Source organism: Spirosoma sp. KCTC 42546 (genome assembly GCF_006965485.1).
Classification (GTDB): Bacteria; Bacteroidota; Bacteroidia; order Cytophagales; family Spirosomataceae; genus Spirosoma.
On record NZ_CP041360.1, the window covers coordinates 2594505 to 2709847 of the forward strand.

Consider the following 115343-nt stretch of genomic DNA (forward strand, 5'->3'; position numbering starts at 1 on the left):
GACATTTATAACCCACTAGCCGTGGCGAAGGAAACGATTACCTCGCAAAAAGGCCTTCGTTTGCTGGGGAATATCAACCTCGATTACCAGATCATGGATGGACTAAAATTCAACGTGCTGATAGGGGGGAGTCTTATAAGCGGCAAGGGCATGTATTTTCGGCCGCAACGCGTTTACTTCGCCAATGAGCTGGCGCTAGGTACCGATAACTCATCCCTGATTACGAACTGGCTCACCGAGTACACCTTAAATTACACGAAGAGTTTCAACAAGCACTCCATTTCGGCTTTGGCAGGTTATACGGTTCAGAAAGAACATGGTGAGTCTAATTTGTTGAGCAGTAATAAGTTTCCGAATAATTTAGTGCCTACCTTAAGTGCCGTTGGTGGGCTGATCACCAACGGAACGTCAAGCATTTATGAGTGGTCGTTGCTGTCTTATCTGGCACGGGTCAATTACAATTACAACAGTAAATACTACGTAACTACCTCCATTCGTACGGATGGATCGTCCCGCTTTGGAACTGAAAATAAATATGGGATATTCCCATCTGTTGCCCTGGCCTGGCGTATTTCGGATGAAAGTTTCCTGAAAAACATCCGCGCCCTCAACGAACTTAAACTCCGGACCAGCTACGGTGAAACCGGGAACAATAATATTGGTAACTACGACCAGTATGGAACCATCGCCTACGAAAATTATGGTCTGGGCAACTCAGTAGCAACGGCCATTGCACCCGGTCGTATTGGCAACCCATCCTTAACCTGGGAGAAACAAACCTCCATCAATTTTGGGGTCGATGCCAGTTTCTTTAACAACCGGATCAGCGGCTCTATTGACCATTTTCAATCTAAAAACACGGACCTGCTGCTGAACGTAAACATCCCGAATAATACCGGTTTCAGTACGGCCCTGCAAAATATCGGCGAAGTCAGAAACACCGGCTGGGAGTTTGTGCTCAGCACCGTAAACGTTGACAGAAAAATTAAATGGTCAACGGACTTTAACCTGTCGACGTACCGAAACAAAGTGGTGAAATTAGGTCCCCAGGGTGATCCAATTTACTCGGGAAACAACGTTACCCAGATTGGCCAGCCTATCGGGATGTTCTATGGTTGGCTGACCGATGGGATCTTTAAAACCCAGGCTGAACTGGACAAGGGACCATTTTATAACCCAACTGGCAGTGACCGCTCGCACGTGGGGGATATCCGATTTGTGGACATCAACGGCGATGGCGTCATTACAAATGCGGATAAAACGATCATGGGCTCGCCCTATCCTGATTTCTATTATGGCATGACGAACCGCGTCAGCTATAAAAATATCAGCCTGAGTTTCACGCTGCAGGGTTCGCAGGGGAGCCAGATCTATAATACCTCACGCGGTGGAGGCAATAGTGGACGGGCTCGTGTGCGAGGCTATGCGTTCAGCAATAACTACTGGAAATCGGAACAGGACCCTGGTGATGGCAAGACACCCCGCCCCAACGATACGCCAACGGGTGGCGTTCGGCTACCCAGCCAGCTCTTCCTGGATACCGGTACCTATCTGCGGGTCAATAACATCTCGTTAGCGTATGTACTGCCCGCCAATATTGTACAAAAACTAGGGCTCAATTCCCTTCGAGTTTATGTAAATGCATCGAACCCGTTCCTGATCACCAAGAACACGGCGTTTAATCCGGATGTCAGTACAACAGATAATCCATTGACGCCAGGCGTAGAGGCTAATGACTATCCACTGCCCAAAAGCTTACTCATCGGTTTAAATGTGGGATTTTAATTAATCGAAAATGGATAGTGTAAAATGAATGATGGATAATGATTTAGCTTGATAATCAGGGGTATGCATTGTCCATTATCCATTTTACATTATCCATTTTCTTGAAGACTACGAACATGAAAAAAATAGCCTGCCTTGTCATTTTCGCATCCATGTTCACCGTGTCATGCCAGAAAGACTTTATTGAATTGAATCCAATATCTACTGTTAGTGTTGAGGCCGTCTATAAAACGGACAAAGATTTTCAGGATGCGGTGGTTGGCGTATATAGCATGCTTAAAAATCAGTATCAGGATTTCTGGATTTTTGGCGATCTGCGCGCCGATGATTCGTGGCACGCGCTGGGGAATGATGCTTTCTTGATTTCGGTGGATAAGTTCAACATGAATAGTGATGCCAACTTAATGATATCCACCTGGCGAAATTATTACAGTGCCATCAGCCGGGCGAACCTTATTCTATCGAAAATTGAAGGAACCGACCCGGCCGTTGTGACGAACAAAGACCGGCACATTGCAGAAGCCAAGTTTTTACGCGCCTTCGCCTATTTCGATCTGGTACGTATTTTTGGTGATGTTCCCTTGAATACCAAGCCGACCACCATTGAGGAGGGCTATACTAAAGTACGGGAGAAGGTCGATAAGATTTATGATGAGGTGATCATCAAAGATCTGCTGGAGGCCGAAGCCAAGCTTCCCGCCAAGTATACAGGGGTGGATGTGGGTAGAGCCACCAAAGGAGCAGCTAAAGCCATTTTAGGGCGGGTGTATATGACCCGGAAGGATTTCGTGAAAGCAGAGGCCAAATTTCAGGAAGTAACCACCCTGGGTTATGCACTGCTCCCCAATTACAAAGATCTGTTCGATTATACCAAAGATGAACACCATAGCGAGTACATCTTCGATATTGAGTATCAGGATGGCAACTTGGGGGCAGGCAGCGGTTTCTCGAATAAATTTTTGCCCAAATCCGCCAATTCATTAGCAGAAACCTTTTACGGCATTAAAGGTGGTGCTGGGGAACAGAATACGCCAACCCTTGCTCTGTTCGATTCCTTTGACCCCACCGACCCAAGACGGGACGTTACCGTGGCCAAAGGGTATACCGATAACAACGGCGTTTTCCAGGGCTTTTTACAGATTGCAACCTTCACCAAAAAGTATCTGGCCATTACGAACTCGCTGAATGACAGCAAAGTAAACTGGAAGGTGATCCGTTATGCCGATGTCTTATTGATGTATGCCGAAGCCCTGAACGAAAATGGCAAAACAGATGTCGCCCTTACCTACCTGAATCAGGTGCGCACACGGGCAAAAATGCCTACCTTCTCAGGCCTGACAAAAGATCAATTGCGTACCAAAATCTACGACGAACGAATCTATGAACTATCCATGGAAGGTGTACGCTGGTTCGATCTGGCACGGACAGATCGGTTAGCAACCGTTATGGGACCGCTTGGCTTTAAGCCCTATAATGCACTATTTCCGATTCCATTAGTCGAAATACAAATCATTAATAACCCAGCTGTTCTGCCGCAGAATCCAGGGTATAATTAGTGGGTAATTTGCCCTTACCTAAAATACCCCCACCCCCCTAAAGGGGATAGTTCCCATGTCGAGCAAAGCCCTCTTTAGGGGGGTGGGGGTATTTTTAGATGAACTGATTCCTCACTGGTACGCCAGCCCGGTCGGCAAGCCAAGCGAGAACGGGAGGCTAAAATAGAACCTACAAGATGATCCTAAAAAACAACGCCATATTTGCCGCCCTGTCAATCCTCCTTTCTCTAACAGGAATACAGGTTGGATTTGCTCAGCAAAAAAAGAACCCTACGCTAGCGGTTGGGCTGAACTACATCGACCCAACTATTGGGAATGTGGCACCTTTCTACAATACCAATCGGCCGATCGTTCAGTTGCCCAACCAGATGGTACGCATGTTTCCTAAGCGGCAGGATCACCTGGATATGCAGATCACCGACTTCCCGATGTCGTCGCTGAATATCATTACGCCCCAGGTCATTTTTGCAATTAAGCCCTATGCTGGTGCCCTGGCCGATACAGGTTGGTATAGACGTCTGACGTACGACCATGATCTGGAGGTTACCCAACCCTGGTACTACTCGGTAAAACTAACGGATGATGATGTCCTGACGGAATATACGGCGGGCGAAAAAACAGGAATCTACCGATTTACGTTTCCGGCAGGTGCCAAGAAAAACCTGCTTCTTTCACACTATTACGCAAAAGGAAAGTATGAACTAACCGATGGCAACACCCTAACCGGTGTAGAGTTCGTAGACGATGCGAATCATCAGCAAAAGGGCATTGCCTATTTGTATGGAAAGGTGTCTGGCAAGCCGGAAAGTGGTAAGAAACAGGGTGAAAAAGACTGGGGACGGTACACGGTTTTGGGCCCTCCCCAAAAGCATAAAAAGGTAGATGGGGAACGGGCATACTTCAGTTATGGAGAATCCGATGCGCCCGTGCAGGAATTCCGCTACGCCATTTCATTTATCAGTCCCGAGCAGGCAAAGAAAAATTTCGAGAAAGAACTCACCAACATTACGTTCGATCAACTAAAAGAGAAAGGCAAAGCGGCCTGGGCAAAAACCATTGGTCAGGTGAACGTTGAGGGCGGGACCGACGCCCAGAAACGCAGTTTTTATACCGCACTCTACCGCTGCTACGCCCGCATGGTGAATATGTCGGAAGAGGGGAAGTATTTCAGTGGGTATGATAAAAAGGTTCATCAGGACGCCCGGCCATTTTATACCGACGATTATACCTGGGGCAACTACCTGGCGCTCCACCCGCTACGCTCAATCCTTGATCCTAAAGCGGAAGCCGATATGCTCCAAACGTATGTACGGATGTATCAGGAAAGTGGTTGGATACCCGAATATCCTAAATTCTTTGGCGACCGGGCGGGTATGTTCGGCTTCAAATCAATGGTGGTCTTTCTGGATGCGTACCGGAAAGGTATCCGGGATTTCGATACGAAAACGGCGCTGGAAGGCATGGTAAAAAGTGCCGACAAACGTACCATGCTCCCGCACCGCAACGACCCCAAAGGCGCGCTGGACGATTTTTACTACGCTAAAGGCTACTATCCAGCACTCCGCCCCGGTGAAGTTGAAACCGACTCCGTTGCCAAACTCCACGGTACTGGTCAACGACGATCGTCTGTGGCTATTACATTGGGCAACAGCTATGATAGCTGGGCACTGAGCGAATTTGGAAAAGAACTGGGCAATCAGGATGTGTATAAAAAATATGCACCCCGAGCCCAGAATTACAAGAATGTCTGGCATGCAAAAACCGGTTTTTTTATACCCAAAGACGCTCAGGGAAACTGGATCGAAATTGATCCCAAATTTGATGGCGGTCATGCCGGGAATGATTATTACAACGAGAACAACGGCTGGAGCTACCGCTGGAATGTACAGCAGGATATTAAAGGCTTTACCGACCTAATGGGCGGACCTGATAAGCTGGAACAAAACCTCGACCAGCTTTTCCGGGAAGGTCTCGACCGGAGCAAACCTGTATTCTGGGAGAAATTTCCCGACCAGACAGGGATGATTGGGCAGTTTGCGATGGGCAATCAGGTGACCTTTTTTATTCCCTACCTGTTTAACTACACCAACGCCCCCTGGAAAACCCAGAAATACACCCGACTGCTGCTCGACACCTGGTTCCAGGATACCATCTTCGGGGTGCCGGGCGATGAGGATGGGGGCTCGATGTCCTCGTTTGTGGTTTTTTCGGCTATGGGTTTTTACCCCACAACGCCTGGAATCCCCCGCTACAGCATCACCAGTCCGCTGTTCACCAAAGTGAGCATCGATCTGCCCAACGGCAAGAAGTTCACCCTGCTGGCCCCCAAGTCATCGCGTCGCAATAAGTACATCCAATCGGCCACGTTAAATGGCAAGCCGCTGAAATCGCTTTCGTTTAGCCATGATGAGTTGATGAACGGGGGCACGCTGGTACTGGATATGGGCGAGAAAACCGATACCAAATGGGAGATAACGTATTAGCGTACCCATGGGTACATATATACAACTAAACACCTTTAACCTTCCCGGGAATATGTTCCTATTACACCATAGTCTACGTAAAACAGCTTTAACCGCCCTGATTAGTACCCTATGTCTGTGTCAACTCAGTCTGGCGCAAACGGGGAAAATAAGCCAATCGGGCATAAATTACATTGACCCCACCATTGGCAACGTAGCTCCCTTGCTGAATACGAATCGGCCTATTGTTCATTTGCCTAACCAGATGGTACGGGTGTTTCCCCATCGGCAGGATCATCTGGATATGCAGATCACCGATTTTCCGATGCTGTGCCAGAATATCATTACACCTCAGATGATTTTTGCCATAAAGCCATCCGTTGGCAACGTAACGGATACGGCCTGGTACAGCCGATTAACCTACGATCATGACCTGGAAGTGACCCAGCCCTGGTACTACTCGGTAAAACTGACGGATAGCAATATCCTGACGGAATATACGGCTGGCGAGAAAACGGGTATCTACCGATTTACCTTTCCGGCGGGTACGAAGAAGAACCTCCTGCTATCGCATTACTACGCCAACGGGAAGTATGAGTTACAGAATGGTAATCAGCTAATGGGTACGGAGTTTGTTGTCGATGCGATCCATGAGCAGAAAGGAACTGCTTATATCTACGGCGTTTTCACTGGAAAGCCGCAAACGGGTAAAAAAGATGGCGAAAAAGACTGGGGAAAATATACCGTAAGTGCCGTGCCTGAAAAACCCAAAAAAATGCCCGGCGAACGCGCTTTTGCCAGCTATGGGGAATCCGATGCGGCCGTACAGGAATTTCGTTACGCCATTTCATTTGTCAGCCCCGAGCAGGCCAAGAAGAACTTCGAGAAAGAACTGACCGGCGTTACATTCGATCAGCTTAAAGAAAAAGGTAAAGCGGCCTGGGAGAAAGTTATTGGACAGGTTAAGGTAGAAGGTGGGACCGAATCCCAGAAACGGACTTTCTACACTGCCCTGTATCGCTGCTATGTGCGCATGATTGACTTTTCGGAGAACGGAAAGTACTTCAGTGGCGCTGATAAACAGGTACATGATGTTACTCGCCCTTTCTACAACGACGATTACAGCTGGGGTAACTACCTGGCCCTTCACCCTTTACGAGCCATCCTCGATCCTAAACGGGAAGCCGACATGCTGCAATCCTACGTAACCATGTACCAGCAAAACGGCTGGATGCCCGAATACCCAAGACCCTTCGGCGATCGTCCGGGTATGTTTGGCTTCAAATCGTCAGTTATGTTTCTGGATGCGTACCGGAAAGGTATCCGGAATTTCGATGTGAAAACGGCGCTGGAAGGCATGCTCAAAAACGCCGAGCAGGCAACCATGCTCCCGTTCAGAAATGGCCCTAAGGGAGATCTCGAAGAATTCTATTTTACAAAAGGTTATTATCCCGCACTCCATCCCGGCGAGGCCGAAACGGATGCCTTTGCGTCACAGAAGTCGGGTCAGAAACGCTCGGCGGTGGCTATAACCCTTGGCGATTCCTACGACAGCTGGGCGTTGAGCGAATTGGGTAAAGAGTTAGGGAACCAGGAAGTCTATAAAAAGTATGCACCCCGAGCCCAGAATTATAAGAATGTCTGGCAGGAGAAAATAGGGTTCTTTATGCCTAAAGACGCCAAAGGCAACTGGATCGACATAGACCCTAAGTTTGATGGGGGGCATAATGGATTTGATTACTACAACGAAAATAATGGCTGGAGCTATTTGTGGAATGTGCAGCAGGATATCAAAGGGCTGAGGGAGTTACTGGGTGGAGCCGATAAAATGGAGCAGAAACTCGACCAGCTTTTCCGGGAAGGTCTTGACCGCAGTAAACCCGTGTTCTGGGAGAAATGGCCAAACCAAACGGGGATGATCGGCCAGTTTGCGATGGGCAATCAGGTGACCTTCTTCATTCCCTACCTCTTCAACTACACCAACGCCCCCTGGAAAACCCAGAAATACACCCGACTGCTGCTCGACACCTGGTTCCAGGATACCATCTTCGGGGTGCCGGGCGATGAGGATGGGGGTTCCATGTCTTCGTTTGTGGTTTTTTCGGCCATGGGTTTTTACCCCACCACACCCGGTTTACCCCGCTACAGCATCACCAGCCCGTTATTCACGAAGGTGACCATCGATCTGCCGAATGGCAAGAAATTCACCCTGCTGGCCCCCAAGTCATCGCGTCGCAATAAGTACATCCAATCGGCCACGTTAAATGGCAAGCCGCTGAAATCGCTTTCGTTTAGCCATGATGAGTTGATGAACGGGGGCACGCTGGTACTGGATATGGGCGAGAAAACCGATACCAAATGGGAAATGCAAAATTGATTTTTTTAACACAGAGCCACAGGGAACACAGAGATTAAAAGTCTGATTTTTTAGTAAAATAAATCTCTGTGTTCCCTGTGGCTCTGTGTTAAAAAAATCTCAAGAGCCTAATTTTAAATACACCTATTAATGCAATCAACCCTATGAAATGGACACAGGTTATTGATCCACTTAACAATATAGCTTTGTCCGTTCTGGTCGCGGCAGTGCCTATTATCTTCATTTTCTGGGCATTGATCATCAAGAAAATGAAGGGCTATCAGGCTAGTTTGATTGCCATCGTGATTGCTGCATTCATTGCCATTCTGGTGTATGGAATGCCGGTGAAGCTGGCTGTTCTGTCCATCGGACATGGCGCTTTATATGGCCTGTTCCCTATCTGCTGGCTGGTGGTCATGTCCGTTTTTCTCTTTAACCTCACCGTTAAGAGTGGTCAGTTCGAAATTATTAAGCATTTCATGGCGTCCATCACTGCCGATCGGCGGTTACAGGCACTGCTGATTGCGTTTTCCTTCGGCTCGTTTCTGGAAGGGACCGCTGGTTTTGGCGCACCCGTTGCTATCACAGCGGCCATGCTGGTAGGCTTAGGCTTCAACCCACTTTATGCATCGGGGATCTGCCTGATCGCCAATACGGCCCCGGTTGCGTTTGGCTCCATTGGTATTCCCATTACGGTGGCCTCGCAGGTATCCGGTATTCCTGAGTTGCCCATTTCGCAGATGGTTGGACGGACCCTGCCGATCCTGTCGATCATGCTGCCTTTTTACCTGGTCATGATCATAGCGGGCTTTAAAAAGGCCAGAGAAATATGGCCCGCTGTGCTGGTAACGGGGATATCGTTTGCCTTCCTGCAATGGTTTTCGTCCAATTATTTAGGACCATCGCTTCCCGATGTCATTGCGGGTTTGGGCTCGATTGTCTGCCTGATGGTTTTTCTGCGTTTCTGGAAACCTAAAAAAGTTTGGCGTTTTGCCAATGAACCAGCTCCTACGTTTGATGCCAGCATAACCTATACAGGCGGGCAAATGCTCCGGGCATGGTCGCCGTTTATTGTACTGACCATTATGGTGATTGCCTGGGGTATGCAATCGATCAAGGACGTACTCAACTCCATTGGTATGTTCCAGTTCGAGTTTCCGGGACTGCACAATGCCATTCAGGGGCAAGATGGTACTGTATTGTCTAAGATCTTTAAAGTCAATTACTTATCGGCCGCTGGTACGGCAATACTCATTGCCGATCTCGTAGCCATCCCGTTAATAGGTCTGACCTATAGCGAGGGTGCCAGGGTGTTCGGGGCTACGTTGAACCAGCTAAAATTCCCGATTCTGACAATTGCCGCCGTATTGGGATTTGCCTACATTTTGAATGATTCGGGTATTACGCTAACCCTGGCGGCCGTACTGGCTAATACAGGATTTATGTTCCCGTTTTTTGCGCCGGTGCTGGGCTGGTTGGGTGTGTTCATTACGGGTTCTGATACATCGGCCAATGCCCTGTTTAGTAAACTTCAGTACGCTACGGCGACGTCCATTGGGGTTGATCCGGTCGTGACGGTAGCGGCCAACATATCAGGTGGTGTTGTGGGTAAAATGATTTCTCCGCAATCCATTGCCGTAGCCGCAGCAGCTGGTAATCTGGTAGGTCAGGAATCCGAACTGTTCCGCTTTACCGTAAAGCATAGCTTCTTCATGCTGCTCCTGATCTGTCTGATTGTGCTGGCACAGGCATACATAGCGAAATGGACAATTCCCGTATACGAAATGCTCAACACCGCAAAAACAACGACGAGTCTGGATGCATCGAGAGGCTATGTGTACCTGCTGGGGCTGGCTATTTTACTGGCCGTGCTGGCATCGACCATTGTTGTCCTGGTAAAGAAAAAACCACAAACGCCGAATCTGGTCAGCTGATTTTATATGAACAAAAAGAAATTTGTCTACAGAGCGGCCCGTCGTTACGGCACAGAGAACATAGAGTTATTGGGAGCCTTCGAATCTCTGTGCCTCTGTGGTAAAAAATAATAGGTAAACTGAAACCCTATCCTTAATAAACGTGATGAAACGATTCATTTTTCGAAGAGAACGTATGCTGGCATTCTTTGTGATGCTCTGCATAGGTACCTTGAACGCCCAGGTAGTCAAGCGATCGAATGTACCCGCCCCAGCTTTTGAAGTTACCGGAAGTATTTATCCCTGGGAAGTACATGACGAAGGCATTGATCTGATACTCGACAATATGACCAGCATAGCCGGGATAAATTCGGTGTATATGCTGGCGGTTATGCACCAGGAGCATCGTCCGTTCAACAACGATAAATTACCTGGAACCTTTACGTTCAATCATAACCCGATTCGTAGAGAGTGGGATGCCGAAGATTCCAGAGCGTATTTCCGCCCCGACATGAGCCTGTACGGGCGGATTAAACCCATGTTTTCAAAGTATACCTGGCTCAACGAGACCGACTGGCTGAAACTGGTTCTGGATAAAGCCCACGCACGCGGCCTGCGGGCGGGTGCGGAGGTTTCCCATACGTACATTCCGGTAGAATACCTGAATCAGCATGAAGAGTTTAAGCAGCGGGATATCAACAATAACCCCGTTGAGCGGCCTTGCACAAATCACCCCGATGTGCGTGAATACTTAGTAGCCCTCTACGGCGATCTGGCCAAAAACTACGATGTCGATTATGTTCAGACCTGTATGCTGCTCTTTAGCCGGTCCGATGATCCCGTAAAAGGAGGTACGTGTTTCTGTGAATCCTGCAAACGCAAAGCCAAGGCGATGGGCTTTGATCTGGAAGCGGCTATCCCCGTTCTGAAAGACAATCCGTATGCACAACCGCAGTTGGATAACTGGCGTAATTTCCGGAAAGCATCCACGACCGAGATCTATAAGTTAGTGACGGATAAACTGCACGAGGTAAATCCAAAAATTGACTTTCGCTTGAATGACCTCAATGACCGCACATCTGGATTAGCCCTGGAAGAGCTAAAAAACAACATCAACTCCGTTCACTTATCAACGCACACGGAGCAAAATGGCTATCAGAAATCAGATCGTAAATCCAGGATAGCCACTACTAAATACTTCATGGGAAATGATATTCCCATTATCCCTGGCGTACCAACCCGCTTGCTCACTACACCTGAAATTGTGAAATCCAGCATCAAGATTTCGGTGGATGGGGGTGCCAAAGGAATCGGTGTCAAGCACTACGACGGCTCACCGTATTCGTTGCTTCGGGCTGTACGGAATGGCCTGAGCGAAGCGGGTGTTACCGGATTTACGCCCATTATGGGTATGGAAGTTGAAAACATGACACTCACGGGTTATACGCCTGATAAGTTCCTGATTGAGCCAAGCGTACAGACAACCAGCAAAGGAACGGCAAAATCGACCTTCACGAATCCATCGGGTGTTTATGATATTGTGGTATCCTACGCGGATGAAAAAGGGGGGCAGGGCAGTTTGGCGGTATCCGTTGCTGGAAAGCAGAAAGCATCCTGGAAGCTGACGGATGATGTTGACTGCTGGAAACGCAAGACTATTCCCAACGTGAAAATCAATACGGGCGATGAAATTGAACTCGTTGGCATGGCCAATGGCAGCGAAACCGCCCGTGTCGATTTCATTGAATTTATAGCGCAGCCCGTAGCTGGCAAATCGAAAGCTTCGGCAAAGGCGCACTGATTGTACATTGCTTTTTGCATCATAGGTTGGTTTGGAAATCATGGCGGATATTCTGCCATGATTTTTTATCCTGATGATCACACTTAAAGTATTCAATTTCTCAAAGAAATAGAACGCGGATCTTTATGATCAATATGATATTGAAAAATCATAATTGATCATAATAAGCTGCGGGCCATAAATAACATGACTAAAGACAAGGTAATTGGATGGATTGGGACTGGGCTTATGGGAAAGCCGATGGTCAAACACCTGCTACAGGCAGGCTACAACGTAAACATCCAGAATCGGACAAAAAGCAAAGCAGCTGAATTGATCGAACTGGGGTGTACCTGGTATGACACCCCAGCCGAGGTGGCTATTAATTCCGATATAGTTGTCACGATCATTGGTTCACCACTTGATGTGGAGGAGTGTTATTTTGGGCAAGAGGGGCTATTTACAGGCATAAAACCCGGTACCATTTTAATCGATATGACAACGACTAAGCCAAGTCTTGCCATAAAGATTGCGGAGATTGCACGTACGCACGGTGCCCAATTTATAGATGCGCCCGTTTCGGGTGGCGAGGTAGGCGCTATCAATGGAACCTTATCGATTATGATCGGGGGCGATAAATCGGTGTCTGACGCTGTGCTTCCCCTGTTTGAGACGTTCGGTAAAAATATTGTGTTTCAGGGACCTTCCGGTTCAGGTCAACATACCAAAATGTGCAATCAAATTACGATTGCGGGTACCCTGATTGGCGTTTGTGAGGGGTTGATCTATGGCCTGAAAGCGGGACTTAACTTAACCACCATGCTGGAGTCAATTTCCAAAGGGGCAGCGGGTTGCTGGAGTCTGGATGTGCTTGCTCCAAAAATTGTCAGAGGAGATTATTCGCCGGGATTCTCGGTCGATAATTTTGTGAAAGACTTACGCATAGCCCTGGAAGAAGCAGACGCCATGAACTTATCGTTACCCGGTCTGGCGCTGGTCAAACAACTCTATACGTCTATTCAGGCAATGGGTAAGGGTTCGTCGGGCAATCAGGCGTTATACCTTGCGCTTGAAAAGCTGTCTGCTATGGATAAAAAATGAAGTTTGCGGTGGTATCATGCGCCTATATAAGCTAGTCTCTTTCACCCCTAAATCCCCTTCAGGGCAGGGTTGTTAAGTTCTAATCCCGAAGGGATGAAAGGATTATAGAGAATGGAAAAATGATCCATTCAGAACCCTGAAAGGGTGAAATAATGTCACCCTTTCAGGGTTCTGAATGAAATTGAATTTACGTTTTGCTATAATAATAACACGCCTTTGGCGTTGAGCTCCAGAACTTAACAGCCCTGCCCTTCAGGGGATTTAGGGGTGAAAGAGACTAGAAAGTATTGTTCTAAACTGCAAACACATCAAAATTTCTATCCCATCAGCGCTGCGCCAAAAACCCCGGCGCTATCGCCAAGTTTGGGTTTCAGAAACAGGGTGTTGAGCCGTCCGTCGTTAAACACGTATTTTTTAGCTCGTTCCACCCCTTCCGTATACAGCAAGTCGATGTTGCCAACGCCCCCGCCAAGCACAATGGCGTCGGGGTCGAGCATGTTTACGATTGTAGATACCGCTCGCCCAAAATACTCCAGCAACCGCTCAACGGTAGCCGTTGCGTAAGGGTCTGTGCCCTGGTAATAACGTTTCAGGATTTCTTTCAGGTTGCGGCTTTCGCCACTCTGTTCCAGGTAAAAGCGTTGAAGTGCAGGGCCGGAAATAACCTGTTCGTTACAGCCGCGTTTCCCGCAGTAACATGGATAGCCGTTCTCTTCCAGAATATTATGGCCCCACTCGCCACCAATCCCCTGCCGACCAGCCTGAACGATGGGTATTCCGTCGTAACCGCGAAAAACCACACCACCACCAACGCCGGTTCCTAAAATAACCCCAAAGACCGCCCGAAAATCGGGGACAACGTCCTGTACAATCCCCATCGTGGCTTCCGATAAGGCAAAGCAGTTTGCATCATTGGTGGTCGTAACAGGCACACCCAGCGCACGAGCCAGATCATCCCGGAACGGCTTCCCGTTGATGCAGGTCATGTTCGAGTTTTTCATCGTACCGGTTGCGGGATCGAGTGTACCGGGTGTACAAAAACCGATTTTTTCTGGCTGGAGCCCCGTTTCAGCTTTGAGCAATTGGATTAGCTTGCCAATCTGGTTCACGATATGCTCATAGCCATAATGAGCTTCGGTATCAATGCGTTTGCGAATAATTACCGCGTCGGGTGAGGGGGCGGATAACACAACGCCTTCAATTTTGGTGCCGCCTAAATCAACACCCCAATAGGTTTGCATTAGGTAAGGGTTTACTGTTTTAAGTTCACTGTATTCGGTTTTAGGTTTACGGTTGGCTGGCGCAAGCTTATTCTTGCGCCAGCCAACCGTAAACCTAAAACCGAATACTATAAACCTTTTTTATTTTAAGTCAGTGATCGCGCAGAAGTCCATATCCCCGTAGTCGAGGTTTTCGCCGGCCATACCCCAGATGAAGGTATAGTTTGATGTACCAGCTCCGGAGTGAACGGACCAGTTGGGTGAAATAACGGCCTGTTCGTTCTGCATCCAGATGTGGCGGGTTTCCTGCGGTTGCCCCATAAAATGACACACACTTTGTCCCTGAGGCACTTCAAAGTAAAAATAGACCTCCATACGCCGGTCGTGGGTATGGGCGGGCATGGTATTCCAGACACTGCCTGCTTTGAGTTCGGTCATACCCATCTGCAACTGACAGGTTGGCAAAACGCTGTTTACCAATAACTTGTTGATGACTCGATGATTGGCAGTTTCCATGCTGCCTAACTCAACAACCTCCGCTTCGGACCGCGAAATTTTTCGGGTTGGGTAGCTACGATGAGCTGGGGTGGAGTTCAGGTAAAACTTAGCCGGATTGGCATCGTCGTGAGAACTGAACTGGACATCCTGTGTTCCCTGTCCAATGTACAGGGCCTCTTTGTATTCCAGATCGTAAGACGTACCGTTTGCCACCACCCGGCCTGGGCCACCAACATTGATGATGCCTAACTCGCGACGTTCCAGGAAATAAGTGGCTTTGAGCTGGTCGGGTGCCTGCAGTTTAAGGGGTTCAGCAACCGGCATAACACCCCCCGTCAGGTACCGATCAAAAAACGACAATACCCAGCGAAACTGATCGGCTACAAACAGCTTTTCGATAAGGAAATTCTGTCGGAGCTGGTCGGTATTCATTCCTTTTACTTCGCCGGGTGAGTTGGCGTATCTACTCTCGAAAACAGTTTCCTGTTCGACCTGGCTATTTGCAAGAGGAGTTAATTCAGTTTGCATAAAAGATAGGTGGCCTGCTAATAGCAAGCGTTTAGGTATTTTCCCGTAAAATAAGCACAAAATACGTTGGCTTCTGTGCTCTACTAGCGTTTCAGTCTACAGAGAAATAGTCTTGAACTGGCCTGAAATACCCTGTAAGTTGATAAAATTTTGGGAGTTAGTGTGCTATCTAAAAACCCCTAAATCCCCTAAAGGGGACTTTATCTGAGAGTAAGCAAAGTCCCCTTTAGGGGATTTAGGGGTTTTTAGGCTGAGAAAGAGCTAATTTTTAGATAGTTTCTTACTTCACTTTGTAAAACTTCGCCCCGAACAGGAAAATAACGGTGTAGCAGATTATGGGCAGATAGTAGGCATTCGCTACATCATGCTCAGCTGCCATACCCATCAAAAATGGGAATACAGCCCCCCCCGCTACACCCATTGAAATAAATGAGGCTGCCTGTTGTGTATGCGCTCCCAGGTTTTTTAAGCCCAGACTAAAAATGGTTGGGAACATGATGCTGAAAAAGAAATTGAGCATCAGTAACGCAATAAAGGAAGGCCAACCAAAACTCTGCGTAATGATGAGGCACATCAGAATATTAGCAGCTGCGAAGATGGCCAGTAACGTATGGGGAGCAATAAAGCGCATCAGGAAAGTACCCACAAAACGTCCGGCTAGCATCAGACCCATAAACAGAACCATGTAATTGCCCGCCGTGGCATCGGAGAACCCCATTTTTTCATGGCCATAATTGATGAAAAATGCCCAGGTTCCTCCCTGTGCGGCCACATTAAACGTTTGCGCAATTACCGCCCAGACGAAGTGCGTATGTTGAAAAAGCGTTTTGCCAGGTTCAACGTCCACATTCGCTGCCTCAGGGTTGGTCGCTCCGTGTGGGTCTGTTAAAGCGGGTACTTTTACGAAGGAAAAAAGAATTGCAATAGTGGTAATAACACTGCCGATAGCAATGTATAAGGTTTTAACAGAAGTAAGATCTGTACTGCCCTCGGTGTTATTTCGTAGCAGAAAATACGACCCGATAGCTGGCCCGATAATGGCACCTAACGCATTGAATGCCTGCGCAAAATTGATCCGTTGATCGCTGGTACGCTGATCGCCAAGGGAGGCCACAAATGGGTGAGCAACCGTTTCGAGTGTGGAAAGGCCACAGCCGAGTATGAAAAGGGCAATCCCAAAATAGGTAAAGGAAACAGCAGCCGCAGCGGGGACAAACAAAAACGCACCGATTGCAAATAGAGACAGCCCCAGCAACACCCCATTTTTATACCCAAACCGCTTCATAAACAAGCCAGCCGGGATACCCATTACGAAATAGGCACCAAAAATGGCAAACTGAACAAAGGCAGACTGGGTCTTGGTGAGGCTCAGAACGTGCTGAAAATGCTTGTTTAAGACATCGCCCATGGTGATGGCAATACCCCAAAACATGAAAAGAGACGTGACAAAGACAAGGGTTACGAGGTATTTACTGTCGGTAAAAGTAGCTGGCGTCGATTTGCCAGTTGCGGTTGTTGCCTGCATGAGAGTAGGTTAATTAATAGCTAAGTAAGTAATCGAGTGTTCGGGCCCTCCGTTGATAAGTATGCACGTCTACAATTGTAAAGGCATTTTCCTGGCTAAAATACCCTTATCGTCTTCAGTTACTCGTTCTATGTAGCCAGCCTCATTCAATTTAGCTTAGTTGGTTACGCCCGATTTGGATGACCCAGATGGATTAGCTGGTATATACATTAGCGGAGAGGAGTAGCTAGACAAACTAGTTTACTTTTCATTCTACTAAATCGAACACGCTAACTGATGGAAAAATCATTTCTTGTCGTACTGAGCAGCTTGATGATCAGTCTACTATCTTCTGCCAATGCCCAAACAGGTACTTTAAAACCGGTATGGGAATCCGATACAACGCTGCGCACACCTGAATGTGTATTAGTTGATCCTGGCAAAAACGTCTTGTATATAGCTTGTATCAACGGAAATCCGACACTAGAGAACAAGAGCAGTTATATTGCTAAAATAGGTCAGGATGGTAAACTAATTAAACTGAAATTCACCGAAAATCTCAATTCGACCAAAGGCATGGGGATTATGGGCGACAAACTGTATGTTACCGAAATGACTCAGGTCGCGGAAATAGCGCTGTCTACCGGTAAGATCCTCAATCGCTATCCGATCGAAGGGGCTAAATTTCTCAATGATATTGCTATTGATACCCAAAAGGGAGTGATCTACGTTACCGATTCGAATGATAGCAAAGTTTGGTCGATCACCAATGGAAAAGCCAGTATTGTCTTGGCGGGTGCTCCACTGAAAGGCTGCAACGGCCTTTTGGTTGAAAATAATCAACTACTGATTGGTAATGGCGATGGTTCTCTGCTGACGCTGAATCCTACGACCAAGCAACTGAATACAATAGCCAAAGGCATGGGCGGTATTGATGGTATTGTGGCGTTAGGAAACAAAACCTACATGGTCACTGAGTGGGGTGGCAAAATTTGGCACATTCGCGCCGATGGAACGACTGAACTGAAAATGGATACCTCAAAAGAGAAAATCAATTCGGCAGATATTGGGTACAATCCAACTACCCAAATGCTGTTTGTACCTACCTTTTTTCACAATACAGTTAAAGCGTATTCCCTCAAATAAGCTTAAGTCAAGTCTGTTCGGAATATACAATTCCGAACAGACTTTCCCTTCTTGTTAAATCGAATAGTCGCATAATTACTTACAACATACACCTCACCCTGACTTTCGAGAGGAAGCGAAGATTGTAGAAAACGCTCCTTTTCGTGTAGATAGTCGTTTATTGATTTAGTAGGTTTTTACCGCTTGAGTTTTTGCTTAGTGTAATCTCTTCCAGGTAGTACATGAACGTATTACTCCTGGTAACAGGGCTATCCTGCATCGGAATCTTGCAAGCCGTTCATCATTTTAGAACGTTATAATCTCTCTCAACACGGCAAGCAAACGAATTACCTCAAAACTTTAGGGCAATTAAAGCAGGGGCAAAGGCCGCCAAGGTTGTAAAGCCTGCCACCTGACGATACGGTCTCAACTCTGAATGCTGGCTTACCTGACTCGCCAGAATATTGGTCGCGAGAAAGCCGGTCAGGTGGATAATGGATAAATACTTGTGCAGCTTGACCCCGCTGCGTGCTTTTTGATCGGCCATACGTTTAGGGGGCGCGGATAGCGAAAGCAGGGCCGTTGTGCCATAAGCGATGTTGGTGATTGTTAGTGCCATTTGCTGGGCACTGAGTAGCTGATCATAATTGCTTCCTGTGGCCTTGTTCAATTTCAGATCCAGAATACCCTGCACCAAAAAACCTGCCAGGGTTGCATACCCTGTAACCTTGTGGGTGATCAGCATGAACTGGCGCACCTTAAGCTCTTTCTGTCGCCCTTCAAGCGTAAGGGGAGCCAACTGCATGGCCCGAAGCAGTCCATTGGGTCCCCAGAAAATCCGTTGCGTAAAGAGCATTTTCTGGGGTAATAGCAGCGAATCTGCCGAACTAGCCAGCAATTGATTGTCGGACGAAGCTGTTGGCGTTGCAGATGGCTGCCGGACATAGGATGTGTCCTGTGCCTGAACCTGTAGACCAAGAAACAGGAGGAGAACGAAAAGTTTTGCCATGGGGAAAAGCAGACGTTTTAAATAAGAATGAGTAAATAGAAAGTGAGCGTACAGAATGGGCTTCTTTTGTCACCGTACGTGAGGAATTCGCCCTTGGTTGCGTTAGGGCCTAGGTTATACGGATAAGCTTTATCATAGTACTTGCCAGCCTGGAACCGTATTTGTTTTTAACCTGATTGGATTTTGCCCCGCAAATGGCGACGTTTGCGCCGTTTCTTTTCAACTAGCATTTCCTTCCATGAACGACTCGAAACTTAGTGAACTCTTCCCAACCAGCGAAGCCCAGATCCCTGCCGAGTACCGAATTGAACCCATTCACCAGCGCGAGTATTTGCTTGACGGCGAAATGCGTCAGTGGACTGGCGCTGTTTCAGAAGTATACTCGCCCGTTTGTTTACCAGATGCGGAGGGTACGTTACAACGCCAGCTCGTCGGTAGTTTTCCCGTAACAGGTCCTACCGAAGCCGTTGAAGCCCTGAATGCTGCTGTAGCTGCTTACGATAATGGCCGGGGTGAGTGGCCCCAGATGTCGGTGGCGGGCCGGATTGCCTGCATGGAAACCTTCATCGGGAAAATGCTGGAGCAGCGGACGCTGGTTATTAATCTGATTATGTGGGAGATCGGCAAGAACCTCGCCGATGCAACCAAGGAGTTCGACCGTACCGTGAAATACATTTACGATACGATCGATACGCTCAAAAATATGGACCGCAACTCGTCGCGGTTTCGGATTGAAGAAGGAATTATCGGGCAGATTCGGCGGTCGCCGTTGGGGGTGGTGCTGGCGATGGGGCCGTTTAACTATCCGCTCAACGAAACATACACCACGCTGATTCCGGCGATTCTGATGGGAAACACGATTCTGTTCAAGACACCCAAACATGGATCACTACTGCATTATCCACTCTTGGAAGCGTTCCGTACCAGTTTTCCGAAGGGTGTTGTTAACTCCCTCTATGGCCGGGGGGCCAATGTGATTCCACCGGTCATGCAGTCGGGAAAAGTTAACGTTCTGACGCTCATTGGCTCCAGCCGGGTAGCCGACGAACTGCAACGGCAGCACCCGAAGCTCAATCGCCTTCGGTCGATTATGAGCCTGGATGCCAAGAACGCAGCCATCATTCTGCCCGATGCGGATTTGAATATAGCTGTTCAGGAATGTCTGCTGGGTACCTTATCCTTTAACGGCCAGCGTTGTACGGCTATTAAAATTATCTGGGCGCATCGGTCCGTTGCCGATAAGTTCCTGGCGCAATTTGGTCCGGAAGTTAGTAAGCTTAAACCCGGAATGCCCTGGGATGCTAAAGTGCAGATTACACCCCTGCCCGAACCAACAAAACCACAATATCTGGCCGATATTATTGCCGATGCGGCAGCGGGTGGGGCGTCGATCGTGAACGAAGGTGGCGGAGAAACGACAGCATCTCTGTTCAAGCCAGCTGTGGTTTACCCTGTTAAAGAAGGAATGAAATTGTACCGGGAAGAACAGTTTGGCCCCGTAATTCCGGTCGTTGTGTATGATGATGTCGAGGAGTTTATCGACTACCTGATTACGGATGATCACGGGATGCAGGCGAGTATTTTTGGTACCGACACCGCCGAAATCTCTAAGCTCATCGACCCATTAGTGAACCTTGTTAGCCGGGTAAATATCAATGCGCAGTGTCAGCGTGGGCCCGATACCTTTCCGTTTACGGGCCGTAAGGATTCCGCTGAGGGAACGCTGTCTGTTGAAGACGCTCTGCGCTCATTCTCCATCCGGTCGGCGGTGGCTACGAAAGATACGCCGGGGAATAAAGCCATTCTGAATGACATTGTGGGGCATCATCAGTCCACGTTCTTAAGTACGAATTTTATATTTTAATGTAAAGTCGCCCGTCCCGGTCGGCGTGTAGGCAAAAAGCTTACATTCATCTTTAACACTTCGCACCGACCGGGGACGGGCGGCTCTACCTATGCTCACTGCCACTAAACTCGTCAAGACCTATAAGTCTGTTCCGGCCGTTCGGAACGTATCCATCACACTCGAGCCAGGCCAGATTATGGCGCTTGTGGGTGCCAGTGGATCGGGCAAAAGCACCCTGCTGAATCTGCTGGCGGGTTTGGCCGATGCGGACACGGGCGAAGTCCGGCTCAACGATGAACGGATACTGGGACCATCGGAAGTGCTGGTACCGGGCCATAACGATATTCGGCTGGTTCATCAGGAATACCAGTTGATGCCGAATGTATCGGTACGAGAAAACATTGCCTACGCGTTACGTTTCTTCGAGAAAAGCTACCGGGATTTTCGGGTTAACGAATTGTTGAAACTCTGCCGTTTGACCGATGTACAGGATCGGATTCCGCGTCAGGTATCGGGCGGAGAAAAACAGCGGACGGCCATTGCCCGCGCCATTGCCGATAAACCGGCTGTTTTGTTGCTGGATGAGCCATTCAGTCACCTCGATTTACCCAACCGACTCATTGTTCGTGATTTGTTGTTCGATCTGGTTCGGCATGAAGGGACAGGGTCGCGCTCGACATCCTGCCTGTTTGTGACGCATGATGCCTCAGATGCCCTGTCAATTGCCGATACATTAGGGATTCTGCGCGATGGAAAACTGATCCAACTGGGCGCACCCGTGGACATTTATCATCGACCCGTTACGGCCTATGCGGCACGCATGACGGGGCTGGTTACTGTTCTCAAAGCAAAATATTTACCGCTGCTGGGTTTGCCCGAATCTGAGAATCCGGAAGCCTTGATCTGCCTGCGTCCTGAACAGCTTAAACTCGATACTACAGGTACGCCAGCCACGGTTCGGGCGGTGTATTTTAAAGGAAGCCACTATGAGCTTGACGTGGCTCTATCGCGCTACGTATCACTCCGGTTACTTACGTCTCGCGATGATGTGCAGGTAGGGCAGGTTGTTCAGATAAAGCTGACCGATAAGCCCCTATGGCAGTTGAAAGGGTAGGAGATGGAGGAGCCAGAATCTTACTTTCTATAACTATTCGGATTGGGGGTCAGTTGTGATATAAATAATCCAATGACGCGTTATGGAAGCTAAAGATGAACAGCACGATCCTGGTATTGATGAACCCAACGGAACAGGTGATTTCCTGGTCGGTGAAGAAACGGAAAATGTCAAACCTACCGGTGTAGACGATAAATCGACCGGAATGGGCGATGATGATTATCTGGGGAAAACGAATAGAAAAGGAGAGGAAGGGGATTAAAGGGAGGAGAGAGGAAGTACTATCTATTGACCTCTGCTGACTGAAGTGAATACTATGCCGAACTGGCAAAAAGGAAGAGGGGGAGGAAAGGGACGAGAGGGATGTTTGTATTTCCTCTCGTCCCTTTCCTCCCCCTCTTCCTTTCCTCCTTTTTATAACAGCCTCTTGATCAATTGTTCAACCGAAATGCCTTCCGCTTCTGCCTTAAAGTTTCGGACAACCCGATGGCGCAAAATTGGCATGGCTACAGCGCGAACATCTTCGATATCAGGCGAGTATTTGCCTGTTAGTAATGCATTGCACTTGGCGGCCAGGATAAGCGCCTGCGATGCCCGTGGACCAGCGCCCCATTCTAAATACTGGTTGGCGTCTGGAGCCGCCATGTCGGTATTGGGTCGGGTTTTGTGAACGAGTTTGACCGCGTATTCAATCACATTATCGACCACCGGAACCCGGCGCACCAGGTGTTGAAACTCCCGAATTTCTTCGCCCGTAATCACACGCTGAACATCATATTTGTTGTCGGACGTCGTGTTTTTTACGATGTCGACTTCGGATTGATACGACGGATAATCCAGGTAAATATTGAACATGAAGCGGTCCAACTGGGCTTCGGGTAGCGGATAGGTACCTTCCTGCTCAATTGGGTTCTGCGTAGCTAGTACGAAAAATGGCCGACCCAGGCTGTATTTCTGACCGGCAATCGTTACCGAATACTCCTGCATGGCTTCCAGTAGGGCCGCCTGTGTTTTAGGGGGCGTCCGGTTAATTTCGTCAGCCAGAATAATATTGGCGAAAATAGGCCCTTTAATGAACTTGAAATTGCGCTCCTGATCCAGGGTTTCGGAACCGAGGATATCGGATGGCATCAGGTCAGGGGTGAACTGAATCCGGTTAAAATCCAGATCCAATGCTCCCGCAATCGTCTGAATCAGCAGTGTTTTCGCCAAACCCGGCACACCAACTAGCAAACAGTGCCCCTGACAAAAGATAGCCGTTAACAGCAGTCGAACAGTTTCGTCCTGACCAATTACGACTTTCGAGATTTCACTTTTAAGTTTTTGGTAAGAATTGGTAAGGGCTTCGGCAGCCGCGACGTCTGATGTGTAGGGCATTGTAATGAAAAATGTATAATGAAAAATGTATAATGGTTAGGCTTATTGGCTAATGAATTCTAGTACCTTAACTAGCAGCACTCATTATTCATTAAACATTATCCATTATCCATTAATTGCCTCCTCCGCTGAGGTTGGCTGCACTATTTTGGGTTGTACCAAATATTCGGCAACTGTGGAATTCAGGATCGACCGTGATGTATACATCGGCAATTGATTTTTTGAACCAGTCGTCAATGGCACGGTTCTTTTTGTTCTGAAGCACAATTGTCTGCAATTTCTCGAAGTCTTTGGTGAAATCGGCCGTGTGGGGCGGAACCTTACTCTTAAAATACAATAATCGTACCGCGCTTTTGCCATCTTCCGTACGGTAAGGCAGTGGAGCCGAAATCTTTCCCACCTGCATGGTATCGAGCATCTGGAACATGGCGTATTCCATTGAGCCATCCATAGCCATCCGGCTGCTGCCTGACTGCGGATCGCGCAATAACCCACCCGCATCAGCCGTATTTTTGTCTTCCGAATAGTCGTGAGCGGCTTTCTCAAATTTCAGCGAATCGAGTTGAATCAGGTTCCGAAGACTGTCCAGGTAGCGGGTTGGTCCCGATAAGTCCAGGCGGTTGTAATCGGGTCGAAGCAGAATGTGTCGGGCGCGGTATTCAGCACCGCGGGTTTCCAGCAATTGGATCAGGTGCAAACCAAAATCCGATTCAACAACGTCCGACATTTCATTTGGTTTCAGTTTCAGGGCTGCGCCTTCAAAAGGAGCCACCATCGCTCCCCGTTTCGCAAAACCTAAGTCGCCCCCTTTCTCACCTGAGCCAACATCTTCCGAGTTTTCTTTGGCAAGCTTGGCAAAATCTTCGCCTTTTTCAACCCGATGCTTAAATTCCAGCAATCGCTGCCGGAGGGCTTCTTTCTGTTCTTTCGTCGGTTTGGCAAAGCGAACGATCTGACCAACTTCTACGTCGGCGGGCATATAGGGAAGGCTATCTCTTGGAATCGCATCGAAAAACTTACGCACGTCACGCGGAGTCACTTTCACGTCGGTCGTAATTTTTTGTTGCATTTTCTGGACAACCTTCTGTTCTTTCACCTGGGTCCGCAGCTCACTTTTGAGCATTTCCAGGCTCTTGCCATAGGCTTCAACAATACTTTTTTCGGAACCAAACTGCTGCACCATGTACTGCATGCGGGAGTCGAGTTCGCTGTCTACGATTTTGTCATCAACCACAACCGAGTCAATCTCGGCTTTGGCCAGCATCATTTTGTTGACAACGAGACTTTCCAGCAACTGACATTTTTGCGGAGGTGTCTGGTTTTGACCAACGTAGGATTGGTAGGCTTCGTCGAGATCAGACCGTAGAACATAGTAATTGTCTACTTTGGCGATGATCTTGTTCAGACTCACTCCCTGACCCTGCCCAAAACTGGGTGCCGTCAGGAAACAACCAACCAAAATAAAGAGCACACTGCTGATTACTTTTTTCATATTCTCAAATATACGTACAGAACGGCAAGCGGTCTGTGTTTTAAGAAATTTTAAGTGGAATTTGGGGTTTGGTGGAGTTAGTGAGTAGTGAAGTAAGTTAAGTGGGTGGAATAGATGGAGTGAGTAAAGTTACTCCCTATACCAACTACACCTACTTAACCCACTCAACTTACTCCACCAATTTCTACTTCACTAACTTCTGAATTTCGGCTTCGTTTACTTTTACTGGGTATGTTTGCCGGAGTTGCGCAAGCCATTGTTTTTCAAGCAGGGCCTGATATTCGTTAATGACGGTACCACGAGCTTCGGCAAACGTTTTGGTACGAGCGGGCTCGATCCGACTAATGATTACGGCAATTGCTTTAGTATCACGATGCAGGGTGGTTGTGCCCACTTTCCATTGGTTAATTGAATCGAGGTACGGGTTTGTTCCCTGCGCAAAGGATCCTTCGGTAATAGAAAGGGCCGGTGGCATACCCGACGTTACCGGATACTTGCTATTGATGATTTTGGCAACATCATCCTTTGCATTGCTGAAATATTGAAAGGTCACGTTACGCTGAGCATCTTTTGAAACACCTGGCCGCGCCCCCTGATAGTCTTTCTCCATAATTCTGCTCAACGAAATTCCGTTTTTCTGTAGGTAGCCAACCACGTTGCGAATCCGGCCAGCCGAAACTGAATCGCGTTCGGTTGGGTCATGTGACCCGGTTACTTCAACAACGTAATCTGGATTATGTCCCAATACAACCAGCAGGTCGAACAACGTTTCGCGTTGAGCGGGTGTTAAGGCTGTCTGGTTCTTGTCAAACGCAATCGGAGCTGCCGACCGCCGAAGCTGATAGGGTGGTTTCCCGCTGAAGACACTTGATGCCTGTTTCAGAAGGCTATCGGTTTGGGCGATGACCAGCGTAGCAATGGCCCGTTCGGGAAGTCGGTACTCGGCTTTATGTTGCTCATAATACTGGCGCTGTCCCGTTGAATCAACCATCGAACGCTCCCATACATTCTGCTCCATCACCTGCGAAAGCAGTACACCATCGCGAATGTCGCTCATCAGGGACTTGAATTCTGCTGATTTTTTGTCCAGATTCGCTTCTTCAGTGGCAATCAGGCGGTCGCCAACAAACCGATCAAACTGGCGGTACATGGCAACGCTTGGAGAGCCAGCTACCGTGTGCTCTGCGGTTGGGGCTGTTGAGGTTGTCGTAGTGGCCAATGCCGGATTCCGGGGCGGTTGCTGCCGTTGGCGGACATAGGCAAAAAACTGGTTAACGGTATACGGCTGCCCCGAAATTGTGACAATGGGTTTGTTCTGTAACGAGGGATCGAGCGGTTCTGTAAAGCGCCACTGACCTCGGAGTAAACTACTATCGGCTTTGGCTACAGCATTCTCAAGAACGGTTTTATCTTCCTGTACCGTATAGTCTTTTCGAAGTTTCTGAACCGTTGATTGTCGCAACACTTCAGCCCGGCTATCGGTCATGACGCGCTGCCGTAAAGGAGCCGCCATGGTTGCATAAGGTTCCAGTGCTTTGCGTTCAATAAGTTTGATGATGTGCCAGCCGTAATTGGTTCGGACGGGTTTTGAGTAATCACCTACTTTAGTCAGAGCAAACGCAGCATCATCAAAGGCCGGTACCCAGGGCCGGTCGGGCGTTGAGAGGGGTAGCACGCCCCCGTTTGATTTCGAGGTTGCATCATCCGATAGCTCGCGACACACCAGTTCAAACGATTCGCCTTTTTGCAGGCGTGTATAGGCAGCATCAATGCGGTTCTGCGCCATTTTCTGGCCCGCTTCATCGGCACCAGGGCTCATACGTACCAGGATGTGGGCTACCCGAACGCGTCCACGGCTGGGTCGGCGATTGTTAACTTTGATCAGGTGATAGCCAAACCGTGTTCGAACGGGCTGCGAAATGCTACCAACAGGCGTTGTGTAGGCGGCAATCTCGAGTGGATAAACAACCCCAAACGCCGTAATGTAACCCAGACTTCCTCCAGTTTGAGCCGTTGCGGCATCCTGTGAATACTCACGGGCCAATTTGGAAAAATCTTCACCTGCCAGCGCCTGTTTCCGCAAAGCCAGCGCGCTTTGGTAGGCTTTAAGGGTATCGGCAGGTAGCGCATCTTCGGAAACCGATAGCAGAATATGCGATGCGTTGACGTCTTCCTGCATATGCTGGTAAGCCTCAGCCGTGAGCGCTTCAACAAGCACTTTGTCGGTCAGATAGGACTGCGCCAGTTGCTTCCGGTAGGTATTCATTTCCTCCCGAAAGGCCTCGGTCGTATCGCGACCTTCTGTTTCGGCTGCCAGAACTTTCAGTTTTAGATTCGTATAGAGATCGAAGTAGCCTTTGACGTCGGTTCGCTGAGTCGAATCAGACGAAAGCTGGTTTTTGGTAAACGACTGAAAAAAGTCATCGGTCGTAAAGGGTTTGTTGCCCAATGTCAGAATAACTGGCTTCGGGGGTGGTGTTTGCTGAACAACCGGTGCAGTTGTTTTACAGGCTGTTACGAGTAAGGCCAATAAAAAACCGCCTGTTAAATGGCGCATAGCGTCTAGTAAAGGTAATTTTGGACGTATAGGTGAAACAGATACAAAGGCAAAAACATTCGTTATCTATAGGGAACGATGTGCCAACACGCTTATTGGCGTACCGGCTGGATTTTCACCGCTTTAAGCTGAATGTCATACTCCAGCCCATAGTCGAAGGCATCTTTCATATTCTGGCCGGTAAACACCGCCGGCACATGCACCAGCCGCTGTTTCTTCTGGCGTAAATCGGCTTCGCGAAGGTCAACACTACTTTGCCCCAGCAGATCATCATCATCCAGTTTATCAACGAGTTGCAGTCCAACTCCCGACGCAACCAATCCGGCCGATACATACTTCAGGGGTGTCAGCACCTCGGTGACGGTCAGGAGCAATCCAATCGGAATGGCAACTATGTTATGAATCTTCTGAATTTTCGAAATCGTTTCTTTGGCCTGGTTATAGTCATCGACCTCAATTAAAACGACCGATGCCACAATACGTCCATTTCGAGGCAATGCCAGACTGATCGGTTTCGCAGGATTGTGTTCGGGTGAAGCAGCGGAACGTAGATCAAGCTGTTCATCTTTCCGAACGGTCTCAACGCCCCAGCCTCCATTAACAACAGCGACAGGCTTGTTGTTGGCGTCGTAGCTGGTTAACGAATAGGCCATCATCAGCTCATCGCGCCGACTAATGGTTTCTTCCAGATTAACCGCTTTTAGCGAACGGGGCACCAGTTCTGCGGTGAGCGTTGGTTGGCGGGCGCAGCCTACTAGTATCAGAACCGGGATTACACTGATTAAAATGATTCTCATGATTTTGTTAATAGTCCCGCACCGGCGGACCGGCTGATTTTTAGGATTCAGAGCCACTGGTGTGGTTATGATTTGTACAGATTTTAATCAACTAAATCTTACCTCATCTAATTATCATAAAGATCAGCGTTCTATTGATTTTGTGAAAAATTCATACAAAAACTTCTTCAACAATAGATGTTCCTGAGGAACCATCACCACTGGTCCACTGCCATTGCTCATGCAGACGAATTCGACCGTCGGGTAGTAATTCAGGTGCCGAAGAACAACGACCCGTCATCAACTTACCCTGACTGTTGACATGCTCATAACGCATGTCTAAAAAGCCGCCTTCCAGTACAACCGCAATCAGAAAGCCTTTGACGATGTCTCCTCCGGCATACTCAGCCCACACAAGTTTATCCTGCTGGTGATAGTGAAAAAGCGTATCACCACTTACGTCACCATTTGGTGTATTGGTAACGGATCGGAAGGTTTTGTTGTCGTACATGTTTTTGATTAATGAAGAATGAAGAGTGAAAAATGAAGAATAGAAAAAAGCAAGTCGAACCTATTCTTCAATCTTCACTCTTCATTATCTAAACGCCTGGTTCCTGCTGGCTCAGGCAATGGAAACTGCCCAGCCCCCAGACAATATCGGTTGAATCAATTCCTACGATTTTACGGTCGGGGAAACAGCTGCCGATGATATCCAGCGCTTGCTGGTCTTTAGCACAGCGGAAGGTTGGTACAATGACCGAGCCAGTTGTGATCAGGAAATTAGCGTACGAAGCGGGTAGGCGAAGGCCATCACTCACAACAGGATCGGGCATGGGTAGCTCAACGATATTGAGTTGCTTACCATTCAGCAGCCGCATTTCCTTCAGTTCTTGGTGGATTTCCTGGAGAAACGGGTAATTGGCATCGTTTTGGTTCGATTCATACGCGGCTATGACGGTATCCTCATTGACAAAGCGAACCGTATCGTCAATGTGGCCATCGGTATCGTCGCCAACAATGCCTTCTTCCACCCAAAGTACCTGCTGTACGCCGTAGTAATCACAGAGGTACTGCTCTATTTTCGCCTGGGTCAGGTGGGCATTTCGGTTCTGGTTAAGCAAACACGCCCGGCTGGTCAATACGGTACCAGCTCCATTGAACTCCACAGAACCACCTTCCATGATGATGCCGGGTGTTACGTAATCCAAGTTTCGATAGTGGGCAATTTCAATCGGAATCAGATCGTCGCGATCATAGGGCGGATATTTACCTCCCCAGGCGTTGTACCCCCAGTTGACAATCATCCGTTCTTTTTTCTCAGGATTAATCAGAAAGGCCGGACCGTGATCGCGGCACCAGGAGTCGTTGGTTGGGTGGGGCAGGAGGGTAATGCGGCTCATATCGGCTCCGGCAGCCAGTAAACGTAGTTTGGCCGCCTGGATAACGATCTCGTTGTGGGCGTTAATGCATACCTGCTCACTTTCGGCAATCGCTTTGATAAACTCAATGTAGGCCGGGAACATCAGCTCCTGTTGCTCGCGGGTCCAGGAGGCTTCGGTATGGGGCCAACTGAGCCAGGTAGCCACATGCGGGTGCCACTCAGGCGGAAAGAAAAAGCCCTCTCGGGCCGGGATCAATGCTTGATTTGTTGTTTCAATCAATGGCTGTATATTCATGCGAACGTTAGAAACTCGGCAACAAAAGTACACAAAATATGCGGCTCAACAGATGGAAACACTGGCTGTTCGTACTTGGATTTATCGTAATAAGACTTACCAACAGCTCTGCTCAGCACGGGCAAAAATTAGTAGCAGAACTGGATGTCTTACCCGGTTGGTATCCTGTTCCTCGCACGGCATCATCTGTGTTTCAGGATAATTCGTTAGCCTATCCGAATGCCTATACAAGCTTTTCTCACCTACTCAAAAAAGTAAAGGAGGGCAGTAAAGTTGAGGCTCTGACCATTGATGGTATTATGTTGAAACAGGGTGGCCTGGCTGACTTAAGCCAGCTGCAGACGGTACGCGTGCTGACCATCAACCTGAGTGGAGCAATGCCTCTGCAAACGGATTCTTTGTTTCAGATAATTCAGAATTGGCCCGCCTTAGAGCGCCTTACTATTACGGTAAACCCTTATTTTCCCAACAAAACCGAATCTGGTGGCTTAGTAACGTTGCCCGCTGCCTTTATGCATTTTCCCAACTTGCATGACGTTCGGCTTAGTGGTTCGGGTTTCCAGTGGGACACGTCGTTCAACGCCCTGGCTGGACTGAAATCGCTTCGCTCGCTCGATATATCCAGCTGGCAGCAAGTCAAGCCGTTGCCAATTTACTTCCCACAATTACCTCAGATTACCGCTTTACGAATCAGTGGAATAAATTTTCTGGTCAATCAGCAGACGTTCAGCAATCTCAGCACATTGAGCCAGCTGACGCTGACAAATGTTACGATTGATTCGGTTACGTTTCAGCACACCTTAACGAGTCTGTCTCGGTTGGAAACGCTGGCCCTGGAAACCATTCGTTCCTTACGGAAACTAGCGTTTAATGAGTTGAAGAATCTTAAGTCTGTTGAATTGAGCGGCAATCCAGACTTGTTGGTCGATGCGGCCACCTTTGCTGGATTGCCAGGTTTGGAACGGCTTAGCATTCGAAACCAACAGGCTATAGATATGTCCGGGTTTTGCTCGCTCACTCAGTTGCACACCTTATCCATAAGTGGGATTCGTACACCTACTCAGATTCCAGATTGTATTAGTAAGCTAGATCAGCTTACCGAATTACGAATTGAAAGCGTTCCGCTTAACCGGCTTTCTGATCGTATTGGCTCTTTAAAGCAATTACAAAAACTGAGCCTTAGCCATTGTGGACTCGATTCATTGCCAGCCACCCTTGCTCAACTAATGAACCTGAACGAACTTGGGTTAATGGGCAATAAACTACGTCAGATGCCCAACATCTGGAAGCTGACCAACTTACAGAATCTAAATATTGCCAATAATCAATTGGTTAGTTTGCCCGAAGAGCTTGGCCGACTAACCCATTTGGAAACCCTGGCTGCTTATAATAACAAGCTAACCCAACTGCCCGCGTCGATTGGCCGGTTGGTGAACCTTCGTCTTCTTTCGCTCCAGGCTAATCAACTCGAACAGCTCCCGGAAGAACTGGGGAAACTACGGAAACTTCAGTTCCTGTCGCTGAATAACAATCAGTTAACCGGATTTCCTGCTAGTATGGGTCAACTGGATTCCCTAAAAAGATTGTTAATTGGCAACAACCGGTTGAGGAGTCTGCCTGCCACCTTTTCTCAATTGAAAAGCCTGATTGAATTACATATTGGTACCAATGAATTGACCGCGTTGCCTGCCAACTTTGGATCATTGCATACCCTAACCAATTTAACGATTGAAACGAATCCAATCACTGAATTACCCGCATCTATTTGTGAGTTGTATGCATTAGAGTACCTAACGATTATGGGCACTCAGATCCGGCTCTTGCCTGAGCAAATTGGGGCATTGACTAAACTTCGGCAGGTGACGCTGACTAATAATGAATTAATTGCCCTCCCAACTAGCATTGGGCAATGGCAGCATGTGACAAGTATTTCGTTGGAGCGAAACCGGTTAGAGGGTTTGCCAAATTCACTTGGCCGTTTGGGCAAATTGGGGAATCTGAGAATTAGTGGAAAGGATAAGGTTGTAGAAGGCGCTATGGGGGGCATACAGCAATTGCCTGATAGTATTGTGCACTGTACACAATTGTGGGATTTACTCATTGACCGGCAACCTCAGCTCGATGCCGACGATGTGTTTACCAAAGCTGCCCGGATGAAACGGCTAACCCACCTGAAGGTTACCAATTGTAATATCAGCAAATTACCGACTATAGATTGGAAGAATACAGCTTGGCAAATGCTGGTTCTCTCTCAGAATCTACTAACTGAATTGCCCGTGGGTCTGCTGGATGTACCTGCTTTGCAGACCCTGGCTGTGGCTGAGAATCGACTTCCTGAATCGTTGAACCGTGATTTTCATGATAAAGAATCGGTACGCGTTGCCTTTATCGAAGCAGGTTTAGTGCCACTGGAAAGTTTAAGTAAACCCAACCGAAGGGTAGCTTCTGCCTACATGCAAATGTCAGCTCATAAAGCAAGGCAGCGTGATTGGGCGGGTGTTCTGAGCGATCTGGGAAAAGCCATTGAGTACGCACCTGATACCATCCGTTCCTTTGCTTATGGGCAGCGGGCAAGCTTTCATGTTTTTCGAAAAGAATACCCCGAAGCGCTGGCTGATTATGATAAAGCCATTCAATACGCCCCCCAGCTTCGAAAGGAAAAATTGTCGGATACGATGGCTACCACCCGGACGTTGGCTACGTACTGGCAGCAGAAAGCATTCGTGTTAGGTATAATGGGCCAGTATGATGCGGCTCTGTCGGCTATTACGCAGGCTGAGTCGTTCCTTCCGCCAGCGGATACCTATAGCCCTCTAACTGGTCTTGTTCATACCGAGCGAGGCCGCTATCTGGCCATGAAAGATAAACTGGCCGATGCAGATTCCAGTTATCGCAAGGCGATTCGGGCGTATGAAAAATTGATGCATCCCGATCCTGGAATCCGCCTGACAATTGTTGAACTGAGTTTGCTGACGGGGCAATATGACCGGGCGAAGCGAGCCATTGCCGATCTGCCGATGGATCAGATGCGGGATGGCTATGCCACGCTGAAAGAATATCTTGAAATCTGCATAGCTGTTCTGAAGAATGAACAGACAGGTGCACAGGCTATGGAACGTCTGACAGCTTATCTGGACAAACATCCGGCTAAGATTTATGGATGGCGTTTCGATCTGTTCGACAATTGGTTGACCAAATCGAAACTGCCTACCGAAAAAATGGCAACGCTACGTCAATTAACCGATGCCACCAAAGAGCGACTGGTTAAACCCGAATGAACGGAATCGGAATAGACTAACTAATTAACTTCTGCACAGCCTCGACCGTTAGTTGCCTAAAATCATCGACAATCAGCGCTGCACCTGTGCCGGCTAACTCATCCCGGGTATGCGTTGTTGCTACGGCTACGACGGTCATACCTGCCCGTAAACCCGCTTCAATACCCGCAAATGCATCTTCAAATACCACGCATCGGGCAGGTTCTATGCCCACGTGCTTAGCCGCTGTCAGGTAAATTTCGGGGTCGGGTTTACCCTTTTTAACCATACTGGCATCTACAATTGCATCGAAATAAGGGCGTAGCGGAAGTCCGTCGAGGGTAAACAGAACGTTGCTCTCGGGTGCCGAGGTACCCACGGCCAGTTTAACGTCCTGCGCCTTCAAGGCACTCAGAAAGTCGAGCAGACCCGGTGCTGGCTGGAGGTGCGGACGATATAACTCGCGATAAATCGCTTCTTTCTCTTCTGTCAGAACGATCAACTCCCCGGCTGAAATGGGGCGTTGAAATACATAGGCCATCGCATCGGCGGATACGCGCCCGTTGATGTTTTCAACGTATTGGTCTTTCGTAAGTGGGCGATTGTGGCGTTGGGCAAATTGTAACCACGCATTGATATGGAAATCGGTGTTGTCGATCAACACACCGTCCATATCGAAAAGGACAGCCCATGAACGGGCCGAAGGCGAATCGGGCATAAAAACAAAAGGGTTAAACCTCGTTCTCTGGTGTTGGTAAAATATCTCCGGCAAGTACAGCCGCTTCGTGAAGGAGTTCAGTGGCTACCAATTCATCTGTTATGTCTTCAATGCGCTCATCAAATGCATCCAGTCCACTATCATTGGTCGACTTGGAGGCATTCATGCCTAACAGGAATTTTCCTACATACAGCAGATTAAGCGAAAAACGTAATTCGGGTAGAGCGCGACTGTGGCGGGTCCGGGGTTCGGTTTGCATAAGGTTGGAACAACCAGCGGGTGCGGTTGGGTTCGTATAGCGCGGGTTTCCACAACAACGGCCGACCGTCCACGCTACTTATAACGGTTTAATCTTCAGATTGCGGAAGTAGATGGGAGCACCGGCATGCTTACCCTGTAAGCCGATATAGCCATGGAGGGGCAGATCAGCGGGTGGTTTGCTGAGCCATTCAGGCACAGGCGACCCATCGGGATTAGTTTTGGCAGACGTGAATTTCGACAGGTCTATCGTATTCACTAACTGGTTATTGAGAACGATGTAAATCATTTTTCCCAGGCAGGTGATGGTATACCGGTTCCATTCGTCGGGCTTTTTAACTATTTGCTGTTTGATAGCGGCCTGATGGCCAAAAAAAGCACCGCACTGCCAGTTTGTTGGCGATTCGGCCCACTGTTTGGCATAATCGTCGGCAATCTGGATCTCCACGGAGTTTGGAATCCAGTTAGTGGTATCGCTGGCATGAACCACCACGCCACTATTGGTGCCGTCGGCGGTTTTGAATAGTAAATCCAATATGAAATCGTCATAAGGCACAGCTGTCCAGATGGCTTTATCGGCAGTAGCGGTCAGAATACCGCCATCATCAATGCTCCAAACGCCTTTTGGAAAACCAGCATCCGAGAGATCACTGGCGAAGAGCGGTCTCCAGCCGGGCCCGCTGGAGTTAGGATGGCCTTTGGGAGGTATACTGACTGTTGGCGCTTGGGCTAATAACTGACCGGCTAAGGCCATTAAAAAGACAGAAAGCAAAAGGTTTTTTTTCATGAAAGGGGTTCTTGAACGGCTAGTTGCTTTACAAATAACAGATTTTAACGACAGAGACACAAAAGACACGGAGGTTTTAGTTTTCTCCATGCCCTTTGTGTCTCTGTCGTTACTCGATCTATAGGTTCAACCAGTAACTAAACCGCGCTGGTTGCTGCGACCAGTTGATTGTCCTGCGCTTCGCTTTGCCGAACGTCGTTTTGACGGAAGCTTTTCATGATCCAGCCGCCACCAATGACGTCGTCGCCTTCATAGAAAACGGCAGCCTGACCCGGAGCAATAGCCGACACGCCTTCGCTGAACAGCACTTCGATTTTGTCGCCAGATTGCGAAATCGTAGCGGGCGTGCCGGGGTCTTTGTAGCGCACTTTGGTTACCGTTTCGAGTGGCCCATTGATGTGGTCGTACTTTTGTAGATTTAATTTGCTGACAATCATGCCATCGCGGAACAGGTCTTTGTCGACTCCCAAAACCACCTCGTTGGTGTCTTTCCGGATTTCGGTGACGAACATCGGTTGGCCAAATGCCATACCTAGCCCTTTGCGTTGGCCAATGGTATAGAACGGATAGCCCTGGTGTTTGCCCAGCACTTTGCCCGTGCCTTCCATAACGAAATTTCCACCGGCAACTTCAGCTTCCAGACCCGGCATGCGTCGTTTCAAAAAGCCCCGGTAATCGTTGTCAGGAACAAAGCAGATTTCATAGGATTCTGATTTAGTGACCAATTCCATGAAGCCCCGTTCTTTTGCCATTTCGCGAATTTCGGATTTGCGCAAATGCCCCAGCGGTAATTTCGTCCGGCTCAAACTCTCCTGCGAAACACCCCACAGCACATACGATTGATCTTTCAGCGAGTCAATGCCTTTGGATAAAACAAATCGGCCGCCTTCTTCTCGAATATGGGCATAGTGGCCCGTTGCAATTGATTCACAGTCAAGCCGGTCGGCCCGGCGAAGCAGGGCATCCCATTTGATGTGGGTATTGCACATAACGCACGGATTGGGTGTCCGGCCTTCGAGGTATTCACCTGTAAAGTGGTCGATTACGGCATCACCAAATTCTTCCCGAATGTCCAGAATATAATGGGGGAAACCGAGACTGACGGCAATATTGCGGGCGTCGTTGATGCTGTCGAGGCTGCAACAGCCGGTTTCTTTTTTTGTGCCACCTGAGGATGCGTAATCCCAGGTTTTCATGGTCATGCCAATGACCTCGTAGCCTTCTTCGTGCAGCAACACCGCTGCCAATGAAGAGTCAATGCCACCACTCATGGCGACAAGAATTCGTCCGTGTTTGCTCATTTTTGTATCCGCAAGGGGTCAAAGCCCTCCGATTTGATATGCTGGTAAAATTACCTGGTACGTAGCCAACAACTGAACGAAGCGATTTGGTTTCCGATAAAAGCCGGTAAAAAGTGATAGAGGCAGATCTTCCACATGCCCGTGCCCACCTGAGCCGGTAAGTGGATCGACATAGAATGCTGGCTCTACAGCCGGAAGCCAGATAGATGTTGTAAGTGGTTCATCATGCGTTTATTTCTTGCGACCAGGCTTTTGGGAGCTATACCCTTTCTTACCATGAAACCAGTGAGCAGCCTGCCCCGTGAGCCAGAGGTAATAATCCGAACCCAGGTCGGATTCAATGCCAACAAACTTGCCTTCGCCATTCAGGGGTAATTCGTTCTCTCGGCGAGTTTTGAAGATGGCAGTGCCTTCATCAACTTCATCGAACATGGCTACGTAAAGACTCTGGGCATCGGCTGCTTTGGCACCAGCCACCTGCTGCCAGAGGAAATCGCCTTTTAACCGCGGAATCTGGTTATAGACATTGGGACTATTTTTGAGATTCCCCCAGCTAAACCCCGGAAAAACCAGCGGTACGTAATCCACCTTAGCCGCTTTACACCAGGCAATGTCGTCTGCCAGTGTACTGCCCGCTACCGTAGCGTACGTTTCGGGTTTATAGCGACCCACCGCCCAGGGCATAATAATGTCGGCGCTTTTAATGAGCGGATGGAGTCGGTCAGAGACTTCGGTATCTTTGGTCATCGTTCGCCAGTAGTATGGTACACCGAGCAGAATCGACGTTTTTTTCGTCGGGCCTTTTACCCGATCCACCAGCACCTGAATATCGGCCGTGGTGTACCGTCGACCGTCGTTAAAGCCTACTCCCCAGATTGCCAGGAGGGGTTTGCCGTTGTGCCGCAGATAAGTCGGGTTTTCTTGGTTATTGAATAGCGAAAATATCTGTTGCACTTCCTCCCAATCCTTTACCAGCAGCTCCATATCAGCGGAGGTTGAGCCACTCAGGTCATACATGATGCAGATGGCCCGGCGGTGTTTCTTAGCTGCTTTCAGCGCATTCTCCAGCACCTTGTTGAAATGTCGCTTTCCTTTTTCAGACTTCACTTCGGTCAGAAATCGCTGCATAAAAACCCCGTCGATCCCGTACTCTTTCATCCAGTTGAAATGCAGGTCGACACTGCTCTCATCAAAAGGGCTGTAGAGGGATGCCGGACTACCATCCGCAAATTGAAAAGCCGTTTTGTACGTAATCGGATAGTCTTTCACATCCGGCCAGAAGTCAATCGATGCATAACCCGGTTCGAATTTTCCCCGTTTCTGATAATGATGCCAACCTCGTTCAGACGCATCGCCCTGGGCGGCAAACCAGCCCTGATAGCCCGCCATCACCAGCCCTTTGCAACTCGTATAAAGGCAACCTTTTTCGTCATAGTTCACCTCGGCAGGTTGGCTTCTACCGATTGTGATGCCTAGTAACCAACCTGTCAGGGATAGAAATAGAAATGCAGTTGTTTTCATACGTACTGGTAAATCAGAAAGCAAAAACAGATAAAAAGCCTGCGCGGAAGCGATACTGTTCGATAGCTGTAATTGAATTAATTGAACCCGTCGTGAAGTACGGCGCCCTCACTTAAAAAAATCTTAATAAAGGCTTAATAGGCTGTTTATGAGTGAAGTTTATTGGGCAATTTTAAGGAACTGTACTCGCCCCGCTACTTCATCTTAGGGCGTTGCTTTTCGCCTTTCTGGTTCCAGAAAATGAACGTCCCCCGGTCGGTGGACGTAACAATATCGATAGCACCGTCTTTATTTAGGTCTGTCGCCAGTACGTCTGATCCAACCCCTGATCGGTTGTGAATCAGTTCGGGTACAAACTCGGCACCACCCGGCGCTTTGGGATTCCGAACGGTCCGGTACCAGTACAGAACCGGGGGGCCATATGGGTCCGGGTCGAAGTAGTTATCCAGGTGTGACCAATAGCGTTTCCCCACAATGAAATCCGGTATTCCATCGCCATCGATATCCGCCTGCGTAGAGCCGTGGGGCTGTGAAAAAGTTACGTTACCGGCATTTTTCGTGGAGAAATCGTCACTGATCACGTGCTGAACAAAGGTGATCGTTCCATTAGAGTCCCGTTTCTGTTCGTACCAGCCCAAGCCGAAACCGTGTGCGTTGAGGCCCGTTACAACGTCGTTCAACTTGTCGCCATTGACGTCGTAAATAGCCATCATGCTGCCTCCCACGCCTGGCCCCCGGTGGCCGTATCGGGCAAATGCCGCTGGATGATAAGGCCATAATTTCCCACTGCTATCAGCCGTGGGCTGTTCCCACCAGCCGTTCGGGTTAACAAAGTCGGTTCGCCCATCGCTGTTAATATCCCCAAGGCCAATCCCATGCGCCAGGAAATAGCCTTTTTCTGAAACGGGATGCACGGTCCAGGGTTTCGTGGGGTCGGTAGGGTCAGGTTTGGCATAGCGAAGTTCACCCTCTGCCCCGTAAATCAGTTCGGGTTTGCCGTCGTTGTCAATGTCTTTAAATAAGGTAACCTCCGTCTGAACAGGCACCACAACCTCGAATTTATCCCAGCGACGTGATTCGCCTTTTGGGTTCAGGTACAACGTAGCGCGGGGTGGTCCGGTCAGGATGTCAGTCCAGCCGTCACCATTAAAATCGTAGGTGTACTGACAGTTAACGTCCGTAAATTCTTTCGACGGATTGAACGGAAAAGCCGGATAAATTTCTCGTGACTGGGTGAAATCAGGCCCGAAGTAAATATAAGGACCAGCCACTAGGTCGGGAGTACCATCCCGGTTGAAATCACCGGCACCTGCACCCCACGAATAATACATGTCGTTGATTCGTTGCACCTGGAAACGATCCGATGTTTTTTCGTTGGGCATGGTCCGCAGGGCGGCATCTTTATAACCAACCTCCTTGAAGCGAACTTCGCCGGTTCCACCTACGTATAAGGCGATAGGGCCGTACCGACCAGCCTCTTCATCGGCAGCTCCACCGGCCATTTCACCACTGTCGTTGAGAAACGTACGGATAATGTTGTTGTCCAGAAAAATCTCAACCTGATTCCAGTCGTTCGGACGATAGCTACTTTCTACGCGCGAAATGGGTAGTTTCAGTCCAAAATAAGCCGGGCGACGGTTCCGGTTAGCAGCCGCATTATCCGCAGTCTCGTTAGGTTTGGTCGGTGGCGCCAGTCGAACAATACTACCCGCCGACCGTAATTTCTCCCGTGTCAATTCACGTCCTTGTGCATCCAGCGTGATACGATAGGAACCTACTTCCGTTTCCCGAATCGATACCAGAATTCCTTTATACCCATCCGCTGTTTTCTCCAGTCGGAACAGAACACCCGTTTCGCTACCACCCGAGCAACGGAACTGCGCGTGAAATCCGATGTCCTGATAGGAGCGTTCCAGCACGAGCCAACCGCTCGAAGAGCCAGGTTTTAGAGAACCAATCAGTTCGCCATTTTCGGCCCGCCAGTCTGCCTGCCCCAGCGAATGCCAACCAGTCAAGCTCGACCCTTTGACGATAACATCGGGCACAAACGTTAGCCCGATGCCAGCTTTGGCTTCCGACGCGCCAGACTGCCCGAATGAAATATTAGCGCAGAACAGCAACAGACAACACAGTAAAGTTTTCACAGAGTAAGTGGTTTGTTGTCTAAATGTTGCGTTTTACGTGCTCAATCAGCCAGTCGGCTACCTTTTCGTAATCCAGATTCAGGTACTTACCACTGTACTGTTCAAGCGAATAAATACCCTTGAACCCCATCCGTTCGGCCAGTTGAACACATTGATCGAAATCGTAGGAGGTGTGTTCCATATTCTCATTGAAACTATCCGCTTTGGCCGAGATCAGGTAGGCATAAGGCATGATCTTCGCCAGCGCGTCGAAGCGAGCCGCCTGCGAATAATTACCGAAGTCGGGCAGGGTGTAAATGTTCTTGGGGCCTGCTTCCTGCACGATGCGCACGTGTACGTCGGGATTCATCTCTAAGCCGAAGTGGTTTTCGGTCAACAAAATGAGCTTTTTGCGTTGAGCATATTGGTTGACCTCTTTCATTGACTCGATACTCTTCTCAACCGACCCGTTGACTCGACCGGGATTGATACGAACGCAGGGTGAACCCAGATACGCTACGGCATCCATCCACTCTTTCACGTGCGCCAGACTTCGTTGCCGCTCGGTTTCGTCGTTGGATGCCAGGTCGTATGCGCTATCCACCTGCACATTTATCAGGCGCGATGAACTGGCTTTCATGCTGGCTTTGAGCTGATCCAGATACGATTTTTCAAGCGACTCGAAATGATTGCTCCAGAATTCAAGCTGCCGAATGCCAAATCGTTTCTTGTAATAGGCCGGTACATCCAGCAGTGTCAGTTCGTTTGCGATAGTGGCTATTTCCTTTGGCTTTGTCTGTTTAAACCGGTAGCGAAACAAAACCGTCCCCATGGCAATTCGATCCATTTTATCGGGCTTCATTGGCCGGAAAGCCGATGAAACCCAGACGGTTATTATCAGGCCGGAAGCACTGCTCAGAAAGGTTCTTCGTTCCATAGGGATAAGGTTTACTAAGAGAACGCTGTTTTTTATGACGAGTATGATCTGTGTAAATCATGCAGATCATAATAATCCGTGTTCTATTAATTTATGATCATTTTCAGGAAGGGCATACACGACGTAACCCGATGGTAATCCATTAGCCCGAATACTTGTATCGTCTTTAGCCACACTCTCGACGGTAAAGCTGGCCGTAGAGCTAACCACAAGGTATTGACGTCCTTTCGCTTCGTACATAGATAGTAGCCCCTGCGTTTCTTTCGGCAGTTCATCCGTCCAGAGCGTCTGGCCCGTTTCAGCATCGAAAGCATAAATCTTCCCTCCCTTGGATGTCGCGAATAGTAGCCCGTTCGATGTAACAATCATTCCTTTCCGTTGCGAGCCAATGGGCGTACCGGTAGCTTTCCCACCCTGCTTTAGCACCCGGATATCCTGCCCGATTATCTTCTTCCATTTAATGGTTCCCGTATTCAGGTCGTAGGCGACAATAAACGACCAGGGTGGACTCAGCAGATTGGAATATTCCAATCCGTATCCGGAGGAGTATTTATTGGCGGGTCTGGCCACTCCTTCGGGGTAAGCGCGTAATGCATTGGCAGATCGCATGGCCGCAAAACCACTGGGTACATCAGGTGCGCCACCCGAAGCAACCACAGGTCCATCAGGCATCGCTACTGAACCGACTGGAGCACCCTGAGGCCGACGATTGGCGGATTCGATGGTACCGCCCAGAAACCGATACAGGGCGCTTAGCGTCTGTTCATCGATATGCTGAAAGCCAGGCATTTGTCCTTTACCCACCGCAACCACGCCTTTGAAGTTGTCAAAGTTGAGCCGTGTACCGATGTCCAGCAGCGATGGGCCGACAACACCCGCTCGATTGGCACCATGACACGACTGGCAATTAGTTTTGTAGACAGTCATGGCCCGTGTTACCTGATCGGCGGATAACGCAGCCTGACCCAGTTCGGTTTTTGCGAGTCGATAGACGGATGGATATTCCTGAGCCGCTACGTACATAATTCCCTGTTGCGGGTTAGCGGCTGTGTTTCCATAATTAGCACCACCCACAGCTCCGGGCATGGCAATTACCTCATATTGATCAGAAATTGGAGTAAACAAACCTGTTTTGGCCGCTGCAATTCGAGTTTTCCAAGACTCCCGTTCTTCTGTCGTCATGTATGGATTGATATCATTGACGGTTACGTTTTGCCGGTTAAAAGGCGGGAGTACGGTCGGAAAGGGTTGCGTTGGCCAGGCTTGTTCTTCGGGCATATTGCTCGCCGGTACGGGCCTTTCCTGAATAGGCCACAACGGCTTGCCTGTGACCCGATCAAAGGCAAATAAGAACCCCTGCTTGGTGGCTATCGCTACAGCATCAATTAGCTTCGTCCCTCCAGACCGGTCCTTGTGCCGAACCGTCAGCAGTTGCGGGGCTGCCGTCAGGTCATAATCCCATAAATCATGGTGAACCGTCTGGAAGTGCCACAGCCGTTTGCCGGTACGGGCGTCGAGGGCCAGGAGGCAGTTGCCAAACAGGTTACTACCAATCCGGTCAGCACCATAGTAGTCATAGGTAGGGGAGCCAACGGGAAAATAGGCAATGCCGCGTTTTTCGTCGAGGGTGATTTCACCCCAGGTATTGGCTCCCCCCACGTATTTGTAGGCATCTTTCGGCCAGGTGTCGTAGCCAAACTCGCCCGGATGGGGAATCGTATGAAACACCCAGGCGAGTTGACCAGTAACGACATTGTAAGCCCGCAAATGACCCGGTGCTGAAAACAGGTTTTCGCCGGGTGATGATCCCAAAAGAATCAGATTGTCAAAAATACAGCCAGGCGTAGTGGACTGAATGCGCCCGATTGTCGATGGATCGCGGCCTAATCCTTCCCGCAACGAAATCGAACCGTTGGTGCCGAAACTCAGAATCGACTTACCCGTTTGCGCGTCGATGGCCTGTAAGGTATTGTTCAGGCAGAAAAGCAATCGCCGGTCTTTACGATCTTTACTTTCCCAGTAATTGATGCCCCGCCAGGTGATGCCATTCAGATTCGCATGGATCCAGAGTTCCTTGCCCGTTGCCGCATCGAGCGCTACCAGCGAATTATTCTTCGCCAGCACATACATCACCCCATCGACGATGATCGGGTTAAACAGATACTCGACTTTATCAGCCGTCGGATAATGCCAGGCCACTTTTAACTGGCCAACATTCTGCTTCGTGATCTGGTCTAGGCGCACATATTTGGACTGATCCGGCCGACCACCGTATTGGGGCCAGTTCGAATCGGTAGCTGACTGATCGATATGTGGATTAACGCCCTTCAGTCCCATCATGGCGATTCCTAACCAAGCCGAAAGGCATAGAGAAACCGGCCAATAGCCAGATGGCCTCCGGTTAGTGAGTCGTGTATTCATCGGCAGGAATGGTTGAACTCGTTTCGTCTTTTGCCTTGCGATGCCACCAGGAAGCCAGAATGGAACCGGTAATATTCATGAGTGGGCCGAAGATGGCCGGAGCCAGACCGACCGTTGCCATCTTACCCATCTGATTGGCGATACCCGAAGCCAGTCCACCGTTTTGCATACCCACTTCGATCGCAATGGTTCGGCAATCGCGTTCATCCATCTTAAATAAGCGAGCCGACGAATAGCCAAGCAAATACCCGCATAGGTTGTGAATGAGCACCAGGCCAATCAACACAGGGCCAATGGTTAAGAGATTGGTTCTTCCGGCTGCCGTAATCACGACGATAATGAAGGCAATGCCGAACATCGATACCAGCGGCATGGCCTCATCGAGCCATTTTGATTTACCGCTTAGAAACTTGTTGAACAACAACCCGGCACCGATGGGCAAAATCACCATCTTGATAATATCCCACATCATGTGTAGGGCGTCGATCTGCACAAAAGCGCCCGCCAGTAATTTCATCAGGAAAGGCGTAACGAACGGGGAGATGGTCGTCGAGATGGCGGTAATGGTAATGGATAGCGCCAGATTAGCTTTTGCGAGGTAGGAGATTACATTCGATGCCATACCGTTGGGCGAGCAGCCAATCAGAATGATACCAGCCGCAATTTCGGGAGGTAGCCCGCTCAGATTTGCCAGCGTAAAACCCAGCAGCGGCATGATTAGAAAATGACTCACTACGCCAATGAAAACCCCTTTAGGCATTTTGACGACCCCAACAAAATCCTCGGCACTCATCGACGTACCCATGCCAAACATGATGAGCTGGATGAGGGGCGTAATCAGGCCGGATAGCTTAAATCCATTGACTTCCACAAAGTAGTCTGGATAATACAGGGCCGTTGTGACGGAAGCGAAAATGACAACGGTATAAGAAAAGCCTCTTAATGCCTCGTAGCCTCTAAAACCAATGGCCAAGGCTACAAAAAAGGCAATAAAAAATGGCCCAGCCTGAGCGAACGCACCGGTAAATGCTAAATACAGGGCAATAAGCAGCCCTAGAGCCGCAAAACTGAATGCGAACTTATACGTATTCATGTAAGTAGGAAATAGGAGTTTAAGCCGCTACGGCTTCAAAATGGTACCGTCATTTTTACGAACTGTCCAGCGCGATTTGGTGCCAATGGGGTACTTGGCTGCTTCCTTTTCATTGATGTCAATCCCCAAACCTGGTGACTCACTCACCTGATAATACCCATTCTTGATGATTGGGCAACCCGGAAACACTTCTTTTACTTTATCATTAAACATCTGCGACTCCTGAATGCCGAAGTTCCAGACCGCAATATCGATGCTGTTGTTAGCCGCATGGCCCACGGGCGAGGTATCTCCGGGGCCATGCCAGGCCGTGCGGACATTGAACCACTCACCCAACCGAGCCACTTTCATGGCTGGCGTAATGCCGCCAATCTGCGAAATGTGAATCCGGATAAAGTCGAACAGATGGTTGGCCATCGGTTCTTTGAATTCATTGATGTTATTGAACAGTTCGCCCATGGCAATGGGTACGGCGGTTGTCTGACGCAGTAGTTTGAACCAGCTCATGTTCTCCGGGGAGAAGGGGTCTTCGATAAAGAAAGGCCGGTATTCCTCCAGACCCTTGATCATGTTGATGGCGTCGATGGGCTCGGTCAGTTCGTGCATATCATGCAACAACTGAACGTCTTCCCCACAACGTTTGCGCACCACATCGAACATTTTAGGCACCCGTTTCAGATACGTCCGTTGGTCGGAAAAATCATCGGTTTCCCGGCCAAAGCCAGCCGTTTTGAAATCGGGTTTTAAGTCATTCATGGCACCGACTCCGCCGTAGCCTCCCTGCTGAATCCGCACATGACGGAACCCCATTTCCATAAATTGCTGTACTTTATCGGCGATGGCTTCGGGCGTTGGTCCGCTGGCGTGTGTGTAAGTATCCACGGCAATCCGGGTTTTTCCGCCCAGAAGTTGATAAACCGGCATGTTGGCCCGTTTGCCTTTAATGTCCCACAAAGCCTGATCCAGCCCGGAAAGGGCATTGTTCAGCACAGGCCCGTTCCGCCAGTAGGAGCTGACATAGGCCGACTGCCACATATCCTCAATGTTGTCGACATCTTTCCCGACACAAAAATCGTTCAGATACGTATTGATGGCCGGTATGACCACCTGGGCTCGTTGGGTGAAGGTGGCACAGCCCAGGCCGTATAAGCCCGGTTCAGATGTTTCGACTTTCACAATGACCAGATTAGCTCCTCCCGGTGCGGTAGTGATAGCCCGAACACTCTTGATAGTTACGGGAGCCGCACCTTTGGCGTAGGCTGGAGTCGTATAGTGTTCGGCCCTGGCTTCAGGACTATCGAAAAGACCAAAGATGCCTGCGGTTGACCCCAGTCCCAGCAGCTTAAGTGCGTTCCGGCGGTTCGTTTCGGTTTGTATTTCTGGCTTCGCCATATCAAGTTTATGTTCCGTTAATGGTCTAGAAATTAGTTCAGTTAGGGTATTATTTTGACGGGTCTTTTATATAATACTGGTAGGTAATCTGCCAGGTAATGGTTTTGCCCGGTTCCACATTCAGGTTGATATAAGGTTCAGGGCAAACCGTTGTGGCCGAAGACCAGTACACCAATCGGTCAATCTGCCGATCACCGGTTACGTTTACACCCGCTCCGGTTTTTGTGTTTTCGACGGCAAGGGCGTAACTCACTGATTTTCCGTTAGTGAGATTGGGGAAATAAGCCTGCTCACGTTTGCCTAACTCGCGCAGGTAGCTAAGCTGGTTATCGTGAAGTTTGACCAGGTCATTCAGACCTTTGCCACCTTCGGTGGAAAGGCTGGTCGCTGGTAACGTAATAGCATACGCTGGGCCGGTTGGCTGTTGGTCAATGACGAAAAAGTTGTGGTTATAGACGGTCGTTTCAATCGGACGCTTTCCCGTATTTTTCAGGCTGTGCGTAATCACCAGTTCGGGTTTACCCTTGGTGAGTTTCAGTGTTTTCTTGTACTCGTAGGCGTACGTGCTATCGGCAAGTGTGTGCGTAAACTGCACCTGATCGGCTTTCTTTTTTATAGCCCATTTACCCGAATTGGCCAGGATATAAAATTTAAATGAGTTATACGGTTTCTCGTCGGACCGGATCAGACTGCCAATACCAATTTTGACAAATGTTCCGCCCGGCTTAGCCGTCGCGTACCCCAATGGTCCAAACTCTTCGACCGGTCCCATGATGGCGTCGTGAGTGGTAGGATTGTAGGTGTCGAACCATTTGCTGTGATACGTATGTCCTTTGTAATCCAGACTGGCCACTACACCCGACCAGTCGAAACGTGTGCCCCGGTAATAGCCAGTCTCCCCATCAGGCAGGTACAACTGTGCATGAATAAGCCCGTTAGAAATCTCTGTTTCGGGAACATCGATAACTGGTTTTAGGCCAAGGGCTAGGCTAATGAAAAGAGCGAAAGAATGAAAGAGTGAAAGAGCGGTTTTCATAAAAATCAGCGTTCTATTTCAACACAAAGGCGATGTAGTTTCCGCCAAGTTTCTGACCTCTTCCTCCTCCAGCGGCAATGACGATGTATTGTTTTCCATTTACCTCATAGCTAATGGGTGTTGCAAAACCACCCGCCGGAAGCTGGTATTCCCAGACAACCTTCCCCGTTTTTTTGTCGAACGCCCGAATTTTTTCATCCTTGGTTCCTGCTATGAACACCAGACCGCCTGCTGTTGCCAGTGGCCCACCATAGCTATCGGTACCGGTTGTAGGAATACCTTTCTTTGCCAGTTCCGGGTATTCGCCCAGCGGCACCCGCCAGAGGTAATCACCCGTGTTCAGGTCGATGGCGTTCAACGTGCCCCAGGGTGGTTTGATACCCGGATAGCCCTCTTTATCTGTAAAGCGTTGCCAGACTTTACTCACGTAGGTTGGCACATAGGGGAAGCCACTCTTGTTCGCTGAAGCAGGCGTATTCGTGGAAGCCTGAGCCACCTTTGGCGATCCGGTTTCGGTGTTCAGCAGGAAACTAATGAGCGCATCACGGTCTTTGTCCGACAGATGGCCAAAGGAGGGCATCCGACCGCTGCCGGTCTTTAGCAGGGTTTTGATCTCATCGACCGACCGCCTTTTACCAATATCGATGAGCGAAGGCAGTTCGGGACCACTTCCGCGTCGATCCTGCCCATGACAGGCGGCACAATTCGCAATATACAATGCATTGCCAGCCGTGACGGGTGTGTTACGCTGCGCCAGGTCAGCCCGTTTGGTCATGATCAGTTCCCAGGGCTCTTCGTTGACATTCTGGTAAAGAATCCCCGACGGATCGATGGCATTGCCGCCCCATTCGGCCCCACCACTGTAGCCAAAAAGCAACGTGCCTTTTTCGGACGGTGGAGCGAATTTATTATTCGTTTTAAGCTGAAGAAAACGCTCTTTTACGTAGGCATGTGCTTCCGGCGACAGATCAGTAATGTCTGCTTCAGTGTATACCTGTCGGTTTAACGGTAGCGGTTTAATAGGGTATTTCTGTGTCGGCCAGGGATGTTCGTCAGGTAAGCCATTGATCGGAACTTTGCGTTCTTCCACTGGGAATAGTGACGTGCCTTTATCCCGATCCAGTACATACACCAATCCATCTTTGGTCGTCTGTACAACGGCATCGACTCGTTTCCCGTTACGATTCAGGGTAATGAGATTCGGTGGGCAGGGGTGATCCCGATCCCACAGGTCGTGGTGAATGGTCTGATAGTACCACTTTAGTTTGCCTGTTTCGGCCTCTAGTGCCATGATGCAGTTAGCAAAGAGATTCTGGCCTTTACGGTCACCTCCGTAGAAATCGGACGCGGGGGAGCCAGTCCCAAAATACACGACGCCCCTCTTGTCATCGAGCGACATGCCACTCCAGTTATTGACAGCCCCGATTTTCTTGTATGCATCTTTTGGCCAGGTGTCGTAACCCAATTCACCCGGCTGTGGAATCGTATGAAATACCCACTTCAGTTTGCCCGTCACTACGTCGAACGCCCGAATGTGACCGGGTGCGGCATCGCCCGACTCCGATACGCTCGATCCGATGATAAACGTATTCTGGTATACAATCCCCGGTGAGGTCGCATTCACCGACAGCTTGCTCACATCATGGTCCAGATTGGTTTGCAGGCCTTCATGCAAATCGGCTTTACCGTCGGTGCCGAAACTGGAAATAGACTCACCTGTTGCTGCATTGATGGCATACAGACTGGAGCCAACCGTATACAGAATCCGCTTATCAGTTCCACTCTGCCAGTACACAACCCCTCGATTCGAGTTGCGTCGATCGTTCCGTGACGGTTCAAACCGCCAGAGTTGTTCACCAGTACCTGCTTTCAGGGCGAATAGATTCAAATCCGGTGTAGTACCGTATAGAATCCCGTCCACAACAATAGGCTGGCACTGGATGGCCCGATCGCGCCGACGACCGTTGGCGTCGGGCTTTTCAGCAGCATCATACATCCAGGCAACCTGTAAGTTTGTTACATTCCGGGTGTTAATCTGGGTCAGTGGTGAGTAGCGATTCCCCGCTTTATTCCCTCCGTAATTGGGCCAGTCCTTACCCGTCGATAGAGGGCCTTCGCCTGTCACCATGCTGGCGGCAAACGCGCTACCCACTACTAGTCCAAGGATTGCCCCTTTTCGGTCCAATCGAATCATAGAAATCAGCGTGTATTGTTATGTATTTTTTAAGAATGTGCCCAGTTAGAAAAGAGCAAATGTCGATTTCTATATAAAGACACATGAAGAAGGAAATTGGATAAAGAACGAGTGTAGTTTGCGTAAAATTTTTGTCAATAAGAAGAATAATAGGCCCTACTTTAAAATTGATTTTGTCAGAATAGATTTTTTTGTCATGCTGACGCAGGAAGCATCTTAAGGTATCCTAATTTGATAGTAAGGAAACTTTAAGATGCTTCCTGCGTCAGCATGACAAAAACTACTTTCGCCTACTTTCTTGATGGCTATAGTTGAGCTGTGCGGATAGAGCTAATGCTTCTTTATTTGTGGGGTCAATCGTTAAAATTTTTTGTACATAGTTTGATGTTCCTTTCTTATTATCCATTCGATAGTAGACGCTGGCAATTTGATTTAAAATCGACACATTGGTGGAATCAGTAGCATAGCGTTGTTTGAGAGAAATAATCTGCTCTACATTGGCTTTAACCGAATTTAAATCAAATCGGGATTGGTTGTTCTGAATGGCATAATCCAGATACGGCATGGCTTCCTGAGGTCGATCAAGTTGGAGATAAAGCACAAACAGATACCGTGCTTTGTCGAAGGTTGGGGCTAATGCAAATGCTTTTTTGAAATAGAAAATAGCCGTTTCCTGATCGTTCAGTTCGCCACTGAGCATGGCTGCCTTTTCATAATAGCGGGCGTCAGTCGGGTATTCCAGTGCCAGCGTTTCGACTACTTTCCGTGCGCTACTCAACGCACTACTGCGCATGTAAAAATCATACAAATTACGCAAAGCGTCATCCCAGGTCGTTTGCTGCGTCATCAAGCCATAAGCCAGTTTCTCTTCAACCGATTCAACTCGAAACGACTGCGCCGACATGACTTCATTAAACGGCCAGTTCCGTTTGAGATTGGCTACTTTATATAAGCCCGCCAGCGAATCTACTTTCGTAATAGGCATATCATGAAGTAGCTGGGCAAAGCTCATTTCCTGTTTATCGTTAACTGTAATAAGCTTCCCTTTTTTCAGCGCTTCATAAAATACCTCCGACAATAAGGCATAGCCTTTCAGATCAGGATGAACGTGTTCTAAAATCAACTCATCACCAATAATCATGTTGGCTGAATAGGCTTCAAAAAGGGCTTTAGCGTCTACTAGATGCGTGTTTTTATATTGCTGAGATAACTGACTAAGAACGCCATTGAATGATTCAGGTGCCCGGAATCGCAGGCCATCTAAGTCTCTTGCCCGCGAGAAAAGTCGTTTTGCCGCAACGAAATCACCCTGCAAATAAGCTGTTCGCCCCAGGTAGTACGTACACAGCGCGTGGGTGTTATTCAACTGATTAGCCGCCTTGAAATATGAATAAGCGACTGGCAGATTACCTGTTGTAAGGGCATTCAATCCAAGGTTGTACTTCTTGTTAAATTCGGAGGAAACACGCTTGCTGACAGGAAAACTAACAAATGGTTTCAAGTCTTTTTCATTGCTGATGAGATTGCTGACGAAAACCGGAATGCTTTGGTCTGAGAGCAATTGAAGAGTTCGATCCATGTTCCGGCGAAACTGTTCTACACCTCGCTCATACAGATCTGAACCATAAGGAATCTGTTGATCAGCAACCATCAGCCTCATGCGCGTACCGCCTGAACTCGATTTGCCTCCTCCGGCCATGCGCTGTAGCGTTTCGTAGCTATTGGTCAGCAACTGCACGAGTCGAAACTGGCGTAGGAATAGAATCAGGTCTACCAGTTGCGGATTGCCACCAATGCGTTCGGTTGAACCAACACCCAGCGCCCCGTAGTATTCATTGTGCCCAGTATAAATCAGAACAGCATCGGGTTCATAATTGATGAGTTCTTTGGCAAAACCAAAGACGGTATACGAATTTACGGCTGTCAATGAGAGATTGATAATCTCAAAATTTCGATCTGCAAATGTGTGCGCCAATCGATATTGAAGCCATCGATGAAATGAGCCGTTGTGAAAATAAGGGTAGCCTATTGTAGTCGATTCGCCCAGGATAAAAATGCGTAAGGTGTTCTCGTCTTTTTTCTTTTTAAAGGGTTCACTATTTCCGGTAGTGGCGATTTTTTGATTCGTAAAATATCGTTTAGAGGCATCTGGATTTAATACATAATACCCTTTATCGGCCGGATACTCAATGAATAAATCGACGTTATATCCATAGTTAAAAGCACGCAGTATAATTTCAATTAATCCTAGTAAAAAAAACGGAAGTAAAACGGCCGTAATTTTATAGAGGACTACTCGCCGGGGAGATGGCTTTGCGGGAGGAGTGTATTCTTTCAGCGCATTCATCATTAATTAAAAAAATATATCTTCCTGAAAAGCATTCCCGGCGCACAAAAAGCATAGCAGAAATTCCACTATGCTTTCCAAACCAACCTATAATGAAAGAGCGAAAGAATGAAAGAGTGAAAGAGCGGATAAGTTGATGCGACTGTTTTTCACTCTTTCATTCTTTCGCTCTTTCACTTAGTAGCCGTCATTCTGTGTCCAGGTCGGATTCCTGGACATTTCGTTCACTGGGATGGGGGCTAAGTATTTCTGGGCGAAATTTGTATTCGCCGGAATTGGATTTTCGGCCGAACTTCGGGCGGCTACAATCTGAGGCAGTAGCTGTAACCGAACAATATCAAACCACCGCACACCGAACTCGCCCGCAAATTCATAGGCCCGTTCATACACAACCGCATCCCGGAAAGCAGTCGCCGAAAGGCCTGTCGTCAGGTCGGGCAAACCTGCCCGTTTCCGTACCTGATTGATGGCGCTATAGCTTGCCGCGGTTGGTCCACCGGCGGCCATAGCTGATGCTTCGGCATAGATTAACAGCACCTGTGGATAGCGAATGACATCGTACACTTTGTTCGTACTCGGATTGATGGCATCTATGGTAGTTTCGGTTTCCGACACGCCATCGCCATTTAAACCCGCCCGGAACTTCTTGTAATAGGGGTGACCAGCGTGCGTTTCGGGCGAATCCCAGGGAACCAGCTTAAACGTTTTTCCATCGGGCTGGCGTAATTTGATCGTTGTATAAAACGTTGCATCCGTCCGGGAACATTTGGGTGCATTTTTATAGAAATTGATTTCCGGATAATAATCATCCCAGCCACTTGATCCGTTCGTTGCGATTTCATCGAGCGGTACAGAAGACGACCCTGCACTCCGAAGCGGAAGTCCCCCGCTTACATTGTACTGGAAACCAAAAATAGACTCGGAGCTATTGTTGGTCGTGAACACGGTTGCGTAAGGCGTATTGAGGTTATAGACACCCGATTGCATGACCGAATTCGCTTCATCGGCAGCCAGTTTGTAATTACTCTCCTGGTTAAGTGGCCAGCCCGTCATGCTCAGGTACACATCGGCCAGGAGCGAGCGGGCGGCCATCTGGTTCGCCTTGCCCGGTTGGTTCGGGAATGAAATGGGCAACAGCTCCTTCGCTTTCTGTAAATCGCTGATGATAGCTGCGTACACTTTGTCGACCGGATCACGCGGAGGGCGGTCGTTTACATCGATCTGGGTCAGAATAATCGGGACGGGCCCAAATGTTCGAACCAGATAAAAATACCCTAAGGCCCGCAAGAAATACGCCTGACCCGCTGCCTGATTTTTCAGGACATCTGTAGAGCCCACTTTAGCGTAATTAGCGATCACGTTGTTTGCCTGATAGATTCCCTGCCAGGGGCCTTGCCATTGAGCTACCAGACTTAAGTTGCCACTACCACCACTCAGGCGGTCAAAGAGCCGGAAATCTTCTTTATTCAGGCCGGGGTCGGTTGTAAAGTCATCTGAGCCAAAATAAGATGTGCTTCGGTTGGTAAAACCCCAGGCACCATCCCGCGCAAACTGAATATAGATAGCCGATACGGATGCATCCAGATCCGACTGGGTTTTAAAATAGGTTCCGGGTGTCAAACTGCCTTTGGGGTCTTCAATTAAACTCTGACAGCCGCTAACCAAAATCAAGGCAAGAAAGACAAGGAATAAGGAATATTTGGTGTTCATGGTTTTGTCTTCTGATTGAATGTTTAATCGTACAAACAGTACTTATAGGCCAAGGCGTAAGCCAATCGTATACGTTTTTGGGTTTGGTATAACACCCATTTCGAGTCCCTGTGTGATGGCGTTCGTTCCATTCGATACTTCAGGATCATAGCCAGGGTATTTGGTGATCATGAAGAGGTTCTGACCACTCACGTACACTTCGAGATTGCGGATTTTCGCCTTGTTCAGCAGATTATCAGGCACCCGGTAGGTAAGCGACAGGTTCTTCAGCTTCGTGTAGCTACCGTCATACACGTAACGGCTACTGTTATTAAAGTTCTTGCTGGTATTGCTGAACGCCGGATTGTCGGTCTGATTTTGGGCTGTCCAGATGTTCAGCGCTTCAGTAGTTGTGGCGTTCCGTTGGTCACCCAGGCCACCCCACAAGTACGCCAGTGTCTGTGAGTAAATCTGGTTGCCATGCGTTCCCTGGAACATGAAGCTAAGGGTAAAGTTGCCGTAGCTGACATCATTGATGAAACCAAATGAGTAGTTAGGCGTTCCATTACCGATCGGTACTCGGTCGGCTGCTGTGTAAGCATGATCGCCGTTGACATCCACATATTTGGCGTCACCTGGTTTCATCCCAAACTGGGCTGCCTGATCGGCTTCGCTCGTTTTCCAGGTTCCCAGAAATTGATACCCATAAAACTCACCCAGTGGGCGACCAACTCGCAGAATGGAGGCACTGTTCAGGGCAGAGCCAACACCGTTAACGATCACATTGTCGAGACCTCCCAGATCGGTTACCTTATTGCGATTAAAGGAGATGTTGAAATTACTAGTCCAGCGGAGTTTCCCCGTAGCAATGGGTGTGCCACTGAGCGAAAATTCGAGCCCCTTGTTTTCAACACTACCAATATTTCTTAAGTAATTGCCGCCACCTAAATAGAAAGGAGCCTGGTAGCTATACAAGAGGTTGGAAATATTTTTCAAATAGGCATCGGCGGTAAATCGTAAGCGACCGTTCAGAAACGACGCGTCGATACCCGCATCATATTGAGAAGTGGTTTCCCATTTCAGGCTATTGGATACGGGCGCTCCGAGTGGCGTTGCTACACTAGGGGTCTTGCCATCGTAATAATAAGCTGGCTGGCTTCCACCCGTGGTTATTTGCGCAATGGTGGCATACGCGCCCACCGCCTGATTGCCCGTTTGCCCATAACTTGTCCTGATTTTCAGGTCTGAAAACAATTTAGAAGTTTGCAGGAAGCTCTCTTTCGACAGATTCCAGGCCAGCGCCAGAGAAGGAAAGGTACTATACTTCTCGGTCAGGTGCGACGAACCATCGACACGAACGCTGGCGGTGAGTAAGTACTTCTCCTTGTAGGCATAGTTGACCCGACCCATATACGATTGCAGGGCGTCAGCAGAGTAGCCGGAAGAGGTCTGTTGCGTGCCACCCAGACTCAAATTGTAGTAGCCAAGTGCGTAAGTAGACAGGCTGTTGGCACGGGCTGTTGCCGACATACCCTGCCCCTGTTGCTGTTCGTACAGCGCTGTTACGGTAACGGCATGATCGCCAAAATTGCCTTTGTAAGTCAGGAAGTTACTGTTCTGGAAATTCCAGTTTCTGGACGAATTAACCTGTGCATACAAGACCCCATTGCCTGTCCCCGGTCCAAACAACGTCTGGTTAAATGGCGAGGAAATCTGATAGGTCGTATTCGTTGTGAACGTCAATCCTTTCAGAATCTGGTACGTCAGTATGCCGGTTCCCGCAATGTTTGTGTTCCGGCCTTCATCGAACTGACCAAGTGCCCGCGCTACAGGGCTGTACTGAATGGACGCATAGGGGGCTGTATACACGAGCGCGCCCGTTATTGGATCGCGCACTGGCGAGGTCGGATCCCATTCGGTTGCCTGCGTGAACGGATCCGTCAAATCGCCTGAGTAGTTCGTGTTCCGATTCTGGGGGATTACAGCCGCTACGTTAAATTTCAGGTTGATCTTTTCGTTGATCTTGGCGTCGATATTTGCCCGCAAGGTGGCCCGTTTGTAATACTGGTTGAGAATTAAACCAGGCTGATCGAGGTAATTGGCTGAAATAAGATACCGCACACCCGACGTACCACCCGATAAATCAATCTGGTAGTTTTGAATAAGCGGCTCCTGATGAAGTTCACGCTGCCAGTCGTTACCGCCGTTGGCTTTTAGTTGCTGGAGCCGATCATCCGAAAAAGCAGGCGGGTTGCCCGTCGAAGCAAACTGCGTATTGACTGTACGCGCAAAGTCATAGGCGTTCATCAACGAGAGCTCTCTCGGCATCATACCTTTGCTGAACCAGGTGCTGAAATTAACCTTGGCTTTGCCTTCCTGACCCGATCTGGTCGTAATGAGAACGACGCCGTTTGACCCCCTGGACCCATAAATCGCCGTTGCCGAAGCATCCTTTAGAATTTCCAGCGATTCAATATCATTCGGATTGAGCGACTCAATGTTTCCGCCGATAAAGCCGTCGATAACATATAAAGGCTCATTAGAACCCGTTATGGAGTTGGCGCCCCGGATACGGACACTTAGGCCACGGCCCGGCTGTCCGCTGCTGCTAGCGACAACAACCCCGGAAGTAGTGCCTTGTAACGCCTGTTCGACCCGTATCAGCGGGCGCTTGGCAATTTCTTTGGCTGTTACCGTACTGGTAGCACCTGTTACGTCGCTTTTGCGCTGTTCGCCATAACCAACAACGACCACCTCCTGTAAACCGCGCTCGCTGACCTTTAAGGTTACATTTAGGGTAGCCTGATCGCCCGGCTTAACCTCCTGCGATTCATAACCGACAAAGCTGAAAACCAGCGTAGTCGATCGGTCGGGGATCTCAAGCTGGAACTGCCCTCTTGGATCTGTTGTAGTGCCGCGTTGCGTTCCTTTGATAACGATACTCACACCCGGTAACCCTTCGCCTTTTTCGTCGGTGACTTTTCCGATGATCGGAATTAATAAGGGTCGGATAGTCTGCACGCGACCAACCAGTTGTTCGATTGTTTTTCGCTCAAATTCCGCACTGGCATCCAGTTTCAGCCCAGCTTTAGCGTCGGGAAAAAGCGTCGGTACCTCACTAACGGGTTTAAGAGTAGTGGCGCTTTCCTTCTTTTTAATAACAATGGTTTTGCTAACGATGGAATAGCTTAGTGGCTGGTTCTTAAATACTTCTTCCAGAACCGTTTCCAACGGCGTATTTTTTAGCCTAACCGTAACCCGCTTGCTACTGGTTAGCAAATTCGTTTGCAGAAAGAAGGAATAACCGCTCTGTTTTTCCAGTTTATCCAGTACTTTTTCAAGCGGTGCATTCCGTTCATTAATTGAAATTAACTGGCTATAACTGGCCGCGTATACATGCAGGCAGGCGATTAGTAAGAATATGCTGATAAAATTTAGGCGCATAATCCATTTGCGTTTCGTATCCCGACTCATATAGATGAATCGGGGAGTCATTCGGTGCCTAAGCTGTGCCCATGATTCTGGCTGGCACAGTCGTAGGTAAAAAGTAGAATAATTCATACTTTTATGCTGGTTTTGGGGTTGGTAAAAACTTGTACGTCAACAGGTTTTGCTTTTCTGTTTTTTTGACAGAGAAATCCCAGCTTTTGCCGGAAGTGCTCGCAACACGTTCCGGCTTTTTTTATGGAAAACTCTGGGGCTATTCCGAGCCTGGCCCGGTTTAGCCGTTGTCGATCAGGATTTAACGGTTATTTTTCTGCCTTCTATTTTAAAGTTGATACCACTTAACTGGAGAATCTGAAAAATTTGGGAGAGCGGTACATCCCTTGAAATTTTACCTCTAAATTTTGTGTCGGGAAGCTTACCCTGAAAATCAACTTCAACATCGTACCAGCGGGAAATCTGACGCATGATGGTAGGCAGGTCGGTGTCTTTAAACTGAAACTGCCCGTTCTTCCAGGCCACTGCTTCTTCCAGGTCTGCTGCCGGAACCAGATTAAGCCTGCGCTTGGCGTCGGCTGTTAACTGAGCCTGTTCGCCAGGTTTAAGGATAATTTCCGCTGAACTTTCTGCCCGATCCGGACTTGTTTTTGTGACCTTCACTTTACCTTCCAGCAGGGTTGTTTTCACGCTATTTTCGTCCGCATAGCTGTTGATGTTGAAATGCGTGCCCAACACCTCCACAACCTGACTGGCTGAGCGTACCCGGAAAGGCATGGCTTGCTTATGGGCGTTTTTCAGAGGCATTATTTCAAAATACGCTTCGCCCATAAGCGTTACAGTTCGCTCGTTACCCGTGAATTTTGTAGGATATCTCAGAGATGAAGCCGCATTGAGCCAGACTTTGCTTCCATCAGGAAGGATAATCCGAAACTTCCCACCGCGAGGGGTTGTAATGGTGTTATAGCCGGACGGCACCGTAGCTGCTTTGCTTGAAGTCGTTGCTGAACTTTCTGCATAAGACAGCTGTCCATCAGCCGTTTTCGTGATTAAAACGTCAGCTTGTCGGGCAATTTGCCCATCTGCTACATCGTCCAGAATTATTTTCGACGCATCAGCTAATGTCAGAACGGCCTTGTTACTGCCGGGGGCGAAATCGGTTGGTTTTTCGGCCATGTGGGTAGTGGGCCGCAATGGGTGATTGAAGGGATAGAGTAGTAGTCCCGCAATAATGACAACGGCAGCGGCTGCTGCGTAACGGAGTAAACGGCTACCTATATACGATTTGTGGTCTGGCGTATTATAGCCTGTTTCGGATACTATTTTCTCCCAGGCTTCTGTTTTGTCGGCCAAACCGAATTTGCCCAGTTCAGTATTAATAGTCGCTTCCTGAGTTAATCTGGTAAATAGAGTCTGATTATGATCGCTTTGGGCAATCCAATCATCCAGCTCTTCCCGTTCCTGATCGCTGAGTTCCCCCTTGAGGTATTTAGCGATCAGGTCACCCTGTCTAAAATAACGGCTATAATTTTCCATGGCATTGCTTTACTCCATAGAGACACGCAAACCAGGAAATAGGATAAAGCGAATATAAATTTTAATCTATTTTTTTTGGGTCTAGCGAAAGAGTGGGCAAAATTGACTCTAGTTCCAGTGCCTATGGGGATCTTTTGTCAGTATGACAAAAAGTTACATTATATGGGCACTCCCGAGGGTGAGTAAGATCGTAAACACCTCCGGTGAAAGTCGCATTCTAAGTAATTCAAGCGCCCGTTGCTTTTGTTTCTTGACGGTGTTAATCGACATGCCTAGCTCATCGGCAATCTCCTGATTTTTTTTGCCTTCCAGATAACTCATCTCGGAGATAGTGCGGTAATTAGCGGGCAATGCTTCAATGGCCGAATGAAGTTCGGCCATGACTTCAGAAGATATGATCGCATCCATAATGGTCAGTTCTTCCGATTCCGATGGCCTATGCTGTTCCTGATAGTCGTCAACGACCTTGTTATGCCGGATCACGTTCAGACTGGCATTCCGCACGGTGCTGTATAAGTAGTTTTTGATGGCCACTTTATTGGGAAATATAGCCTCTCGTTCCTGCCAGTATTTAATAAATGCATCCTGCGTGATGTCCTGCGCCTGTGCCTGGTCCCGTATTAGTTGTACTGAAAAGTAGACAAGTCGATCATAGAATTCTTTAAAAAGAGAGTCTAGCTCCAGCGACTCCGAAGCCGCCACTGGACTTTTTTTTGCCGAGGTCAGTTGCTTTAGCACACTCATAATAAGGTGAATTTTACGTAGAAAAAGCAGAATTACTGGTTTAATACTTGCTGCTAGTTAATAAAGGATACTGTTTTTAACGCCGAATTAACTTAGCAGAAGCAGTTTGCGGTCATTCTATGAACCTGATTGAAAATGATACTATTCAGCCTATTCTGTGTGAATAATTTCAAAAATCCATTATTTTTCTGGATTAATTCGGCACTAAGTACAGTGAGGTACCTTAATAAAATCTTAATAAAACCTTAATTTTTAAAAACACGCTCGTTAAAATGCGCTAATGCGCTCTAGCGCACCAGCCTGAACCGGGGCCAGGTTAGTGCGCTAGAGAGCGTTGACAGAAGCAGTTGTTTCCTTTTCGGGAAGGGATTGAGCGCAGTACGTTTTAGTCGATAATGGCTGAGAAGGATTGTTCGTATTCTTCGCCATAGATGGCTTTATAGTCCCGAATAAATCGCTCGAAGGTATTCTTGGCCAGCGTATGCTTACCCATTAACGACAGGGCTTTACATTTCAGAATGATGGCGTCTTCACTAACGGGATCATAATCGAAAATGAAATTTGTAATCTGGATTAAAAGCTCCGGCTCCTCGCTGATCGTTAATGTATTGGCATACTTTAGAAATGTATTAATAATCTTGTTCGAAATATCAGCTTTGAAATCGTCTAACCAGTAATACTCCGTATTTTGAAGGAAAGGCCCCCGTTTCGTAATCTCGCCTAACTCAATAATGGCCTGTTTCGTCAGAATGGTCTTGTCATTGATAATGGCCGTATACCGTTCATAATCGACATACAGTTGCTGGTTAAAATTGAATTCTATTTTCCAGTAACCAGACTCCTTTGACAGCGAACAAAACTCAACCTTCTCTAACAGATTTCGCAGTTTCGTAATGTTAACCGAGCGATTATTACTGGCTTCCCGGCCCGACTTATCAGGCCAGAGAATTTCATTCAGTTTTTCAGAGGCTACGCCCCGCTGTTTACCAAGGCTGTTGAGGGACAGCAGTAGAAAAAGTTCTTTCAGTAAGGGGGTGAACGATTTGGTTATATCGATGCCTGAGTGATCCAGTACCTGAAAGTTGCCAAAAAAGAAAATGCTGGATATCAACGCGGGTTCCTTTGACAAGGGCGAACGAGCTAATGGAATTTCCGGCCTTATCAGCAACGTTGGTTGTGGCAATGTATCGACTGGTAACGGCTGTTGTTGGACAGGTGGCGAATCTGGTTCCTGCTGCTTGCTTACTAATCGGCGACGTCGCCGGACGTATAGGAAGATCGTTCCTCCCACTATCGAAATCGCCAAAGCGAGCCACCCATAAAGAAGTGTTGCCGATTCATCCTGCTGCGCCTGCACATTCAGAGCGTCAGGGGGGAAGGAAATCGAATACAGTTTTACGTCTGTTGTATTGTTCTCCTCGTTTTGATACAACGTAACGGCTAGTAATTTTTGGCTGACTGGACAGTAGTATAAATCAGCGTATGAGTGAATATCGTGAAACGAATAAGGAATAGGGTTTCCCACCACTTCGTACGTTGGCGTAGTCAACGACCCCCGAATCAACTGCAACTGAGCCTTAAACTGCTGATTAGGAAAGATAAGGCCGTAATACTGCTTCGATTTTGCATCGATCATCAACGAATTGGCAAAAGCAAAATCCGTTTTAGGAAGGTTTAACTCATGAACCTTTCGGAAAGTATTTTTCCTGACCAGATATTCCAGTAAATCATACGAGTTTTTAGGGTTAAGCATTTGCTCGCCCGTTAGACTTCCGTATCCTCCCAGTACATAAGCCGTGTCATTCGAAGAAGTTGTTCCTAAAGCGGCCAGATAACGTGGCGTATAGACACTAGCGTTTGAAGTAAGTGTATCCCAGCTTCTAGTGCCAAAATGGTAGCGCAGAATACGGTTTTTGTAGGTTAACTGACCATAACCACCTAAAATGTAGAGTGACGAATCAAATCGGGAAATGAATTTATTCGCGTGCCAGTATTCAGTTACCTTAATCGCGTTTGGCGTACTGGTCTCCACAAGCCAGTCTCCGACAGAAGGATTACAACTGTAGACGGACTTTTGATCCACGAAAAAATTGTAGAGCCGGCCAGTCAATGGATTATAAATGGCCTGACTACCCTGGAGCAGATTTTGGGGCGGGTTCTTGTGCCGATGAACGGTGGTCTGGTGCGTTGGAACGACGTATTGATACAGCTTATCGGAGCCAACTACGTAAACCGTTTCAGTAATGGGATCAAAAGCAACATTCGCATAACCCTTCAGGGTGAACTGATCCGTCTTTTGCCACGCAGTATGTAACGATTTAATCCAGACTGGGTTTTTGACCGTGGCTGTCAACCCGCCAACCTCATCTCTGGCTGTGGCACCGTTTACTTCCTGCAACGGCCAGTGGTGTTTTGGCCGACCATTTTCTGTCAGAACAATGTCTTTGATATTCATGGGAGGCAAGTCCTTCGACTTGAATTGCCCAAACTCATTGCTGCCAAAAAACAGTTTAAAACACCCGCTTTCCTTAAAAGCCACATGATCCCTGATGATCGGTGTATTGTTGACAGACACCAGCAACGATCGCTGGGTTAGATCCCAGTTGATGGTAAAGTGGTTCCATTGGTGAAACAGTTTTGCTGAATCGATCTGGATAACCGATTGGGCCAAACGACCACCAATAATGAGTTTGAAACTCCTGGACTTCTGATCATACAGGAGGTCAAGATTCTGATTATCGTCCTGAATAATTCTGAAGATATAGCCAAAGTACGTTTGATAATTGGGGACTAGCATCAGATCAAACGAAACCTCGACATTTCCTTTAAGGCACAGCGGATGGTCAGGGGTAAGATTCAGTGAGGTACGACTATCCTGGATTTCTTCATGTCCTACAAAATGTAATCCATACGATTGGGCATTGATGGTGGTCGAAGCCATCAATAGCACAACTACGCAGTACGTGATAGTACGTACGAATCGATGATATATATATCGATGGGTTGTCAAAGTCCTTTTGGTTGCTACTCGTATTCAGCTTCTATAACGGGAAAGCTAAGGGCTGGTTTGTTGCTTTCTACTGAACGTGTAAGTATAGGCACTGCTCTATCCCATAGAGGCTCTAATTTACCGGATATTCATTAGCTATCAAAATGAACAATACGCATTGGAACTAATAAGAAAATTCACAAAATATAGCTTTTAAGTCTAATTATTAAGCTTTTATTAAGATATTTTTAATCTCCTCCGGCGTTCTTCGTGCCATGTTTAATCCAAATAAATCCGGGTTTATGCAAATAAAATTATCTACTAAACGAAGAATGAGGAGGGCAATTCGTCAGTCGATGTGGGCCGTCATACTACTAAATGGTGTACTCGCGATGCCTGTCGGAGCTCAGCAGTTACTGGCTCGCCGGACCGATGTAGCTGCGGGAACACCAACGAACGGAGGAGTAGGGGCCTCGTTAAACCGTGCACCCATGGACCGAACCATAACGGGGAAAGTCGCCGATGAAAAAGGAAGCGCTTTACCAGGGGTGAGCGTTGTCTTGAAAGGATCGACCCGCGGTACCACAACCAGCGATAAAGGCACGTACTCATTAAGTGTTCCTACCGGTCAGGCTGTATTAGTTTTTTCATTTGTCGGTTATGAATCACAGGAAGTTGAGGTTGGAAACCGTAACAGTGTCGATATAGCCCTGAAAGAAGATGCCAAGGCTCTGAATGAAATAGTCGTCGTTGGCTATGGCGTCCAGAAAAAAGTGAACGTAACCGGAGCCATTGCTACCGTTGCCAACAAGGAACTGGTGATCAACGCCAACAGCGACGTAACCAACACATTAACGGGCCGGGCTCCGGGGGTTCGGGTTACGCAGTTATCCAGTCAGCCGGGCAAATATGATTCACAGATTGATATACGGGGCTTTAGTTATACGGATCCCAACGACATCAATGGGAATCAGACCGGCGGACCACTGATCATTGTCGACGGGGTGCAGCGCGATAAAGCGGGTTTCGATCGCTTAGATCCGAATGAAATTGAAAGCGTGTCTGTCCTGAAAGATGCTACAGCGGCTATCTACGGTGTAAAGGCAGCGAATGGTGTTATTCTGGTAACCACCCGGAAAGGAAGCCAGGGTAAAGTGCAGGTAAATTATACAGGTCATTATGGGCAGCAGATCATTACCCGCTATCCGGAACTGTCGAATGCCTATCAGTACGCAACTCTCTATAACGAGCAGCAGATTAACAACAATATTAGTAACCGGCTGGAGATGACCCCACCTAAGTATTCGGATCAGCAACTAACCGATTTTCAGAGTGGTAAATTACCCAGTACGGATTTCCTGAAAGCTGTTATGCGCGATCGGGCAGGTCAGCAGCAGCATAACCTGACTATCAATGGGGGAACCGATAAGCTTCGGTATTTTACATCAGTAGGTTATTTCGGAGAGGGTGGTTTGTTCAATTCGGATATAATGACCGGTAAAAAATACAACCTGCGCTTAAATATCGACGCAGAATTGGCGAAAGGGCTAACTATGGGTGCCAATCTGGCCTTCATCAATTCTGTTAGCAAAGAGCCAAGTCAGGCTATCTGGGCGTTATTGAAAAATACCTGGCAGTGGGACCCAACTGAACCACTCTACTCAAACAATGACCCAAACTACTTACGGCAACCGCTAAGTTCGCTGAGCCACCCCATCGCCGATTTTTCGGAGGCTTATAGTGGATACAACAAAAATGATGAAAAGTTTCTGACCTCAACTTTCCAGTTATCGTACCGTCTCCCCTTCATCGAAGGATTAAGCGTTAAAGCGCAGTATGCGTACGATATCAACTATAGCTTCCGAAAGCAGTTTACCAAGAAATACAATCAATACGACTATGTAGTTGATCCGGCAACAAATCAGTTGGCTCAGAAGGCGTATACGCACCTGGCGCCTTCCCGATTAACCGAAGCATTTGGACAGGGACGCCGGAACGATATTCAGTTATCGTTCAATTACCAGCATACATTCGGCAAGCATACCCTGGGTGCACTGGGTCTGTATGAGCAGATTGATCGGGAGAACAACAGCAATAATGCCAACACGCAGTTTATTATCGACGCCGTAGATCAACTTGTGGCTGGCAATCGTAAAACCGACGCTATTGGATCTGGCTATAGCTCAAGTGCCAATATGAGCTACGTGGGTCGTGTGAATTACGATTACGCTGGTAAATACCTGGCCGAAGCCGGTTTCCGGTACGATGGCTCATCCAGTTTCCCAAAGAACAGCCGCTGGGGCTTCTTCCCATATGTTTCGGCTGGCTGGCGGCTATCTGAAGAACCGTTTATTCGCAACAACGCACCCTTTATTAGCAACCTGAAACTACGTGGTTCGTACGGGATTCTGGGCGATGACGGTATTTCGGGTGCTTCTTTTCAGTTCCTGACTGGCTATACCTATCCCAGTAGCGGCTACCAGTTCGGGACAACATTCGTGGGTGGTCTCGGCTTTAAAAACTCGGCAAACCCGAATATTACCTGGTATACCTCAACAACAACGGATTTCGGTATCGAAGGCGCTTTCTGGAATGGCTTGCTGTCGTTTGAAGCAGATGTCTTCCGGCGTGACCGGGATGGCTTGCTCGCCGATCGTATTTCGACCATTCCGGCCACGTATGGCGTAAACCTGCCCCAGGAAAACCTGAATCAGGATCGTACGCAGGGATTTGAGATCGTGCTGGGACACCGCAATAAAGTTAAAGGGATTAGCTATTCGATCTCGTCCAACATGAGTTATGCCCGGACGCAGTATCGGTACCGCGAAGAAACACCGGCTAACAGCGATTATGATTACTGGCGGAACCGGAATGCCGGGCGGTATAACGACATTGTCTGGGGGTATAAAACGGATGGACAGTTTACCAGCTACGAGGAAATTCGAAATTGGCCCATTATGGATGGAGCAGGCAACCGAACCATTCTGCCGGGCGACATTCGCTACGTTGATTTAAACGGCGATGGGATTATCAACAACCTTGATGAAACTGTTATTGGACGCGGACAGAGCAAGCCTTCCATTTATTTCGGTACCAATATCACGTTATCGTGGAAAGGCTTCGATGTAGCGGTTCTATTCCAGGGGGCAACCATGTACCAGGTGGCTTATCAGGATCAGTTATCAAGACCCTTCTATTTTCAAACGGCCAACCCTATATCCATCTTCAACGACCGCTGGCATCGCTCCAATGTAGCCGATGCTGCCAGTGAATGGATTCCAGGTAAATACCCGTCAACCGGTCAGCGCCAAAATTACAAGAGTAATGAGTTCTGGCGGTTCGATGCTACCTACCTACGGCTAAAAAGCCTGGAAGTTGGCTATAGTTTGCCAAAAGCCATGTTGGCTAAGGCGCACATCAGAGGGCTGCGCGTTTTTGCCAATGGCTATAACCTCTATACCTGGTCGAAAGGGCTTGATTTTGTTGATCCTGAATATACCGACGACCGGCTATACAGCTACAACTACCCACTGACGATGAACCTGAATCTGGGTGTCCAACTTTCTTTTTAATCCGTAATCACGATGAAAAGCCTAAAAAAATACGTTATCCTGTTATGCATCAGTGGTTTATATGCCTGTAATGATAGCTTACTGGATAAACGACCTGTGGATCTGTTAACGCCCGAGCAGGTGTATAACAGTCCCGAAGCAGTTGAAGCCTACTTTGCCACCCTGTACAAGGATTTACCCATCGAGGACTTCAGCTTTTGTAATGGACGGTTTGGTGAATTCCCGGCTAACGGTGATGGCTATACTTCCAACTGGACCTGGGAGACCACCAACTCAACCAATGCGTCGAACAATGATGAAAACTGGGGAAAACTCTACCGCGCCATCCGAAATGTCAATACGTTCATCAAAGAGATTGCAACGGTCAATATTCCTGAGGCTACTAAAAATACATACACAGCTGAAGCCAAATTCGTACGGGCTTATTATTATCAGGAACTGGTAAAGTTCTGGGGGGGCGTTCCCATTTTACTGGAGCCGCAAACCATAACCAACGGTAATACCGCCGACCTGAACCTGCCCCGGAGTAAAGAAGCGGAGGTCTGGGATCTGGTTAAATCGGATCTTGACTTTGCCGTCGCCAATCTGCCCGCTACCAGTGTTTATGGACGGGCCAATAAATACGTGGCGCTGGCATTATTGTCGAGAACCATGCTTCATGCCGGTTCGATTGCCAAATTTGGAACGGTTCAATTAGAGGGATTGGTCGGCATTGACCCGGCAAAGGCGAATGGGTATTTGCAGGCTTCCTACGATGCCTCGAAAAAAATCATTGACGACGGCAAATACAGTCTCTTCAACAAGTATCCGACCGATAAGGCGCAGAATTTCCAGATGCTTTTCTACGAACTCCAGGGCAATTCGGAAGCAATTTTCTGCAAAGGCTGGGACTATGAATCGACCCGCCGAACCCATTCGCAGGATTTGATGGCCTTACCCGTAGTGATCCAGTCGCCTATCGGGTATGCTAACCGTATGACACCGACCCTGGATATGGTCGAACGATTTGATTATGTGGATGGTACGCCTGGAACGCTGAACATTGGCACGCCCACTGCTTACGTACACTACAAGAGTCTCCAGGATGTCTTCAAAAATAAAGACCCACGCTTTTTTGGCTCCGTCATTTCGACCGGAAGCCCGTTTAAAGGCACTGAGATTACCGGCCAGCGGGGTGTTATCTACAACGGTGTGAAGTATAATGGCACGGCTCTCAATCAATATTTTGACATTGACAAGAAGCAGATTGTCGCAGCGCCGACGGCTAATTCAGTTCGGGCGACGGGTAATTCCAACAATGGTGCAGTTACGTTCTGGCAGAAAAAGTTTTTAGATCCTGCCCGACCCGCCAATTTGTGTGTAGACTGGTCGTCAGAGACCGACTGGCTGGATATGCGGCTGGGCGAAGTGCTGCTGAACTATGCAGAGTCCGCTTTTGAATTAGAGAAACCTGCTTCTGAAGCCCTGAATGCGATTAACCAGCTCCGCACGCGGGCAGGTGTAGCTCCCCTGACGACCATCGACCGGGACAAAATCCGTAAAGAACGTTCGGTCGAACTGGCTTTTGAAAACCGGACGTTCTGGGATTTACGCAGATGGCGCACGTTAACGACTGAATTTAGCGGCTGGATTCCAACGGGTCTCTATATCTACTACGACGTCAATGCCAGGGATTACGTCTTAGAAAAAACGCCGAATGGCGGTGGGAAAACCTACCAGGCTAAGGACTATTATTTCCAGATTCCCGCTGCCGAACGTAGTAAAGCAGGCTCAAAACTAGGTAACGGAAATCCTGGCTATTAAACGGATCAAACCATGAAAACTCGTCAACTTCTAGGTATACTTTCTTCTCTACTGCCCATTGCACTCTGCGGGTGTGCTAAATGGGATAATTTTGTTCAACCCGAATCGGGGGTCTATGGTAAACTGACCGATGCTGAAAATGGCCAGCCGCTTCAACTTCGGCAGCCAGGCGGAGGAACCGTGCGGTTTATCCAATGGGATAACGTAAAATATCCGAATCCAGGAACGACTGATATTGAATTAAAGGCCAATGGCGAATTCTCGTCAACTCAGTTTTTTGCCGGAACATACAAAGCCCTCCCGCGCGACGGTGCTTTTCTGTATCAGCCCGCTGATTCGGCAACTGTAGCGCTCACCAACGGGAATAAAACCGAGGTAAATTTTAAGGTAACGCCGTTTTACCGGGTTTCTGCAAGTGTATCCGATAGTACGTTTACCTATACCATTACTAAACCGGCAGCTAATACGAGTACAAAAATTTCGCAGATAATCTTCATGATCAATGACTATGCCATTGTCGATGAAAGCGTTAGTTCCAATACGTCCGGTTATTTCATTAACCTTTGGCGACAGGATATTCCATCTGCAACAACCGATGCCAGTATTGTGGGCATCCCTCGAACATTCACATTTAGATGGGCAGAGACCCATTTGCCGAAAGGAGACTATTATTTTAGGGTTGGCGTTCGAACAACAGCCGTGGCAAAATACAATTATAGTCCCGTTATAAAAGCTAATGTCCGCTAGTTCTATTCTCTACCCCTGATTTATTATCAGGGGTATTTTTTTTACAGACTAATTGAGAAAATAACGGGATTCTTTGTGGTACATTGAGATATATAGTTGCAGAAAAAATAGTGTACCCAGAAATTATAACATAAGTTAATCTATTGATTGTCAGGTATAATATAGTTTATTGTGAGCATTTATGCAGAATTAAAGCCTCACGATTTATAGTTTGATATGGTATTATCCGTAGGGATAGCCTCAGAATTTCAGAGTTTTATGGATTCTGCTGAGACTTGCCAGAATTGACAAAATGGTCATTTGGTGTACCTTGGCTGATCGGCGCTACGGATACTAAGCATCGCCAGCGTTCACACTAAGTGCCCAATACATGTAATCGTTCGGGGGGCTACCTATGATCTGTCTCGGCTCTACAGGATTTCTAATATTTTTCTAATGTTTTTCTAATTGAAATGAGGAGTACGAATTGACGTACATGTGCGAAATTCGCCCTTGTCTTTCAGCGTGCTAACTGGTGAAAATCCAGTAGCCAATAGGTCGCCTTACAGTGAATTTTAGTTGGAAATGCATCTCTAATCCAGATGTGGAATTGATAGCCATTTGTCGCTGGCAAGTGGCTATTTTGTTTCATTTCTCTTAAGTTTCACGAACTCTCTTTCTTATGGAGGAATGTGTATTGGTCTTTCAGGCACCCAATCATTCTGTAAGCTCATGTTTGATTCGGATGGATCGGAAGTTGCAGATTGTCATTGCCACCTGGCCCGAGAACAGCCGAAATGCTACCAATGTTGTGGATGTTCTGGCTACCGAATTGGTGAACCAGTATAAGCTGCATCCGCAACGACTGCTATTAATTGAGTACTTCGGCGAAGATAAAACACCTAGTCGGGGAGCTGATATTTATTACCTCGTTACGTTTACCTGGGAGGTTAATCAGGCCCAAAAACCTGTCCGTCATCCGCTCTCTTTAGCCGAATTCACTCAAATTCTATTGACGCTGTCGAAATCCAACTAAATCAGTTGGTGATTCAATTGCCTGCTACTTACGCGCGGTGTCATCTATCCATTTTCAGTGGCTTTGTTCAAGCGGTTACCATATTCCGTCCTCATATCCCTGTGCTTAGACAACTGGTCAGCGCATTGTCTTGATTGGCGATAGTTCACCCGCCGACGATGGAACGGACGATACCAACGATAGGCTATTCAATGGCTGGTCGGGCGATGCGCCATCGGGCTATACCATCACACCCGGCTTTGCACATCAATGCATCGTTGTGGCTGGCTAAAATCCAATAGTTGTGTTATTAACCACAGAGGCACAGAGAACACAGAGTTGTAAAGCGCGAGCAATTAACAATCGCCTTTCTCTGTGCCTCTGTGGTTAATAATCCTGTTAAGGATACATCAGATACTTCTTCCGCATCTGCTTATACGCCGATAAACCCGGCTCCCAGCTTTGGCGGATCTCCTTTTCGGATACGCCCGCAATGATTTGCTTTCTAAGGGCTTCGTTACCACTCCGGTAGTCGAAATTGCCAATTTGTTTGCTATAACTCGTATCGAAAAAACGGGCTTTGTCAGGATACGCTTTGTACAACTCCATCAGCCAGTGCAGATTGAGTTGTTTTGTTTTGCGCAGTTTGTTGGTATCATAGTTTCGCAGGTCGAGCCCGTAGCACTCGGTATCCTGGTGCAAGGGTGTTTCACTCATGCCTTTGATACTAACGGGCTTAAACGAGAAGGGATAAATGCCCTTCAGGGCGGGTGCGCCCAGAACCGTGAAAGGCATATAGGTTCCTCGCCCCTGGCTGATGATCGTTCCTTCGAACCAGCACGTACTCGGATAAAGTAAAATCGATTGCTGCGTATTCAGGTTGGGCGAAGGCAGAATTGGCAGCGTATAGGCCATGTCGTGCGTGTAATTGGCTACCTTAACGATCTTTAGTTTGCACGGATTCGTTTTAGCGACTCCGCCCCAGCCCTCACCATTAATCATCTGGGCAAACTCGGCAATGGTGCAGCCATGTGTAATGGGAATAGGATGCATCCCAATACCTGAATAAAGGTGTTTTTCCAGAATAGGGCCATCAACGATGTATCCATTCGGATTTGGCCGATCCAGAATCATCAGCTCTTTGTTATTTTCGGCGCAGGCCTCCATCACATGGTTGAGCGTGTTGATGTAGGTGTAAAAGCGGCAACCCACGTCCTGAATATCAAAAACCATCAGGTCAATATTCGCCAATTGTTCTTTCGTTGGTTTCCTGTTTTTTCCGTATAGCGAAACAACGGGGATACCGGTTTTAGTATCGACAGCGTCGTCCACCTTAGCCCCGTTACTGGCATTCCCCCGGAAACCGTGCTCAGGCCCAAAAATGCTGACAATGTTTACCCCCAGGCTCACCAGACTGTCGACACTCGGTTTGTTGCCGATAATGGAGGTTTGGTTAACCACCATCCCAATCCGTTTTCCTTTCAGATAAGGCAGGTAAGCAGAGACTTGGTCGGCTCCGGTAATGATCTTGTTTGCCTCGGGAGTGGCTGTAACCCACTCCTGTTTGCCTAATTCAAGAGGATGGGTCGGATATAAAAAACCGAGCAATAGGGGCAGGAAAAATAAGGGAAGCGCTTTCATGTGCAGTTGGCCTAACAATACAAGGTAGCAAGTTGCTCATAAAAGCGATTGTGTACAAGAATAATGTAGAGACAAGGCATACGTAGAGACAAGGCATGCCTTGTCTCTACATTATTCACGCTATTCTGACCGTAATGATTTCACCGGATTCACCAGTGCCGCCCTAACACTCTGGAAACTGACCGTCAGCAATGCTATAATCGCCATCAACAAGCCGGTTAGGGCAAATACCCACCACTTGATTTCCACTTTGAACTCGAAATTCTGGAGCCACTGGCTCATGGTGTACCAGGCAATAGGGGAGGCAATGACAACGGCCACAAGAACTAGTTTCAGGAAATCTCTGGAGAGTAGCGTAATAATGCTGCCAACCGAGGCACCCAGCACTTTCCGAACGCCAATTTCCTTGGTGCGTTGTTCGGCCGTAAACGTAGCCAGCCCGAACAAGCCCAGACAGGCAATCAGGACCGCCAGGAAGGTTGAGGTCTCAATAAGTTGCGCCGTTCGGGTTTCGGACCGGTAGGCCTGCGCCAGTGATTCATCCAGAAAGCTATACTCAAATACCTGATTGGGGAAAGTAGCTATCCAGGCCTTTTCGATCTGCGCCAACGCTGCCTGTACATTCTCGGCGGTGGGTTGTTCACTTTGTAGTTTTATGCCCGCCTGGTAAAAATTATTTGGTACGACCTGAATCACGGTCGGGTCAATTTTCTGATGCAGCGAGTTGACATTGAAGTTTTTCGCAACCCCAATAATCGTGGCAAACTCCTGGCCATTGCCGTAAAACACGCGCTGCCCAATGGCATCCTGGGGACGGCTAATGCCCATCCGATTGATAAATACCTCGTTGGCAATGATTTTAAAAGAAGCTGAGGACGTATCCGTGTCCTTCAGTTTCTCTCCCGCCAACAACTGAATGCCATAGGTATCCAGGTAGTGCGAATCGCCCATTTTCATCTGGGTTTTGATCTGAAGCCACTTGTCTTTGGCACCTTCCCGGTATTCCATGCCCTGCATCCAGTTGCTTTCTGACGATGCGCTGTTGAAGGAGAAACTCACGTCCTTGATCTGTGGCGATTCGATGAGTTGATTCCGAAGGGCTTGTAGTTTCTCGGGCTTATTGTCAGGCAATCCAACCGTAATGATGGCCGATTTATTAAAACCCAGGTCAGCGTTTCGGAAAAAGGTAAGTTGCTGGTTGATCAGTAAGGCACTGCTAATGAGGATGAGCGAAACCGTAAACTGAACCACCACTAACCCCTGGCGCAACGTAAACCATTGTTTCCCCTGCGCTAACGTATTGTTTTTTAAGGCCCAGATTGGCGCCATGCCGGATAGCCGGAACGCTGGATAAACACCCGCCAGTAACGTTGTGAGACCTGCCAGCGCGAGGGCGAAGAGAGCGGTTTGCCAGGTAAATAAATCCGTAGATTTCAGCGGGACTGCCAGTGTATTGGCCATCGTCGGTAGCGTAATCCAGGCTAGGAGGATGGCTACCAGAACGGAGAGAAACGTAATCAGACCGGCTTCCGTCAGGAACTGGTAAATCAGCGACCCGCGATTACTGCCAACCGCTTTCCGAATGCCTACTTCTTTTGCCCGTTTGAAGGCCTGAGCGGTGCTTAAATTGATGAAGTTAAAACAGGCAATCAGCAGCACCAGTAAACCAATGAACGACAGCGTCCTGAGCAAAGGCAGATTGGCAGATCGTCCGCCCAGGTTGCTGCCATAATGAATTTCGGATAATGGCCCCAGGAAAAAACGTTTGTCGGGAAGGGCTTCCTTTCCCATGTATTTGACGACTATATGCTGAAAACGCCTGGTTAATTGAGCGGGATTAATGCCCTCTTTTAACAACACAAATACCTGAAAATTGTCATTCCAGCCATTCCACTTATTCAAATCAGTATCCGGGTGGACGTTTTTGATCGAGGGGAAAGAAACCAGCAGATTGAATGGAAAACTAGTTGTTGTCGGGTGGTCTTCCAGTACACCGGCCACCAGCAAGTCCTGTTTGTTATCGAGCTGAATGGTTTTGCTGAGTACGTCCGTCGTACCAAAATACTTTTCGGCATACGCGCGCGTCAGGACGACGGTGTTGGGTTGCGATAGCGCAGTACGTGGATCACCGGTTATCCATTGATAATCAAGTAAATGAAATAATTCATTGCCCGCAAATACGTATGACTCTTTAAAGCGTTTATCGGAGTTAGGTACGGCAAAAGTACTGCCTCCCATCTGAAGCAAAGGGACGACTAACTCTGCTTCGGGCAGGTCGGTATGCAAGGCGTTGGTCATGCCGGTATACGTACCCGGATAGCTGTGTTTTTCTTGAATATTTTCTCCCTCAACCCGGTAAATCCGACTCCCGTTTGTGTGGTACTTGTCGTAGCTGGTCTCGTGTCTGACCGCTAAAAATATCAGTACTGTACAAGCCATACCAACGGCCAGACCGGTGATATTGATGAAGGAATACCCCTTGCTTTTGGAGAGGTTTCGAAAGGCGATTTTTACATAGTTGCGTATCATAGAAGGACTTAGTAAAAAAGGAGTTGGGTAATCTGACGATCGTTTCGATTTGGCTAGTGGTCGTAGCAGTTTCAACGCACTCAGGCCATATCGCCAATTGGCTTTTCGTTCGCCTACCGTTTCGACCCAGTGAGCGTAGAGTTCCAGCAGGTCGCCCTGTACCTCTTCAGCGGTATCCGGATGACCGAAGGTCTCCAGGAGCCAGGTGGCCCAGCGCGGTGGTTGACGATGATTTGATTTCATGGTTTTTTTGCGTGGGGCAGGGGGCACGGAGCAGGGTGCGAGGTGCGGGGTGCAGGGTAATGCTCGGTTTGTGCCCTGCTCCGCGCTCCCTGCTCCGTGCTCCAAGCACCGCGTTATTCAGACCGTAGTGACTTAACCGGGTTAACCAACGCGGCTTTGATGCTTTGGAAACTGACTGTCAACAAGGCAATGCCGATGGCCAGTAACCCTACCAGCGCAAACACCCAGCCCGAAATATCGACCCGGTACGCAAAGTTTTGTAGCCACTGGCTCATGACATACCAGGCAATCGGGCTAGCGACCAGAATGGCGATACTCACCGGTTTCAGAAAGTCTCGGGAGAGCAGCGTTACAACACTGCCGACGGATGCACCGAGCACTTTCCGAACACCAATCTCTTTGGTCCGCTGCTGGGCTGAAAATGAGGCCAGACCAAACAAACCCAGACAGGCAATGAAAATGGCTAAACCCGCAAAAACCTGCATAATCGTTTGCTGGCGCAAATCAGTCTGGTACATCTGATCGAACTGCTGATCCAGAAAGTGGTATTCAAATGGGTAAGCCGGTCGTGTTTTGGCGTACAACTGTTGAATCGTCTCGACAGTAGCTGTCAGGTTACCGGGTTTCAGCCGAATCAGAGCCGCCCGCCGGTCATCATTCGGCGCAATCACCAATGGCTCTATCGCTTCTTTCAAAGACAGGAAATTGTAATCCTCCACCACGCCAATGATGGTCCGGTTCGTGCTATCGCGCATGGTATTTTTAAGCCATTTGCCAACGGCCTGGTCCGGAGTCCAGCCCAGCCGGGCAGCCGCCGTTCGATTGATCAGGATAGCCCCTGCCGTGTCGGTGGGGAACAGGGGAGAAAAGTCCCGGCCTGCAATGATTTTTAGCCCCAGGGTTTTTACAAAATCGAAATCAGCAAATTCGGTTCGGGCCTTCCATCGGTTCGGATGGGCTTCTACATCAAACATATGCCCATCAAAAAAACCACCCGGTTCGCCTGACATCATCGAAACGGACTCTACCCGGCTCTGTGAAAGTAATTCAGGTTTATGTTTCAGAATGAAGTTATAGATATCCTCATTGTCGATGGGGATTACCAGGGTTTGCTCTTTGTTGTAGCCAAGCTGTTTGTTTTTGAGGTAGCTCATTTGCTGGGTACCAATGGCCGTTCCCAGCATGAGCAGTATCGAAATACTGAATTGCACCACTACCAGCACCTGCCGTAACGATGTTCCTCCTTTGCCCAGTCTTAATTTGCCTTTCAACGCCTGGATGGGCGAAAAGGCCGCCAGCACAAATGCCGGATAGCTCCCCGACAGAAAACCCACTACCACAATAATTCCGATCAGGAACAGAACGATCGGCAACGCATATACGGATAGATTCAATGGGTAGCCCAGCAACTGTTTGTAAACCGGTAACACCAGGGCCAGTAATCCAATCGAAACCAGGCAGGAGAGAGTTGTCAGCAGCAGCGACTCACCAATAAATTGCCATACCAGATGGCCTTTAATGGCCCCCAATACTTTCCGAACGCCAATCTCTTTGGATCGGTCCACGGCCCGAACGGTTGACAGGTTCATGAAATTGATGCAGGCTACCAGCAGAATGAGGGCTGCAATCGATAAAAAGATATAGACTACTTTTTTATCGCCATGCTTTACGCTATCGAAGGCCGACTGTTCAAAATAAATGGAGGCCAACGGCGTGAGTGATAGATTGAAATGGAAGCCGGACTGCTTAAAGATTTGCCCCATATGTTTATCCATGAAGCGCGGGAAATTGCGTTCAACCTGTTCTTCGCTAGCTGTTGGGTCAAGCTGTACGTAGGTATAAATGCCGTTATTGATCCAGCCGGTCATCCAGGTCCGGTCTTTGTAGTTCTCCAGGGGTATCACCAGATCGAAGTCCAGGTGCGAATTAGCCGGAACATCCTGCGCAATACCGGTGACCTTTACCGCCAGGTTTTTGTCGACCTTAACGATTTTACCCAGCGCATTGTCGATGCTGCCAAAGTATTTTCTGGCCGTCGATTCGGTGAGGACTACACTCGCTGGCTCTGACAACACCGTCGCCGGATCGCCTTTCAGCAATGGGAACGTGAAGAACGTGAAGAAGTTAGGATCAACATCAATGATTTTCCGCTCATGAAACGACTTGTCTTGGGTAGCTACGAGAGCATCGGTAGGATTTACCCGTACCGCCTGGGTGATCTGGCCCTTAAAGTCGGTCAGTAGGGCGGGCGCATATTGTCCCGATACGTAGGAGACCGCTACTTCTTTCCCCTCGTGCTCCATGCCCCGCATGACCCGGTAGATGCTTTTCCCGTTTTTGTGAAAATTATCGACGCTGAACTCGTTCATGATGAACAGGAAAATCAGTAGGCATACCGTAATGCCCGTAGACAATCCCAGTAGGTTGATACCCGAAAAAACCTTGTTTCGGGTTAGGTTTCGGAGGGCGATTTTGACATAATTTCGTAGCATAGTTGGGCTCAATAAGAAAGGGATTGGGTACTCTACAGATTGTTTCGATTTGGCCAGAGGCCGTAGCAGTTTTAGTGCATTCAGGCCATACCGCCAGCGCGCTTTTCGCTCACCCAAGGTCTGCACCCAATAGTCGTAGAGTTCAAGCAGATCGCCCTGCACTTCTTCCGAAGTGTCAGGATGACCGAAGGTCTCCAGGAGCCAGTTGGCAAAACGGGGTGGTTTCATTAGTGTAGTACCGACCGTCCCGGTCGGCAGTGAATCAGTTAGTAAAAACGGGTGTCCAGCCGCCCGCCCCGGTCGGTACTACAGTTACTCGCTTCGTAACGATTTAACCGGATTAATCAATGCCGCTTTGATGCTTTGGAAGCTGACTGTCAGCAACGTAACCAGGAGAGCGCCTACTCCTGAGACAGCAAAAATCCACCACGACAACTCCGTTCGATACTCGTATTTCTGGAGCCAGTTGCCGAGAAAATACCAGGCGATGGGCGTAGCGATACCGAAGGCGATAATGACCAGAATCACAAAGTCTTTGGAGAGCATCAGCCATACATTAGTTACGGATGCGCCAAGCACTTTCCGAACACCAATCTCTTTGGTGCGCTGCTCGGCCACGAACGATGCCAGGCCGAACAGACCTAAGCATGAGATAAAAATGGCCAGGATGGCAAACCCCGAAGCCAGCTTACCGATGCGCTCCTCGGCGGCAAATTTCAACGCGTACTGCTGATCTGTGAATCGATAATCGAACGGGCTACCCGGATTGAATTTTCGGAAAACGGATTCGATACTGGCCAATGACTCGCTGGTACTTCGGCTCGGATTGAGCTTAATGTTGATGACATTGGCCCATCCGTAATCCAGCACATACACCGTCTGATAAACAGGCTCAAAGGGTGAGGCCATGAGCATGTCCTTAATAACCCCAACTACCCGATAGGGCTTGCCATTCCACTTAACCTGCTTGCCTACCGGGTCTTTGATACCCATGTAGCGCACGGCTGTTTCATTCAGCACCATGCCCGACGAATCACTCGGAAACTGCCGGGAAAAATCGCGCCCCTGAGCAAACTGCCAGCCTACTGTTTTGCCAAAATCGTGCGTAACGGCAATGGTGCCAAAATTATCTTTGAAGCCAGGGTCTTTGCCCACCCAGTCGAACCCACTATTCTGCGAATTCAGATCGGTTGCCGGGGTCGATGAGGTCGACATATCCAGTACGGTGCCGGTTCGGATCAGGTCATCACGCAGGGCATTGTAGTGTTCATGTAATTCCGGGGTGTTCATGGCAACGGTAATCAAGCCGCTTCGGTCATAGCCTACGGGCCTGCTTTTGGCGTGCTCAATTTGCCGGAACACAATTATGGTTCCGATGATCAGGGTAACGGAAACCGTAAACTGTACCACCACCAACACCTGGCGGGGAATCGACGCAAACCGACCCACCCGGAAAGTTCCTTTCAACACCTTAACCGCCTGGAACGATGATAGGTAAAGGGCTGGGTAGCTACCGGCAATCAACCCGGTCAGTAAGCTAAATCCAAGCCCGGATAGCCAGAAAACAGGGTTGGTCCATAAAATACCGACCTGTTTATCAGCTACTTCGTTGAAAAGAGGCAGTATAAGTAGCACCAGGAGTATAGACAATCCAAATGCGAAGACCGCCACCAGCAACGATTCGCTAAAAAACTGCCCGATCAACTGACTGCGCACCGAGCCAACGGCTTTCCGAATCCCCACTTCTTTGGCGCGTTTTTCGGAGCGGGCCGTGCTCAGGTTCATAAAATTGATGCAGGCCAGCAGCAGGACAAAGACGCCAATGATGCCGAATAACCAGACGTATTGAATCCGCCCTTCCAGGTTTCCCGATTTATCCCAGCCCGAGTACAGGTGCCAGTTACGCATGGGCTGGAGGTATACCTTTGGCTTGATGAACGCTGATTCGGGACTGTGTTTCAGTCGGATGTTTTTGATTTTTTCCGACACCGCGTCAACCGTTGTATTCGGAGCGATCTGAGCCAATACCTGCCAGGAGAAGTTTCCCCATTCTACGTTGTCCTGCGCCCGTTTTACCCAACCTTCCGAGGAGGCATACAGATCCCAGGGGGCGATGAACTTCATATCTCTGAACTCGGTATTGTACGGGAAATCTTCATAAACGCCCGTTACTTTCACATCCAGTTTGTTGTCGATCTTCATGAGCTTACCGACTGGATCAGACGTGCCGAACAGCGCCTGTGCAACTGATTCAGACAATAATATCGAAGCTGGATCTTTTAAGCCGGCCCGTGTGCCGCTGATCATCTTCAGTGTGAGCATATCGGGCGCATCGGCACTCAGGTAGTTGCCGGTTTTGGTGAATTTTTTGTCGCCAAACGCCAGGATATGATCGCGCGTCCAGGAGGACATGATCACATGGGTAAAATCACTGGCGTACACCGTCCGCAGCTCCGGGCCCATGGGGGCAGGGTTATATTCGCCATGAAACACCTCACCGTTGAACGTTCCGGTTTGCATGACCTTGGCAATCCGGTCGTAATTCTGGAAGTACTTATCATACGATAGTTCGTCGTAAATCCAGAGACCAATCAGTATTGCCACCGCCATACCCATAGCGAGCCCACCAATGTTGATGAAGGAATACGCCTTGTTCTTAACAAGATTCCTCAGCGCGATTTTCAAATAGTTACGTAGCATAATAGGACTTAAAAAGAAGATGGTCGGGTATTCGGTTGATTTTCGTTTGGCCAAAGGCCGCATTAGTTTCAAAACGTTTAAGCTATACCGCCAGCGAGCTTGTCGCACACCCATCGTTTGTTCCCAATAAGCATAGAGTTCGAGCAGGTCGCCCTGCACTTCTTCTCGCGTGTCGGGATGACCGAAAGTTTCCAGAAGCCAATTGGCCCAGCGGGGCGGTTTCATTCGATTAATGGATAATTGATAATGTAAAATGGATACTGAAAGTAAACGGGAATTGCTGCTGATTTACAGAGTATTGTACATTACTCATTATTCATTGTACATTAGTTTAGCCTCCCATCAATTGCAGCGTTTGTGGGGGGAGTGCTCCCCATAGTTCCTCCCGCACCTGCTTCACTTCCTGCAAGGCTTTTCGTCCGGCGGCCGTAACGGTAAAAAATCGCTTTCGACGGCCTCCGCGCTCGGCTGTTGCACCGCCCATTTGCGAAGAAAGGAACCCTTTTTCTTCCAATCGTTGCAAGGTTGTGTGAACTGTGCTGAACCCTACGGATCGACCGGTTTTCTGCTCAATTTCTTGGGTGATATTAACCCCGTAGGCGCCTTCGTCAAGGACGGCAACGGTTAGTAAAACCACTTCTTCAAACTCTCCCAAAAAGGCCCGTTTCATAGCAGAGATTATTATATACGATAATGTCGATCAAATGCGGTGCCAACTCGCTGATAGTGCTCTGAATGTAGATTTAAGGCCATTTTTTAGAACACAGACCTGGTTGAACTGTCCGTTTCTGGACAACAGGTGTCCGCAAAACGGACAAGTGGGTCCAGCCTGCGCGTATAGGTAGTTCGGGGTTTTCTATACCTGACAATTTTATAGTCATCAACTTGATGTCTGATTTTTTTGCTATCAATTTTGTCATAAATCATTCAGAACCGACGACTATGCGCAACGTAATTTTAGGAGTGGCCGTTAGCCTGGACGGCTACATTGAAGGACCCAATGGGGAGTATGACTGGTGCTTTACCGACCAGGATTATGGCATGACGGCGTTTCTGGCGCGAATTGATGCGTTAGTTATGGGTCGTAAAACCTACGAGCTTCTAACCAACCCCGACGAAGTGGCTAGCAACTATTCGTTTGATGCCTACAAAAAGTATGTGTTTTCGAATACGCTTGCAGAGGTAGCTGCAGGCGCAGAGCTACTTCGCGGAGACGTTAGAACACAAATGGACGCACTTAAAAATCAGCCCGGCAGCGATATCTGGCTCTTTGGTGGCGCTGACCTAACCGCTTCGTTTCTGCGGGAAGGACTGGTCGATGAAGTACAACTGGCGATTCATCCGATTATTCTGGGTGCAGGAAAGCCACTCTTTACCAACATCCAGGATCGGATTAACCTAACCCTGGTCGATTCAAAAACGTATTCAACGGGGCTTGTTTCTTTGTTTTATAAATTGACAAACTGAGAACTTATATGTAGTAGTTTGTGTGGAAAACCAGTAGGTTATGAGTAAATGAGAGCGTTTTTCTGCTTTTATTCAACAGAAAAGCATAGCAGAATATCCGCTATGCTTTCCAAACCAACCTAATCTGAATAACGGCACCATTTCTCCCTCTCGACTGAGAGGGAGAACCGCCGGTTCATTTGCATTATGCTTCTCAGCTACTTCATGCTGAAAAACACCGCTGTTTATTGCGTAAGTTCTTAACTAGATATCTAGATAGGGTTTTGATCGGGAAGTTACTTATCGGCAAAATGAACTCCTAAGGCCGGTATATGTAGTACTCAAACGAATCATGGGAAGATTTGTATTATAAACAACATCATACAACTACTTGTTCGTTGGGTGTTAACCAACTGTGGTTGCAACTTAATGTACTAGGAGTATAAAACAAAAAAGCACCCATTTTTGAGTGCTTCAAGACAAGTTAGTACTGGTTTATTTATAATCGCTGATCGATGTTATTTTTCAGCCATACCTTCAGACTCTGATGCTGTAAGTAGTAAAGTACTGCGATAAGAAGCGCTTATTTTACCAGTTCCAGTTCATTTAACTGAGTAGTAATAAAGCTTACTTCGGTTGGGGTGAGGTCTATGTCGACAGCAGCCGCATTTTCCAGCGCCTGTTTTTCATTGCGGGCACCTGCCAGTGCAATGGTAATACCCGGTTGCTCTGTAGTCCATTTCAACACTAACTGCCCAACAGTAACTTGTTTGTCATTGGCAAGCGGACTGATTTTGTCGAGAAAGACATTAACGCGCTTGAGGTTCTCATCGGTAAAAAAGTACAGGGAAGCCCGGTGATCATCCGGCGCAAACTGATAGCCTGGCTTCATCTTGCCGGTAAGCAACCCCCGCTCCAGCGGGCTATAAGCGAGAATGGATAGGTTATTTTGGATGCAGTAGGGGAGAGTAGCCTGTTCAATATCACGCTTGACCATGCTATACGGAACCTGATCAGAGACCAGATTTATGTACTTGGATGCTTCAGCCAGTTGGTCCACATTGTAGTTGCAAACGCCCGCATACAGCACTTTCCCCTGTTCGATCAGTAAGGAAACTGCTTCCATCGTTTCCTCAATAGGCGTTGTTTTATCGGGCCAGTGGATTTGGTAGAGGTCAATATAGTCGGTACCCAGTCGTTTCAGACTGGCTTCGCATTCGTTAATAATACTTTCCTTGGCTGCGTATTTGTAAATGGTAAGCGGCCTACCATCATTGCCTTTGCTATTCATGGCAAAGTCGCCTTTGGCCTGGTCCCACCGCATGCCATATTTGGTGAGTAGCTGGATCGTATCGCGGGGAAATTCCTTGATGGCTTCGCCTACGATTTCCTCACTCAAGCCCTGGCCATAAACGGGGGCCGTATCGATAGAGGTTACGCCTGCATCGTATGAGGATCGGATGGCTTTTACCGCTTCATTTCGTTCGGTGCCGCCCCACATCCAGCCACCCGCTGCCCAGGCACCAAACGTGATTACTGAAATCTCGAGGTTAGAATTTCCTAATTTTCGGTACTGCATAGGTCACTATTAAAAACGCAATGTCTAACTTTAAGAACGTAAATCAGTAGCGTCAGCAATCTACTCCTTTTGTTGGAGCCCTGTTACAAAGGAATAGGTAAGTACCGCTACCGCCAAGAGTTGTAAAAGATTGTGAGTTACTCCTAAAAAAATTAGTACTAGTTATGAGAAAACTAAGCTCCACGAATTATTATAACCAAACTTTTCTGGAAGAGAAATGTAGGCTAAATGAGCTTATTCATTTATTGAGTAAACGATGGCTCACGGAAGTATTATTCAGCATAGAAGAAGGGAATAGCCGATTTTCGACCCTAAAGGAGGACTTAGAGCATATCAGTGATAATATCTTGGCTGACCGCTTAAAACTTCTTGAACTACATAAATTAATTATCAGAAATGATAATTTTCGGGAAGTGCCCGCTAGAGTCGAATATTCGTTAACACCAATCGGCGAAAAACTCAGCGAAATGCTGGATGTTATGTGCAAATTTTCGGAAAATGAAATGGAATTTCCTGCCTGATAACTCGTTAAGAAAAGTAAGGTTGAATTTAAACACAGAGCCACGGAGAACACAGAGAAATAATTTAATTTCCTCTGTGTTCTCCGTGGCTCTGTGTTTGAAAAATCTGTTAAACAATAAAGCGTTTTTGAAAAGGAATTTGCCTGTTCTTTATTCACTTCGTAAACTTTTCACCGGATTCATTAAAGCCGCCTTCACACTTTGAAAACTGACCGTCAGTAGGGTGATAATCAACGCGCCCGCGCCGGAGGCTGCAAAAATCCACCACGATAGCTCCGTTCGGTACGCATAATTCCGGAGCCAGTTGCTCAGGAAATAGTAGGCAATGGGGGTGGCAATGCCCAGAGAAATAATAACCAATAACACAAAGTCTTTGGAGAGTAAACCCCACAAGCTGAATACGGATGCGCCCAACACTTTACGAACCCCAATTTCTTTGGTACGTTGCTCGGCTACGAACGAGGCCAGGCCAAATAGACCCAAACAGGAAATGAAAATGGCGAGTACGGCAAAAAAGGAAGCCAGTTTGCCAATCCGCTCTTCGGTCGCAAATTTTTTGGAATACTCGTCATCCACAAATTTGTAATCAAATGGAGCGTTGGGAATTATTTTCTTGAAAGTCGTTTCCAGTGTTGCTAGAGCTTCATGCGTGCTTACAGTCGGCTTTATTTTGGCAAAAATGTATCCTTTATAGCCTTGTAGGAAGAAAATGGTTGGTTTTATGGGCTCAAAGGGCGATTGCATCACCATATCTTTGACGACGCCAATCACCTTAAAATTACTACCGGCATTAAATTCTGTATCCCAGTTGATGGTTTCCCCAATTGGATTTTTTAACCCCATTTCCTTTACGGCAGCTTCGTTCAGGATAAAGCCGGCCGAATCAGTCGCAAATTCTTTCGAGAAATCCCGACCCACTACAAACTGCCACCCAATGGTTTTTCCGTAGTCATGGCTGACGCCCAACGTACCAAAATTGGTTTCGAAACCTGGATCTCTTCCTTCCCAGTCAAAGCCGCCATTCATAGCACTAATGTCGGTTACCCGGCTTGACGATTCGGCCATTTCGGTTACTACCCCGGTTTTTAGGAACTCTGTTTTTAATAGGTCTGATTTGCCCTCAAAATCGGGCGTGCTTTTCCGGAATACGATCAAATTTTCGCGGGAATAGCCAACGGGACGGTCTCTGGCATATTGAATTTGCCGATACACAATGATTGCCCCAATAATGAGAGTGGTTGATACAGAAAATTGGACGACTACCAGCACTTTTCTCGGCATTGAAGCCAGACGACCGGGCAGGATAGTTCCTTTTAATATGCTGATTGGCTTAAAAGAGGATAGATAAAGCGCTGGATAACTGCCTGAAAATAGACCGGTTATAACAACAAAAACAAGTGAAATTTCCCAAAAAAACGGATTGCTCCATAGGATAGCTATCTGTTTATCGGCCACATGGTTGAACCAGGGTAGGGCTAGTTGAACCAGTAACAAGGCCGCAGCAAAGGCAAAGGCCACTGTGAGTAATGATTCCGCAAAAAACTGGTTGATTAATTGACTACGCATCGAGCCAACTGCTTTCCGAATCCCAACCTCTTTCGCCCGTTTTTCGCTACGGGCGGTGTTCAAATTCATAAAATTGATGCAGGCTAATACCAGCACGAATACGCCTATGATGCTATAAATCCAAACATACCGTAACTCCTCACTGGTGGCTATAACGCCATTTTTATAGGTTGAATACAAATGCCAATTGTGCATCGGTTGGAGAAACAGTGCCGGTTTACGTTCAGCATATTCTTTGTCAACATGAGCGAGTTTCAGGTCTTTTATTTTTGCAGAAACACCCTCAAATGTTGCATGCGGAGCTAGTTGCGTATAGATGTGCAGGAAATTATTGTTCCAATCGTCTTTGTGGTCTCTGAGATAATCATCCATCGAGAGCATCAAATCCCAGGGAGCTATAAAGGTCACGGCTTTGAACTCAGAGTTATTGGGAAAATCCTGGTAGACGCCTGTTACTTTCACCAGCAGTTTATTATCTAATTTCACCAGTTTACCCATAGGATCAGCTTTGCCAAAAAGCACATTAGCCAACGTTTGTGACAGCAGAATCGAGTTTAGCTCTTGCAATCCATTTTTACTTCCGTAGTTCATACGTAGCGAAAGCAATTCAGGTGCTTCTACCTGCATATAGCGCCCTTTTTGGGTAAAAACTTTACTTTCAGAAGCAACAATGTAGTTTTGTGTTTGCGTGGACATCACTACATAAGTGAAATCGTCTTTGAAATTGGTACGCAACATCGTTCCTAGTGGAATAGGGTTATTCTCTCGGGTACTCGTTTCACCGCGAATCGTTTGATGTTGCATCACCCGCGCAATTCGCCCGTAATTTTGGTGATATTGATTGAACGACAGTTCATCATAAACCCATAAGCCAATCAGTATGGCTACGGCCATCCCAATAGCAAGGCCACCAATGTTAATGAATGAATTGACCCGATTCTTGGCCAGATTCCGAAAAGCAATTTTTAGATAGTTGCGTAGCATGGTTGTTAACGCTGGATTTGGGTATTGAATCCTGGATTCTCGTTTCATTAAAGAAGGGCGCATCAGACTGATCACATTCTTCACATAGCGCCAGCGGGCTTTTCGCAGGCCAATCTGGTCGATGCGTTCCTGGAACAGTTCATCCAAATCCCCTTCCAGCTCATCCACCCGGTGGGGCGCACAGAACAGGTGCAGCAGGTATCTGGCGAAGTGGGGCGGGGTCATAAGCTGTAGTGTCGACGGTCGGTACTACTCACTCCGTAACGATTTGACCGGGTTCATTAACGCGGCTTTGATGCTTTGAAAGCTGATTGTGAGTAAGGTAACAACAACAGCACCTGCGCCCGATGCGGCAAAAATCCACCAGGACAGTTCGGTGCGGTATTGATAGTTCTGGAGCCAGTTGGATAGTACATAATAGGCAATGGGAGCGGCCAGACAGAACGCAATCAGGACCAGAATCACAAACTCTTTGGAGAGCAACCGCCAGACATTGAATACCGATGCGCCCAGCACTTTCCGAATTCCGATTTCTTTGGTCCGCTGTTCGGCCATGAACGAGGCTAATCCAAACAGCCCCAGGCAACTAATCAAAACGGCTAAGCCCGAAAATCCACCCGCCAGTCTACCGATTCGTTCTTCAGTTCCGAATTTTTTGGAGAACTGATCATCCACGAATTTGTAATTGAAGGGTGAATCAGGGCTGTAACTTTTGAATACCTGCTCTACTTTCGACAACGCTTCATGGGCCGATAATTGGGGCGCAAGTCGTAGGGTAATGGTATTGACATTCCGGTAGTTGACCGCAAAAAAAGACGGACTGACTGGCTTAAACGGATCTTCTTTTACCATGTCTTTAATAACACCAACGACCTTGTATTCGCGACCGCTTTGCCCAATAATTTCACCAATTGGACGCTTGAGGCCCATTAGTTTTACCGCTGCTTCATTTAAAATCATCGAAGAGCTGTCCGTCGTAAAATCCCTGGAGAAATCCCGGCCTTCCTTTACCTGCCAGCCAACCGTTTTGCCATAATCGTGCGTTATGTAATTCGACATGACCAGGGGTTTACTGTCGTCCTTTTTGCCCTTCCATGAAATATTGGTTGTACCACCACTCTGGCTTGTTATTGAACCTGACGATTCCGCCATACCGGCCACGGCTCCTGTATTGATCAGGTCATTCCGTAAGGCCGTGTAATGACCGGACAGCTCAGGCGCATTCATCCCAATTTCAATCAACCCAGTACGGCTATAACCCACTGGCCGGTCTTTGGCGTGTTCGATCTGCCGGAATACGATGACGGTGCCGATAATGAGCGTAACGGAAACGGTAAACTGAAAACCGACCAGCACCCGACGTGGAATTGTAGCTGAACGATTGGTTCGCATAATACCCTTGAGGACTTTGATGGGCTGGAACGAGGATAAATACAGCGCTGGATAACTTCCCGCAATCAACCCGGTCAGCAAACTGAAACCCAGTCCAGCGAACCAGAACAGCGGATTCGCCCACAGAATTACCATCTTTTTTTCGGCCACCTGATTGAAAAAAGGCAAGGCAAGCTGCACAAACAGAATCGACAGGACAAAAGCCAGCAATGCCAGCAGGAGCGATTCACTAAAAAACTGCGTAATCAACTGACTCCGAACGGAACCAATTGCTTTTCGAATGCCGACCTCTTTAGCTCGTTTTTCTGAACGTGCCGTACTCAAATTCATAAAATTGATGCAGGCCAATAGCAGCACAATCGTGCCGATGATGCCAAACAGCCAGACAAACGTAATCAGGCCACCCGTATTAACGCCGTCTTTAAAATCCGAATACAAATGCCATTTGCTCAGGGGATGGAGAAAAAACTCAGGTTTGTAGCCCGGCGGATTATCCCGCTTCATTCGGATATCCCTGATTTTAGCCGATACCTGATCGAAGTCGGCACCCGGTTTGAGTTGGGCGAAAATCTGGTACGAATTGGAATCCCATTGATCCTGGTCGCGTTTGGCGCTTTCGTCGTTAGCCGAAAAAAATTTCCAGGGTACCAGAAACGTTACGTCGTTGAACGTATTATTGGCCGGGAAATCTTTGTAAACGCCCGCTACGTTCACCGTCTGTTTATTGTCCAGTTTGATCAGCTTATTGAGCGGATTCTCGGTTCCGAACATCGCCTTGGCGAGTGATTCAGACAGGAGAATCGAATTGACATCATTGATCCCAAACCGCGTGCCTGACAGGATAGGCAGCGACAGCATATTGATAAAATCAGGCTCGACATAATTGCCTAATTTCATAAGTTTCTTGTCGCCAACAGCCAGAATCACATTCCGTGTGACAGATATGCCAACCGACTCGAAATCAGGATACTTGCTCCGCAATTCCTGCGCCAGCGGAATCGGTAGCACATCATAGGACGCTTTCTCTTCCTCAAACTTCACAAATTGCCAGAGTTTAGCCAGTCGGTCAGCGTTTTTAAACTGTCTGTCGAACGAGAGTTCGTCATAAATCCAAAGCCCGATCAGCATCGCTACGGCCATGCCCGATGCCAGACCAAAAATGTTGATGAAGGAATAGACCCGGTTCTTCACCAGATTCCGAAAAGCGACTGTCAGATAATTGCGTAGCATGGTTGTAATAGCTGGGTTGGGATATGCATTTGTACGTTCACGTTTCAGTAGCGAAGGGCGCATTAAACTCAACACGTCCTTCATATAGCGCCAGCGGGCTTTTCGCAAGCCAACCTGTTCAATCCGTTGCTGGAAAAGCTCATCTAAATCCCCTTCCAGCTCATCCACCCGGTGGGGAGCGCAGAACAGGTGCAGCAGGCGGGTGGCTAGGCGGGGTGGGTTCATAATGAATAATGTACAATGGATAATGAAAAATGAATTTGGGCAGTCTTGGTCACGTTAGGGGCATTATCCATTGTACATTATCCATTTTTCATTTGCCATTTACTCCGACCTTAGGGAGCGTACGGGGTTCATCAACGCGGCTTTGATACTCTGGAAGCTTATCGTAAGCAAAGCAATAACAATGGCTAATAAACCTGCCAGGGCAAACATCCACCATTCAATGTCGATCTTATACATATAGCCCTCCAGCCAATTAGTCATGGCCCACCAGGCAATAGGAGAGGCCAGGAGAATTGCCAGAAGTACTAGTTTCAGGAAGTCTGTCGAAAGCAACGCAACGACACTCGTGACCGAAGCTCCCAGTACTTTACGAACGCCAATTTCTTTCGTACGCTGTTCTGCAGTGAACGTAGCCAGCCCAAACAGGCCCAGGCAGGAAATGAAGATGGCCAGGAGTGCAAAGGAATTAGTAAGCTGGCTGACAACCAGCTCACTTCTGTATAAATTAGCGTATTCCTGGTCCGAAAACTGGTAGGTGAAAGGTGTTTTAGGGTTTAGTTCTTTACTGAGTTTCTCCAGATTGGAAATAACTTCTTTGACTTTACTGGATTCTGCGCGAACAAGAATGGTGCCCCATCGGGATTGCTTTTCAAGGCGAATAATGAGTGGCTCAATAGCTTGCCGCATGGAGTTGAAATGAAAATCCTTAAGAACTCCAATAATTTTGCCATGATATCCTCCCCAATCCAGCGGTTTACCAATTGGATGTTGGTAACCGATTTTGGCCAATGCCGTCTCGTTAATCAGGAAACTCAGTGAATCTGTGCCGAAGTTGCTCGAAAAGTCACGGCCCTCCTTCAGTTGCAGGTTTAACGTCTTAACAAAGTCATAGCCAACAACTGTATTCGCAAAGGCCGTTCTCAGATTAGGATCTTTACCCGACCAACTAATATCATCGACATGATGACCAATTCCCGTAGGCGATTCCCGCATACGAGACACCGCCAGAACACCTGTTGTCCTGTCAGCTTCCTCTTTAAAAAGGTCATATTTCTGAGCTAAATCCCCTTCAATGGGTATGTAAATCAGATTTTCACGATTGTAGCCCAGGTTTTTTGTCTGCATATAGTTCATCTGCCTATAGATCACAATTGTGCCAACGATGAGTAGTACGGATAAACCAAACTGAAACACAACCAGGCCCTGACGGAAAAACGTTGTTCCTGAACTGAATCGGATACTGCTTTTGAGTACTCGAATTGGGTTAAGTGAAGAAAGAAATAACGCAGGGTAACTACCTGCTACAAAGCTGGTGAGCACTAATAAACCCAGCAAGATTGCCCAGTAGATGGGTTCATTGTACGGAATAGTTAACAGCTTACCTGTGAGTGTATTAAAAGCTGGTAATAGTAGCGCTACCAGTAGTAATGCAATACTCATCGAGATCGTTGTAAGCAGCATAGCCTCACCTATAAATTGCCCCATCAGTGCCAACCGAGCCGCGCCAACTACTTTACGAACGCCCACTTCTTTCGCTCGTTTGGCCGAACGGGCAGTAGCCAGATTCATGAAATTGATACAGGCAATCAGCAGAATGAAAACGGCTACGATGCTAAACAGCCGAACATAGTCAATACGACCACCATCCAACTGACCATTTTTGAAGTTAGAATGAAGGTATTTCTCCGAGTAGGGCTGAAGACCCAACTCAACCAGGAATCCCTTATTTTTGGGTACGTATTTATAAATGAAATCCTTGATTTTCGCTTCAACCCGGAGGGCATCGGCTGGGCGACCAGCACCGTCGGGGCGTAGTTGTACATAGGTGACGGGGTCGGTACTGCCCCAGGTTTTAGCCCAGTCGTTTTCTTTTATGAAATCGGTCCAGGGTCTGAGGAAGTCAAATTGCACCGATGAATTGACCGGTAAGTTTTCGAAAACAGCCGTTATCTGTAGATCCTCTTTGTTTTCATATCGAATCGATTTACCAATGGCTTTGTCGGGACTGCCAAAAAACTGTTCGGCCATTTTGCGCGAGATGGCAATGCCAGCTGGCTGGCTGAGGGCTGTTTCCGGTGTTCCCCTCAAAAAAGGATAACTGAACATCCTGAAAAAATCCGCCCCGGCAAACGTTCCACTAAGTTTATTGATTTTACTCCCCGCTTCAAACGTGGTACTCACGGGCCACTCTAAACTGCTGGCGTACTGCACGTCAGGAATGCTCCGTTTGAGTTCGTCGGCCAGTACACCCTGTGTAAAATAGCTGGCGTATACTTTCCCGTCGAAATATTGACGCTCATATACCTGGTACAAATGCTGTCCATTGGCATGAAAACTATCTACATGCCGTTCATCCTGTACCCAGAGAAGTATAAGAAGGCTGCATGCCATTCCCAGGGCTAGTCCGGCTACGTTGATAATTGAAAAAGCTTTGTTGCGGGTGAGGTTCCGCCAGGCGATTTTTACATAATTGCGTATCATAACAGGGCTCAATGAATAAGTGGTCCGGTATTCCGGTTGATTGTAGTCACTAGTTTCTTGTTGTTTCATGAGCGACGGCCGCAGTAAACTCACTACATCCCGCCAATAGCGCCACCGGGCTTTTCGCAAGCCAATGATCTGGACTCGTTGCTGGAACAACTCATCCAAATCCCCTTCCAGCTCATCCACTCGATGGGGAGCACAGAACAGATGCAGCAGGCGGGTGGCTAGGCGGGGCGGGTGTTGTTTCATAGTTTTTTTGCGTGGAGCATGGGGCAAGGAGCAGGGCTGGGTGTTTCCTGGCTCCGCGCTCCCGGCTCCATGCTATTCTGACCGTAGGGAGGTAACTGGATTCATCAACGCGGCTTTGATGCTTTGGAAACTGACTGTCAATAAAGTGATCAGCAAGGCACCTGCTCCTGAGACGGCAAAAATCCACCACGAGATTTCGGTATGATAGGTGTATCGCTGAACCCAATCCTGCATGAAATACCAGGTTGCCGGAATCGCAATCAAAAGCGAAATAACGACCAGCAGTACGAAGTCTTTGGAAAGCAACTGCCACAAATTGGATACGGAAGCACCCATTACTTTTCGGATGCCAATTTCTTTGGTTCGTTGCTCCATCACGAATGACGCCAGCCCAAATAAGCCTAAGCAGGAAATGAAAATGGCGAGTACGGCGAAGACACTGGCCAGTTTGCCAACTCGTTCTTCTTCACCGAATTTCTTCGCGTACTCCTGATCGGCGAATTTGAAATCGAACGTATTATCCGGATCGTATTTTTTGTAGATCGCTTCCACTTTAGCCAGGGCTTCGGGTGCACTTTTTGTTGGATTTATTTTAAAGGTTATCAGCGAAAGTCGTTTGTAATTGATAAAGAAAATGGTTTGTTTAACCGGCTCATAAGGCGATTGAGTCACCAGGTTTTTAACCACGCCAATGACTTTAAAAGGCTCGCCACTCCATTGGATGATTTCACCGATTGGCTTTTTTAACCTCATATAGGCAACCGCTGCTTCATTCAGAATAAATCCGGTGGAATCGGTCGCAAATTCTTTGGAGAAATCCCGGCCTTCTTTGAGCTGCCAGCCAATCATTTTTCCGAATTCATGGGTGATTCGTAACGTCACAAATTCATCGGCCATGTTTGGGGCTTTCCCTTTCCAGCTTAAACCGCCGTTGGTCACGTAAGTGTCGGTTATAGGCGAATCCGTGGCAGCCACTTCCTCAACGACCCCCGTATTTAACAGCTCATCCCGGAAGGCCGCAAAATGAGTAATGAGGGTATTGGCTTTTATGGGCACCGATACTAAACTACTACGACTATACCCCACAGGTCGATTCTTGGCGAATTCAATCTGCTGAAAAACAATCAGCGTACCGATTATCAGTGTGATCGAAACAGTGAACTGAACGACCACCAGTACTTTGCGGGGAAGCACTGCCAATCGCCCAACCCGGAAGGTTCCTTTTAAAACTTTTATTGGCTGAAACGATGACAGATAAACGGCAGGATAGCTACCGGCTACTAAACTGGTGAATAGGTTGAAGCCAAGCACCGAAATCCAGAACAGCGGATTGTTCCAGGGAATGCCAATTTGCCGGTCGGCTATAGCGTTGAAGGCAGGCAGCGTAAGGACAACCAACAGGATGGCGAAGATAAATGCGATGCTTACAAGGAGAAGCGACTCACTGAAAAACTGCAGCATAATCTGCCTCCGAACCGACCCAATCGCTTTCCGAACCCCTACTTCTTTGGCTCGTTTCTCGCTTCGGGCGGTGCTCAGATTCATGAAATTGATACAGGCCAGGAGCAACACAAACAGGCCGATAATGCTGAATAACCTAACATACTGAATTTGCCCACCTGTATTTACCCCATTTTTAAACTCCGAATGCAAGTGCCAGTTGGCCATCGGAAGCAGAAACAGTTCAGGTTTAAATCGAGCGTCGCTTTCGTGTCGGACTTTATTCAGTTTGGCATCTTTAATAGCTACCGACACCGTTTCCATGGTGGCATTATCGGCGAGCTGCACAAACGTCTGGAACCAGCTATTTCCCCAACTGAGCCATTCGGGTAGATCTTTCTTTTTTAAGTCCCAGGGAGCAATAAATGTCAAATTCTGAAACGAGGAGTTGGGCGGTAAATCGGCATAAACGCCCGTTACTTTCACGTCCCATTTCTTGTCGATGTTTATGAGTTTGTTCAACGGGTCAGCCTCGCCAAACAGCGACTTCGCTACTGATTCGGAAAGCAGAATAGAGTAGGGGTCTCGAAGGCCAGCCCGTGTACCTTTCAGCATGGTGAGCGTCAGCATCTCGGTGATGTCGGGCTCTACGAAATTTCCGACTTTCGTAATTTTCAGATTGCCAACCGATAATAGGTGGTCGCCAGGAAAATCGGCTGTGACAACGTATTTAAAATGCGACCCGTAACTGGTTCGTAATTCCGGGGCTAACTGCATCGCCTGACTTGACCAGGTATCAATTTTATCATCGAAAGTCTGATTCTGCATCACTTTCGCGATACGATCATAATTGGCGTAATTCTGGTTGTAAGCAAACTCATTGGCAACCCACAGACCAATAAGTATAGCCACAGCCATGCCGGTTGCCAAACCGGCAATGTTGATTGCTGAATATCCCTTATGCTTGGTAAGGTTCCGGAAAGCGACTTTCAGATAGTTTCGTAGCATAGTTGTAGTTGTTGGTCTCGGGTAGTCAACAGGTACTCTTTTCATGAGCGAAGGCCGCAGTAAACTCACTACGTCCCGCCAATAGCGCCACCGGGCTTTTCGCAAGCCAATGATCTGGACTCGTTGCTGGAACAGCTCGTCCAAATCCCCTTCCAGCTCATCCACCCGGTGGGGAGCGCAGAACAGATGCAGCAGGCGGGTGGCTAGGCGGGGGCCGACGGGTCGGGGTGGGTGTTTCATAGTAGGGAGCAGGGTGCGTGGAGCAGGGGGCAGGGGGCCGGGAACCCAGCTCCGCGCCCCCTGCTCCATGCTATTCCGACCGTAGGGAGGTAACTGGATTCATCAACGCGGCTTTAATGCTTTGGAAACTCACCGTCAGTAAGGCGATGCCTATGGCCAAAGCCCCCGTTAGCGCGAAGACCCACCATTCGATGGCAATACGGTATTTGTAGGCTTGCAGGAACTTGTCCATGGTGTACCAGGCTACGGGCGACGCAACAAGGAAAGCAATGAACACCAGCAGTAAGAAATCCCTTGATAGCAACGAGACAATGTTTGGTACGGTGGCCCCCAGTACTTTACGCACGCCAATTTCTTTAATCCGCTGTTCGGCCATGAACGATGACAAGCCGAACAGTCCCAGACAGGAAATGAAGATGGCCAGGATGGCGAAAATGCTTGCCAACGTACCAATGCGTTCTTCGGCCGCGAATTTTTTCGTGTATTCCTGATCAGCAAACCGATACTCGAACGGGGCTGCGGGATTGATTTTTTTGAAAACGGCTTCCAGCTTTGGCAATGCTTCCCGGACGCTCACCGTAGGGTTCAGCTTGATATGGATAATATTGAAGCCCCGTTCTTTGGAATCGATCATAAAAACAGTTGGGGTTACCGGCTCGAAAGGAGAGGTCATAACCATGTCTTTTACGACCCCAAGCACTTTCCAGTTTTTACCGTGCCACTTGATGATTTCGCCAACCGGATTCTTTAATCCGGTTAGTTTAACGGCAGCTTCGTTCAGCAGGAAAGTCGAGGAATCGCTGGTGAACTGCCTGGAGAATTCGCGGCCTTCTTTGATTTTCCAACCTACTACTTTTCCGAAATCGGGCGTGACCAGGATGGTGCCGAACGAGGCAGCCCGGTTTGGGTCTTTGCCGCGCCAATCCAGATTGTTGGCCGATGACCAAATGCCCGTGATCGGACTCGACGATTCGCCCATGTCGGCCACAACGCCCGTTGCTAACAACTCATTCCGAACGGCATCGTAGTTGCCCTGGATTTCGGGCGTATTCATCGTGATGTTAATCAAGCCCTCCCGGCTGTAGCCAATCGGTCGGTTTTTAGCGAATTGAATCTGGCGAAAAACAATGATCGTCCCGATGATCAGCGTAACCGAAACCGTGAACTGCATAACGACCAGTACTTTGCGGGGAATGGACGCAAACCGGCCAATATTAAACCGTAGCGACGGACCGTGTCCCTTTAAGACTTTGATCGGTTGAAACGAAGAGAGATACAGTGCCGGGTAACTGCCCGCTACGATGCCGGTGAACAAACTAAACCCAATACTGAAGATCCAGAACCGCGCATCTGTCCAGTGCATCACCAGTTGCTTGTCGGCCACCTCGTTGAAATAGGGCAGAATGAACCACACAAAAGCTAACGACAATCCAAATGATAAGGCCACGACCAGGAACGATTCACTAAAAAACTGACCGATCAACTGGCCTCTCTGCGAGCCAATCGCCTTCCGAATACCGACTTCTTTGGCCCGTTTCTGAGAGCGGGCCGTACTTAGATTCATGAAATTGATGCAGGCCAGCAACAGAACAAACACACCGATAATACTAAACAGCCAGACAAATTGAATGCGCCCACCGGCATTCACCCCGTTTTCAAAGGTTGAATACAGATGCCATTGATTCATAGGATGTAGAAAGAGAGCCGACCTGGTCCTATTCTCGTCCTCAGCGTTCTTGCGAAACAGGTCTTTAATTTTTACCGAAACATCGTCGAAACGACTGTTCGGGTTGAGTTGCGTAAAAATATCGAATGAGCTACTCCGCCAATTGTTCCTGTCCTCTTTATTCTCAAAGAGCAGATCTATCGGCGCAACGAACGTAACATCGGTAAAGGCCGAGTTGTGGGGTAGATCTTCATAGACCCCCGTTACCTGCACCGTATATTTATTGCCAATTTTAACGGCTTTCTGAAGCGGATCAGCATCGCCAAAAAGTGCCTTGGCTACCGATTCTGAAAGCAGAACCGAGTTGGGGTCTTTTAAGCCCGAGCGCGTTCCTTTGATCATTTTTAGCGTCATTAAGTCCGGAAATTCCGCTTCGGCGTAGTTCCCCGTCTTCGTGAATTTCTTATCCTGGTAGGCAATGATCTGCTCGAAACCTGCCGTTGAGGCCACTACGTACTTAAAGTCGTTAGGGTATTTCGTTCGGAGTTCCTGGCTCAATGGCATGGGCAGGGAGCTGAAGGTTTGAACCCCGTTCTCCAGTGTCTCATTCTCCAATACCTGCGCAATTCGGTCATGGTTTTGATGGTAGGAATTGAACGAGAGTTCATCATAAACCCATAAGCCAATCAGCATGGCTACAGTCATTCCTACCGACAAACCAACAATATTGATAGCCGAATAACTTTTATTACGAACAAGATTTCGCCAGGCGATTTTGACATAGTTTCGTATCATGGTCGTATTTGTTGGTTGAGGGTAATTATTGTATTGGTAAACAACTGGTTTCCATTTTAGTAGAGAAGGTCGTACTAAACTCAACGCATCCTTCAGGTATCGCCAGCGGGCTTTTCGTAAGCCCATTAATTTGACTCGTTGCTGGAACAATTCATCCAGATCGCTTTCCAGCTCTTCCACCAGATCGGGGTGGAAGAGCCAGCGTAGTAAGGGAGTTATCTTCATAATGGATACTGCATGATGAATAATGTAAAATGGAATTGTGCGGTCATGATCATTTTAGTGCATTGGACATTATCCATTATTCATTCTTATCAGGACCAGACAGTGTTTGGAATCGAATCCCACATTTGATTACGCACGTGCCGAATCTCCTGCAACGCCCGTCGCCCGGCGGCAGTAACCGAATAAAGTCGCTTTCGTCGTCCGCCACGTTCAGCAGTCATCCCCCCGAGTTCTGAAGTGACCAGCCCTTTTTCGGCGAGCCGGTTTAGCGCCGAATGAACTGCGCCCAGATTTACTGAGCGATTCATTTGCTGTTCAATCTCCGTGACAACGGCAGCTCCATAGGCATCTCCCGACCGAATAGCCACCGCCAGCAACACGACCTCTTCAAATTCGCCTAAGTACGTTCCCTTCATCAGAATCTATTAGTTGTGTATATGTATAACAAATGCTCGGCCAAATTAAAAAAAGTGCCACCCCGTTCAGGAATGGCACTTTTTTTAATTTGGCTTAGGTTTGGCTTGTCCAAAAACGGACAGATTCTGTACGCATCTGGACAGGAATTAAACATTTTTAGACAGGATTACGGGATGAACTTGTTATATACCTGGATAATATCTCAAGCAGGTATGCATCTATTTTTTGCCGAGAATCCGCTCCCGATGCTGAACTCCCCATGTTCGTAAGGCCTCAATAACGGTATCCAGCGTATGGCTATATTCGGTTAATTCATACTCAACCGTAACGGGCATAGTGGGGTATACATGCCGTATCGCAAACTCATTCATCTCGAGTTCCTTCAGTTCTTTGCTCAGCACTTTGGCTGTAATGCCGGTTACCAAGCGCTGTAATTCCCGGAATCGTTTCGGGCCATCACGCAGCGCAATGATGATTGGTAGTTTCCATTTTCCATTTAACACGTAAAGGGCATCCTGTACGGCCTGCAAACTTTGCGTACAGGCCGCATTTGAATGGGCTGGCTGTAAACCTGTAACCGGAATGGCTTCTTCAATGGCTGTGCTCATAGATTAAAGGTACTAGTCAGAACGTAATTGACCATACGGTATCCCAAAGGATAGCGCTATCCTTTGGGATACTGCTTACAAATGGATAGCGGGTTTAGGTAGGTTTGTGACATCAATACGTAGCCAATCAAGGCTATCGTAAAAACACTCTACCTATGAATCCCAAAATCATGCGTATACTAACCAGTATTATGACCGTTCTGGCCGCTGGAATGGCCATTCTTAGTGGTATTATGAAGTTAACCCAATCGAAAGAGATAGTTGACACGCTTACTAAAGTAGGTGTAGGGTCAAGTGCCATTCCATTAGGTCTGATGGAAATTGGCTTTGCGGCTCTTTTTCTCTACCCCAAAACTATGAAGCTGGGTTTCATTTTGTTGTCCTGCTACTTTGCGGGCGCTATTGCTACTGAACTATCGCACGGTACTCCGTTTAATGCGGTCATGCCCCTTGTGCTGATCTGGATTGCGGCTTTCTTACGGGATAAGTCGATTTTCCTGCCAACTGCAGCCGTGTAACTGTATGGACGTAATAGAGACAAGGCATGCCTTGTCTCTACATCTACCGTTATTCAATAAATGGTATATTCAACCATCATTAGTGGATGGATATACCATGAAAACCGTGGACAAACGAATCAGGGTTGGGTTGTTGCTGTTCTGGGCGCTTTACTTTTCAATTGTACTTGTTAGTAACAGCGCCGATGCCCTAAATGCCTTATTGCTACTTCCGTCTGGCTGGTATTTCGTTTCGGGTAATTACGGGCTGATTCAGAAAGTAGTAGCTATGTACGAGCCTCCGGTCTGGCTAGCTGGTTTTATGTTTGCGGGTGTCATTCTCTGGGAGGCACTTGGGGCGATTCTTTTCTGGAAAGCGTTTCGGGTAACGCTTCGGCAGAATCCAAAACAGAGCGTTACGGTACAGGCTGCGTTCGGTATCACAATTGGCTTATGGGCTGCCTTTATCCTGGCCGATGAAGTCTTTCTGACGTACCTACTTGGTGGAATCACATCAACGCATTATAACCTTCTCATTGCCGAACTCGCTACGTTTATCCTGTTCCGACAGTTGGATGAATAGGGTGGAGCCGGGAGCGCGGAGCAGGGCTAGGCGTTTCCCAGCTCCGCGCTCCCGGCTCCACCCTATTCACTCCGTAAACTCTTCACTGGGTTCGTTAATGCCGCCTTCACACTCTGAAAGCTCACCGTCAGTAGGGCAATACCGATAGTCAGACCACCAGCCAGGGCAAACACCCACCAGCTAATGTCGACCTTGTAGGCGAAATCCTGCAACCAGTTGTTCATAGCCCACCAGGCCAGGGGCGATGCCACAAGAATGGATATCATCACCAGTTTCAGGAAGTCTTTAGATAGTAGCGTAACGATGCTGGTTACCGATGCGCCTAGTACTTTGCGTACGCCAATTTCCTTGGTTCGTGCTTCGACCGAAAAAGTCATCAGGCCCAGCAAGCCTAAGCAAGCCACCAGTAAGGTAAGGGCCGTAAACCCGTTGAATAACCGGGCTAACCGTTCTTCTTTGGCGTATAGATTATTATATGCTTCATCCAGAAAGTAGTAGTCGAAAGGGGCGGCTGGGTGGCTGCGCTCATAGATAGCTTTGAGTTGGGCGAGCGCTTCTGGAACATTGGTTTGTGGCCGTAACCGAATCAGCAAATAGCCGCCATTGGCCATAACGGAGCGACTTGTGTCACTCACGACGCTCAGCATCATCGGCGAAACTGGACCATGCAGGCTTCGGACGTGAAAATCGACCACAACGCCATTCGTGCCATCATTGGCAGAGGTGTTTTTAAACGGAGCCGGTTGCTGAATAGGGTTACCTTTAATACCTGCTTCTTTCATAACGGTTTGATTATAAACCGTTAGCTCTTTTGTAACGGAGCCCGTTCCCCAGCCAACGGGTGGGTATTGCCAGCGAACACCCATCATGTCGAAAAAAGGTTTGTCAACAGTCAATGCGTTGACCATGAGCTGTTTTTTCCCTTTGGCCGTTTCCATAAAATAGGTCATGATATTATTCGAAAACAGCTTCGTATTTGTGGTCGCTACATTGTTGACACCAGCCCACTGTCGAACCTCATCGCGAATGGCCGTGAATTGGGGAGTCAGTTCACTGTCGATGTACATGCCTACAACCTGTTCCCGATTGATGCCAAGGCTCTTGGTCCGTAGAAACCGCATTTGGGTATACAGTACCAGACTACAAATCAGTAAACCAATACTGGCGGTGAACTGAATGGCTGTGAACACCTGCCGCAATCCAGCTCCGCCAAACCGAACGTTTGTTGTTCCTTTGAGCACCAGCGCGGGACGAAACCCCGATAGGAGCAGTGCCGGATACGCACCCGCCAGTAATGAACAAGCCAGCCATAACGTCAGCATGAGGCCCCAATACGGCCCTTGCCCCAGGACCCGGTTGTCCATATGCAGGTTGAGCGCTTGATTGGCCCAGGGAAACAGAACCTGAAGTATCGCCAGCGATAACCCAAAGGCCAAGGTCGTAGTTAGAAATGATTCGATAAAAAACTGGCCAATCAGTTCGCGCCGTTGCCCACCAATGGCTTTCCGAATTCCTACTTCTTTGGCCCGTTTGGTAGCGCGGGCCGTAGTTAGGCTCACGTAATTAATAACCGCCAGCGCCAGAATAACCAGGGCTATGGTTAATAGAATATATAAGGATTGACGGGTATCTTTCGGCTCGCTGCGACTATCCAGGTGCAATGAAGGCAATACTTCGAGGAGATACTTGGCGGAAAGGTCAGCGAACTGTAGATCTGATTTTACCTGTTGAAGCTTTTTCTCGACGGCGGTTGGACTAGCTCCCTTCCGTAAGACCACATACGTACTCAGAAAGCCACCTGCTTTCCAGACTTGTTGCTGCTTTGCCCCCAGTGTGGGCATGGAACTTAACGAAACCAGGCCGTTAAACCCAATTACTGAATTTGTCGGTAAGTTATCCAGTACGGCCGACACGGTAAGCGGGAAGTGTTTGTCGAAAATCAGCGTTTTCCCAATCGGATTTTTATCGCCGAAATATTTCTCGGCCAGTTGACGGGTCAACACGATACGGCCTGGTTCACTCAATGCCGTTTTTGGATCACCCTGAAGCAGCTTTAAGCCAATTACCGGTAGAATAGATGCGTCGGCATAGCCTATATTGAGTTCTTTAAACCGATGATTTGCGTCGGATTGCAACACCACATCGCCCAGCCCATCCGACCAGCGGACAACTTGTTCAACTTCTGGAATCTGTCGTTTTATCTGACGACCAAATGATTCATGCAGGCCGGGAAATGTGAGTTCCTCCCCGCCGTATTTGGCTACCGATATAATCCGGTAGGTACGGTCAGCAAACGGTTCGAAACGGTCGTAATGAAATTCGTGCCAGACGTAGAGGGCTATGAACGTACTAACGGCCAGGCCCACCGTGAGCCCGACGATGTTCAGGACACTGAACAATTGGTTTTTCCATAACTGGCGAAAGGCGATGGCGAAATAGTTTCGGATCATAGCAGAACTTAGTAAAGGAGATGAATACGTTGATTTAGGTCTAGCGGCAAAGCGAGGCTTCATAAATCCTACCACATCCCGCCAGTATCGCCAGCGGGCATGCCATTCGCCAACGCGTTCGACCTGCCAGGCAAACTCTTCGTGTAAATCCCCCTGCACTTCTTCCAGCCGGTGGGGAGCGCAGAAGAAGCGGAGAAGTTGGTCAGCTAAACGGGGAGGTTGCATAATGAAGAATGGACAATGAATAATGTAGAATAATGAATAATGAATAATGAATAATGAGGTGCAGAAGCTATCTATCGTTACAAATGGCGTTATCCATTACACATTGTACATTATTCATTTACTATTCCGACCGCAGGGAGCGCACTGGGTTCATCAATGCCGCTTTGATGCTCTGGAAGCTCACAGTCAGTAAGGCAATCCCAACCGACAGTATACCGGCCAAAGCAAAAACCCACCAACTGATGTCAACTTTATAGGCGAAATTCTGAAGCCATGTATGGATGGCCCACCACGCGATGGGCGATGCAATGACAATGGCAATCAGAACGGGTTTCAGGAAGTCTTTCGAGAGCAGCGTGACAATGCCTGGAATAGACGCGCCCAACACTTTGCGGACGCCAATTTCCTTTTGGCGTTGCTCGGCTGCAAATGCACTTAAACCGAAAAGACCCAGGCACGCAATCAGAATGGCTATGGCGGCAAATGCCATAAATAGTTGCTCCGTACGTTGTTCGGCGCGGTACATCGCGTCGAAATCTTCACTTAAAAAGGAATAGGTAAACGGTCGTTCCGGCGCAAGCTGCTTCCAGGTTTTTTCAATCGTAGCGAGCGCCGACGAGACATCGGCCGTATTGAGCCGGAAGGAAACGTCGGCCAAATAGGGTTCGATATGGCCTCCCAACGGGATTGCATCCAACACCAACCCCACCGGTTCGATGGCGGTCCGCAGGGATTCGTAATGGAAATCCTTCACCACCCCAATAATGGTTAGTGTTTCACCACCTGTCTTGTGAATGATCTTACCAATTGGGCTCTGATAACCAAAACGTTTAGCCGCGCTTTCATTGATAATTACCGCCTGCTTGTCGGCAACTCGCCCGGCGGTAAAATTCCGTCCCTGAAGGAGTTGCATACCCAGCGTAGCGATGTAATCTGGATCTACCTGCCATTCCTGCATGCCTACCGACTGCTTTTGGTCCGTTTCGTTTTCCGGATACCACATGTCGTTCCCACGGTTGGAGGTGACGGGCAGAAAACCACTCACGGTTCCCGTTTTGATCGCAGGGCTTCGTAATACTTCCTGCTTGAAGGTGGTCACTTCCTGCTGCGTCGATTGAGCGGTATTGACGACAACGACTTGCTCTTTATTGAATCCCAGTTTTTTCGTCTGGATATACTGCATTTGCTGATTGATGAGTAGCGTACCAATAATGAGTAATACGGAGAGCGAAAATTGGAAACCCACTAAGTAGTTGCGTAGGTTTAGGCGTTCAGGCATTACCCATAATTTACCTTTCAAAGCTGTAATGGGTTTAAACGAAGAAAGGTGTAAAGCAGGGTACAGACCAGCCAGAATTCCGACAACTCCCGATCCTGCTAATAGGTATAGAATGGACGAGACCTTGGTCACTTGCTTGAAAGATAGGCTTTTAGCTGCCAGTGTATTGACGATAGGCAACAGGAAATAGGCCATACTTATGCCAACCAGTAAGGCAAAAAAAGTGGTTAATAAGGACTCCGACAGAAATTGGAAAACGAGTTCTGTTCGGGATGAACCGGCCACTTTGCGAACACCCACTTCCCGCGCTCGTTTGGCTGACCGGGCCGTTGTCAGGTTGATGAAATTAAAGACCGCAATCAGTAGGATAAATAGGGCAATCGCTAAGAAAAGATAAATGTACTCGATGTTGTTATTGGGCGAAAGCTCTCCATCGCGGTCAGAATACAAATGAATTTTGGTCAGTGGGAATAGCGAGTACTTGAAGTCATTCCCTGCTTTTCGGCTCTCAGCCAGCGAGGTGTTGAAATAACGTCGGAGCGCTGGGTCAACGTAGATTTGAAGGATGTGCTCAAATTTGGCTTCTACCGACTTCGGGTCAGTGCCGGGCCGGAGTAACACATAGGTCGTAAACATGTGGTTGCCCCACTTATTGACTTTAGCGTCGTTTAGTTCGTGCAAGGGCAGGAGAAAATCAGCCTGAAAATGCGACTGTGCTGGAATATCTTCAATGACCCCCGTTACCTTTCTGACATCGTTGTCATCGAAAACCAGCACCCGATTCAGGGCATCGGTGGTGCCGAAGTACTTTTTAGCCGTACTTTCCGTAATAACCACTGACTGCGGTTCGGTTAATGCTTTCTTAGGGTTGCCTGCCAGCATGGGCAGTGTAAACACGTTGAAAACAGTTGAGTCAGCATACAGCACACCTTTCTCCCGGATGATGATGTGATTACTTTTTACCACATGGCTTGTTATCATATGGCTACCGTATTTGCCTAATCGGGTAGCCTCTTCTACTTCGGGAAAGTCCTTTTTCAGGGTTTGACCCATTGGCGTAGGCGATGAGGCCGCTTTGATGGCTTGGAGCGAGAAACTAATGTCGCTGTTGATCCGGTAAATCCGGTCGGCCCGTTCGTTGTAGCGGTCGTAACTCAATTCGTCTGCTACATAAAGAATACTCAGCAGGCTCACCGCCAGACCAAGTGCCAGGCCGAAAATTGTCAGGGCTGAGTAGCCTTTACTTTGGGCCAGATTTCGAAACGCGATTTTAAAATAGTTGCTTAGCATAGCCGTAATCGATGGGTTTTGATAAGGGCCAGAATGGCGTGAAAAACCAGTTGCCACTGTTGGTTTACGATTGATAATAAGGAGTTTGATAAAACCAATCACGTCCCGCCAGTAGCGCCAGCGGGCCCGCCGTTCGCCAACGCGTTCGACCTGCCAGGCAAACTCTTCGTGTAAATCCCCCTGCACTTCTTCCAGCCGGTGGGGAGCGCAGAAGAAGCGGAGAAGTTGGTCAGCTAAGCGGGGTGGTTGTTTCATAGCAGGGGGCAGGGAGCGCGGAGCAGGGTGCTTGGGAAATTCGTGCTCCTTGCTCCACGCAATTATTCAGATCGTAAACTCTTCACGGGGTTCATCAATGCCGCTTTGATACTTTGGTAACTGACGGTTAGTAACGTAATAAGCAAAGCGCCAGCGGCCGAACCTGCGAAAATCCACCACGATATTTCGGTTCGGTAGTCGTAATCCTTCAGCCATGCGCCCAGATAATAGTAAGCAATTGGCGATGCGATCAGACAGGAGATGATGACTAGTACTAGAAAGTCTTTGGAGAGCATACTCCACAGATTCAACACGGAAGCACCCAGCACTTTACGAACCCCAATCTCTTTGGTGCGTTGCTCGGCCGTGAACGAAGCTAAGCCAAACAACCCCAGGCAGGAAATGAAAATGGCCAGTATCGCAAAGCCACCTGCCAGCTTGCCGATCCGCTCTTCCGATGCAAACTTTTTACCGAACTCCTGGTCGGCAAATTTGTAATCGAACGGAGCCGAGGGAATGTGTTTTTTGAAAACAGATTCGATAGTGGCTATGGATTGGCTAACGCTTCGACCTGGATTCAGCTTGAGCATGATCCAGTTGACGTTATTGTAATCCAGGAAGTAAATCGCCTGTTTCACCGGCTCGTAGGGCGATTCGGCCAATACGTCTTTGACCACTCCGATGATGGTAAAATATTTTGTTCTGGGATCTTTTTCATCTCCCCATCTGACAACCGTGCCAATGGGATGCTTGAGCCCCATAAACTTGACAGCCGTTTCGTTGATGATTATGGCCGACGAGTCGGTTGTGAACGTTCTCGAAAAATCGCGGCCCTCGTTAAATTGCCAACCCACTGTTTTGCCGAAGTCGTGCGTTACCCAAATGGATGAAAAATCGGTGTCGAGCGACGGGTCCTTGCCTTCCCAGCTAAAGCCACTCGTGTTTGACCAAACGCTCGTCATTGGGCTGGATGATTCGGCTATTTCCTGAATAACACCCGCATTTTGTAGGTCGGTTTTCAGGACGTCGTATTTGCCGTAAAACGCTGGCGATAGCATTGGAATCATCACTACGCCGTTGCTATTGTAGCCGAGCGGTCGATTTTTGGTGTGCTGGATCTGTCGATAAACGATAATCGTACCAATGATCAGCGTAATGGAAACCGTGAACTGAACCACAACCAGCACTTTGCGTGGAACAGCCGCCAAACTGCCCATTTTGAACCGTAGCGACGGACCGTGTCCCTTTAAGACTTTAATCGGCTGGAAGGATGATAGATAGAACGCAGGATAACTACCTGCCAATAGTCCAGTAATTAGGATGAATCCCAGGCTCACTACCCAGAATGAAACCTTCGTCCAGGGGAAAACGAGTTGCTTGGCGGACACCTCGTTAAACCAGGGTAGTAAAGCCAGAATAATCAGTATGGCTCCAGCAAATGCAAAGAAAACCACCAGAAACGACTCGCTAAAAAACTGCTTCACAAGCTGGCTGCGTACTGATCCCATGGACTTTCGAATACCCACTTCTTTAGCTCGCTTTTCGGACCGGGCCGTGCTTAGATTCATAAAGTTGATGCAGGCCAGTAACAAGACAAAAAGACCAACGATCGCAAACAGCCGGACATACTGGATGTAGCCACCTGTCTGAACGCCCTCTTCCCAACCCGAGTACAACCGCCAGTCGCTCATCGGGTGCAAAAAAATCTCCGATTTGTATTTCTTCTCGTCGGCGGGTACGTTGTCCAGCTTAGCGTTTATGATCCGATCACTCACCGTTTTTATATCCGCGTTATCGGCAAGCTGGACAAACAGTTGAAACGAGTTTTCGCCCCAAATCCGCTTGTCAAGTGCCTGCTTTACCCAGGGCTGCGTTGCTACGTATAACTCCCAGGGAGCAATGAAGGTGAGATCGTGAAATTCCGTGTTGAAGGGTAAGTCTTCATAAACGCCCGTTACCTTCACATCGGCCTTCCCCTCGATATTGATGAGTTTACCAATCGGGTCAACATTGCCAAAAAGCGCCTGTGCCGTTGAGGCCGATAGCAAAATAGAATTGAGTTCTTTTAACCCATTACGACTGCCTTTCAGCATATGCAACGACAGAATCTCGGGCATTTCAACATCCATGTAGTTCCCTGGGCGAGCCATCTTTTTTTCACCATACGACAGTATCCGGTCGCCTTTATAGGCCGCCATTGCCAGGTGTTTAAAATTGGTACCGTACTTGGTTCGCAACTCGGCATCCAGCAGAGCAGGAATGGATTCCTGTGAACTAATGTGTCCATTGACCGTTTGGTGCTGCATAACCTGGGCAATACGATCGTAATGCGAGTGGTACGTGTTATAGGAGAGTTCGTCGTAGATCCAGAGGCCAATCAGCATCGCTACGGCCATGCCAGCCGACAGCCCACCAATATTGATGGCCGAGTAGCCTTTGTTCTTGACCAGGTTTCGAAAAGCAACTTTTAAATAATTACGTAACATGTCTGTGTTGGTTGGTTTTGGATATTGATTCAGCTCCCGCTTTACTTCAAATGACCCTCCAGCCGAACGTCGGCCCGGCCGGGGCTTTATAAACCCCAATACGTCCCGCCAATAGCGCCAGCGGGCCCGTCGTTCGCCAACGCGCTCGACCTGCCAGGCAAACTCTTCGTGTAAATCCCCCTGCACTTCTTCCAGCCGATGAGGAGCGCAGAAGAAGCGGAGAAGTTGGTCAGCTAAGCGGGGTGGGGTCATAATGGGTAATGAATAATGGATAATTAAGGGGGGTAATCATGATCGTTCTGGGCATTATTCGTTATACATTGTTCATTATTCATTACGCACTTATTCCGACCGAAGGGAACGTACTGGATTCATTAACGCGGCTCTGATGCTTTGGAAACTGATGGTTAGAACTGCAACAGCGATCGTCAATAGGCCGGTTAGCGCGAACATCCACCACTCAATGGGAATCGAATACGCAAAGTCCTGCAACCATCGACTCGTAGCCCACCAGGCCAGTGGAAAGGCAAGAATAGTGGCAATGAGTACCAAACGAAGGAAATCGCTGGACAGTAAGACGATGATTCCGGCCACCGTTGCCCCCAGCACTTTTCGAATGCCGACTTCTTTCGTGCGTACCTGGGCAGCATAGGCTGATAAACCAAATAAACCCAGGCAGGAAATGAACATTGCGAAGATGGCAAACACGTTCAGCACATTGCCTACCCGTTTTTCTGAATCATAGAGACGAGCCATTTTTTCATCCAGGAATGTGTAGATGAACAGGCTGCCGGGCGACAAACGAGCTAGGGTAGCTTGAGCGAACTGTAAGGTTTCGTCCAGTTTGTGTCCCTTGATTTTTAGTAAAAAGTAATTGGCTTGCCCAGGATGCTGAACAATAACCAGCGGATCTACTGTGGTGTGTAGGGAGGCAAAATGGAAATCGTTGACAATGCCTACAATCTCTCCTGTATCTCCTAAGGATACAGCTTTTTTACCGATGGGCGAATCCAGTTTGAGCGCTTTGGCGGCCGCTTCGTTCAGAATAATAGGAAAGTGAGCGGTATTTGCATTCCTGACGAAATTTCGACCCGCTTTCAGCCCGATCTGTAACACGGAGAGTGTGTTTTCATCAGCCCACATGAAGCGCAGTTGACTCGCATCTTCGGATTTTCCTAGTGGAGTAAGCATATCTGTGCCGAATCGATCACCCGGTAGGGTTGAGATTCGCGCTACGTTTGTGATGGCTGAATTTTTCTGAAACTCTTGCTGGATCGTGTTGGCTTTGTCCCACATGTCACGCCCGTACAATTTCACGGCCACTACCTGATCCTGATCGAAGCCCAGATCTTTCGTCTGGAAAAACTTCATTTGCCGGTACACGACAATCGTGCTGAAGATCATGAATACCGAAACACTGAACTGGAACACAATCAGGCCTTTTCGAACCAGTGTGACGGAGGAAAACTGGCTTTTCTTTCCTTTCAGGGCGTTAACGGGATCGAAATTAGAAATGAATAAGGCTGGGTAAAAACCGGCAATCAGGCTGATTAGGCCAATCAGTAGTACCAGTAGCAGCGCGTTCGATGCCGTGAACAATTGACCAAAGCGAAGCGATTTCGCGGCCAGTTCATTATAAAAAGGAATGGCCAGCCGGAATAAAAGAAAGGCGACTAAAGCGGCTACCAGCGTCAGAATGAATGATTCGCCCAGGAACTGCTTGATTAGCTGATCTTTGCGGGCGCCTAATGCCTTTCGAACACCCACTTCTTTCATTCGGTTAAATGCCTGAGCCGTGGCCATATTGATGAAATTCACCGATGCCAATAGTAGGATAAACAGGGCCGCTATGGAAAAAACGTAGACGTACGTAATGTCACTGTTCGGCCCCATTTCTTTTTCCAACTTCGAGTGCAGGTGAATGTCTGTAATGGGTTGGATAGGCGTTCTTCGGGTTGTCAGAATTTCTTTCCTGGTTTCGCCTGTAACCTCATAGAATTTTACCATGAAGTCTGGCATTCGTGCTTCTACATCCGCACGTGAGGCACTGTTATTCAGTACGACGTAATTATAAAAGCCCGCCCAATCTCTTCGTACCAGACCACTTTTGTCGGTAGAGTTATAATAGGTGGACATAGAAATCAGGTAATCGAACTGCAAATGCGTTGGGAACGAATAGGGTTTTATGACGCCCGTAACGGTTAGTAGGCGTTTGTCAAGATCATCCTGAATTTGTTTGCCCAAGGGATTTTCATTGCCGAAGTATTTGGTTGCCATCGCTTCACTGAGTACAATGGCGTCGATCTGTTTGAGGGCTGTTCGTGGGTCACCTGTCACAAACGAAAGGTCGAATACATCCACCACGGTCGAATCGGCATAATATCCGCTTTTCTCCTCGAACTGCTTTGGCGTTCCGCCTGATGGTACATAGCTGAACACCCGATCGGGGTAAGGTCGATGAAAGCGGGCAACGCTCTGAATGCCAGGGATTGCCTTTTGCATTTCTACTCCCAAAATGGGCGATGTAGCGGCCCATTGCCGACTTTTCTTGTCAATATTTTCCGAGGTGATTCTGAAAATCCGGTCTGCTTTTGAAAACCCTTTATCATAGCTTAGCTCTTCCCGTACATGAAGAATCATCAACAGGCTACAAGCCAGTCCTAAGGCCAGTCCGGTTATCGTAAGCGTACTGTTTAGTTTGTAGCGAAGTACATTTCGCCAGGCGATAGTGAGATAGTTGCTCAGCATAGCAGTTGTTGTTGGGTTTGGATACTCTCCGAAGCGTCCGATCGTTGACTTTCTATTAATTGCAAATGGCTTGATAAACCCCAGTACATCCCACCAGTAACGCCATCGTGCCCGGCGTTCGCCAATTCGCCCGACTTGCCAGATGAACTCCTCATGCAAGTCCCCCTGCACTTCCTCCAGCCGGTGGGGGGCGCAGAAGAAGCGGAGCAGGCGGTCAGCTAAACGGGGCGGGGTCATAATGGGTAATGAATAATGGATAATGAGTAATTAAGGGGTGTGACCATGATCGTTCTGGGCATCATTCGTTATCCATTGTTCCTTATCCATTACGCACTTATTCTGACCGAAGGGAGCGAACCGGGTTCATTAATGCAGCTTTGATGCTTTGAAAACCGACTGTTGCCAGCGCAATCAGGACGGATAGCATACCGGCCAGCGCGAACATCCACCACTCAATGTCGATCTTGTAAGCAAAGCCCTGCAACCACTGATTCATTGCCCACCAGGCTAATGGCGACGCAATTAGAATGGCGATGGCAACTGGTTTTAGAAAGTCCTGCGAGAGTAGGCCAACAATACTACCAACCGATGCGCCCAGCACTTTGCGAACACCAATCTCTTTGGTGCGCTGCTCGGCAGTGAAGGTGGCCAATCCGAACAGGCCCAGGCACGAAATGAAAATGGCCAGAAAGGCAAAGTAATTCGAGAGCTGGCTCACAATCTGTTCGCTCTTGTATTGGCTGGCGTAGGCCTGGTCGGTGAACGAATAGGTGAATGGGAATTTGGGGTTCAACTTTTTGCATACGACTTCTAATTGGGCCAGTGTTTCTTTGGTTTTACCGGCTTCAATACGGATAATTACATTGCCTCCCTGTCGTCTTTTACCAGTGTTTAAGGTGGCAATAAGTGGTCGTATAGCCGTATGCAGGGATTGAAAATGAAAATCTTTCAAAACTCCGACGATCGTTCCCTTTCCATTTCCCCAGGTTACTGTTTTGCCGATCGGATTTTTGAAGCCCATAACTTTTAGAGCCGCTTCATTGATCAGAAAAGCAGCGGAGTCTGTTGGAAATGCTTTCGAGAAATCCCTCCCTTCTACTAGCTGGATATTCATTGCTTTGACAAAATCATAGCCAACACCAACGGGCGTAAATCGGACTTTGTCATTTGGATCAGACCCGGCCCAACTGATGCCTTCGGTTCCAGAACCATTAGAGGCCGGTTCTGCGGTCATGTGCGATACCTGCTTTATAGTCGGAACCTGCGAAAGCTCTTCTTTCAGGATGTCGTAGTTCTTTACCAAATCACCTTCCAGCGGAAAATAAATCAGGTTCTCCCGATCATAGCCTAGATTTTTGGATTGTACATACTCCACCTGTTTGTAGATGATAATCATGCCCACAATCAGGATGATCGACAACGCAAACTGAAAAACAACCAGCCCCTGACGAAGCCAGGTAGACTTTGTGTCAAACTTCAACGCACCTTTTAGTACTCGAACCGGGCTGAGCGATGACAGGAAAAAGGCAGGATAACTTCCAGCTAGTAAGCCCGTTATCAGCGTCAGGCCGAACAGTATCTCCCAGGAAGAAAGTGCGGCTATGGGTAAAATAATCTGTTTGCCCGTCAAACTATTGAACGCTGGCAGGAGTAAGGCCACGAATAAGATTGCCAGTACAACAGAGAAGATCGTCAGTAGAAATGCTTCGCCGATAAACTGCCCAATCAGCAAAAAACGAGCGGCTCCAATCACCTTCCGAACACCTACTTCTTTGGCCCGTTTGGCCGATCGGGCGGTGGCCAGATTCATGAAATTGACACAGGCGATGAGGAGAATAAACACGGCCACGATGGTGAACAGCCGCACATATTCGATACGTCCACCATCAATTTTGTCATTTTTGAAATTGCTATTCAGGTAGTATTCGTGGAAAGGCTGCATGGCCAGTTCCGTGTGAAACGGCTTGCCTTCGTCCCGATTAAACTTGTCGAGCAGATGCTTCATTTTGGCTTCTACTTTTGCGGGATTAGCCGGTATGCCGTTGCGGTCGGGGCGAAGCATGAAAAAGGTGAGTGGATCGGTGCTGTCCCAGCCTTTAGCCCATTGATTATCCTCCAGATACTCATCCCAGTTGCGCAGGCAATCGAATTGTAAGGTGCTGTTCTGCCCAAGGTTTTCAAAGACAGCTGTCACCAGTAAATCTTTGCGGTTATCAAACCGGATCGATTTGCCGATCGCTTTTTCGGGACTACCAAAAAACGTTTCGGCCATCGTTCGGGAAATCGCCAGACTATTGCGGTCTTTCAAGGCCGCTTCGGGCGTACCTTGCAGGAGTTTGTAGCTGAACATCTTGAAGAAATCAGCACTAGCCGCGTTAGTCGCCTGTTTATTCACTTTCGTACCAACCGAAAACGTTTGATTACTCACCCATTCATAAGGCGTTGCCATCTGGATTTCGGGAACCGATTTTTTCAATTCATCGGCCAGCGGACCGGGCGTCCAAATGACACCCTGTACTTTTCCGCTAAAAAACTCCCGCATATAAATGCGATATAACTGATTCTTATTAGCATGAAATGCATCGACGTTCAGTTCATCCTGCACCCACAGCATAATCAATAAGCTACAGGCCATACCCAGTGCGAGGCCGAGCATGTTAATGGCCGAGAACGTCTTGTTCTTGGCTAAATTTCTAAAAGCGATTTTGACATAATTCTGTAGCATGGTTGGGTTCATTAGATATGTTGTCGGATACTCTGTTGACTTTCGTTTCATCGCAAATGGTCTGATAAAGCCGATCACATCCCACCAGTAACGCCAGCGGGCCCGCTGTTCCCCAATGCGTTCGACCTGCCAGGCAAATTCCTCATGCAAATCCCCCTGCACCTCCTCCAGCCGATGAGGAGCGCAAAAGAAGCGGAGAAGTTGGTCAGCTAAGCGGGGTGGGGTCATAATGGATAATGTAAAATGGATAATGTAAAATGGATAATGGATAATGAAGTTCAGGGGGTATTTGTCGGTCGTATGGGTACAGGTAACATTCTACATTATTCATTCTACGTTATCCATTGAACTTTACTCATTCCGACCGAAGGGAGGTAACCGGATTCATCAAGGCGGCCTTCATACTCTGAAAGCCGACCGTTAGCAAAGCCAGGCCTATAGCCAGTATGCCAGCCAGGGCGAACAACCACCATTCAACAGCTACTTTATAAGCGAAATCGCGCAACCAGATATTGGCAGCCCACCACGCCAGGGGCGACGCAATCAGAATGGCAATCAGCACCAGTTTCACGAAGTCTTTGGAAAGCAGTGTAACGATACTACTGACTGAAGCGCCCAATACCTTCCGCACCCCAATTTCTTTAACCCGTTGTTCGGTCGTGAACGTCGTGAGCCCAAACAGGCCCAGGCAGGAAACCAGCATAGCCAATACGGAGAAATACAGGATGATTTGACCGGTTCGCTGTTCGGTCCGGTATTGCGTATCCAGGTCCTGGTCAATGAACCCATAACTAATGGGATAATTGGGCTCGTAGGTTTTGTACACGTCGGCTATATCAGCAAGGGTGCGTTGTACGGCGTTCGGTTTGGTTTTTATAAGCAGATCGAAGTAGAAGTCTTTCGGACGGAACCGGAAAATGAACGGTTCAATAGCTACTCGTAAGGGGCGAAAATGAAAATCCTTGAGTACCCCAATTACGGTGCCGGAAAGGCCCCAGAATTTAACCGTCTTCCCCAGCGCCGTTGTAGATGTCCAGCCCATTCGTTTGGCCGCTGTTTCATTGATCAGGTACCGCCCCTGGCTCGACGATGTATCCGATCGGATCTGTGCCGAGAAATTACGGCCAGAGGCCAGCGACATGCCAGTGGTTTTCATAAAATCGGCATCAACGTTCATCTGCGTGATCAGGAATTCATCCTTCGCTTTTTGTCCTTGCCACTCAATGGTGGTTGAATTGACAACGTCGATCAGATTACTGGTGGTTGCCGAAACCTGCGCAACACCCGGCAGCTGCTGGAGCTCCTGCTTGAACTGTAACGCTTTGCCCCTCAAATCGCCTTTTAGTCGGACATAGACCAACTGCGACTTATCGAATCCCAGGTTCTTATTTTGAATAAAGCTCAGTTGCCGATAAATGACCAGCATTGTAATTGCCAGAACAACAGACAGTACAAACTGCCCAACCACTAATGACTTCCGAAATGTTTGCCCCGACTTTATCGTAAAAACACCTTTTAGTACGCGCGCAGGCCGAAAGGATGATAGAAAAAAAGCCGGATACAAACCCGTAAGCAGACTCACGATCAAGGTTATGGCCGTCAAGACTGCCCAGAAGTAGGGTTCCTGATAGGGTAACTGGAGATTTTTATCTGTTAAGGTATTGAATACGGGAAGAAAAGCCTGCATCAACAGGAGTGATCCGGCAATGGCAATACTCGTCATGAGTAACGATTCGCCCAGAAACTGAACGATCAGGCTTGATCGTTGTGCGCCAACTGTTTTGCGAACGCCTACCTCACGCGCCCGTTGCGAGGCCCGCGCTGTAGCCAGGTTGATGAAGTTGACAACCGCAATTAGCAGCACAATAAGACCAACCGTCAGAAAAATCCGAACATACAGGATATCACTGCGTTTCCCCCAGTCGGATTGAAAGTCAAATTTGGAGTTTAAATAGACGTCCCGGAGCGGTTGCAGACTCAGAACTGCATCGTTTTTATCGGCATATCGTTTTAGCTGGAGTCGGATTTTCTCGTCAAAAGCAACCGGATTCGTTTCTGGACGTAAACGGATATACGTATGGTAGCTGTTGCTATTCCACTTCATGCTCCACTCGTCGTTGCGGATCAGGTAGTTGAAGGGTAGCAATACATCGAACTGAAGTTGGGAGTAGGCGGGCGGGTTTTTAACTACGCCAACCAGGGTCAGTATCTGGTCTTTATTGAGTGAAAACGGTTTGCCCACTATAGGTGCCTTCGACCAGTTTTTGCCGAAGAAACGCTCAGCCATCGACTCACTGATGATTACTTCATTCGGACTTTGAAAGACTTTATTGACATTACCCCGCACCAGCGGAAACGTAAACAGGCTGAAAAATGACGGGTCCACAATCATCATATTGGCAGCTTCGGCAATCTGATTACCCTGCGCCAATATGCCACTCCAGCGCCCAACACGGGTCGTTGCCAGAACCTCCGGGAAGTCTTTTGTCAATGTAGCCGCCAGTGGGCCCGGCGTGACGGCTACATTGAAAAGTCCTTCTGCCTGTTTCTGTTTTTCAACAACACGATAAATAGTCTCGTACTGGTGATGGAATCGGTCGTAGGTAAGTTCGTCCTGAATATACATCCCAATAGCCAGGCAACAGGCAAGGCCAATGGATAGGCCAGCCACATTGATACCAGAATACACCTTATTTTTCCAAAGGCTCCGTACTGCGATTTTCAAATAACTGGCCAGCATATCGGGATGAAGTGAAAAGGTGGAAGAATCGTGTTTATGTTTTGTCGCAAATGGTTTTATAAATCCTAGTACATCTCGCCAGTAGCGCCAGCGGGCCCGTTGCTCACCAATGCGCTCGACCTGATAGTCGAACTCCTCATGGAGGTCGCCCAGGGTTTCTTCCAGCAGGTGGGGCGCTATGAACCATTCCAGGAGTCGGTCGGCTAAGGGGGGCGGTTGGAAATCTGACTTCATATCTACTCGCTGCGAAGACTTTTCACCGGATTGACCAAAGCCGCCTTAATACTTTGAAAACTCACCGTGAGCAGTGTAATAACCAATGTACCTACGCCGGTTAAGGCAAAAACCCACCAGGCAATCGTGGTATGATAGGTATAGGCCTGGAGCCATTTGTTCAGCATGTAATAAGCGATTGGGGCGGCTATGCCAAGCGCAATCAGTACCAGGGCTACGAAGTCTTTTGAGAGCAAACTCCAGAGGTTCAGCACCGATGCCCCCAGCACTTTACGGACACCAATTTCTTTGGTACGCTGCTCGGCCATAAACGAAGCCAGCCCAAAAATGCCGAGGCACGAAATAAATATGGCCAGTGCTGCAAAAATCGAGGCCAATGTGCCAATGCGTTCTTCGCTGCGAAACTTCTGATCGTACTCGTCATCCACAAACGTGTAGTTGAACGGTGCATCGGGCAGGTGCTCCTTCAAGACCTCGCCGATGGTTGCCAGGGCTGCCTGTGGACTACGGGCGGGGTTGAGTCGCATGGTCAGGAATTTGCCGGGTTTCGGGCCGATGAAAAAGACCGATGGTTTGGCAGGTTCGTAGGGAGAATCCATCACCATATCCTGAATCACACCAATGACGTGAAAGCTGACATTGAAGCCGTTTCCATTCCAGGTAATGGTTTTGCCGAGGATATCCTTCATACCTATAAATGCCACTGCCGATTCATTCAGGACTATACCCAGCGAGTCGGAAGCCAGTTTTCTGGAGAAATCGCGCCCCTGTCTGAACGTCCAGCCAACCGTTTTACCAAACTCATGCGATATGCCAACCGTCCCAAAATTGATCTGTAGCGTTGGGTCTTTGCCCGCCCAGTTAAAGCCGCCATTGGTTGACCGAACTTCTGTTAGCGGACTGGCCGATTCGCCCACGTCGAGTACCGCCCCCGATCTGATTAACTCATTTCGAACAGTTTCCCGGTTTTGCTCGTAATGAGGGACGTTCAAAGGGAGCGAAATAAGCCCATCGCGACTGTAGCCAATGGGGCGGTTTTTCGCGAATTGAATCTGCCGGTAAACAATCAGCGTACCCATAATCAGCGTGATCGAGACCGCGAACTGAAAAACAACCAGTACCCGCCGGGGTGTTGCAATACCTTTGCCGACTTGTATGGCTCCCTTTAGGACGGCAATGGGCCTAAACGACGATAGATAGAGGGCCGGATAGCTACCGGCAATGAGTCCAGTCAACAAGGCAAACCCCAACCCGATTGCCCAGAAGAGTGGGTTCAGAAAAGGAACGGTCATTTGCTTGTCGGCAACCTGATTGAAGAGCGGCATCACTAGAAATATCAGCACGATGGCCACCCCATAGGCGAGTGCAACAACCAGCAGAGATTCACCAAAGAACTGCACCACCAGCTCCTGCCGACGGGAGCCAATGGCTTTACGAATGCCCACTTCTTTGGCTCGATTGACGGAGCGGGCCGTACTCAGGTTCATAAAGTTGATACAGGCCAGCAGCAAAACGAATAGACCAATGATGCCAAACAACCAGACAAACTGAATTCGACCACCTTCGTTGAGCCCAT

The 115343-nt window shown here is 48.2% G+C and carries 69 protein-coding genes (2 of these 69 cut by a window edge); 21 read left to right on the plus strand and 48 right to left on the minus strand.

Translation table 11 applies throughout. The features are described from left to right. From EXU85_RS10480 to EXU85_RS10510, 7 genes are all read left to right on the plus strand, one after another. Window positions 1–1785, plus strand: partial view of a TonB-dependent receptor gene (locus EXU85_RS10480; RefSeq protein WP_142772035.1) — the 3' portion only. The gene continues 1698 nt to the left of window position 1, outside the view; 1785 of the gene's 3483 nt are visible here — the last part of the coding sequence; its start codon lies off the left edge, out of view; its stop codon occupies window positions 1783–1785. Between the two features lie 116 nt (window positions 1786–1901). After that, entirely contained in the window at window positions 1902–3341 is a 1440-nt protein-coding gene (locus EXU85_RS10485; RefSeq protein WP_142772036.1) for a RagB/SusD family nutrient uptake outer membrane protein, read from the plus strand. 176 nt (window positions 3342–3517) lie between these two features. After that, window positions 3518–5824, plus strand: a complete 2307-nt coding sequence (locus EXU85_RS10490) for a GH92 family glycosyl hydrolase (RefSeq protein ID WP_142772037.1) — start codon at window positions 3518–3520, stop codon at window positions 5822–5824. A gap of 52 nt (window positions 5825–5876) precedes the next feature. Next, window positions 5877–8180: a GH92 family glycosyl hydrolase gene (locus EXU85_RS10495; protein ID WP_142772038.1), complete on the plus strand. Its 2304-nt coding sequence runs from the start codon at window positions 5877–5879 to the stop codon at window positions 8178–8180. A gap of 143 nt (window positions 8181–8323) precedes the next feature. Next, a complete protein-coding gene (locus tag EXU85_RS10500; RefSeq protein WP_142772039.1) occupies window positions 8324–10093 on the plus strand; it encodes an L-lactate permease in 1770 nt (589 codons plus the stop codon). A gap of 145 nt (window positions 10094–10238) precedes the next feature. Further along, a complete protein-coding gene (locus EXU85_RS10505; protein WP_142772040.1) occupies window positions 10239–11873 on the plus strand; it encodes a hypothetical protein in 1635 nt (544 codons plus the stop codon). A gap of 186 nt (window positions 11874–12059) precedes the next feature. Then, window positions 12060–12953: an NAD(P)-dependent oxidoreductase gene (locus tag EXU85_RS10510; RefSeq protein ID WP_142772041.1), complete on the plus strand. Its 894-nt coding sequence runs from the start codon at window positions 12060–12062 to the stop codon at window positions 12951–12953. Window positions 12954–13270: 317 nt separating this feature from the next. Here the strand turns inward: EXU85_RS10510 and EXU85_RS10515 are convergent, their stop codons facing one another. The 3 genes from EXU85_RS10515 to fucP all read right to left on the minus strand — a co-directional run bounded on the left by EXU85_RS10515 (window position 13271) and on the right by fucP (window position 16724). Next, window positions 13271–14194, minus strand: coding sequence for an ROK family protein (locus tag EXU85_RS10515; RefSeq protein WP_142772042.1), 924 nt, complete (start codon window positions 14192–14194; stop codon window positions 13271–13273). Window positions 14195–14314: 120 nt separating this feature from the next. Further along, window positions 14315–15199 carry a 5-dehydro-4-deoxy-D-glucuronate isomerase gene (gene kduI, locus EXU85_RS10520; RefSeq protein ID WP_142772043.1) on the minus strand — a complete coding sequence of 295 codons (885 nt, stop codon included), beginning with the start codon at window positions 15197–15199 and terminating at the stop codon, window positions 14315–14317. 280 nt (window positions 15200–15479) lie between these two features. Continuing rightward, entirely contained in the window at window positions 15480–16724 is a 1245-nt protein-coding gene (fucP, locus tag EXU85_RS10525) for an L-fucose:H+ symporter permease (RefSeq protein ID WP_142772044.1), read from the minus strand. Window positions 16725–17000: 276 nt separating this feature from the next. Between fucP and EXU85_RS10530 the strand changes: the two genes are divergently transcribed. Then, window positions 17001–17849: a hypothetical protein gene (locus EXU85_RS10530; RefSeq protein WP_142772045.1), complete on the plus strand. Its 849-nt coding sequence runs from the start codon at window positions 17001–17003 to the stop codon at window positions 17847–17849. 331 nt (window positions 17850–18180) lie between these two features. On the opposite strand, the gene EXU85_RS10535 is transcribed toward EXU85_RS10530, so the two are convergent. After that, on the minus strand, window positions 18181–18837 hold the full coding sequence (locus EXU85_RS10535; RefSeq protein WP_142772046.1) for a hypothetical protein: 657 nt from the start codon (window positions 18835–18837) through the stop codon (window positions 18181–18183). A gap of 238 nt (window positions 18838–19075) precedes the next feature. Here EXU85_RS10535 and EXU85_RS10540 point away from each other — a divergent pair, with 238 nt between their 5' ends. From EXU85_RS10540 to EXU85_RS10550, 3 genes are all read left to right on the plus strand, one after another. Further along, on the plus strand, window positions 19076–20701 hold the full coding sequence (locus EXU85_RS10540) for an NADP-dependent glyceraldehyde-3-phosphate dehydrogenase (protein WP_142772047.1): 1626 nt from the start codon (window positions 19076–19078) through the stop codon (window positions 20699–20701). 91 nt (window positions 20702–20792) lie between these two features. After that, on the plus strand, window positions 20793–21797 hold the full coding sequence (locus EXU85_RS10545; protein WP_142772048.1) for an ABC transporter ATP-binding protein: 1005 nt from the start codon (window positions 20793–20795) through the stop codon (window positions 21795–21797). A gap of 82 nt (window positions 21798–21879) precedes the next feature. Further along, window positions 21880–22059, plus strand: coding sequence for a hypothetical protein (locus tag EXU85_RS10550; RefSeq protein WP_142772049.1), 180 nt, complete (start codon window positions 21880–21882; stop codon window positions 22057–22059). 152 nt (window positions 22060–22211) lie between these two features. Here EXU85_RS10550 and EXU85_RS10555 read toward each other — a convergent pair whose 3' ends face one another. The 6 genes from EXU85_RS10555 to EXU85_RS10580 all read right to left on the minus strand — a co-directional run bounded on the left by EXU85_RS10555 (window position 22212) and on the right by EXU85_RS10580 (window position 29675). Then, on the minus strand, window positions 22212–23174 hold the full coding sequence (locus EXU85_RS10555) for a MoxR family ATPase (protein ID WP_142772050.1): 963 nt from the start codon (window positions 23172–23174) through the stop codon (window positions 22212–22214). 112 nt (window positions 23175–23286) lie between these two features. Continuing rightward, on the minus strand, window positions 23287–24666 hold the full coding sequence (locus EXU85_RS10560) for a peptidylprolyl isomerase (RefSeq protein WP_142772051.1): 1380 nt from the start codon (window positions 24664–24666) through the stop codon (window positions 23287–23289). Between the two features lie 184 nt (window positions 24667–24850). Continuing rightward, window positions 24851–27223 carry a peptidylprolyl isomerase gene (locus tag EXU85_RS10565; protein ID WP_142772052.1) on the minus strand — a complete coding sequence of 791 codons (2373 nt, stop codon included), beginning with the start codon at window positions 27221–27223 and terminating at the stop codon, window positions 24851–24853. Between the two features lie 92 nt (window positions 27224–27315). Further along, window positions 27316–28020, minus strand: a complete 705-nt coding sequence (locus EXU85_RS10570) for a hypothetical protein (protein ID WP_142772053.1) — start codon at window positions 28018–28020, stop codon at window positions 27316–27318. 151 nt (window positions 28021–28171) lie between these two features. Next, window positions 28172–28510, minus strand: coding sequence for a n-acetylglutamate synthase (locus EXU85_RS10575; RefSeq protein ID WP_142772054.1), 339 nt, complete (start codon window positions 28508–28510; stop codon window positions 28172–28174). Window positions 28511–28598: 88 nt separating this feature from the next. After that, window positions 28599–29675: an agmatine/peptidylarginine deiminase gene (locus EXU85_RS10580; protein WP_142772055.1), complete on the minus strand. Its 1077-nt coding sequence runs from the start codon at window positions 29673–29675 to the stop codon at window positions 28599–28601. Window positions 29676–29713: 38 nt separating this feature from the next. Here EXU85_RS10580 and EXU85_RS10585 point away from each other — a divergent pair, with 38 nt between their 5' ends. Next, window positions 29714–32953, plus strand: a complete 3240-nt coding sequence (locus EXU85_RS10585; RefSeq protein ID WP_142772056.1) for a leucine-rich repeat protein — start codon at window positions 29714–29716, stop codon at window positions 32951–32953. Window positions 32954–32969: 16 nt separating this feature from the next. On the opposite strand, the gene EXU85_RS10590 is transcribed toward EXU85_RS10585, so the two are convergent. The 18 genes from EXU85_RS10590 to EXU85_RS10675 form a co-directional block, all read right to left on the minus strand. Beyond that, window positions 32970–33650 (minus strand): HAD family phosphatase, encoded by a 681-nt coding sequence (locus EXU85_RS10590; protein ID WP_142772057.1) that lies wholly within the window; start codon window positions 33648–33650, stop codon window positions 32970–32972. Between the two features lie 13 nt (window positions 33651–33663). Beyond that, complete coding sequence (locus tag EXU85_RS10595; protein ID WP_142772058.1) at window positions 33664–33909, minus strand: hypothetical protein; 246 nt, start codon at window positions 33907–33909, stop codon at window positions 33664–33666. 78 nt (window positions 33910–33987) lie between these two features. After that, entirely contained in the window at window positions 33988–34695 is a 708-nt protein-coding gene (locus EXU85_RS10600; RefSeq protein WP_142772059.1) for a DUF1080 domain-containing protein, read from the minus strand. A 137-nt stretch (window positions 34696–34832) separates the two neighbouring features. After that, window positions 34833–35996: a tRNA 2-thiouridine(34) synthase MnmA gene (mnmA, locus tag EXU85_RS10605; RefSeq protein ID WP_142772060.1), complete on the minus strand. Its 1164-nt coding sequence runs from the start codon at window positions 35994–35996 to the stop codon at window positions 34833–34835. 231 nt (window positions 35997–36227) lie between these two features. Further along, a complete protein-coding gene (locus tag EXU85_RS10610) occupies window positions 36228–37517 on the minus strand; it encodes a glycoside hydrolase family 71/99-like protein (RefSeq protein ID WP_142772061.1) in 1290 nt (429 codons plus the stop codon). Between the two features lie 194 nt (window positions 37518–37711). After that, window positions 37712–39661 carry an FG-GAP-like repeat-containing protein gene (locus tag EXU85_RS10615; RefSeq protein ID WP_142772062.1) on the minus strand — a complete coding sequence of 650 codons (1950 nt, stop codon included), beginning with the start codon at window positions 39659–39661 and terminating at the stop codon, window positions 37712–37714. A gap of 19 nt (window positions 39662–39680) precedes the next feature. Then, on the minus strand, window positions 39681–40577 hold the full coding sequence (locus tag EXU85_RS10620) for a sugar phosphate isomerase/epimerase family protein (RefSeq protein WP_142772063.1): 897 nt from the start codon (window positions 40575–40577) through the stop codon (window positions 39681–39683). A 66-nt stretch (window positions 40578–40643) separates the two neighbouring features. Then, the gene (locus tag EXU85_RS10625) at window positions 40644–42998 is read right to left on the minus strand and encodes a PQQ-binding-like beta-propeller repeat protein (protein WP_142772064.1); all 2355 of its coding nucleotides are present in this window, start codon (window positions 42996–42998) and stop codon (window positions 40644–40646) included. Continuing rightward, window positions 42979–44091, minus strand: coding sequence for a bile acid:sodium symporter family protein (locus EXU85_RS10630; protein WP_142772065.1), 1113 nt, complete (start codon window positions 44089–44091; stop codon window positions 42979–42981). The genes EXU85_RS10625 and EXU85_RS10630 overlap by 20 nt, the downstream gene beginning before the upstream one ends. 27 nt (window positions 44092–44118) lie before the next feature. Beyond that, window positions 44119–45483: an enolase C-terminal domain-like protein gene (locus EXU85_RS10635; protein ID WP_142772066.1), complete on the minus strand. Its 1365-nt coding sequence runs from the start codon at window positions 45481–45483 to the stop codon at window positions 44119–44121. A 49-nt stretch (window positions 45484–45532) separates the two neighbouring features. After that, a complete protein-coding gene (locus EXU85_RS10640) occupies window positions 45533–46519 on the minus strand; it encodes a hypothetical protein (protein WP_142772067.1) in 987 nt (328 codons plus the stop codon). A 13-nt stretch (window positions 46520–46532) separates the two neighbouring features. Next, complete coding sequence (locus tag EXU85_RS10645) at window positions 46533–48713, minus strand: PQQ-binding-like beta-propeller repeat protein (protein ID WP_142772068.1); 2181 nt, start codon at window positions 48711–48713, stop codon at window positions 46533–46535. A 280-nt stretch (window positions 48714–48993) separates the two neighbouring features. After that, the gene (locus EXU85_RS10650) at window positions 48994–51063 is read right to left on the minus strand and encodes a hypothetical protein (protein ID WP_142772069.1); all 2070 of its coding nucleotides are present in this window, start codon (window positions 51061–51063) and stop codon (window positions 48994–48996) included. A 174-nt stretch (window positions 51064–51237) separates the two neighbouring features. Next, complete coding sequence (locus tag EXU85_RS10655; RefSeq protein ID WP_142772070.1) at window positions 51238–52770, minus strand: RagB/SusD family nutrient uptake outer membrane protein; 1533 nt, start codon at window positions 52768–52770, stop codon at window positions 51238–51240. Window positions 52771–52812: 42 nt separating this feature from the next. Continuing rightward, entirely contained in the window at window positions 52813–56310 is a 3498-nt protein-coding gene (locus EXU85_RS10660; protein ID WP_142772071.1) for a TonB-dependent receptor, read from the minus strand. A 174-nt stretch (window positions 56311–56484) separates the two neighbouring features. Beyond that, window positions 56485–57726 carry a FecR family protein gene (locus tag EXU85_RS10665; protein ID WP_142772072.1) on the minus strand — a complete coding sequence of 414 codons (1242 nt, stop codon included), beginning with the start codon at window positions 57724–57726 and terminating at the stop codon, window positions 56485–56487. Between the two features lie 153 nt (window positions 57727–57879). Beyond that, window positions 57880–58470 (minus strand): RNA polymerase sigma-70 factor, encoded by a 591-nt coding sequence (locus tag EXU85_RS10670; RefSeq protein ID WP_142772073.1) that lies wholly within the window; start codon window positions 58468–58470, stop codon window positions 57880–57882. Between the two features lie 385 nt (window positions 58471–58855). Then, on the minus strand, window positions 58856–61411 hold the full coding sequence (locus EXU85_RS10675) for a galactose oxidase (RefSeq protein WP_142772074.1): 2556 nt from the start codon (window positions 61409–61411) through the stop codon (window positions 58856–58858). A gap of 380 nt (window positions 61412–61791) precedes the next feature. Between EXU85_RS10675 and EXU85_RS10680 the strand changes: the two genes are divergently transcribed. The 5 genes from EXU85_RS10680 to EXU85_RS35305 all read left to right on the plus strand — a co-directional run bounded on the left by EXU85_RS10680 (window position 61792) and on the right by EXU85_RS35305 (window position 68867). After that, a complete protein-coding gene (locus EXU85_RS10680) occupies window positions 61792–65031 on the plus strand; it encodes a TonB-dependent receptor (RefSeq protein ID WP_168207768.1) in 3240 nt (1079 codons plus the stop codon). Between the two features lie 12 nt (window positions 65032–65043). Further along, window positions 65044–66834 carry a RagB/SusD family nutrient uptake outer membrane protein gene (locus EXU85_RS10685; protein ID WP_142772076.1) on the plus strand — a complete coding sequence of 597 codons (1791 nt, stop codon included), beginning with the start codon at window positions 65044–65046 and terminating at the stop codon, window positions 66832–66834. A 12-nt stretch (window positions 66835–66846) separates the two neighbouring features. Beyond that, window positions 66847–67581, plus strand: a complete 735-nt coding sequence (locus EXU85_RS10690; RefSeq protein ID WP_142772077.1) for a DUF3823 domain-containing protein — start codon at window positions 66847–66849, stop codon at window positions 67579–67581. 661 nt (window positions 67582–68242) lie between these two features. Next, complete coding sequence (locus tag EXU85_RS10695) at window positions 68243–68596, plus strand: hypothetical protein (protein WP_142772078.1); 354 nt, start codon at window positions 68243–68245, stop codon at window positions 68594–68596. A gap of 130 nt (window positions 68597–68726) precedes the next feature. Beyond that, window positions 68727–68867, plus strand: coding sequence for a hypothetical protein (locus tag EXU85_RS35305; RefSeq protein ID WP_168207712.1), 141 nt, complete (start codon window positions 68727–68729; stop codon window positions 68865–68867). A 107-nt stretch (window positions 68868–68974) separates the two neighbouring features. Here the strand turns inward: EXU85_RS35305 and EXU85_RS10700 are convergent, their stop codons facing one another. The 5 genes from EXU85_RS10700 to EXU85_RS10720 form a co-directional block, all read right to left on the minus strand. Continuing rightward, window positions 68975–70216 carry an exo-beta-N-acetylmuramidase NamZ domain-containing protein gene (locus EXU85_RS10700; protein ID WP_142772079.1) on the minus strand — a complete coding sequence of 414 codons (1242 nt, stop codon included), beginning with the start codon at window positions 70214–70216 and terminating at the stop codon, window positions 68975–68977. A gap of 120 nt (window positions 70217–70336) precedes the next feature. Further along, a complete protein-coding gene (locus EXU85_RS10705) occupies window positions 70337–72988 on the minus strand; it encodes an ABC transporter permease (RefSeq protein ID WP_142772080.1) in 2652 nt (883 codons plus the stop codon). 113 nt (window positions 72989–73101) lie between these two features. Continuing rightward, complete coding sequence (locus EXU85_RS10710; protein ID WP_246859503.1) at window positions 73102–75708, minus strand: ABC transporter permease; 2607 nt, start codon at window positions 75706–75708, stop codon at window positions 73102–73104. 84 nt (window positions 75709–75792) lie between these two features. Then, the gene (locus EXU85_RS10715) at window positions 75793–78405 is read right to left on the minus strand and encodes an ABC transporter permease (RefSeq protein WP_210422458.1); all 2613 of its coding nucleotides are present in this window, start codon (window positions 78403–78405) and stop codon (window positions 75793–75795) included. 106 nt (window positions 78406–78511) lie between these two features. Further along, on the minus strand, window positions 78512–78850 hold the full coding sequence (locus tag EXU85_RS10720) for a PadR family transcriptional regulator (protein WP_142772081.1): 339 nt from the start codon (window positions 78848–78850) through the stop codon (window positions 78512–78514). A gap of 272 nt (window positions 78851–79122) precedes the next feature. On the opposite strand from EXU85_RS10720, the gene EXU85_RS10725 reads away from it, so the two are divergent. Further along, the gene (locus EXU85_RS10725) at window positions 79123–79647 is read left to right on the plus strand and encodes a dihydrofolate reductase family protein (protein WP_142772082.1); all 525 of its coding nucleotides are present in this window, start codon (window positions 79123–79125) and stop codon (window positions 79645–79647) included. A 562-nt stretch (window positions 79648–80209) separates the two neighbouring features. Here the strand turns inward: EXU85_RS10725 and EXU85_RS10730 are convergent. Further along, on the minus strand, window positions 80210–81205 hold the full coding sequence (locus EXU85_RS10730; RefSeq protein ID WP_142772083.1) for an aldo/keto reductase: 996 nt from the start codon (window positions 81203–81205) through the stop codon (window positions 80210–80212). Between the two features lie 164 nt (window positions 81206–81369). Here EXU85_RS10730 and EXU85_RS10735 point away from each other — a divergent pair, with 164 nt between their 5' ends. Further along, a complete protein-coding gene (locus EXU85_RS10735; protein WP_142772084.1) occupies window positions 81370–81726 on the plus strand; it encodes a helix-turn-helix domain-containing protein in 357 nt (118 codons plus the stop codon). Window positions 81727–81876: 150 nt separating this feature from the next. On the opposite strand, the gene EXU85_RS10740 is transcribed toward EXU85_RS10735, so the two are convergent. The 7 genes from EXU85_RS10740 to EXU85_RS10770 all read right to left on the minus strand — a co-directional run bounded on the left by EXU85_RS10740 (window position 81877) and on the right by EXU85_RS10770 (window position 96255). Beyond that, window positions 81877–84501, minus strand: coding sequence for an ABC transporter permease (locus EXU85_RS10740; RefSeq protein WP_142772085.1), 2625 nt, complete (start codon window positions 84499–84501; stop codon window positions 81877–81879). A 24-nt stretch (window positions 84502–84525) separates the two neighbouring features. Beyond that, window positions 84526–87123, minus strand: a complete 2598-nt coding sequence (locus tag EXU85_RS10745) for an ABC transporter permease (RefSeq protein ID WP_142772086.1) — start codon at window positions 87121–87123, stop codon at window positions 84526–84528. A 99-nt stretch (window positions 87124–87222) separates the two neighbouring features. Continuing rightward, window positions 87223–89856, minus strand: coding sequence for an ABC transporter permease (locus tag EXU85_RS10750; protein ID WP_246859504.1), 2634 nt, complete (start codon window positions 89854–89856; stop codon window positions 87223–87225). 72 nt (window positions 89857–89928) lie between these two features. Next, window positions 89929–92544, minus strand: a complete 2616-nt coding sequence (locus tag EXU85_RS10755; RefSeq protein WP_142772087.1) for an ABC transporter permease — start codon at window positions 92542–92544, stop codon at window positions 89929–89931. A 70-nt stretch (window positions 92545–92614) separates the two neighbouring features. Then, entirely contained in the window at window positions 92615–95230 is a 2616-nt protein-coding gene (locus tag EXU85_RS10760) for an ABC transporter permease (RefSeq protein WP_142772088.1), read from the minus strand. Window positions 95231–95319: 89 nt separating this feature from the next. Continuing rightward, window positions 95320–95646, minus strand: coding sequence for a PadR family transcriptional regulator (locus EXU85_RS10765; RefSeq protein ID WP_142772089.1), 327 nt, complete (start codon window positions 95644–95646; stop codon window positions 95320–95322). Between the two features lie 219 nt (window positions 95647–95865). Continuing rightward, window positions 95866–96255, minus strand: a complete 390-nt coding sequence (locus EXU85_RS10770; protein WP_142772090.1) for a helix-turn-helix domain-containing protein — start codon at window positions 96253–96255, stop codon at window positions 95866–95868. 155 nt (window positions 96256–96410) lie between these two features. Here EXU85_RS10770 and EXU85_RS10775 point away from each other — a divergent pair, with 155 nt between their 5' ends. Together EXU85_RS10775 and EXU85_RS10780 are read left to right on the plus strand one after the other, a co-directional pair. Then, window positions 96411–96773 (plus strand): DoxX family protein, encoded by a 363-nt coding sequence (locus EXU85_RS10775; RefSeq protein WP_142772091.1) that lies wholly within the window; start codon window positions 96411–96413, stop codon window positions 96771–96773. 97 nt (window positions 96774–96870) lie between these two features. Then, on the plus strand, window positions 96871–97335 hold the full coding sequence (locus EXU85_RS10780) for a hypothetical protein (RefSeq protein ID WP_142772092.1): 465 nt from the start codon (window positions 96871–96873) through the stop codon (window positions 97333–97335). 62 nt (window positions 97336–97397) lie between these two features. On the opposite strand, the gene EXU85_RS10785 is transcribed toward EXU85_RS10780, so the two are convergent. From EXU85_RS10785 to EXU85_RS10815, 7 genes are all read right to left on the minus strand, one after another. Beyond that, complete coding sequence (locus tag EXU85_RS10785) at window positions 97398–100010, minus strand: permease prefix domain 2-containing transporter (protein ID WP_142772093.1); 2613 nt, start codon at window positions 100008–100010, stop codon at window positions 97398–97400. A gap of 121 nt (window positions 100011–100131) precedes the next feature. Beyond that, the gene (locus EXU85_RS10790; RefSeq protein ID WP_246859505.1) at window positions 100132–102834 is read right to left on the minus strand and encodes an ABC transporter permease; all 2703 of its coding nucleotides are present in this window, start codon (window positions 102832–102834) and stop codon (window positions 100132–100134) included. Window positions 102835–102896: 62 nt separating this feature from the next. Then, window positions 102897–105572: an ABC transporter permease gene (locus EXU85_RS10795; protein WP_142772094.1), complete on the minus strand. Its 2676-nt coding sequence runs from the start codon at window positions 105570–105572 to the stop codon at window positions 102897–102899. Window positions 105573–105662: 90 nt separating this feature from the next. After that, window positions 105663–108305: a permease prefix domain 2-containing transporter gene (locus EXU85_RS10800; protein WP_246859506.1), complete on the minus strand. Its 2643-nt coding sequence runs from the start codon at window positions 108303–108305 to the stop codon at window positions 105663–105665. Window positions 108306–108402: 97 nt separating this feature from the next. Next, the gene (locus EXU85_RS10805; protein WP_246859509.1) at window positions 108403–111021 is read right to left on the minus strand and encodes an ABC transporter permease; all 2619 of its coding nucleotides are present in this window, start codon (window positions 111019–111021) and stop codon (window positions 108403–108405) included. 127 nt (window positions 111022–111148) lie between these two features. Further along, complete coding sequence (locus EXU85_RS10810) at window positions 111149–113767, minus strand: ABC transporter permease (RefSeq protein ID WP_246859510.1); 2619 nt, start codon at window positions 113765–113767, stop codon at window positions 111149–111151. 2 nt (window positions 113768–113769) lie between these two features. Then, a protein-coding gene (locus EXU85_RS10815) for an ABC transporter permease (protein ID WP_142772095.1) crosses the window boundary here: on the minus strand, window positions 113770–115343 show its 3' portion. Its footprint extends 1039 nt past the window's final position; 1574 of the gene's 2613 nt are visible here — the last part of the coding sequence; the start codon falls outside the window, past its right edge — the gene reads right to left on this strand; it ends in the stop codon at window positions 113770–113772.

Coding starts and splice junctions, on each gene's coding strand:
- EXU85_RS10505 (WP_142772040.1), top strand. CDS start 10,239: ATGAAACGATTCATTTTTCGAAGAGAACGTATGCTGGCATTCTTTGTG.
- EXU85_RS10790 (WP_246859505.1), bottom strand. CDS start 102,834: ATGAAACAACCACCCCGCTTAGCTGACCAACTTCTCCGCTTCTTCTGC.
- EXU85_RS10575 (WP_142772054.1), bottom strand. CDS start 28,510: ATGTACGACAACAAAACCTTCCGATCCGTTACCAATACACCAAATGGT.
- EXU85_RS10535 (WP_142772046.1), bottom strand. CDS start 18,837: ATGGCAAAACTTTTCGTTCTCCTCCTGTTTCTTGGTCTACAGGTTCAG.
- EXU85_RS10700 (WP_142772079.1), bottom strand. CDS start 70,216: ATGAAAGCGCTTCCCTTATTTTTCCTGCCCCTATTGCTCGGTTTTTTA.
- EXU85_RS10745 (WP_142772086.1), bottom strand. CDS start 87,123: ATGAACCCACCCCGCCTAGCCACCCGCCTGCTGCACCTGTTCTGCGCT.
- EXU85_RS10570 (WP_142772053.1), bottom strand. CDS start 28,020: ATGAGAATCATTTTAATCAGTGTAATCCCGGTTCTGATACTAGTAGGC.
- EXU85_RS10565 (WP_142772052.1), bottom strand. CDS start 27,223: ATGCGCCATTTAACAGGCGGTTTTTTATTGGCCTTACTCGTAACAGCC.
- EXU85_RS10685 (WP_142772076.1), top strand. CDS start 65,044: ATGAAAAGCCTAAAAAAATACGTTATCCTGTTATGCATCAGTGGTTTA.
- EXU85_RS10485 (WP_142772036.1), top strand. CDS start 1,902: ATGAAAAAAATAGCCTGCCTTGTCATTTTCGCATCCATGTTCACCGTG.
- EXU85_RS10540 (WP_142772047.1), top strand. CDS start 19,076: ATGAACGACTCGAAACTTAGTGAACTCTTCCCAACCAGCGAAGCCCAG.
- EXU85_RS10680 (WP_168207768.1), top strand. CDS start 61,792: ATGAGGAGGGCAATTCGTCAGTCGATGTGGGCCGTCATACTACTAAAT.
- EXU85_RS10625 (WP_142772064.1), bottom strand. CDS start 42,998: ATGAATACACGACTCACTAACCGGAGGCCATCTGGCTATTGGCCGGTT.
- EXU85_RS10805 (WP_246859509.1), bottom strand. CDS start 111,021: ATGACCCCACCCCGCTTAGCTGACCAACTTCTCCGCTTCTTTTGCGCT.
- EXU85_RS10785 (WP_142772093.1), bottom strand. CDS start 100,010: ATGCAACCTCCCCGTTTAGCTGACCAACTTCTCCGCTTCTTCTGCGCT.
- mnmA (WP_142772060.1), bottom strand. CDS start 35,996: ATGAGCAAACACGGACGAATTCTTGTCGCCATGAGTGGTGGCATTGAC.
- EXU85_RS10665 (WP_142772072.1), bottom strand. CDS start 57,726: ATGGAAAATTATAGCCGTTATTTTAGACAGGGTGACCTGATCGCTAAA.
- EXU85_RS10585 (WP_142772056.1), top strand. CDS start 29,714: ATGCGGCTCAACAGATGGAAACACTGGCTGTTCGTACTTGGATTTATC.
- EXU85_RS10590 (WP_142772057.1), bottom strand. CDS start 33,650: ATGCCCGATTCGCCTTCGGCCCGTTCATGGGCTGTCCTTTTCGATATG.
- EXU85_RS10655 (WP_142772070.1), bottom strand. CDS start 52,770: ATGAACACCAAATATTCCTTATTCCTTGTCTTTCTTGCCTTGATTTTG.
- kduI (WP_142772043.1), bottom strand. CDS start 15,199: ATGCAAACTGAATTAACTCCTCTTGCAAATAGCCAGGTCGAACAGGAA.
- EXU85_RS10545 (WP_142772048.1), top strand. CDS start 20,793: ATGCTCACTGCCACTAAACTCGTCAAGACCTATAAGTCTGTTCCGGCC.
- EXU85_RS10515 (WP_142772042.1), bottom strand. CDS start 14,194: ATGCAAACCTATTGGGGTGTTGATTTAGGCGGCACCAAAATTGAAGGC.
- EXU85_RS10560 (WP_142772051.1), bottom strand. CDS start 24,666: ATGAAAAAAGTAATCAGCAGTGTGCTCTTTATTTTGGTTGGTTGTTTC.
- EXU85_RS10730 (WP_142772083.1), bottom strand. CDS start 81,205: ATGCAGTACCGAAAATTAGGAAATTCTAACCTCGAGATTTCAGTAATC.
- EXU85_RS10580 (WP_142772055.1), bottom strand. CDS start 29,675: ATGAATATACAGCCATTGATTGAAACAACAAATCAAGCATTGATCCCG.
- EXU85_RS10640 (WP_142772067.1), bottom strand. CDS start 46,519: ATGAAAACCGCTCTTTCACTCTTTCATTCTTTCGCTCTTTTCATTAGC.
- EXU85_RS10530 (WP_142772045.1), top strand. CDS start 17,001: ATGGAAAAATCATTTCTTGTCGTACTGAGCAGCTTGATGATCAGTCTA.
- EXU85_RS10500 (WP_142772039.1), top strand. CDS start 8,324: ATGAAATGGACACAGGTTATTGATCCACTTAACAATATAGCTTTGTCC.
- EXU85_RS10510 (WP_142772041.1), top strand. CDS start 12,060: ATGACTAAAGACAAGGTAATTGGATGGATTGGGACTGGGCTTATGGGA.
- EXU85_RS10770 (WP_142772090.1), bottom strand. CDS start 96,255: ATGAGCACAGCCATTGAAGAAGCCATTCCGGTTACAGGTTTACAGCCA.
- EXU85_RS10740 (WP_142772085.1), bottom strand. CDS start 84,501: ATGACCCCGCCCCACTTCGCCAGATACCTGCTGCACCTGTTCTGTGCG.
- EXU85_RS10725 (WP_142772082.1), top strand. CDS start 79,123: ATGCGCAACGTAATTTTAGGAGTGGCCGTTAGCCTGGACGGCTACATT.
- EXU85_RS10795 (WP_142772094.1), bottom strand. CDS start 105,572: ATGACCCCACCCCGCTTAGCTGACCAACTTCTCCGCTTCTTCTGCGCT.
- EXU85_RS10690 (WP_142772077.1), top strand. CDS start 66,847: ATGAAAACTCGTCAACTTCTAGGTATACTTTCTTCTCTACTGCCCATT.
- EXU85_RS10775 (WP_142772091.1), top strand. CDS start 96,411: ATGAATCCCAAAATCATGCGTATACTAACCAGTATTATGACCGTTCTG.
- EXU85_RS10760 (WP_142772088.1), bottom strand. CDS start 95,230: ATGAAGATAACTCCCTTACTACGCTGGCTCTTCCACCCCGATCTGGTG.
- EXU85_RS10750 (WP_246859504.1), bottom strand. CDS start 89,856: ATGAAACAACACCCGCCCCGCCTAGCCACCCGCCTGCTGCATCTGTTC.
- EXU85_RS10780 (WP_142772092.1), top strand. CDS start 96,871: ATGAAAACCGTGGACAAACGAATCAGGGTTGGGTTGTTGCTGTTCTGG.
- EXU85_RS10555 (WP_142772050.1), bottom strand. CDS start 23,174: ATGCCCTACACATCAGACGTCGCGGCTGCCGAAGCCCTTACCAATTCT.
- EXU85_RS10695 (WP_142772078.1), top strand. CDS start 68,243: ATGGAGGAATGTGTATTGGTCTTTCAGGCACCCAATCATTCTGTAAGC.
- EXU85_RS10620 (WP_142772063.1), bottom strand. CDS start 40,577: ATGGAACGAAGAACCTTTCTGAGCAGTGCTTCCGGCCTGATAATAACC.
- EXU85_RS10670 (WP_142772073.1), bottom strand. CDS start 58,470: ATGAGTGTGCTAAAGCAACTGACCTCGGCAAAAAAAAGTCCAGTGGCG.
- EXU85_RS10800 (WP_246859506.1), bottom strand. CDS start 108,305: ATGACCCCGCCCCGTTTAGCTGACCGCCTGCTCCGCTTCTTCTGCGCC.
- EXU85_RS10755 (WP_142772087.1), bottom strand. CDS start 92,544: ATGAAACACCCACCCCGACCCGTCGGCCCCCGCCTAGCCACCCGCCTG.
- EXU85_RS10490 (WP_142772037.1), top strand. CDS start 3,518: ATGATCCTAAAAAACAACGCCATATTTGCCGCCCTGTCAATCCTCCTT.
- EXU85_RS10710 (WP_246859503.1), bottom strand. CDS start 75,708: ATGAAACCACCCCGTTTTGCCAACTGGCTCCTGGAGACCTTCGGTCAT.
- EXU85_RS10810 (WP_246859510.1), bottom strand. CDS start 113,767: ATGAAGTCAGATTTCCAACCGCCCCCCTTAGCCGACCGACTCCTGGAA.
- EXU85_RS10610 (WP_142772061.1), bottom strand. CDS start 37,517: ATGAAAACAACTGCATTTCTATTTCTATCCCTGACAGGTTGGTTACTA.
- EXU85_RS10495 (WP_142772038.1), top strand. CDS start 5,877: ATGTTCCTATTACACCATAGTCTACGTAAAACAGCTTTAACCGCCCTG.
- EXU85_RS10635 (WP_142772066.1), bottom strand. CDS start 45,483: ATGGCGAAGCCAGAAATACAAACCGAAACGAACCGCCGGAACGCACTT.
- EXU85_RS10630 (WP_142772065.1), bottom strand. CDS start 44,091: ATGAATACGTATAAGTTCGCATTCAGTTTTGCGGCTCTAGGGCTGCTT.
- EXU85_RS10600 (WP_142772059.1), bottom strand. CDS start 34,695: ATGAAAAAAAACCTTTTGCTTTCTGTCTTTTTAATGGCCTTAGCCGGT.
- EXU85_RS10735 (WP_142772084.1), top strand. CDS start 81,370: ATGAGAAAACTAAGCTCCACGAATTATTATAACCAAACTTTTCTGGAA.
- EXU85_RS10645 (WP_142772068.1), bottom strand. CDS start 48,713: ATGATTCGATTGGACCGAAAAGGGGCAATCCTTGGACTAGTAGTGGGT.
- EXU85_RS10720 (WP_142772081.1), bottom strand. CDS start 78,850: ATGAAACGGGCCTTTTTGGGAGAGTTTGAAGAAGTGGTTTTACTAACC.
- EXU85_RS10705 (WP_142772080.1), bottom strand. CDS start 72,988: ATGAAATCAAATCATCGTCAACCACCGCGCTGGGCCACCTGGCTCCTG.
- EXU85_RS10675 (WP_142772074.1), bottom strand. CDS start 61,411: ATGGCTTCGACCACCATCAATGCCCAATCGTATGGATTACATTTTGTA.
- EXU85_RS10595 (WP_142772058.1), bottom strand. CDS start 33,909: ATGCAAACCGAACCCCGGACCCGCCACAGTCGCGCTCTACCCGAATTA.
- EXU85_RS10650 (WP_142772069.1), bottom strand. CDS start 51,063: ATGATGAATGCGCTGAAAGAATACACTCCTCCCGCAAAGCCATCTCCC.
- EXU85_RS10550 (WP_142772049.1), top strand. CDS start 21,880: ATGGAAGCTAAAGATGAACAGCACGATCCTGGTATTGATGAACCCAAC.
- EXU85_RS10715 (WP_210422458.1), bottom strand. CDS start 78,405: ATGAAACCGCCCCGCTGGGCCAATTGGCTTCTGGAAACTTTCGGTCAT.
- EXU85_RS10660 (WP_142772071.1), bottom strand. CDS start 56,310: ATGAATTATTCTACTTTTTACCTACGACTGTGCCAGCCAGAATCATGG.
- EXU85_RS10765 (WP_142772089.1), bottom strand. CDS start 95,646: ATGAAGGGAACGTACTTAGGCGAATTTGAAGAGGTCGTGTTGCTGGCG.
- fucP (WP_142772044.1), bottom strand. CDS start 16,724: ATGCAGGCAACAACCGCAACTGGCAAATCGACGCCAGCTACTTTTACC.